The 98,114-nt window shown below is 69.1% G+C and carries 85 protein-coding genes and 2 pseudogenes (1 of these 87 only partly in view); 49 read left to right on the plus strand and 38 right to left on the minus strand.

Annotated elements, in window-relative coordinates:
- Nucleotides 1-464, minus strand: the start of a protein-coding gene (locus ACO2Q1_RS14460; RefSeq protein ID WP_423330186.1) for a phosphomannomutase/phosphoglucomutase. The gene continues 1,036 nt to the left of window position 1, outside the view; only the first 464 of its 1,500 coding nucleotides appear in the window; its start codon is at nucleotides 462-464; its stop codon lies beyond the left edge, outside the window.
- 220 nt (nucleotides 465-684) lie between these two features.
- Between ACO2Q1_RS14460 and ACO2Q1_RS14465 the strand changes: the two genes are divergently transcribed.
- The 4 genes from ACO2Q1_RS14465 to ACO2Q1_RS14480 all read left to right on the plus strand — a co-directional run bounded on the left by ACO2Q1_RS14465 (nucleotide 685) and on the right by ACO2Q1_RS14480 (nucleotide 4,630).
- Entirely contained in the window at nucleotides 685-1,398 is a 714-nt protein-coding gene (locus tag ACO2Q1_RS14465) for a 2,3-bisphosphoglycerate-dependent phosphoglycerate mutase (RefSeq protein ID WP_423330187.1), read from the plus strand.
- Nucleotides 1,399-1,433: 35 nt separating this feature from the next.
- Nucleotides 1,434-2,033 carry a bifunctional diaminohydroxyphosphoribosylaminopyrimidine deaminase/5-amino-6-(5-phosphoribosylamino)uracil reductase RibD gene (locus ACO2Q1_RS14470; protein ID WP_423330267.1) on the plus strand — a complete coding sequence of 200 codons (600 nt, stop codon included), beginning with the start codon at nucleotides 1,434-1,436 and terminating at the stop codon, nucleotides 2,031-2,033.
- Between the two features lie 63 nt (nucleotides 2,034-2,096).
- Entirely contained in the window at nucleotides 2,097-3,383 is a 1,287-nt protein-coding gene (locus ACO2Q1_RS14475; RefSeq protein WP_423330188.1) for a pentapeptide repeat-containing protein, read from the plus strand.
- The gene (locus tag ACO2Q1_RS14480) at nucleotides 3,380-4,630 is read left to right on the plus strand and encodes a pentapeptide repeat-containing protein (protein ID WP_423330189.1); all 1,251 of its coding nucleotides are present in this window, start codon (nucleotides 3,380-3,382) and stop codon (nucleotides 4,628-4,630) included. The genes ACO2Q1_RS14475 and ACO2Q1_RS14480 overlap by 4 nt, the downstream gene beginning before the upstream one ends.
- Nucleotides 4,631-4,703: 73 nt before the next feature.
- Here the strand turns inward: ACO2Q1_RS14480 and ACO2Q1_RS14485 are convergent, their stop codons facing one another.
- Nucleotides 4,704-5,171 (minus strand): Hsp20 family protein, encoded by a 468-nt coding sequence (locus ACO2Q1_RS14485; RefSeq protein WP_423330190.1) that lies wholly within the window; start codon nucleotides 5,169-5,171, stop codon nucleotides 4,704-4,706.
- Between the two features lie 272 nt (nucleotides 5,172-5,443).
- On the opposite strand from ACO2Q1_RS14485, the gene ACO2Q1_RS14490 reads away from it, so the two are divergent.
- The 4 genes from ACO2Q1_RS14490 (at nucleotide 5,444) to ACO2Q1_RS14505 (ending at nucleotide 8,862) form a co-directional block, all read left to right on the plus strand.
- Entirely contained in the window at nucleotides 5,444-6,250 is an 807-nt protein-coding gene (locus tag ACO2Q1_RS14490; protein WP_423330191.1) for a class I SAM-dependent methyltransferase, read from the plus strand.
- 209 nt (nucleotides 6,251-6,459) lie between these two features.
- A complete protein-coding gene (locus ACO2Q1_RS14495; protein WP_423330268.1) occupies nucleotides 6,460-7,347 on the plus strand; it encodes a class I SAM-dependent methyltransferase in 888 nt (295 codons plus the stop codon).
- Nucleotides 7,344-8,369 carry an alpha/beta fold hydrolase gene (locus ACO2Q1_RS14500; protein WP_423330192.1) on the plus strand — a complete coding sequence of 342 codons (1,026 nt, stop codon included), beginning with the start codon at nucleotides 7,344-7,346 and terminating at the stop codon, nucleotides 8,367-8,369. The genes ACO2Q1_RS14495 and ACO2Q1_RS14500 overlap by 4 nt, the downstream gene beginning before the upstream one ends.
- A gap of 82 nt (nucleotides 8,370-8,451) precedes the next feature.
- Nucleotides 8,452-8,862: a hypothetical protein gene (locus tag ACO2Q1_RS14505; protein ID WP_423330193.1), complete on the plus strand. Its 411-nt coding sequence runs from the start codon at nucleotides 8,452-8,454 to the stop codon at nucleotides 8,860-8,862.
- On the opposite strand, the gene hisN is transcribed toward ACO2Q1_RS14505, so the two are convergent.
- Together hisN and ACO2Q1_RS14515 are read right to left on the minus strand one after the other, a co-directional pair.
- On the minus strand, nucleotides 8,837-9,622 hold the full coding sequence (gene hisN, locus ACO2Q1_RS14510) for a histidinol-phosphatase (protein WP_423330194.1): 786 nt from the start codon (nucleotides 9,620-9,622) through the stop codon (nucleotides 8,837-8,839). The two genes, ACO2Q1_RS14505 and hisN, sit on opposite strands and share 26 nt — an antisense overlap.
- Before the next feature lie 70 nt (nucleotides 9,623-9,692).
- The gene (locus ACO2Q1_RS14515; protein WP_423330269.1) at nucleotides 9,693-10,082 is read right to left on the minus strand and encodes a helix-turn-helix domain-containing protein; all 390 of its coding nucleotides are present in this window, start codon (nucleotides 10,080-10,082) and stop codon (nucleotides 9,693-9,695) included.
- 197 nt (nucleotides 10,083-10,279) lie between these two features.
- Here ACO2Q1_RS14515 and ACO2Q1_RS14520 point away from each other — a divergent pair, with 197 nt between their 5' ends.
- Nucleotides 10,280-10,531: a GlsB/YeaQ/YmgE family stress response membrane protein gene (locus tag ACO2Q1_RS14520; protein ID WP_423330195.1), complete on the plus strand. Its 252-nt coding sequence runs from the start codon at nucleotides 10,280-10,282 to the stop codon at nucleotides 10,529-10,531.
- 70 nt (nucleotides 10,532-10,601) lie between these two features.
- Here the strand turns inward: ACO2Q1_RS14520 and ACO2Q1_RS14525 are convergent, their stop codons facing one another.
- Nucleotides 10,602-11,015, minus strand: coding sequence for a superoxide dismutase (locus ACO2Q1_RS14525; protein WP_423330196.1), 414 nt, complete (start codon nucleotides 11,013-11,015; stop codon nucleotides 10,602-10,604).
- A 199-nt stretch (nucleotides 11,016-11,214) separates the two neighbouring features.
- Here ACO2Q1_RS14525 and ACO2Q1_RS14530 point away from each other — a divergent pair, with 199 nt between their 5' ends.
- Together ACO2Q1_RS14530 and trhA are read left to right on the plus strand one after the other, a co-directional pair.
- Entirely contained in the window at nucleotides 11,215-12,885 is a 1,671-nt protein-coding gene (locus ACO2Q1_RS14530) for a phosphatidylglycerol lysyltransferase domain-containing protein (RefSeq protein WP_423330197.1), read from the plus strand.
- A 72-nt stretch (nucleotides 12,886-12,957) separates the two neighbouring features.
- Nucleotides 12,958-13,644, plus strand: coding sequence for a PAQR family membrane homeostasis protein TrhA (gene trhA, locus ACO2Q1_RS14535; RefSeq protein ID WP_423330198.1), 687 nt, complete (start codon nucleotides 12,958-12,960; stop codon nucleotides 13,642-13,644).
- A gap of 152 nt (nucleotides 13,645-13,796) precedes the next feature.
- Here trhA and ilvA read toward each other — a convergent pair whose 3' ends face one another.
- Complete coding sequence (gene ilvA / locus ACO2Q1_RS14540) at nucleotides 13,797-15,323, minus strand: threonine ammonia-lyase, biosynthetic (RefSeq protein ID WP_423330199.1); 1,527 nt, start codon at nucleotides 15,321-15,323, stop codon at nucleotides 13,797-13,799.
- A gap of 227 nt (nucleotides 15,324-15,550) precedes the next feature.
- Here ilvA and nadA point away from each other — a divergent pair, with 227 nt between their 5' ends.
- The 5 genes from nadA to ACO2Q1_RS14565 all read left to right on the plus strand — a co-directional run bounded on the left by nadA (nucleotide 15,551) and on the right by ACO2Q1_RS14565 (nucleotide 20,340).
- Complete coding sequence (gene nadA / locus ACO2Q1_RS14545) at nucleotides 15,551-16,630, plus strand: quinolinate synthase NadA (protein ID WP_423330200.1); 1,080 nt, start codon at nucleotides 15,551-15,553, stop codon at nucleotides 16,628-16,630.
- On the plus strand, nucleotides 16,630-17,616 hold the full coding sequence (locus tag ACO2Q1_RS14550; RefSeq protein ID WP_423330201.1) for a metalloprotease: 987 nt from the start codon (nucleotides 16,630-16,632) through the stop codon (nucleotides 17,614-17,616). The genes nadA and ACO2Q1_RS14550 overlap by 1 nt, the downstream gene beginning before the upstream one ends.
- Nucleotides 17,613-19,175, plus strand: a complete 1,563-nt coding sequence (locus tag ACO2Q1_RS14555) for an L-aspartate oxidase (protein WP_423330202.1) — start codon at nucleotides 17,613-17,615, stop codon at nucleotides 19,173-19,175. Before ACO2Q1_RS14550 ends, ACO2Q1_RS14555 begins: the two co-directional genes overlap by 4 nt.
- A gap of 8 nt (nucleotides 19,176-19,183) precedes the next feature.
- Nucleotides 19,184-20,050 (plus strand): carboxylating nicotinate-nucleotide diphosphorylase, encoded by an 867-nt coding sequence (gene nadC / locus ACO2Q1_RS14560; protein ID WP_423330203.1) that lies wholly within the window; start codon nucleotides 19,184-19,186, stop codon nucleotides 20,048-20,050.
- Nucleotides 20,051-20,118: 68 nt separating this feature from the next.
- Complete coding sequence (locus ACO2Q1_RS14565) at nucleotides 20,119-20,340, plus strand: hypothetical protein (RefSeq protein WP_423330204.1); 222 nt, start codon at nucleotides 20,119-20,121, stop codon at nucleotides 20,338-20,340.
- A gap of 29 nt (nucleotides 20,341-20,369) precedes the next feature.
- Here the strand turns inward: ACO2Q1_RS14565 and ACO2Q1_RS14570 are convergent, their stop codons facing one another.
- Entirely contained in the window at nucleotides 20,370-21,584 is a 1,215-nt protein-coding gene (locus ACO2Q1_RS14570) for a cell wall hydrolase (protein ID WP_423330205.1), read from the minus strand.
- A 452-nt stretch (nucleotides 21,585-22,036) separates the two neighbouring features.
- Here ACO2Q1_RS14570 and ACO2Q1_RS14575 point away from each other — a divergent pair, with 452 nt between their 5' ends.
- Together ACO2Q1_RS14575 and ACO2Q1_RS14580 are read left to right on the plus strand one after the other, a co-directional pair.
- Complete coding sequence (locus ACO2Q1_RS14575) at nucleotides 22,037-22,243, plus strand: hypothetical protein (RefSeq protein ID WP_423330206.1); 207 nt, start codon at nucleotides 22,037-22,039, stop codon at nucleotides 22,241-22,243.
- A gap of 214 nt (nucleotides 22,244-22,457) precedes the next feature.
- A complete protein-coding gene (locus ACO2Q1_RS14580; protein WP_423330207.1) occupies nucleotides 22,458-22,826 on the plus strand; it encodes a DUF6481 family protein in 369 nt (122 codons plus the stop codon).
- A gap of 46 nt (nucleotides 22,827-22,872) precedes the next feature.
- Here ACO2Q1_RS14580 and ACO2Q1_RS14585 read toward each other — a convergent pair whose 3' ends face one another.
- A complete protein-coding gene (locus ACO2Q1_RS14585; protein ID WP_423330208.1) occupies nucleotides 22,873-26,190 on the minus strand; it encodes a PAS domain S-box protein in 3,318 nt (1,105 codons plus the stop codon).
- A gap of 230 nt (nucleotides 26,191-26,420) precedes the next feature.
- On the opposite strand from ACO2Q1_RS14585, the gene ACO2Q1_RS14590 reads away from it, so the two are divergent.
- The 5 genes from ACO2Q1_RS14590 to ACO2Q1_RS14610 all read left to right on the plus strand — a co-directional run bounded on the left by ACO2Q1_RS14590 (nucleotide 26,421) and on the right by ACO2Q1_RS14610 (nucleotide 32,002).
- On the plus strand, nucleotides 26,421-26,900 hold the full coding sequence (locus ACO2Q1_RS14590) for a Dps family protein (protein WP_423330209.1): 480 nt from the start codon (nucleotides 26,421-26,423) through the stop codon (nucleotides 26,898-26,900).
- A 97-nt stretch (nucleotides 26,901-26,997) separates the two neighbouring features.
- Nucleotides 26,998-28,263, plus strand: a complete 1,266-nt coding sequence (locus ACO2Q1_RS14595) for a cell wall hydrolase (RefSeq protein WP_423330210.1) — start codon at nucleotides 26,998-27,000, stop codon at nucleotides 28,261-28,263.
- A 95-nt stretch (nucleotides 28,264-28,358) separates the two neighbouring features.
- Nucleotides 28,359-29,915, plus strand: a complete 1,557-nt coding sequence (locus ACO2Q1_RS14600; RefSeq protein ID WP_423330211.1) for a sensor histidine kinase — start codon at nucleotides 28,359-28,361, stop codon at nucleotides 29,913-29,915.
- Nucleotides 29,916-30,012: 97 nt separating this feature from the next.
- Complete coding sequence (locus ACO2Q1_RS14605) at nucleotides 30,013-30,417, plus strand: response regulator (protein ID WP_423330212.1); 405 nt, start codon at nucleotides 30,013-30,015, stop codon at nucleotides 30,415-30,417.
- 61 nt (nucleotides 30,418-30,478) lie between these two features.
- Nucleotides 30,479-32,002: a TIGR00341 family protein gene (locus tag ACO2Q1_RS14610; protein ID WP_423330213.1), complete on the plus strand. Its 1,524-nt coding sequence runs from the start codon at nucleotides 30,479-30,481 to the stop codon at nucleotides 32,000-32,002.
- A gap of 17 nt (nucleotides 32,003-32,019) precedes the next feature.
- On the opposite strand, the gene ACO2Q1_RS14615 is transcribed toward ACO2Q1_RS14610, so the two are convergent.
- From ACO2Q1_RS14615 to ACO2Q1_RS14640, 6 genes are all read right to left on the minus strand, one after another.
- A complete protein-coding gene (locus ACO2Q1_RS14615; protein ID WP_423330214.1) occupies nucleotides 32,020-33,021 on the minus strand; it encodes a mitochondrial fission ELM1 family protein in 1,002 nt (333 codons plus the stop codon).
- Nucleotides 33,012-33,485 carry a transcription elongation factor GreA gene (gene greA, locus ACO2Q1_RS14620; RefSeq protein ID WP_423330215.1) on the minus strand — a complete coding sequence of 158 codons (474 nt, stop codon included), beginning with the start codon at nucleotides 33,483-33,485 and terminating at the stop codon, nucleotides 33,012-33,014. Before greA ends, ACO2Q1_RS14615 begins: the two co-directional genes overlap by 10 nt.
- A 156-nt stretch (nucleotides 33,486-33,641) precedes the next feature.
- Entirely contained in the window at nucleotides 33,642-33,869 is a 228-nt protein-coding gene (locus tag ACO2Q1_RS14625; RefSeq protein WP_423330216.1) for a hypothetical protein, read from the minus strand.
- 47 nt (nucleotides 33,870-33,916) lie between these two features.
- Nucleotides 33,917-34,585 (minus strand): glutathione S-transferase family protein, encoded by a 669-nt coding sequence (locus ACO2Q1_RS14630; protein ID WP_423330217.1) that lies wholly within the window; start codon nucleotides 34,583-34,585, stop codon nucleotides 33,917-33,919.
- A 99-nt stretch (nucleotides 34,586-34,684) separates the two neighbouring features.
- Nucleotides 34,685-34,900 (minus strand): cysteine protease, encoded by a 216-nt coding sequence (locus ACO2Q1_RS14635; protein WP_423330218.1) that lies wholly within the window; start codon nucleotides 34,898-34,900, stop codon nucleotides 34,685-34,687.
- Between the two features lie 46 nt (nucleotides 34,901-34,946).
- Nucleotides 34,947-37,091, minus strand: a complete 2,145-nt coding sequence (locus ACO2Q1_RS14640; protein ID WP_423330219.1) for a family 43 glycosylhydrolase — start codon at nucleotides 37,089-37,091, stop codon at nucleotides 34,947-34,949.
- 92 nt (nucleotides 37,092-37,183) lie between these two features.
- Between ACO2Q1_RS14640 and ACO2Q1_RS14645 the strand changes: the two genes are divergently transcribed.
- Both ACO2Q1_RS14645 and ACO2Q1_RS14650 read left to right on the plus strand, forming a co-directional pair.
- Entirely contained in the window at nucleotides 37,184-38,533 is a 1,350-nt protein-coding gene (locus tag ACO2Q1_RS14645; protein WP_423330220.1) for a dicarboxylate/amino acid:cation symporter, read from the plus strand.
- A 205-nt stretch (nucleotides 38,534-38,738) separates the two neighbouring features.
- Nucleotides 38,739-39,251 (plus strand): DUF7668 domain-containing protein, encoded by a 513-nt coding sequence (locus ACO2Q1_RS14650; RefSeq protein ID WP_423330221.1) that lies wholly within the window; start codon nucleotides 38,739-38,741, stop codon nucleotides 39,249-39,251.
- 415 nt (nucleotides 39,252-39,666) lie between these two features.
- Here the strand turns inward: ACO2Q1_RS14650 and ACO2Q1_RS14655 are convergent, their stop codons facing one another.
- The gene (locus tag ACO2Q1_RS14655) at nucleotides 39,667-40,995 is read right to left on the minus strand and encodes an amidohydrolase (RefSeq protein WP_423330222.1); all 1,329 of its coding nucleotides are present in this window, start codon (nucleotides 40,993-40,995) and stop codon (nucleotides 39,667-39,669) included.
- 147 nt (nucleotides 40,996-41,142) lie between these two features.
- On the opposite strand from ACO2Q1_RS14655, the gene ACO2Q1_RS14660 reads away from it, so the two are divergent.
- Entirely contained in the window at nucleotides 41,143-42,933 is a 1,791-nt protein-coding gene (locus ACO2Q1_RS14660) for a DUF885 domain-containing protein (RefSeq protein WP_423330223.1), read from the plus strand.
- Nucleotides 42,934-42,936: 3 nt separating this feature from the next.
- Here ACO2Q1_RS14660 and ACO2Q1_RS14665 read toward each other — a convergent pair whose 3' ends face one another.
- The 5 genes from ACO2Q1_RS14665 to ACO2Q1_RS14685 form a co-directional block, all read right to left on the minus strand.
- A complete protein-coding gene (locus ACO2Q1_RS14665; RefSeq protein WP_423330224.1) occupies nucleotides 42,937-43,755 on the minus strand; it encodes a potassium channel family protein in 819 nt (272 codons plus the stop codon).
- A gap of 79 nt (nucleotides 43,756-43,834) precedes the next feature.
- Nucleotides 43,835-47,134 (minus strand): carbamoyl-phosphate synthase large subunit, encoded by a 3,300-nt coding sequence (gene carB / locus ACO2Q1_RS14670; protein ID WP_423330225.1) that lies wholly within the window; start codon nucleotides 47,132-47,134, stop codon nucleotides 43,835-43,837.
- Nucleotides 47,135-47,153: 19 nt separating this feature from the next.
- Entirely contained in the window at nucleotides 47,154-47,468 is a 315-nt protein-coding gene (locus tag ACO2Q1_RS14675; RefSeq protein WP_423330226.1) for a hypothetical protein, read from the minus strand.
- 173 nt (nucleotides 47,469-47,641) lie between these two features.
- Nucleotides 47,642-50,803, minus strand: a complete 3,162-nt coding sequence (locus tag ACO2Q1_RS14680) for a TonB-dependent receptor domain-containing protein (RefSeq protein WP_423330227.1) — start codon at nucleotides 50,801-50,803, stop codon at nucleotides 47,642-47,644.
- Nucleotides 50,804-50,971: 168 nt separating this feature from the next.
- On the minus strand, nucleotides 50,972-51,670 hold the full coding sequence (locus tag ACO2Q1_RS14685; RefSeq protein ID WP_423330228.1) for an HAD family hydrolase: 699 nt from the start codon (nucleotides 51,668-51,670) through the stop codon (nucleotides 50,972-50,974).
- Nucleotides 51,671-51,828: 158 nt separating this feature from the next.
- On the opposite strand from ACO2Q1_RS14685, the gene ACO2Q1_RS14690 reads away from it, so the two are divergent.
- From ACO2Q1_RS14690 to ACO2Q1_RS14725, 8 genes are all read left to right on the plus strand, one after another.
- The gene (locus ACO2Q1_RS14690; RefSeq protein ID WP_423330229.1) at nucleotides 51,829-52,401 is read left to right on the plus strand and encodes a biliverdin-producing heme oxygenase; all 573 of its coding nucleotides are present in this window, start codon (nucleotides 51,829-51,831) and stop codon (nucleotides 52,399-52,401) included.
- Nucleotides 52,398-52,526, plus strand: coding sequence for a hypothetical protein (locus tag ACO2Q1_RS14695; protein WP_423330230.1), 129 nt, complete (start codon nucleotides 52,398-52,400; stop codon nucleotides 52,524-52,526). The genes ACO2Q1_RS14690 and ACO2Q1_RS14695 overlap by 4 nt, the downstream gene beginning before the upstream one ends.
- 309 nt (nucleotides 52,527-52,835) lie before the next feature.
- Nucleotides 52,836-54,563 carry a histidine kinase dimerization/phosphoacceptor domain -containing protein gene (locus ACO2Q1_RS14700; protein WP_423330231.1) on the plus strand — a complete coding sequence of 576 codons (1,728 nt, stop codon included), beginning with the start codon at nucleotides 52,836-52,838 and terminating at the stop codon, nucleotides 54,561-54,563.
- 110 nt (nucleotides 54,564-54,673) lie between these two features.
- Nucleotides 54,674-55,366, plus strand: a complete 693-nt coding sequence (locus tag ACO2Q1_RS14705) for an SDR family NAD(P)-dependent oxidoreductase (protein WP_423330232.1) — start codon at nucleotides 54,674-54,676, stop codon at nucleotides 55,364-55,366.
- A gap of 9 nt (nucleotides 55,367-55,375) precedes the next feature.
- Nucleotides 55,376-56,710 (plus strand): amino acid permease, encoded by a 1,335-nt coding sequence (locus ACO2Q1_RS14710; protein WP_423330233.1) that lies wholly within the window; start codon nucleotides 55,376-55,378, stop codon nucleotides 56,708-56,710.
- Nucleotides 56,711-56,837: 127 nt separating this feature from the next.
- On the plus strand, nucleotides 56,838-57,998 hold the full coding sequence (carA, locus tag ACO2Q1_RS14715; RefSeq protein WP_423330234.1) for a glutamine-hydrolyzing carbamoyl-phosphate synthase small subunit: 1,161 nt from the start codon (nucleotides 56,838-56,840) through the stop codon (nucleotides 57,996-57,998).
- A 173-nt stretch (nucleotides 57,999-58,171) separates the two neighbouring features.
- On the plus strand, nucleotides 58,172-59,299 hold the full coding sequence (locus ACO2Q1_RS14720; protein ID WP_423330235.1) for an efflux RND transporter periplasmic adaptor subunit: 1,128 nt from the start codon (nucleotides 58,172-58,174) through the stop codon (nucleotides 59,297-59,299).
- Nucleotides 59,299-62,562, plus strand: coding sequence for an efflux RND transporter permease subunit (locus tag ACO2Q1_RS14725; protein ID WP_423330270.1), 3,264 nt, complete (start codon nucleotides 59,299-59,301; stop codon nucleotides 62,560-62,562). The genes ACO2Q1_RS14720 and ACO2Q1_RS14725 overlap by 1 nt, the downstream gene beginning before the upstream one ends.
- Before the next feature lies 1 nt (nucleotide 62,563).
- Here the strand turns inward: ACO2Q1_RS14725 and ACO2Q1_RS14730 are convergent, their stop codons facing one another.
- Complete coding sequence (locus tag ACO2Q1_RS14730; protein WP_423330236.1) at nucleotides 62,564-63,094, minus strand: methylated-DNA--[protein]-cysteine S-methyltransferase; 531 nt, start codon at nucleotides 63,092-63,094, stop codon at nucleotides 62,564-62,566.
- Nucleotides 63,095-63,237: 143 nt separating this feature from the next.
- On the opposite strand from ACO2Q1_RS14730, the gene ACO2Q1_RS14735 reads away from it, so the two are divergent.
- The 3 genes from ACO2Q1_RS14735 to ACO2Q1_RS14745 all read left to right on the plus strand — a co-directional run bounded on the left by ACO2Q1_RS14735 (nucleotide 63,238) and on the right by ACO2Q1_RS14745 (nucleotide 66,796).
- Nucleotides 63,238-64,077 carry a hypothetical protein gene (locus ACO2Q1_RS14735; protein ID WP_423330237.1) on the plus strand — a complete coding sequence of 280 codons (840 nt, stop codon included), beginning with the start codon at nucleotides 63,238-63,240 and terminating at the stop codon, nucleotides 64,075-64,077.
- Between the two features lie 20 nt (nucleotides 64,078-64,097).
- Nucleotides 64,098-65,864, plus strand: coding sequence for a hypothetical protein (locus tag ACO2Q1_RS14740; RefSeq protein ID WP_423330238.1), 1,767 nt, complete (start codon nucleotides 64,098-64,100; stop codon nucleotides 65,862-65,864).
- 101 nt (nucleotides 65,865-65,965) lie between these two features.
- Complete coding sequence (locus ACO2Q1_RS14745) at nucleotides 65,966-66,796, plus strand: CVNH domain-containing protein (protein WP_423330239.1); 831 nt, start codon at nucleotides 65,966-65,968, stop codon at nucleotides 66,794-66,796.
- 39 nt (nucleotides 66,797-66,835) lie between these two features.
- On the opposite strand, the gene ACO2Q1_RS14750 is transcribed toward ACO2Q1_RS14745, so the two are convergent.
- On the minus strand, nucleotides 66,836-67,552 hold the full coding sequence (locus ACO2Q1_RS14750; protein WP_423330240.1) for an extensin family protein: 717 nt from the start codon (nucleotides 67,550-67,552) through the stop codon (nucleotides 66,836-66,838).
- A 117-nt stretch (nucleotides 67,553-67,669) separates the two neighbouring features.
- Here ACO2Q1_RS14750 and uvrB point away from each other — a divergent pair, with 117 nt between their 5' ends.
- The 7 genes and pseudogenes from uvrB (at nucleotide 67,670) to ACO2Q1_RS14785 (ending at nucleotide 73,672) form a co-directional block, all read left to right on the plus strand.
- Nucleotides 67,670-69,949, plus strand: a complete 2,280-nt coding sequence (gene uvrB / locus ACO2Q1_RS14755; protein WP_423330241.1) for an excinuclease ABC subunit UvrB — start codon at nucleotides 67,670-67,672, stop codon at nucleotides 69,947-69,949.
- 103 nt (nucleotides 69,950-70,052) lie between these two features.
- A pseudogene (locus ACO2Q1_RS14760) lies at nucleotides 70,053-70,181 on the plus strand (hypothetical protein); the annotation flags it as partial.
- A gap of 120 nt (nucleotides 70,182-70,301) precedes the next feature.
- A complete protein-coding gene (locus ACO2Q1_RS14765; protein WP_423330242.1) occupies nucleotides 70,302-70,973 on the plus strand; it encodes a hypothetical protein in 672 nt (223 codons plus the stop codon).
- A 76-nt stretch (nucleotides 70,974-71,049) separates the two neighbouring features.
- Nucleotides 71,050-71,535, plus strand: coding sequence for a TIGR02391 family protein (locus tag ACO2Q1_RS14770; protein WP_423330271.1), 486 nt, complete (start codon nucleotides 71,050-71,052; stop codon nucleotides 71,533-71,535).
- 49 nt (nucleotides 71,536-71,584) lie between these two features.
- The gene (locus ACO2Q1_RS14775; RefSeq protein WP_423330243.1) at nucleotides 71,585-71,803 is read left to right on the plus strand and encodes a hypothetical protein; all 219 of its coding nucleotides are present in this window, start codon (nucleotides 71,585-71,587) and stop codon (nucleotides 71,801-71,803) included.
- A 27-nt stretch (nucleotides 71,804-71,830) separates the two neighbouring features.
- On the plus strand, nucleotides 71,831-72,619 hold the full coding sequence (locus ACO2Q1_RS14780) for a DpnI domain-containing protein (RefSeq protein ID WP_423330244.1): 789 nt from the start codon (nucleotides 71,831-71,833) through the stop codon (nucleotides 72,617-72,619).
- Nucleotides 72,620-73,033: 414 nt separating this feature from the next.
- Nucleotides 73,034-73,672 carry a hypothetical protein gene (locus ACO2Q1_RS14785; RefSeq protein ID WP_423330245.1) on the plus strand — a complete coding sequence of 213 codons (639 nt, stop codon included), beginning with the start codon at nucleotides 73,034-73,036 and terminating at the stop codon, nucleotides 73,670-73,672.
- Nucleotides 73,673-73,732: 60 nt separating this feature from the next.
- Here the strand turns inward: ACO2Q1_RS14785 and mce are convergent, their stop codons facing one another.
- From mce to ACO2Q1_RS14825, 8 genes are all read right to left on the minus strand, one after another.
- Nucleotides 73,733-74,152: a methylmalonyl-CoA epimerase gene (gene mce, locus ACO2Q1_RS14790; protein WP_423330246.1), complete on the minus strand. Its 420-nt coding sequence runs from the start codon at nucleotides 74,150-74,152 to the stop codon at nucleotides 73,733-73,735.
- A complete protein-coding gene (gene scpA / locus ACO2Q1_RS14795; RefSeq protein ID WP_423330272.1) occupies nucleotides 74,149-76,308 on the minus strand; it encodes a methylmalonyl-CoA mutase in 2,160 nt (719 codons plus the stop codon). Before scpA ends, mce begins: the two co-directional genes overlap by 4 nt.
- Nucleotides 76,309-76,319: 11 nt before the next feature.
- Entirely contained in the window at nucleotides 76,320-77,705 is a 1,386-nt protein-coding gene (locus ACO2Q1_RS14800; protein ID WP_423330247.1) for a methylmalonyl-CoA mutase family protein, read from the minus strand.
- Nucleotides 77,706-77,880: 175 nt separating this feature from the next.
- Nucleotides 77,881-79,863 (minus strand): biotin carboxylase N-terminal domain-containing protein, encoded by a 1,983-nt coding sequence (locus ACO2Q1_RS14805; RefSeq protein WP_423330248.1) that lies wholly within the window; start codon nucleotides 79,861-79,863, stop codon nucleotides 77,881-77,883.
- 2 nt (nucleotides 79,864-79,865) lie between these two features.
- Nucleotides 79,866-80,318, minus strand: coding sequence for a hypothetical protein (locus ACO2Q1_RS14810; RefSeq protein ID WP_423330249.1), 453 nt, complete (start codon nucleotides 80,316-80,318; stop codon nucleotides 79,866-79,868).
- Nucleotides 80,318-81,850, minus strand: coding sequence for an acyl-CoA carboxylase subunit beta (locus tag ACO2Q1_RS14815; protein WP_423330250.1), 1,533 nt, complete (start codon nucleotides 81,848-81,850; stop codon nucleotides 80,318-80,320). Before ACO2Q1_RS14815 ends, ACO2Q1_RS14810 begins: the two co-directional genes overlap by 1 nt.
- A 65-nt stretch (nucleotides 81,851-81,915) precedes the next feature.
- On the minus strand, nucleotides 81,916-82,560 hold the full coding sequence (locus ACO2Q1_RS14820) for a TetR/AcrR family transcriptional regulator (protein ID WP_423330251.1): 645 nt from the start codon (nucleotides 82,558-82,560) through the stop codon (nucleotides 81,916-81,918).
- A gap of 76 nt (nucleotides 82,561-82,636) precedes the next feature.
- Complete coding sequence (locus ACO2Q1_RS14825) at nucleotides 82,637-83,614, minus strand: quinone oxidoreductase family protein (protein ID WP_423330252.1); 978 nt, start codon at nucleotides 83,612-83,614, stop codon at nucleotides 82,637-82,639.
- A gap of 245 nt (nucleotides 83,615-83,859) precedes the next feature.
- Between ACO2Q1_RS14825 and ACO2Q1_RS14830 the strand changes: the two genes are divergently transcribed.
- Complete coding sequence (locus ACO2Q1_RS14830; protein WP_423330253.1) at nucleotides 83,860-84,129, plus strand: hypothetical protein; 270 nt, start codon at nucleotides 83,860-83,862, stop codon at nucleotides 84,127-84,129.
- 8 nt (nucleotides 84,130-84,137) lie between these two features.
- On the opposite strand, the gene ACO2Q1_RS14835 is transcribed toward ACO2Q1_RS14830, so the two are convergent.
- The 5 genes from ACO2Q1_RS14835 to ACO2Q1_RS14855 form a co-directional block, all read right to left on the minus strand.
- On the minus strand, nucleotides 84,138-84,683 hold the full coding sequence (locus ACO2Q1_RS14835) for a methylated-DNA--[protein]-cysteine S-methyltransferase (protein WP_423330254.1): 546 nt from the start codon (nucleotides 84,681-84,683) through the stop codon (nucleotides 84,138-84,140).
- Nucleotides 84,667-85,842: a bifunctional transcriptional activator/DNA repair enzyme AdaA gene (locus ACO2Q1_RS14840; RefSeq protein WP_423330255.1), complete on the minus strand. Its 1,176-nt coding sequence runs from the start codon at nucleotides 85,840-85,842 to the stop codon at nucleotides 84,667-84,669. Before ACO2Q1_RS14840 ends, ACO2Q1_RS14835 begins: the two co-directional genes overlap by 17 nt.
- Nucleotides 85,843-85,872: 30 nt before the next feature.
- On the minus strand, nucleotides 85,873-87,018 hold the full coding sequence (locus ACO2Q1_RS14845; protein WP_423330256.1) for an HAAS signaling domain-containing protein: 1,146 nt from the start codon (nucleotides 87,016-87,018) through the stop codon (nucleotides 85,873-85,875).
- 28 nt (nucleotides 87,019-87,046) lie between these two features.
- Nucleotides 87,047-87,376, minus strand: a complete 330-nt coding sequence (locus tag ACO2Q1_RS14850) for a PadR family transcriptional regulator (RefSeq protein ID WP_423330257.1) — start codon at nucleotides 87,374-87,376, stop codon at nucleotides 87,047-87,049.
- Between the two features lie 279 nt (nucleotides 87,377-87,655).
- Nucleotides 87,656-88,315: a helix-turn-helix transcriptional regulator gene (locus tag ACO2Q1_RS14855; protein WP_423330258.1), complete on the minus strand. Its 660-nt coding sequence runs from the start codon at nucleotides 88,313-88,315 to the stop codon at nucleotides 87,656-87,658.
- A gap of 209 nt (nucleotides 88,316-88,524) precedes the next feature.
- On the opposite strand from ACO2Q1_RS14855, the gene ACO2Q1_RS14860 reads away from it, so the two are divergent.
- Entirely contained in the window at nucleotides 88,525-91,194 is a 2,670-nt protein-coding gene (locus ACO2Q1_RS14860) for a M14 family metallopeptidase (protein WP_423330259.1), read from the plus strand.
- A gap of 9 nt (nucleotides 91,195-91,203) precedes the next feature.
- On the opposite strand, the gene ACO2Q1_RS14865 is transcribed toward ACO2Q1_RS14860, so the two are convergent.
- Both ACO2Q1_RS14865 and ACO2Q1_RS14870 read right to left on the minus strand, forming a co-directional pair.
- Nucleotides 91,204-91,587 carry a hypothetical protein gene (locus ACO2Q1_RS14865; RefSeq protein ID WP_423330260.1) on the minus strand — a complete coding sequence of 128 codons (384 nt, stop codon included), beginning with the start codon at nucleotides 91,585-91,587 and terminating at the stop codon, nucleotides 91,204-91,206.
- 124 nt (nucleotides 91,588-91,711) lie between these two features.
- Nucleotides 91,712-92,071, minus strand: coding sequence for a hypothetical protein (locus ACO2Q1_RS14870; protein ID WP_423330261.1), 360 nt, complete (start codon nucleotides 92,069-92,071; stop codon nucleotides 91,712-91,714).
- Nucleotides 92,072-92,173: 102 nt separating this feature from the next.
- Here ACO2Q1_RS14870 and dnaG point away from each other — a divergent pair, with 102 nt between their 5' ends.
- The 3 genes from dnaG (at nucleotide 92,174) to ACO2Q1_RS14885 (ending at nucleotide 97,386) form a co-directional block, all read left to right on the plus strand.
- Nucleotides 92,174-94,060 carry a DNA primase gene (dnaG, locus tag ACO2Q1_RS14875; RefSeq protein ID WP_423330262.1) on the plus strand — a complete coding sequence of 629 codons (1,887 nt, stop codon included), beginning with the start codon at nucleotides 92,174-92,176 and terminating at the stop codon, nucleotides 94,058-94,060.
- Between the two features lie 91 nt (nucleotides 94,061-94,151).
- Nucleotides 94,152-96,104 carry an RNA polymerase sigma factor RpoD gene (gene rpoD / locus ACO2Q1_RS14880; RefSeq protein WP_423330263.1) on the plus strand — a complete coding sequence of 651 codons (1,953 nt, stop codon included), beginning with the start codon at nucleotides 94,152-94,154 and terminating at the stop codon, nucleotides 96,102-96,104.
- Between the two features lie 451 nt (nucleotides 96,105-96,555).
- The gene (locus ACO2Q1_RS14885; protein ID WP_423330264.1) at nucleotides 96,556-97,386 is read left to right on the plus strand and encodes a hypothetical protein; all 831 of its coding nucleotides are present in this window, start codon (nucleotides 96,556-96,558) and stop codon (nucleotides 97,384-97,386) included.
- Between the two features lie 170 nt (nucleotides 97,387-97,556).
- Here the strand turns inward: ACO2Q1_RS14885 and ACO2Q1_RS14890 are convergent.
- Nucleotides 97,557-97,652 (minus strand): annotated as a pseudogene (locus ACO2Q1_RS14890) (hypothetical protein); the annotation flags it as partial.
- Nucleotides 97,653-98,114 lie beyond the last annotated feature (462 nt).

A 98,114-nucleotide genomic window follows, 5' to 3' on the forward strand; every position in this document is an offset into this window, starting at 1 on the left:
CCGCCCAGGACGATCTCCTTCAGGCGGCCGATCTCGTCGGGGCCGAAGGTCACAGGCGGGTTGGCCCCCATCTTGACCCCGGTCCAGCCGTTCTCGTTATGGCTGGCGGTGACCATGGCGACGCAGGGCGCCTCCAGCGCGAACTGGCCGAAATAGGCCATGGGCGACAGGGCCAGGCCGATGTCCAGCACCTCCATCCCGCCCTGCATCAGGCCGACGATCAGGGCCTGTTTGACGCTGAGCGAATAGGAGCGGAAGTCGTGGCCGACGACGATGCGCGGCTTGACGCCGATCTCGTGCACATAGGTGGCCAGACCCAGGCCGAGCGCCTGGATGCCCAGAAGGTTGATCTCCTTGTCCAGGATCCAGCGGGCGTCGTACTCGCGGAACCCGGTCGGCTTGACCAGGGGAGTGGTCTCGAACGCGGCCGTATTGGGCGCGAGGTCCTGGCGAGGCTTGATCATGGGGCGTCCTGGGAGGTCAGAGCGGTTGCGGCCACACCAGGGCCAGCGCGATCATGGCGACCGCGACGACGGCGGCGGCGATGAAGAAGGCGCGATCCGACATGGCCAGACGTCTTAGCCCGCCCGCGCACGCCAAACAACCGAGGCCCGCCCTCGGCGCCCGAGGTTGACCCGCCCGGCCCCCGGCCCTACGCCAGACGATCCATCCCCGGAGACCCCGATGCCGCGCCTGATCCTTCTTCGCCACGGCCAGAGCCAGTGGAACCTCGAAAACCGGTTCACCGGCTGGGTCGACGTCGATCTGACCGAAGAGGGCGAGGCCCAGGCGCGCCGGGGCGGCGAACTGATCGCCGAAGCCGGGTTCCGGCCCGCTGTGATGTTCACCTCGGTGCTGAAGCGGGCGCGCCGGACCGGCGCTCTGGCCCTGCAGTCGGCCGGGCTGAAGGAGGTTCCGACAGTCGAGGACTGGCGTCTGAACGAGCGCCACTACGGCGGACTGACCGGGCTGAACAAGGCCGAGACCGCCGCCAGGCACGGCGAGGACCAGGTTCTGGTCTGGCGACGCAGTTATGACGTGCCGCCGCCGCCCCTCGCGCCGGGCGGGGAATACGATTTCACGGCCGACCCTCGCTATGTCGGCAAGGACATTCCCGACACCGAAAGCCTGAAGACGACGCTCGACCGGGTTCAGCCCTATTGGGACGCCGAGATCGCGCCGCGGCTGAAGGCCGGCGAGGACGTGCTGATCGCCGCCCACGGCAACTCCCTGCGGGCGATCGTTAAGCTGCTGTTCGCCGTGCCGGACGACCGCATCGTCGGCGTCGAGATCCCGACCGGCAATCCGCTGGAGATCGACCTGGACGCCGATCTGAAGCCCACGGGCGCGCGCTATCTGGACGAGGGACGGGCCGAAAGCCTGCCGCCGCTGCCTTGACCCTGACCGCCGCTCAGGAGGCGGACGCCGTCCATATGCGCCGCGCGATCGACCTGGCCGTCGCCCGCATGGGCGAGACCTGGCCCAATCCGGCGGTCGGCTGCGTCATCGTCAAGGACGGCAAGGTGCTGTCCGAGGCGGTCACCGCGCCGGGCGGCCGTCCGCATGCGGAGGAACAGGCCGTGCCCGCCGCCGGTCCCGACGTCGAAGGCGCCACCGCCTATGTCACGCTGGAGCCCTGCGGCGCGCGATCGTCCGGCCGGGCGTCCTGCGCCCACTATCTGGCCTCGGCCGGGGTGGCGCGCGTGGTGGTGGCCTGTCTGGACCCTTCGCCCTTCGCCTCCGGGCGGGGCACGGAGCGGCTGCGTCAGTCCGGCCTGACGGTCGAGACGGGGCTGCTCGGCGCCGAGGCCCGTGTGCTGTGCGAGGGGTTCCTGCACCGGTTGGAGACCGGCCGCCCGATGGTGCGGATCAGCGCCGACGGCCAGGGCTTCGACGCCCGGTTCGTGGCCTCGCCGCGCGCAGATCTTGTCACGGAGCTGACCCGCCTGGGCGAGGCCGGCTACACCCGTCTGTGGACCCCGGCCGGCGAACTGGCCGAAACCCTGTCCGCCCAGGGGCTGCTGACGGAATAGGGCGGCGCATCCGACCCCGGTTCCGGCAAGCCTTCCTTAAGCGCGTTGCGGCATGATGGGGCCATGGGGGCGCTTCCAGCCGAAGACCGTTATCGCCGCATCGACCAGCGCGAGCTGGACGCGGTTTGCGCGCGTCACGACCGGCTGTGGCAGGCCCGGCCGGGCGGGGCCCGCGCCGTCTTCGCCTGGCTGGACCTGTCGGGGCTGAGCCTGCGGGGGCGCAATCTGGCGGACGCCGACTTCACCGCCGCGCGCATGATCGGCTGTGATCTGAGCGGAGCGAAGCTGGACAACGCTGTCCTGTTCGGGGCGGACATGCAGGACGCGGTCCTGGTCGAGGCCAGTCTTCGCCGCGCCGACCTGCGGGGCGCCTGCCTGAGGGGCGCCGACCTGACCGGCGCTGACATGTTCGAGGCCGATCTGCGCGAAGGCACACTGGCGACGGCCGACCAGGACGCCGGATTTCGGGTGGTGGAGCCCAGGGCCTCCCGCGCCGCCCAGGCCTCGGGCGCCATCCTGTCGGGCGCCAATCTGCAGCGGTCGCGCCTGTCGGGCGTGGTCGCGGTGGCTGCCGACTTCTCCGGCGCGGTGATGAAGGACTGCAAGCTGGTCCGGGCCAATCTGAAACAGGCGAATTTTCGCGACGCCGATCTGGCGGGCGCAGATCTGTCCGGCGCCGATCTGACCGGGGCCGACCTGCGCGACGCGGTTCTGGTCGGGGTCAAGGCTACGATGTGGCGCACGGACGGGGCCGACATGACCGGCGCCCTGACCGATGCGCGTCCGGCGGCCGCGCCGGTCGCCGAGCTTCCGGCCGCCGACATGCTGGGCGAACATGCACGCTGGTGCGAGACCGCCGGTCGCGAGGGGCGTCCTTCGGTCTTCGACGGCGTCGATCTGCGGCCGCTTCGGTCCATCGCCGGGTTGAACCTGACCGCCCTGTCGGCCCGGCGCGCCGTCTTCTACGGCCTCGACATGGAAGGCGTGCAGCTTCAGGGCGCGCATCTGGAGGGCGCCGACCTGCGGGCGACGCGGCTGCGCGGCGCGGACCTCCGGGGCGCCCGGCTGGCCGGGGCCCGTCTGGACGGGGCGGATCTGCGCGAGGCCCGGCTGGGCCCGTTGATGATCGCCCCCGACCGATTGCTGCCGTCCGATCTGAGCGGCGCCGTGCTGCGCGGGGCCGACCTGTCCGGCGCCGACTTGCGCCAGGCCGCCCTGACCGGCGGCGATCTCAGCCGGGCGCGGCTGCACGGGGCGGTGCTGCGCGACGCCGATCTGGCCAATGTCGCCCTGACGGGGGCGAAAGGACTGGAGGTCGCGTCGCGCGACGCAGAAGGGGTGAGGTCATGACCGCCGAACGCAGACGGCTGGGCCAGGGCGACCTCGATCTTTTCGTGGCCGCCCACCAACGGTTCATCGAGGGGCGCGCCGGGGGCCGTCGGCTCCAGCTGAAGTTCCTCGACCTCAACGGGCTGAACCTGAACGGACGCATTCTCGACGACGCCGACCTGACGGGCTCCTCGCTGGAGGGCGCCTCCCTGCGCGGCGCGCGGCTGGAGCGCGCGGTGCTGTTCGGCTGCGACATGCGGATGGCGGACCTGACCGGGGCCAATCTGCGTCGGGCCGATATCCGGGGCGTCTGCCTGCAGGGCGCCGACCTGACCCAGGCGGACCTGACCCAGGCCGATTTCCGCGAAGGGGTGATCGCCATTCCCCACGCCACGCGCGGTCTGTCGCAGATCAAGCACGAGACCCGTGTCGGCCTGGCCGACGGCGCCACCTTCGCCGGGGCGACCCTCGACGGCTCGCGGTTCGACGGGGTCAGCGCCCACAAGGCGGATTTCACCGACTGCACGATGCGCGGCGCCCGCCTGACGGGCGCCAATCTGAAGGACGCCGACCTGTCCGGCGCGATGCTGGAAGGCGCCCACATCGGCGGGGCGAACCTGTCGGGCGCGCGGCTGATCGGGGCCGATCTGACTGACTGCGCGGTCGAGGGCGCGCGGCTGGACCGGACCGACCTGTCGGGCGCCCTGCGTTCGCCGACGCCGGAGGCGATCAAGCGCGCCGACGACCTGTATCAGATGGCGCTCGACGCCAACGCCTGGGCCGAGAGCGGCGGCGTTCTGGGCGCGCCGGCGAATTTCGACGGCGAGGATCTGAGGCCCCTGGCCTCGCGCCTGAGCGGTCTGTCCCTGCCGGGCCTCAGCGCGCGCGGCGCCTGTATGGTCGGGGTCAAGCTGGGCGGCGCGGCGCTTCAGGGCGCCCAGCTGGAAGGCGCCGACCTGCGCGGCTCGGACCTGAGGGGCGCCGATCTGTCGGGGGCGCGCCTGTCCAACGCCCTGCTCAACCAGTCCGATCTGTCCGGGGCCCGGCTCGGCCCGCTGCCGTTGGGCGCCGGCCGCACCCTGGCCGCCAATCTGGCCGGCGCGCGCCTCAGATACGCCCGTCTGAACGGTGCAAGCCTGGCGGGCGCACGCCTGGACGGGGCGGACCTGTCCGGCGCCGCCCTGAACGAGGCCGATCTGACCGGGGCGGTGCTGACGGACGCCCGACTGCACCACGCGTCGGGCCTGCCGCCGTCGCTGGCGGCCTGAGCCCACGAAAAAGGGCGGCCCCGTCGGGACCGCCCTCGTCTCAGATCAAGCGTCTGATCTCAGGATCGACGGATCAGGCCGCTGTCTTCTTCTTTCCCTCGATCAGCGGCGCCGCGCCGCCGGCGATCTCGATCCGGCGGGGCTTCAGGGCCTCGGGAAGCTGACGCTCGAGGTTGATGGACAGCAGGCCGTTGTCCAGCCGGGCGTCGATCACGACCACATAGTCGGCCAGCTGGAAGCGGCGCTCGAAGTCGCGCTCGGCCAGGCCGCGATGCAGATAGGTGCGCTGGGCGCCGTCGTCGTTGGCGGTGCGGCGCCCGGTGACCGTCAGCAGGTTCTCCTTGACCTCGAGGTTCAGCTCCTCGGGCCGGAACCCGGCGACGGCGATCTCGATGCGATAGGCGTTCTCGCCCGTCGTCTCGATATTGTAGGGGGGCCAACCATTCTCCTGGCTGGTGCGCGCGGCGCTCTCCAGCAGGCCGGCCAGACGGTCGAAGCCGACGGCGGAACGGTACAGGGGGGTGAAGTCGATGGTACGCATGTCAATCTCCTGACGAGCAGCAAGGTCGAGCCGCCCCGCGGTTTCCCGGAACGGCCAAGGGATCGGTCGGGCGGCCCGGTGATCGGCGCCGCCTGTCCGGAGGACCCGCGAACGGCGTCCTCGGCGCATGATCTGGGATGGGATTTTCGCCGCGCAAGAGGTCCGGTCGTCGAATTCGGCTGGCCGGTCGCTGCGACGACTCGCGCCGGTCCCGGGGCTTCTTTACGGGGCGCACGAGGGCTAGGAGAGGAAAACACATCGGAGGTTCGCCCATGCGTCGTCTGTTCCCCGTCCTCGTCTGCGCCGCTCTGCTGGCGCCCGCCGCCGTCGCCGGGCAGGAGGCCGCCGCGCCGCTGGAGACCCCCGCCCAGCAGGCCGCCCGCAAGGCCGCCATGCCCCCGCCGGTGCTGGAGGAGGATCAGGCGCTCAAGACGGCGATCGCCTCCGACGCCCGCCCCGAGGCGGATCGCGCGCGCGACGTCCACCGTCGTCCCTATGAGACCCTGACCTTCTGGGGCCTGAACCCCGGCATGACGGTGGTGGAGATCCAGCCGGGTCAGGCCGGATGGTGGAGCAATATTCTCAAACCGTATCTGGCCCAGACCGGCGGGACCTGGATCGGCGTGGATCGCCCGGCCGACGGTCTGGGGGTTCCGGATGGGACCGCCGACATGGTCGTCGTGGCCCGGGCCTTCCACAACTGGGCGCGACAGGGGGCCACTCCCGGCCTGATGACGGCCTTCGCCAAGGCGCTGAAGCCCGGCGGCGTCCTGGCGGTGGAGCAGCATCGTGGCGCGGAGGGGCTGAACGCCGCCGACACGGCGTCCACCGGCTATGTCTCCGAAAGCTATGTCATCCACGCCGCCCAGGCGGCCGGGCTGGTGCTGGAGGCGCGCAGCGAACTGAACGCCAATCCGAAGGACGACCGCGACCACCCGTTCGGCGTCTGGACCCTTCCGCCGGTGCGCCAGTCGGCGGCGCGGGACGGATCGAACGCCCTGACGCCCGAGCAACGGGCCGCTTTCGACGCCATCGGCGAGAGCGACCGCATGACCCTGCGTTTCCGCAAGCCCGAGTAGGCCGCGCCATGGCGCGCGATCACGCGCCTTTGACCGGGGGCGGGACGTCACGGCGCTTTGACCCCCCGGCCGAACATGGCTAATCGGCAGGCTTTGGGGCTGGCGGCGTGCGATCACGCCGCCCGGAGACACGCATGGATGATCGCAAGGACGTCGGACCTGATGGGGAACCCGTGAGCGGGCCTGACGGCCGGACGTCGCGTCGCCGGATGCTGCAGGGCGTATGCGCCCTGGGCCTGGCCGCCGGCTCCCTGTTTGCGATCGGCGCCTGCGGGCGAAAGCCCAAGGCGGTGGAGCCGGACGAGCCCGACGCCCCCGCCGGTCCCGCTGAAGGGTCGCTGGAATGGGCGGTGGAGGGACCGTGGCGCAGCGGCCCGGACCGGGAGCGCGACGTCTGGCGTCATCCGATGGAGACCCTGCGGTTCTTCGATCTTCAGCCCAAGATGACCGTGGTCGACTTCTGGCCTGGCGCGGGATGGTACAGCGAGATCCTGGCCCCCTATCTGGCGCGGGGCGGCGGGACCTATTACGCCGCCGGCTTCCCCACCGGGCCGGGCGCCGATCCGGCCCAGGCCGCCCTGATGGCGGCCTATGAGCAGAGGTTCACCTCGGACAAGAAGCTGTACGGCGAGGTCAAGTTCAGCGCCTTCGGGGCCACCACAGGGCCGGTGGCGCCGGCGGGGTCGGCGGATCTGGCGCTGTTCATGCGCGGCGTCCACGCCTGGATGGCGGCGGGCATCGTCGAAAAGGCGTTCCGGGACGCCTTCGCGGCCCTGCGTCCGGGCGGGGTGCTGGGCGTCGAGCAGCATCGCCTCGCGCCCGAGGCCGATCAGGACCCGGCCGCCGCCAACGGCTATGTGCAGGAGGCCTTCGTCCGCCAGCTCGCGCAGGAGGCCGGCTTCGTCTTCGAGGCGTCGTCGGAAATCAACGCGAATGAAACGGATACCAAGGATCATCCGTTCGGCGTGGACACCCTGGCGCCTCAGCGCCTGACCGCGCCGCGAGGCCAGGCGCCTGACCCCGCGTTCGACCGCAGCAAATACGACGCGATCGGCGAAAGCGATCGCATGACCTTGAAGTTCAGGAAGCCCGAGTGAACCGCGCCGCCGCCTTCGCCGCCAACGCCCCGCTGATGGGCATCCCCGGCGCCGCCGCCCCTGTCGGGGGCGAGGGCGACTGGTTCCGGGGCGCCGGCGGCCTGCGTCTGCGCGCGGCGGTCTGGACGCCGACGGGTCGCACCCGTCCGCGCGGCACCGTGGTGCTGTCCCCGGGCCGGACCGAACCGATCGAGAAGTATTTCGAGGTGATCGGCAATTTCCTGGCGCGGGGGTTCTGCGTCCTCAGCCATGACTGGCGCGGCCAGGGCCTGTCGGCCCGCCTGCTGCCGGACCGTCTGAAGGGCCATGCCCGGGCCGTGGAGGAATTCCTCGACGACTACGCCCGCCTGCTCGACGCCTTCGAGGCGCGGTGTCCCAAGCCGTGGATCATGGTCGGCCATTCGATGGGCGGCGCCCTGAACCTGCTGACCCTGGAGGCGGGCGAGACCCGGTTCGCCGGGGCCGTCCTGTCGTCGCCGATGCTCAGGATCAAGACCGGCAAGCGGTCGATGTGGTCGGTCAAGCTGGCGGTGCGCTGGAACATTCGCCATGGCCGCGCCGGGGATTTCGTTCTCGACGACGCCGACGATCCGTTCGACCACACCTTCGAGAACGACGCCCTGACGACGGACGAAAGCCGATATGAACTGTGGCGGCAGCAACTCTACGCCTGCCCGCACCTGGCGGTCGGCGGCCCCACCTGGGGGTGGCTGAACTTCGCCCTGGACGCCGGCGAGCGGGCGTTGCGGGTCAAGGCGCTGAAGACGGTGAAGGCGCCGGTGGTGGTGGTCCAGGGCGGCGACGACGAACGCGTGTGGAAACAGACCAACCGCTGGGCCGCCCGCCGCCTGGGTCGCGGACGTTACGTCGAGGTCGCCGGGGCCAAGCACGAAGTCATCATGGAGACCGACGACAAGCGCGGCGTCTTCCTGGCCGAGTTCGACGCCCTGGCCGACTATGTCGCGCCGGAACAGGACCTGAGCCCCGTGGTTCAGGACGAACCGGCCGCTGCCGTTGGATGAAGCGTGCGTCCCGACCGGCGTGTTCGCCAGAAGTCAGGTCTTGTAGGTCACCTGGCTCGCCCGGGTCGGTCAGGGTTCGGGCATGACCAGAAGCATGACAGTGACTGTGGCGATCGGCGGGACGATTGTGGCGGCGTTGCTGATTTGGGATCGCGCCGCACCACTGGATTGGCCGGCCGCTCCGCCTGTCGCCTGTCCGACCTTCCAGCCTGACGCGGCGGCGCTCTCCCGACTGGCGTTCGAGGGACCGGGGCGGTCGCTACGCCACACGACCAACGGCACGCGCGTGCGCCAGGCGGAAGGACAGACCGGCCTGTCCTGTCGTGTGGTGGTGTCGCGCGCGGACTGCTCGGTGCGGGGACCGACACAGGTTCAGGCCCTCTCCGAGGGACGCGCGGTCTATTTCGATATTCCTGCCGGCCAGGACGCCCAGATCCGCGCCCATCGGGGCCGGTTCCTGTGTGGGCTCAGAGCGCCGCGCGACGCAGGGTGACCAGGGCCTGATCGCGAATGGCGGCGTCGCCGACGGCTAGGATCTGGCCCGTGTCGTCCGGCGTTTCGCCGCGCCAGTTCGACACTTCGCCGCCCGCCGCCTCGATCACCGGGACCAGGGCCGACCAGTCCCACGGCTTCAGCGAGGTCTCGGCCACCAGGTCGATCCTGCCCGCCGCCAGCATGGCGTAGGCATAGGCGTCGCAGCCCAGGCGGGCCAGCCGTGCGGCCGCCCGCACCTGGGTCCAGGCGCCCAGCTCCGATCCGGTGAAGATGTCGGGGTCGGTCGTGGCGATGACGGCGTGGTTCAGGCTCTCGCAGGCCCGCGTGCGGATCGGCGCGGTCCGGCCGCGCGCGATCAGGACGGCGCCCGAGGGCCCGCCCAGGAAGATTTCGTCGAGATAGGGCTGGGCGATGACGCCCACGCGCGGCCGACCGGCTTCGCGCAGGGCGATCAGGGTCGTCCACAGCGGCAGACCGGCGACGAAGGCGCGGGTGCCGTCGACCGGATCCAGCACCCAGACGTGCTCGGCCTCGGGCCGGTCCTCGCCATACTCCTCGCCCACGACGCCATGGTGAGGATAGCGTTCGGCGATGCGGCGGCGGATGGCGGCCTCCGCGTCGCGATCGGCGCGTGTGACGGGATCGAAGCCGCGCCCGCCGCCCTTGTCCTCGGTCTCGCAATCGACGCGGAACCAGGGCAGGGCGGCCTCGGCGGCCACGGCCGCCAGCTCCACGGCGAAGGATTCGAACTCGGTCATGGCCGCCCGATACACGTTTCGGGCGGCGGCGTCAGGAGACCGGACGCCGCGGCGCGTCCGGCCTGATGGATCAGGCCATCACCTCGGCGTCGCCATGCAGCGACTTGGCCAGGTCCAGCAGGCGGCGACGCGGACGCTCGCCCAGCTGATAGTAGGCCTGGATCAGGTCCATGGTCTCCTTGCGGGAGAACATCTCGCCGGCGCCCGAACCGGCTTCGCGGCGTTCCATGGACTCCGTCAGCCCGTCGTAGAAATAGCTGACCGGCGATTCCAGCGCCTCGGCCAGCTGCCACAGGCGGGCGGCGGAGATGCGGTTGGCGCCGCACTCATACTTCTGGATCTGCTGGAAGCGGATGCCGACCTGCATGGCCAGCTGCTGTTGCGTCAGGCCCAGCAGGCGACGGCGACGACGCAGCCGGCGGCCCAGATGGAGATCGATGTCGGTGGCCATGGCCCCAATTCCCTCTTTGGCGGGCTGTCCCGAAATGGAACGGCTCGCCCCGATCGTCGCAAGCGGCGTGCCGCATTCGCCTGAGGCGCGAAGCCCGCTCGAGCCGCGTCAGGGGCCGGGTCGGGATCAATAAACGTAAAGCGTCTCGCAACCATGACGTCCGGCGCGCATTCTACGGCCGAGCTTGTGTCTCAGGAGGAAGTTCTATGGGTCTCGGTATCATCGGTTGGCTGGTCATCGGCGTCGTCGCGGGCTGGCTGGCGGAAAAGGTCATGGGTCGTAATCACGGCCTGCTGACCAATCTCGTCGTCGGCGTGGTGGGCGCCCTGCTCGGCGGGTTCATCTCGAACAATCTGCTCGGCGTGCCGGTCGGCGGGTTCAATCTGGTCACCCTGCTGGTGGCCTTCGGCGGCGCCTGCCTGCTGCTGTTCCTGCTGGGTCTGGTGAAGCGCCGCTGATCCTTTCGGACAGCGCATGCAGAAAGGGGCGGGCCGTCTGGCCCGCCCCTTTTTCGTGTCGATTTCCGCGTCAGTTCGGAGGCGTCTCGGGCTGAGGCGCGGGCTGCTGGGCCGGGGGGTTCGGCTGGGCGGCCGGGTCCTCGGGCACGGCGGCGGCCGCCTGGAACTCGGCCGAGGTCATGCCGACCTTGACCCCGGCGCCGTCCGGCTGAAGACCGGCCAGGGGCACGCCGCGCACCACTCCGTCGGGGCCGCGCACGCTCAGTTGCTGGGCGCCGCTGACGGTGGTCACGCCCTCCAGCTTGCCGAGGACGGCGCCGTCGGAGCCCTTGACGTCAGAGCCCGGCTGAAGCGTCAGCGCGCCCGGCGCGGCCGGTTGGGAAGCCTGCGGCGCGTCCTGCGCCGGGGCGTCCTGAGCGAGAGCCGGTGCGGCGCCCAAGGCGAGGAAAGCGGCGGCGGTCAGCAGGGAGGTCTTGGCGAACATGCTTTAATCCGTTGTCGGGCGGCAGAGGCGCCGCCGATAGAGGAACACGCCCCGTTTCCGATTGTTTCGGCTGTCTCCAAATGACCTTCGCGCCGCCCCGATTGGCCGATTCATGCTATCGCGCGACCCTATGACGCCGTCTTCCGCGCCTGATTCCGTCACGCTTCGCCCCTCGCCCCGCCGTGGCGTGGGGCGGCGCGTGGCCGGGCTGGCGCTGGAGGCCACGCCCCAGATTTTCGCCGTGGCCGTGTTCGCGGTCGGCGCCCTGATGCTGGTCTCGGCCGTAACCCCGGCCTTCGGCGACCGCGTCCGGGCTCTGGCCGGATCGGTGTCGCCCCTGCTGATCGACCTATCTCACTTCGCCGCCAGCATCCTGGGCTTCCTGCTGCTGATCCTGTCCGCAGGACTTTGGCGACGCCGGCGCGGCGCCTATTGGGCGGCCCTGGCGGCCCTGGCGGCCGGGGCGGTCTTCTCCCTGCTCAAGGGCCTGGACTGGGAGGAGGCGGCGGCGCTGATGCTGGTCGCCGCGCTTCTGGCGCCGTGCAAGCCCGCCTTCAACCGCCGCTCGCGCCTGCTGGAGCCGTTGCGGCCCGGTTGGCTGGCCCTCTTGATCTGTTCGGTGGCGGCGACCCTGTGGCTGGGCTTCTTCGCCTGGCGGGACGTGGCCTACACCGATGAACTGTGGTGGAGCTTTCTGATCGACCGGGAGGCTTCGGCCTTCCTGCGCGCCGTCGCCGTGCTGTCGATCCTGTCGTTGTGCATGGCGGCGATGTCCCTGTTGTCGGCGCCGGGCGCGGGCCGTCACCGCCCGGCCACCCCCGCCGAGTGCGCCCGGGCGGTCCAGGTGATCGCAGAGGCCGACCACGCCCCGCCCGAGGCCTGGCTGGCGGCCCTGGGCGACAAGGCGCTGCTGTTCAGCCCCTCTGGGCGCAGCTTCCTGGCCTATCGCGTCCGCGGTCGTCGCTGGATCGCCATGGGCGAGCCGACCGGCCTGGCCACCGAGCGGCGCGACCTGTTGTGGGCCTTCGCCGAACTGGCCGATTCCTGGGGCGGTTCGCCGGTCTTCTATTCGATCGGCGACGGCCTGCTGGGCGATGTGGCCACCCTGGGTCTGGCGGTGCGCAAGGTCGGGGAGACGGCGGTGGTTCCCACCGAAAGCTTCATCCTGGACGGCAAGGGGCGTCAGAACCTGCGCACCGCCGTCAACCGGGCCGAACGCGAAGGGTTCAGCTTCGAGGTCCTGCCGCCCGGATCGGCTTCGGCGCTGGGGGCTGAGCTTCGCGCCATCTCCGACGCCTGGCTGGATCATCACAACGGCGACGAAAAGGCCTTCTCCATGGGCCGGTTCGACCCGGCCTATCTGGACCTGACGCCGCTGGCGGTGGTGCGTCAGACGACGCCGTCCGAGGTCGAGGGCGGGCCGCCGAGCGTCCGCCTGGTCGCCTTCGCCAATCTGTTGCCGGGCGCCGGCCGTCCGCGCGAGGCGGCGGTCGATCTGATGCGTTACCACCCGGATGCGCCGCACGGCACCATGGTCTATCTGTTCATCCGCTGCATCCAGTGGGCGCGGGACAACGGCTTCTCCGAGTTCGATCTGGGCCTGGCGCCGCTGGCGGGGCTGGAGGATCGGCGGCTGGCCCCGGTGTTCGCCCGCGTCGGCGCCCTGGTGTTCGAGGAGGGGGGCGCGCTGTACGGCTTCCAGGGGCTGAGGACCTACAAGGCCAAGTTCTTTCCGGAATGGCGCCCCCGCTACATCGCCGCCCCGACCTTCACGCCCCTGCCGCTCGCCTTGCTGGACGTGGCGCTGCTGACCTCGGGGGGCTGGCCGGGCCTGCTGGGCGTGCGAAAGCGCCTGCGGCGAGGCGCCTGACACGAAGCGGACATCGGGTTAGGCTAGGGCGAATTCACAGGCCGCGCTCCTCCCCGACGGGACCTTTCTCCGATGAACCTGCCCAAGATCGACCTGCCGAAGCTGGAGTTGCCGCGCCACTATCCGACGCCGGGCGCGCGGCTGGCCGATCTGATCGTGCATCTGACGGGTCTGGTCCTGGCCCTGTTCGGCGGCGGGGTGCTGCTGGGCCTTTCCGTGGCGCGGGGCGACGTCGGCCTGATCGCCGGGCTGATGGTCTACGCCGTCGGCCTGCTGGCCATGCTGGGCTTTTCCACCGCCTACAATTTCGCCTCGCCGAAATGGCAGCCGACGCTGAGGCGGCTGGATCATGCGGGCATCTTCCTGATGATCGCGGGCTCCTACACGCCGTTCACGACGCACAATCTGGACGGGGCCTGGTCCTGGGCCATGACCACGGCGGTGTGGACGATCGGCGGCCTGGGCGCCCTGGGCAAGCTGTTCCTGCCCGGACTCGGCCGCAGGTTCTGGATCGTTCTCTACCTGGCCCTGGGCTGGCTGGTGCTGATCGCCATCAAGCCGATGCTGGCCAGCGTGTCCTGGCCGGCGATGCTGCTGCTGGCCATCGGCGGGCTGGTCTATACGACCGGCGTCCTGTTCTACGTCCAGAAGCGGCTGAAGTATTTTCGCGCCATCTGGCATGGGCATGTGGTCGCCGCCGCCGGGGTCCACTGGGCCGCGATCCTGGTCGGGGTCGTGCTGACCGCTGGGGCGCACTGACAGAAATCCTGTCACCCGACGCAGAAGACCTCGCTGGCGGAACGCGGTCGGGGCGACCATACCGCCCCGGCGCTCTCAAGCGTTTTCCTCCCATCGACCTCACGCCGCGCGCGATCCCTGATCGGCGCGGCGCCTTTTCAGCCCCCCGCTGTTCAGCTTCCCGCCCGCGCGCCGTCCAGGAACAGGCGGATGGCCGGATTGTCGGTCTCGTCCACATAGGGATAGCCGAGGGCGCCCAGGGCCTCCGTCAGGGCCGGCTGCTCCTCGGGCCGCACGGAGATCCCCGCCAGCACCCGGCCCACGTCGTCGCCGTGGTTGCGGTAGTGAAACAGCGTCAGGGTCCAGGCCGGCTTCAGGCTGGCCAGGAACCGCAGGAATGCGCCGGGCCGTTCCGGAAAGGCGAAGCGCAGCACCCGCTCGTGCGCCAGGCCCTGCGCCCGCCCGCCGACCATGTGGCGCACGTGAAGCTTGGCCGCCTCGTTGTCGCTCATGTCCTCGACCGCATAGCCGGCGGCGATCAGCCGGGCGATCAGGGCGTCCTTCTCCGCCGGGCCGTTCTTCAGCGCCACGCCGACGAAGAAGCGGGCCGTGCCGACGTCGGACCAGCGATAGTTGAACTCGGTCACCGACCGGCCGTCCAGCAGGGTGAGGAATCGGCTGTAGTCGTCGCGGTCCTCCTTGAGGGTCACGGCCAGCAGGGCCTCGGCGCCCTCGCCGATTTCGGCCCGCTCGGCGACGTGGCGCAGCCGGTCGAAGTTCAGATTGGCGCCCGAGTTGACCGCGATCAGCGTGCCCGAGCCCGGATGATCGGCGGCCCACGACTTCAGTCCGGCCAGGGCCAGGGCGCCCGCCGGTTCGGCCACGGCCCGCACGTCGTCGAACACATCCTTGACCGCCGCGCAGATGGCGTCGGTGTCGACCAGGACGATCCCGTCCAGCAGGTCGCGGCACAGGGCGAAGGTCAGGTCCCCGGCGCGGCGCACCGCCACTCCGTCGGCGAACAGCCCGACCTCGTTCAGGGTGACCACCTCGCCCTTGTCGAGGGCGGTCTTCATGGTCGGGGCGTCGACGGGCTCCACGCCGATGATCTTCGCCTCGGGTCTCAGGAAGCGGATGATCGCCGCCATCCCCGCCGCCAGCCCGCCGCCGCCGATCGGCACGAAGACGGCCTCGATCGGATCGGGATGCTGGCGCAGGATCTCCAGCCCCACCGTCCCCTGGCCGGCGATGACGTCGGGGTCGTCGAACGGATGGATGAAGACGGCGCCGGTCTCGGCCTCCAGCCTGCGGGCATGGGCCGCGGCCTGGTCGAATTCGTCGCCGTGCAGGACGACGTTTCCGCCGCGCGCCTTCACCGCCGCCACCTTGATGCCCGGCGTCGTGGTCGGCATGACGATGGTCGCGGTCGTGCCCCTGCGCGCCGCCGCCAGGGCCACGCCCTGGGCGTGATTGCCCGCCGAGGCGCAGATGACCCCGCGCGCAAGCTCCGCCTCGGTCAGTTGGGCGATGCGGTTGTAGGCGCCGCGGATCTTGAAGCTGAACACCGGCTGCAGGTCTTCGCGCTTCAGCAGCACCGGCCGGTCCAGCCGGGCCGACAGCCGTTGCAGACCGTCCAGCGGCGTCTCTTCGGCCACGTCATAGACGCGGGCGGTCAGAATGCGGCGGACAGTGTCTTGCACGAACGGCTCTTGAAACGGCGGGGTAGGAGGAAGGACGTGTCGATTAGGGCGACTATCGCCCCGCGTCGAGCAAAAATCGACCTGATCGCCGCTTGCACGACCTCGGGCGCGGCGACGCAGCCTTCCGTATCCGCTTGCATTGGGTAGAGAGAAGCCTACATTCGTCCTGCCTTATGTTCAGATTGAGCATAAGTCGGCGGCGAGACGGTCGCATCAGGAGGCGTGAGATGGCTGACGGAATGTTCGGATTGTCGGAATCCACCGCCCGGGCCACCGCGCCGGTCTGGGCCAAGGTCAAGGACCATGTCACCCCGATCGAGTGGCCGGCCCAGGCGGAGCTGATCGTCGAGATCAACCGGCTGAAGACCGAACGCGACGCCGTCGTCCTGGCCCACAACTATATGACGCCGGAAATCTTCCACGGCGTGGGCGACTATGTCGGCGACAGCCTCGGCCTGGCCAAGGAGGCGGCGCGGTCGGACGCGAAGGTGATCGTCCAGGCGGGCGTCCACTTCATGGCCGAGACGTCCAAGATCCTGTCGCCGTCCAAGATCGTGCTGATTCCGGATTTGCGGGCCGGCTGCTCGCTGGCCTCGTCGATCACGGGGGCGGACGTGCGGCTGATCAAGCAGCGCTACCCGGGTCTGCCGGTCGTCACCTATGTGAACACCACGGCCGATGTGAAGGCCGAGACCGACATCTGCTGCACCAGCGCCAACGCCGTTCAGGTGGTGGAATGGGCGGCGAAGGAATGGGGCGTGGACCGCGTCATCCTGATCCCCGACGAATTCCTCGCCCGCAATGTGGCGGCCCAGACCACGGTCGGCATCGTCGCCTGGAAGGGCAGTTGCGAGGTGCATGAGCGGTTCACCGCTGAGGACGTGGCCGAGATGCGCGCCGCCTGGCCCGGCGCGGAGATCCTGGCCCACCCGGAATGCCCGGAAGAGGTGCTGTCGGCCGCCGACTTCGCCGGGTCGACCGCCGCCATGACCGACTATGTGATGGCGAAGAAGCCGAAGCAGGTGGTGCTGATCACCGAATGCTCGATGGCGTCCAACATCAAGGGCGACGTGCCGGAGGTGAACTTCATCGGTCCGTGCAACATGTGCCCGCACATGAAGCGGATCACGCTCGAGAACATCCGCGACGCCTTGCTGCACATGCAGTTCGAGGTGACGGTGGACGAGGACGTGGCCGAACGCGCGCGTCTGGCGGTCCAGCGGATGGTCGATCTGCCGCCGCCGCTGATCCCGTCGCGCTATGACCTGGTCAAGGCGCGCCACCATGTGGCGGTGGAGCTGATCTGATGACGGACGACACGACGCCCCGCGCTGGACCCAGCACGGGGCCTCGCGCCGGCGAACGGCCGCGGGGTCCCTGGGACCCCGACCCCAATGCGCCGCCCGCGCCGAAGGTGACCGAGCGTCGCCTCGGGCCGTTGCACATCCGGGTGGAGCGCGGCGTCAGGCCGGCGACCGCCCCGACGCCGGCCCAGGCGCCGGGCGGCACGGGCGCCGCGCAGGGGGGCGTTCTCGACAAGGGCCAGAGCCCGGCCTGGGCCCTGATCTCCACCCTGCTGCTGGGCGGCTTCCTGTGGTGGATGACCGGCAGTCTGATCATCGTCGCCTGCGCCCTGTTCGGCCTGCTGGTCCATGAATACGGCCATGTGCTGGCGATGAACCGGGTCGGCATGGGGCCGGCGCGCATCTACATCATTCCGTTCCTCGGCGGCCTCGCCAAGGGACAGCGGCCGCCCGTCAGCGAGTGGCACGGGGTGCTGGTCTCCCTGGCCGGTCCGGCGTTCGGCCTGCTGGCCATCCTGCCGGTCGTCGGCGTCTGGCAGGCGACCGGCCAGGAGGAATGGCTGATCGGCGCCTTCTTCATCGGCCTGATCAATCTGGTGAACATGGCCCCGGCCTCGCCCCTGGACGGTTCGCACGCCCTGGGGCCCGTGCTGGCGCGGGTCCATCCGTTGCTGGAGAAGGGGGCCCTTCTGGTCATCGGCGCCGCCGTGGTGGCCTGGGGTTTCGCCACCGGACGCTGGATCCTCGCCGCCTTCCTCTGCCTGTCCCTGTTTGCTCAGCTTCGCGCCGGGCCGATGCGCGAGGGCGAGACGCAGCTGTCGAACGGCCAGGCCGTGGCCAGCCTGGGGCTCTATGTCCTGACCCTGGCCCTGTGCGCCGGGGCGACCGTCGCGGCCCTGCTGCCGCTGGCGGACGGCTCGGTCGCCGGCGCGGCCTCCGCCGGGCTGCGCGTCCTGGGGTTTGACCGTCTGTTCGGCGGCGCGGGATGAGCCGGGACCGCATCATCCACGACGGCCCCCTGATCATCGGGGGCGGGCTGGCGGGTCTGTCGGCCGCCCTGTCCGCCGCCCCGGCGCCGGTGCTGGTCGTCAGCCCCGCGCCGCTGCTGACGGCCGCGTCCAGCGCCTGGGCGCAAGGGGGCGTCGCGGCGGCCCTGACGCTGGAGGACACGCCGGGCCTGCACCTGAAGGATACGGAGGCCGCCGGCGCCGGTCTGGTCCACCATGACGCCGCCCTGGCCCTGACCACGGACGGACGGGCCACGGTCGAATGGCTGGCGTCGCTGGGCGCGCCCTTCGACCGCAACGCCGACGGCGGCTTCGCCGTCAGCCGCGAGGCCGCCCACTCCCTGGCGCGGGTGGCGCGCGTGGGCGGGGACGGGGCGGGCAAGGCCATCCTGTCGGCCCTGATCGCCGCCGTCCGCACGTCGGACCATGTTCAGCTGTGGGAGGACGGACGGCTGCGCGGCCTGATCCAGGACGCCACGGGTCGGGTGATCGGCGGGCTGATCGAACGCGGCGACGGGCGGCTGGTCGAGGTCCTGGCCCCGGCCGTGGTCCTGGCCACCGGCGGCGCGGGCGGCCTCTACGCCATGACCACCACGCCCGTGGCCCTGCTGGGCGAAGGCATGGCCCTGGCCTGGCTGGCGGGGGCGGAGATCCGCGACCCCGAATTCGTCCAGTTCCATCCCACCGCCATCGACGTCGGCCAGGACCCGATGCCCCTGGCCACCGAGGCCCTGCGCGGTGAGGGGGCCCGGCTGATCGATCGCGAGGGCCGGTTCCTTCTGGGCCCGGCCGACGACGCCGATCTCGCGCCGCGCGACATCGTGGCCCGCGCCGTCTTCCGCGCCTGGGCCGAGGGGCGCGGCGCCTTCCTGGACGCCACCCGGGCCATCGGCGATCACTTCCCGACCGAGTTTCCGGCCGTCTTCGCCTCGTGCACGGCGGCGGGCCTCGATCCGCGCGTGACGCCGATCCCGGTCGCGCCGGCGGCCCACTACCACATGGGCGGGATCACGGCGGACACAGAGGGGCGCACCAGTCTGAAAGGCCTGTTCGCCGTCGGCGAGTGCGCCGCCACGGGGGTGCACGGCGCCAATCGTCTGGCCTCCAACTCCCTGCTGGAAGCCGCCGCCTTCGGTCGCAGGACGGGCCGCGCCGCCGCCGCGGAGCCGGTCAGGACCCGCAAGCCTGTCGCCGGCGTCGATCCGGCGCCGCACCTGCCGCCCGAGGCCCTGCTGGAGCTGCGTCGCGGCATGAGCGACGACTGCGGCGTGGTCCGCGACGCAGAGGGGCTGAAGGCGTTGCTGAAACGGATCGAGACGCTGGAGCGCGCCCATGGCCCGGCCCTGCCGCTGATCGCTGGGCACCTGATCGTCCGGTCCGCGCTGGACCGCCGGGAGAGCCGGGGCGGCCATTATCGTTCCGATCATCCGGATACGGACAGACGGGCCCGACATACCCGGCTGACCCGCGTCGATCCGATTTTCGTCGCCACGACGGTGGCGACCACGGCGGCTGTGACGGCCGTCATCGCCTCCATTTGAGATCGCCCATGACGCCGCTTCGCACCCTGCCGGACGTGATGATCGAACCGATCGTCCGCGCCGCCCTGCTGGAAGACATCGGCCGGGCCGGCGACGTGACGGCCGAGGCCTGCATTCCGGCGGACGCGAGGTTGAGGGCGCAGTTCCGGGCGCGCAAGCCGGGGGTGGCGGCGGGCGTCTCCTGTCTGCGGCTGGCGGTCCTGGCCATGGATCCGGCTGCGCGGGTGGACATCCTGCTGAACGACGGTTCGCTCCTGACGCCGGGGGCGGTGATCGCCGAGATCGAGGGGAACGCCCGCGCCCTGCTGACAGCCGAACGCACGGCGCTGAACCTCCTGGGGCGGTTGTCGGGCGTCGCGACCCTGACCCGCGCCTATGTCGAGGCGGTGGCGGGCACGGGCGTCCGCATCGCCGATACGAGGAAGACCACGCCGGGCCTGCGGGCGCTGGAGAAACACGCCGTGGCGTGCGGCGGCGGGTTGAACCATCGCTTCGGTCTGGATGACGCCATCCTGATCAAGGACAACCATGTCGCGGTCTGCGGCGGTGTCGACGCCGCCGTGCGCCGCGCCCGCGCCATGGCCGGCCATCTGATGAAGGTGGAGCTGGAGGTCGACGGCCTCGATCAGCTGGATCAGGCCCTGGCCCTGATCGACGAAGGCCTGGCGCCGGACGTGATCATGCTGGACAATTTCAGTCTCGAGGACCTGAGCGAAGGCGTGAGGCGCACGACCGGCCGGATCGTGTTGGAAGCATCGGGCGGGGTTGATCTGACGACGGTGCGCGCCATCGCCGAGACCGGCGTCAATGTGATCTCCGTCGGGGCCCTGACCCATTCCGCGCCGGTGCTGGATATCGGTCTGGACGCCGTCTGAAGCTTGGCCTTCGGAACGCTCCCTGCGGTGCGCGGGTTTTCTCCCTGAACCCCCGCAAGGAGACGACCATGACCAAGTCGCCGAAGATTCCCAAGGAACAGCGCAGCTTCGCCGATCGTGGCGACCGCTCGCTACAGGAGGCCGAAGGGGCGTCCGATCGTCGTGACGCCCGTACGGGCGCCCAGTCCGGACAGCCGGGAGACGCCGACGTCAACCTGTCCCAGCAGGGCCGGTTCGGCAATCTCAACCAGAATCTGACGCATCAGCAGGCCCGCGTTCAGGACCGCTGAAGCGGCGCCGGGCGAGGAGGGGCGTCGGCCTATCTCTCTTCAGTCGGCGCGACGGCTGCGGCGGGGGCCGGCGTTTCCGCCGTCGACCGTCGCGCCGACGCCGGTGCGGCGGCGGATGACGCCGCCTTGGCAGGCGCGGTCTCGCGCAGGGCGTGGTCGGCCGTCGCTTCCGCGCGGTCTCCGCTGCGAGCCTCCTGCGCCAGAACGGCCGTATAGGCCACGGCCTGCCCCGCCGGACGCGCGGCGTCCACCGGATTGAGGCTGGCCTGCATCAGTTGGGGTTGCTCCGCAGGCGCGGACGGACGGGCGTCATAGGCGAAGGCCGAGCGCGATCCGGCGCGACCACCGAAGCGATAGAACAGATGCTGCCCGACCTGGTTCACACGGACCAGGGCGTTGCGCCAGCTCGGCGACACGGCGGTGGTGTGGAAATGGGTGGCGTTGCCGACCGGGGCGAAGACGGAACCGGACAGGGCGGCCGAGGCGACCGTGCGCGCCCGGTTCCAGGCGGCGCGATTGACCGTCGCGCGCATGGTTCCGTTGCAGGTGAAGCTGAACTGGCAGCCGGTGCTGCGTCCCGATCCCTGATAGACGACGCCGCAGATGGTCTTGGGGAAGGCCGGATGGCGCACGCGGTTCAGGACCACCTGGGTCACGGCGCGCATGCCGTCGCCGCCCTCGCCGCGCGCCTCGTAATAGGCGGCCTGGGTCAGGCACTCCAGATCGCGCGACGCATCGAGGGCGTTGGCCAGTCGGAACGGCCGGGCGGCGTCGCCGGTCGCGGCGGCCAGATTGATGGCCCGTAGCCCTTGCTGGGCGGCGCTTGAACGCAGGGTCTCCAGCCGCGCGGTCAGCAACTCGGCCTGGCGGTCGCGCTGGGCCCCGCCGGCCACCGAATAGGGATCATGCCGACGCGCGATGGTCAGGGCGCTGGCGTCCAGACCGCCCGCCGCCGCCGCCAGGGCCTCTTCCGTGAATCCCGCCGAGGTCGCGCCATCCAGCCGCTGGGCCTGGGTCTTCAGGCTCTCCGCCCGCGCCGCCTGGCCGCCCAGATAGGCCGCGCCCACGACCAGCCCTGCCACCACGCCGAACAGCGCCGCCGCCGTGACCGGCCGAATCCGGGCGATCCGCTCGGACGCGCGGGCCGACACATGGTCCAGCGACGTCGACAGGGTTTGGGTGAACGGGCGCGGGGAGGGGGCGTCGGCGATCGGAACCGCAGAAGCCGGCGAGGCGTTCAGCAAAGGCGTAGTCCTGTTCAGCAGGGCGGGAATGCAGCCCCCGGAAGTCCACGCACGCCTGCGATCTCATTTCGCAGCCCAGACGCGGAAAACCCCGATGCTCGCCGAACGGCAGGCTCCGAGGGCGCGCCTTAAGCCACCCGTTTATGGCCTCAATGTGTTTGATTCGCAAGATTCTGGTGCAGCGCAGCATCTGAGCGCCGCGCCAGACTTCGAAAAGCCCGCGCACCGCCTCAGTCCGAATGTCCGTGTGAAGTCCGGGCGCCGAATACAGTATTGCTGATCACGGGAGCATCTGTGCGTGCGGCGCCGGATGTTGAATGGCGATATAGCGCCTGTCTTCATCTACTTGAGCGTCTTCGACCTGATCCTGAGGGCGTCGTGGCTCGGCAGGGCGGCGGAACCTCGGCGGCAAGCGCGGCGTTGGCCCAACATCACATGTCAGGAGACCCGCCATGACGCTCGCCAAACCCTCCCTCTCTCGCTCCCTCGCCCTCTTGGCCGCCTCGGGCGTCGCCCTCAGCCTCGCCGCCTGCGGCCACACCATCGAGCAGAAGGCCGCGACCGGCGCCGTCGCCGGCGCCGTGGTGGGCGGCCCTGTCGGCGCGGCCGTCGGCGGCGCTGCGGGCACGGCCGTCGGTCAGGCCCAGAAGAACGACTGAGCCGGCCGGTCCGGCTCGGACGGCTTGATTTCGGCGTCATCAACGGCGCCGAACCTTGCCATTCGGGGGCAAAGTCGGCTAAGGGGCGCCCCCGACGGCGTTCCGCTCTTCCCGCCTCGCCTCGCGTCAACCGCCCGGCCGGGCCTTCGACGCGCCGTCGCAGCCTCCCCGGCTACATCCGACTTTTCGCCATCAAGGACCGCCTAGCCTCCGCATGAGAGATCTGAAACAGACCGGCTTCACCGACCGTATTTCCAGCCAGCAGGCCGCCAAGAAGGCGCTGCTCGAGAAGTTCAAGCCCAAGCCGACGGTCCAGGATCCCGAGTTCGACCGGCTCGCCGAGAAGCGCGCCGCCGAGAAGGAGGAGGCTCGCCGCCAGCACGAACTGGCCAAGGCCGAACAGCGCCGCGAGAAGGCCGAGAAGGAGGCCGCCCGCATGGCCGCCGACCTCGCCGCCCAGGAGGCGATCGACGCCGAGAAGCGCGCCGCCCGCAAGGAGCGCAAGCAGCTGACCAAGGAAGAGCAGAAGGCCAAGCGCGACGCCCGCTACGCCGCCCGCAAGGCGCGTTCCGGCAAACGCTGACGGCTACACGCCGGGCGCGATCGCCCGGCGGCCTCTGTCACGCCCCTCAGTCGTCGGTCGAGGCCGGCGCCAGCTCCCGCTCCAGCGCCTCGCGCAACTGGCTCTCCGAATAGGGTTTGGGCAGCAGGCGCCAAGGCGCCTCCGCCAGAGCCGTCTCCACATCTTCACCGGCATAGCCGGACGTGAGCAAGATCGGCATCTCCGGCCGGATCACGGCGGCCTTGCGCGCCAGTTCGATGCCGGTCATTCCGCCGGGCATCACGATGTCCGTCAGCATCAGATCGAAGCCGCGCCGCTCGATCAGCCGCAGGGCCTCCGGGCCGGAGGTCGCGGCGCGCACCTTCAAGCCCAGGCCTGAGAGCAGGGCGGTCGCCGTCGTGGCGACGGCCGGATCATCCTCGACCAGCAAGATGTCGCGGCCGGACAGGTCGACCCTGGGAGCCGGCGCGATGTCGGGCGTGGCGCGTCGCTCCGCCTTCGGAAGCGGAGGAAGATACAGACGCACCTCGGCGCCGTGCCCCTGGCGGGAGCGGATATCGACGCCGCCGCCGCTCTGGCGGGCGAAGCCGTAGACCTGGCTCAGGCCCAGGCCCGTGCCCTTGCCGACGGCCTTGGTTGTGAAGAAGGGCTCGAACACACGCCGGCGGGTCTCGGCGTCCATGCCCTCGCCGTTGTCCTTGACGATGACGCAGACATAGTCGCCGGCCGGAAGATCAGGCGCCTCGCCGTCCCGCAGTCTGCAGTTTCGGGTGGCGACGGTTATTCTCGGCTCCGGCCGGCCGCGCGTGGCGTCCCGCGCATTGACCAGCAGGTTGAGAAGCGCGGCCTCGAACTGCGCCGGGTCAGCCTTCACCCACACCCCTCCACGACGCAGCCGAAGCTCGAAGTCCGTCGCGTCGCCGACGGCGCGGCGGAACAGCGGTTCCCCACGCGCGATCACCTGGTTCAGATCCAGATTCTCCGGCCGCAACGCCTGTCGCCTGGAGAAGGCCAGCAGCTGGTGGGTCAGACCTTCGCCCCGCCGCGCCGCCGCCAGGGCCGCGCCGCCCAGCTTCTTCAGCCGGGCCGTGTCCTCCGGGGTCTTCAGCATCATGTCCAGGGCGCCGATGACGACGGTCAGCAGATTGTTGAAGTCGTGCGCGACTCCGCCGGTCAGCCGGCCCACGGCCTCCATCCGCTGGGCGTGCATCAGGTCCGCCTCGGCCTTCTCCTTTTCGGCCAGGGCGGCGCCGACACGTTCTTCCAGCAGCTCGTTGATCCGTTTCAGGTCGGCCTCGGCGCGCCGGGCGTCGGAGATGTCGAACGCCACCCCAACGAAGCCGATCACCGCGCCGCGCGCGTTCAGGCGGGGGCGCGAGAACGACTTCAGCCAGCGATACTCGCCGTCGGCGCGGCGATAGCGGGCCTCCATCGAGAACGGCTGGCCGGTGGCTTCGCCGGCCAGCGACTCCTCGACGATGCGCGCCTGATCGTCCGGATGGAGGACGTCCTGCCACGGCAAATTCAGCGCCGCCTCGTAACTCTGGCCGTAGTAGGCGACATAGGCCTGGTTGACGAAACTGCGACGGCGGTCGGCGGCGGTGACCCAGATCAGCACCGGCGCGGTGTCGGCGATGGTGCGGAACCTGGCTTCGCTCTCCACCAGTTCGGCCTCGGCGCGGGTGCGCTCCACCTCGCTCCACACCCGTTCGGCGACGGCGGCGACCAGGCGCGCGTCGCTGGCGCTCCATACGCGGGGTTGATCGTTCGACAACGCCAGGAAGGCGCGGGGCTGGCCGCCGCGCATCAGGGGGGCGGTGATGAAGGCGCGCTCTCCGGCGTCTTCATGGACGTCGAGGCTGTCTGCGGTTCGAGGGTCGGAGACGACATCGTCCACGGCCACCGTCGCGCCGCGCGTCATGTCCGCATGAACCGGGGCGAAGCGGGCGATCGGCAATTCGCGCTCGCGGATCGACACGCCCTTCGTCCATTCCGCCTCGACCCTGAAGACGCCGCGCGCGTCGTCCACCTCGCCGAACGCCACGCGGGTGACGCCGAGTTTCGCGGCCAGGGCCGCGGTCGCCGCCTCCATGACAGCGCTGGCGTCCGTCATGTCGCGTATGCGGTCGGCCAGGGTCAGCAGGAAGGTCTGCCGCCGCTCCTGCAACGCCAGGGCGTCCAGGGCTGCGCGGGTGTCAGTGACGTCGAACGAGAGGCCGACATAGCCCTCGAACCGACCCTCGACGAAGCGGGGGCTGACAGTCACCCGCATCCATCGCCACTCGCCGTCCGATCTGAGGAACCGGCACTCGAACCCATAGGGCAGGTGAGCCGGCCGCGCTTCGGCCTGGGCCTCCGCCACGATCGGCAGGTCGTCGGGGTGTATGGCCGCCTTCCAGACATGGCCCATGATCTGGTCGGCCGGGGCGCCGTAGAAGGTCTCGAGCGCGGCGTTGACGAACTCCACCTCGCCGTCGGCGTTGGTCATCCAGACGGGCGAGGGGGCCGTGTCGGCCAGAACGCGGAACCGCATCTCGCTTTCACGCAGGGCGCCTTCGGCGGTCTTGGCGTCGGTGATGTCGACGATGACGGCGATATAGCCCTCGGTCGTGCCGTCCGTCAGCTTCATGGGGGCCAGGCTGGTCAGGGCCCAGACCGTGGCGCCGTCGGGCCGCAGGTAGCGCTTCTCGATCTGTCCGGCCCCCCCGGTCTCCGTCACCTTCTGCAGCAGGGTCAGGGTCGCCGCGATATCGTCCGGGTGGGTGACGTCGGCCGTCCGGATGCCCACGGCGGTGTCCGGCGCGAGGCCGAGGATTTCGGCGAACCGCGCATTGGCCCTGACGACCAGGCCGCTGGGATCGACGCGCGCGATGCCGGCGGACGCCTGTTCGATCATGCCGCGCAGTTCCGCCTGGGTCTCCAGCCGGGCGGCCTCGGCCAGTCTCGCGGCGTCCGATGTCCGGTCGAGCGCCGACGCCGATACGTCGAGCCGCCGCAGCGTGCTTCTGAGCGAAGCCGACAGGACCGATGCGAAGGCGCCCACCAGCACGAAGTTCGAGGTGGCCACCCGGCCGAGGCGCTCACCCCATCCCGTACCGAGGGTGTCCAATCCCACGACCGCCCAGCCGCCCAACAGGCAGGCCACGACGGCGGTCAGCCCGGCCACGACGCCACCCGCCAGGGCCGCGATCATCACCGCGGGCAACAAGATCATGAAGCCGGTGACGTCGCCGTAAAGGCCGTCCAGGGCCTTTCGAAGGGCGAGCATGACCACGGCGCAGCCGACGCCGAGCAATACGGCGCCCCACCATGGCAGGTCGGGCGTGCGCGCGATCCGCGCCACGCCCCGGTCCACCCGTCGCCTCAACCAAACCCTGGCGTTCATCCGTCCCCCGGAAGCCGCTCCCTTGATCCCGGGCGCGTGAGCCATTGCAACGCTTCGACGCGCGGTGCGTTCCTTCGGCCGCGACGAGAGAGATCGACGGGCGCAGGCCTTGGCGCGCCGCGCCGGGGCGCCTAAGTCTCCCTTGAAGCTTGGCCGTGGGCTCGGCGGTTCGACGCCGCCTCCGCGAGCCGGCCCATATCCTGCTGACCGCCTTCCCCAAGGAGCCGCCCATGACCGTCGCCATCCATACCGGACTGAACAAGGCCGAACGCACCGGCGTCGCCGCAGAACTGGCCAAGGTGCTGGCCGACAGCCACGCCGTCTATCAGAAGACACACGGCTATCACTGGAACGTGCGGGGGCCGGAATTCTTCACCCTGCATAATCTGCTGGAGCAGCAGTATCGCGATATCTGGGAAGCGCTGGACGAGATCGCCGAGCGCATCCGGGCCCTGGGCGAACTGGCGCCGCAGGGCGCGTCCGCCTTCGCCAACCTGACCTCGATCAAGGAGGGCGACCCCGAGCAGGACGCCATGGCCATGCTCAAGGAACTGATGAAGGACCATGAGACCCTGATCGCCACGACCCGCGCGGCGTTGAAGGCGTCCGAGGAAGACGGCGACGACGTCACTGTCGATCTGCTGACCCAGCGTCTGGCGGCGCACGAGAAGTTCGCCTGGATGCTGCGGTCGACCCTCGGCGGCCGCTGACCGACGGCCGACCGACGTTACGCCTGAAATCCGCCGGATTGACCGCCTATCGGCGACGGTCTTTCCGGCGCCTTCGGGCGCGCAGCGCACCGGCGTCATGGCCCTGGACTGGACCCGACTGAAGACGAGCGCGCCCTGGCGACGGGCGCGCATCGCCGTGCGCGTCACCGCGCGGGGCGCGTCGCGTCGGCTCGGCGGACGGCAGGCTCTGGCGGCGGTTCCGGCGCTTGTCGGCGCCCTGGGTCTGGCCATGGCCGCCAGTTCGGCCCCCCGTCCAGAGATCGAACTGACGGCCGAAGCCGTCGCCCGCGTGACGCGCGGCGATCTGGGCCCGGCCGGCGCCGCGGCCCTGCTGGCCAGCATGGACCCGGCCCAGCGAGCCATCGCCCTGCGCCATGACCCTCGGCTGCGGGAACTGGTGATGTCCGGCCGTCTGCCGCAATGGCAGTCGCTGCTGATCGCCGATCCGACCGACCTGGCCGTGGGCGTCGAGGCGCAGAAGCTCAACGCCGCCGCCGCCGTGGCCCCCGCCGCCCTGCGCCCGGCCCTGCCGTTCTGGATCCAGACGGCGACCACCGAGGATCGCGCCCGCGCCGTGCGCTGCCTGACCCAGGCCGTCTATTACGAGGCGGCGCTGGAGAGCGACGACGGCCAGGCCGCCGTGGCCCAGGTCGTGCTGAACCGGGTGCGCGATCCCAACTATCCATCCAGCGTCTGCGGCGTGGTGTTCGAAGGCGCCGAGCGCAACACCGGCTGCCAGTTCAGCTTCACCTGCGACGGCGCCCTGTCCCAGGCGCCGGTCAGCTGGGCCTGGGAGCGAGCCCGCAAGGTCGCGGAGCGCGCCCTGGACGGTCACGTGGCGCTCAGCGTCGGCACGGCCACCCACTATCATGCCGACTATGTCCGGCCCTGGTGGGCCCCGACCCTGGCGCGCATCACCCAGATCGGCACGCACATCTTCTATCGCTGGAAGGGCGCCTACGGCGAAACGGCCGCCTTCCGGCAACGCTACGCCGGGCGAGAGCCGGTCATCGACGAGGCGCGCTTCTCCAGGCCCCGCCTGATGGTCGCGGGGGATCCCCAGGCCGAGCCGGCGACCGCCGAGGCCGCCCCCGCGCTCCCGGCCGGGTTCAAGACCGTGGAGATCGACGGCCGGTCACGGGTGGTCGGCGTGGTCAATCTGGGCGGACGCCGCGCCGCCACGGCCGAGGACATCGCCGCCATCAACGCCCGGCTCAAGGCCTATGAGGAGGCGGCGCCGACGCCCCCCGTCCCCGCCATCCGGCCCGCGCCTGCCGGCGTGGTCCAGATGGACGTCGAAGAGGTCGGACGCCCGGTCCGCGCCCCCGTCCCCGGAGCCTGACGCCGACGCCGTCCGATCATCTTGCAACGGCCACGCTTGCCGTGCGTTGTGGGGAGATCGGACACTCGGCCATCCAGCCGCCACGGTGACTTTGCTTGACCACGCCAGACCTTCCGCCTTTCTGGACCGAGACCCAGCGTCTCGACGCCCTGCGGAGTTACGGCGTGCTGGAGACGGCGCCCGAGGCGGCGTTTGACGACATCGTCGACCTGGCGGCCCGCATCTGTGACGCGCCGACGGCGCTGATCAGCCTGGTCGACGAGGACCGCCAGTGGTTCAAGGCCCGCATCGGGCTGGACGTCGATCAGACGTCCCGCGATGTCTCGTTCTGCGATCATGCGATGCGCGAGCCGGTGGTGACGGTGGTTCCGGACGCCCTGCAGGATGCGCGATTCGCCGACAATCCCCTCGTCACCGGCGAGCCCGGCATCCGCTTCTACGCCGGCGCGCCGCTGATTTCGGCCGAGGGGCTTCCGCTGGGTTCGCTCTGCGTCATCGACGTCCAGCCGCGTCCCGACGGCCTGTCTGACCTTCAGCGTCGCACGCTCGAAGTTCTGGCCCGACAGGTGGTCACCCAGATGGAGTTGCGCCGCACTGTGCGCCAACGGGACCAGGGACGCGAGGACCTGGCCGAAAGCGACGCCCGCTTTCGCGTCATCGCCGACTCCATGCCCCAGATGGTCTGGTCGACGCGGCCGGACGGATTTCACGACTACTACAACGCCCGCTGGTACGAGTTCACCGGGGCGCCGCCAGGCTCCACCGACGGCGAGGAATGGAACGGCATGTTCCATCCGGAGGATCAGGACCGGGCCTGGCGCGTGTGGCGACATAGCCTCGAGACGGGCGACCTCTATGAGATCGAATACCGGCTGCGCCGTCATGACGGCGTCTATCGCTGGACCCTGGGGCGCGCGGTTGCGCTGCGCAACGCCGAGGGAGAGATCACCCGCTGGTTCGGCACCTGCACCGACATTGATGACCTGAAGCGCATCGAGCAGGGTCAGGCCTTGCTCAGCCAGGAGCTCAGCCACCGGATCAAGAACATCTTCGCGGTGGTGTCCGCCCTGATCGCCCTGTCCGCGCGGGAATATCCCGAGGCGCGCGCCTTCGCGCGGTCCGTCCGTGATCGCATCGCCGCCCTGGCCCGGGCTCACGAATTCGTCCGGCCCCACAGCGAGGTGTCGCGGCCCATCATCGGAGAGACGACGCTGCACGGCTTCCTGGCCGCCCTGTTCCGGCCCTATGCGCGTCCCGACGGGACGGCGCGGGTCGAGATCTCCGGCGCGGACGCCCTGTTCGACGACCAGGCGGCGACCTCCGTAGCCCTGCTGTTTCACGAACTCGCGACCAATGCCGCCAAATACGGCGCCCTGTCGGCGCCCGAAGGCCATGTCCGCCTGACCACCGAGCGGCGTGACGACCGGTTCGTCCTGACCTGGACGGAGGCGGGCGGGCCGCCGATCACGGCGCCGCCGACCCGCCAGGGATTCGGCTCGTCTCTGGCGGAGCTTTCCGTCGAGGGACAGTTGGGCGGTCGTTTGGAACGAGTCTGGGACGTCGGGGGTTTGGTGGTCACGGCCGACCTTCCCGAGACGGCCCTGTCGCGCCGCCGCGCGGCTCAGGATCGCTCTCGGGGAGGCGGGTCGTGACATCTTCAGGGGCCGGCGTGCGGGTGGGCGCGCGTCGGGTCTTGCGGCTGTCGACCACGAACAAGAGCCTTTTGCCTGACCTCTCACGCCTGAACCGATGAACGCCCGCATCCTGATTGTCGAAGATGAAGCCATCGTCGCGATGGAGCTCCGCTTCGTGCTGGAGGACCTCGCCCACGAGGTCGTGGACACGGTCGCCGACGCCGCGACCGCCATGGAGTGTGCGCGCGAAACCGACATCGACCTGGCCCTGGTGGACATCCACCTGTCCGACGGCCCGTCCGGCGTGCAACTGGGACGGAAACTTGCGGAGGAAGGGCTGACGGTTCTGTACATGACCGCCAACCCTGGGATGGTGATGGGCGGGGTGGCCGGGCCGCTCGGCGTCCTGTCCAAGCCGGTCGATGAAATCGCCGTCAAGAAGGCCGTCGACTACGCCCTGCGCCGACGTCGCGGCGAGCCGGTCGAATACGCCCCGCCGGAACTGACGGTCTTCGCCTGACCGGACCGTGCTGGTCGAGCGTGGGCGGGACCTGAACCTTGGGTTGAGATAAACTCGATCCATGCCATCCGAATCATCCGCGTCCGCCGCTCGAGAAACTCGCAGCATTGCGCGTCGCGCCCTGGCGGCGGCCCGTCGGGGCGTCGATCACTCTGACATCGCCGACGCCGTCTATGAGAATGGCGGGCTGACCGGGCGATACCTCACGATGACGGTCATCTCGGCCGCCATTGCGGCTCTGGGGCTGATGCTCAACTCGCCCGCCGTCGTCATCGGCGCCATGCTTGTGTCGCCGATGATGGGGCCGATCGTGGCTTTGGGATTGTCTCTCGCCCTGCTCGACTGGGAGGAGTTGAAGCGTGCGGTGCTGGCCCTGGCGGTCGGCGTAGGTCTGGCGCTCGCGGTCGCCGTGCTCCTGACCCTGCTGTCGCCCTTGAAAGAGCCGACCAGCGAAATCCTGGCGCGCACGCGCCCGAACTTCTTCGACCTGCTCATCGCCGTCTTTTCCGGCATCGCCGGCGCCTATGCGGTGATCCGCCAGAGGGGAGAGACCATCATCGGCGTCGCCATCGCGACGGCCCTGATGCCGCCCGTCGCCACAGTCGGTTTTGGGCTGGGGACCGGCGATCTCCGGATCGCCGGCGGCGCCGTCTTTCTGTTCATGACCAACCTCGTGGCGATCGCCCTTGCGGCGACGCTGACAGCGGGATTCTACGGATTTCGACCGAGATTGCTGGAACGTCCCGCTCCATGGCGAGGGCTTGCGGTGGTCCTGGTGTTCGTCCTGATGTCCGCACCCCTGGCCCTGTCCCTGCGCGCCATCAGCCTCGAAAGCCGCGCCACGGCGGAGACCCGCCTTGCGGTCGAGGAGATTTTCGCCGGCGCAGATTCCCGCGTGACGCTCCTGGATGCGCGCGCGGATCAGGGCAAGGTGACCGTCTCGGCCCTGGTCAGCACGCGACGTCTGGTCGCCGACGCCGAGTTGCGCCTGCGTGAACGGCTCTCGGGATCGCTGCATGTGCCGGTGGACGCCACCCTGGATCAGATCGTGGTCGCGGATCCTCGAGCGGCGGCCCGCGCCGTCCAGTCCAGCCAGACCGCCACGCCCGATCCGACGACGGCGCTCAGGGGGCGGATCGCGGAGGCGGTGCCCTTCGCCACCGATGCGGTCATGGTCGACGCGGACGGCGGCAAGGCGCTGGTCCTGCTGCGGCCGGACGCAGGTCTGGACATGAACGGGGCCTACGGACTGGAGAAGGCGCTCCGGTCGCGGTTCCAGGGTGTCGAAGTTTGGGTGACGCCCCCGGTCGAGGCGCTCCAGCCCGTGGATCTGAGCGACGTCGCGGCCCGCGCCGAGACGGCCTGGGCCCTGGCGCGCTGGCGGGCACGGCCGAGTCTCAGGTTCTGTCGCCCGGCTCCCGCGCCGACGGTGCAAGAGGCGGCTGGCGACGAGGCGACGCCGGCCTTGGACGCCAGAGAGACCTTCCTCGCCGAACTTGCCGCCGTCGGCGTCCTTCCCCTCGACGAGGCCGGCCCGACCTGCCGCGGCGGCGATCGCAATCTGGTGCGGATCGCCATCGACTGATCTCGTCGATTGACGCCCTATCGCGCGGCCATGGCCTGCAGCACCGCGTGGGCGGCGCGCTCGGTTTCATTGAGCGGCGAATAGGTCCAGCCGTTCAGCGCGCCGTCGAACGGGCGGGTCGCGCCGAGCGCCTGCAACTCGTCGTGCAGACGCTGAAACTTCCCGGCCGATCCGCGCGGGACCATGGGCAGGATGTGCACCGGCTTGCCGGTCGACGCCGCCTCCGTGGCCATGTTGGCGCTGTCTTCGGTCACCAGCACATGATCGGCGGCGTGCAGGAAGCCGAACAGGGGATTTGCGCCCTCGCCGTCCCAGATCCAGCCGGAAAGCTGCGCCAGCCGCGCCGTCATCGCCTGGCGGGCCGCCTCCGGCGTGCGACGCGAGAAGGTCAGCATCAGGCTGCCCCCGTGCGCGCGCACCGCCGCGGCGATCCGCGCGGCCATGTCAGCGGCGTGATCCGGGGTCAGGTCAAACGCCGAGGATCGTCCGCCGATCAGGACCGCGACGCGCGGGCGGGGCAGGGGTTCCAGGCGGCCGGAGAACGGCGCAGCCCCCTCCGCCAGGGCCTCGGGCGTGATGCGGTGGGTGGCGCCGACGATCTCGAAGACATTGTCGCCGTCCAGGCCATCATGGGCCGGGGCCACCACCAGGTCGAACCTGTCGGGCGACAGGCGCGGGTCCTGGGTCTGGATAACGAAGGTGCGGCCGCCCGAGCGGCGTTTCGCGGCGAGCGAGAACGGCAGGCTGGCGCGGCCGGTGGCTATCCACAGGTCCGGCCAGGGTTCGCCAGGGGCTGGGAAGGGGTCATCCGAGGCCGGATCGCGCATCCACGGCGCCTGAAGCGCGGTCGGCAGACGCGAAAAAGCGCGCCGCCAGGCGACGCGCTTGATCGTGATCTCGGCGGAGGTCAGGCGGGCGACGGCCTCGGCCAGTCCCAGCGCCTGATTTTCGATGCCGGCCCGGCCGTCGGAGACGACCTGGACCCGCAACGGCGGACGACGATCGTCGCCTACTTCCACTCGACCTTGAGGATCTCATAGGCCTTCACCCCGCCGGGGGTGTTGACCTCGACGCTGTCGCCGACGGACTTGGAGATCAGGGCGCGCGCGATCGGGGAGGCGACGCTGATCTTGCCTCCCTTCACATCGGCCTCATGCTCGCCGACGATCTGATAGACGCCCTCTTCCTCGGTGTCCTCGTCCACCACGGTCACCGTGGCGCCGAACTTGACCTGCTCACCGGACAGTTTGGAGACGTCGATCACCTGGGCGCGGCTCAGCTTGTCCTCGATCTCGGCGATCTGGCCTTCGATCCAGCCCTGGCGCTCCTTGGCGGCGTGATATTCGGCGTTCTCGGACAGATCGCCGTGCTCACGGGCCTCGGAGATGGCGGCGATGACGCTGGGACGCTCAACCGACTTCAACTGCTTCAACTGATCGTCGAGGGCGCGGTAGCCCTCGCCCGTCATGGGCACTTTTTCCATAGGTATCAGACGTTTCTAGTTTCGCCCGGAGAATCCGGCGTGAAAATCATTCGATTCGGGGAAGACGGAAGGCGGGTCGCCGGGCGTTCGCGACCGGGCGAAGAGACTAGGGCGCCGCACCGGAAAACTCAAGGTCGGCCGCCGAGCCGCCGATTTTCAGGCCGAATGCAGCCGGTCCTCGGACCGCCGACGCGCCACCCGTCGCATCATCAGACGCCGCGCCCCGACATAGAACAGCAGGCCCAGCGCCGCCGAGCCCAGCAGGGCGAAGGCCGCCGACACCAGAAAGACGCCGGCCGAGATGAAGGCGACCACAAAGGCCACGGCGGACATCAACGCCAGGGTCACGGGGGTCAGGCCGAGGGGCAGGAAACGGATACGCATGATCCGTTAACGCAGTCACGCCCCTGTCGGTTGCCGCATCGACAGGCTCAGGCATAGGCGTAGGGGCCGCCGCGCTCCAGGGCGCGCTGATAGGCGGGGCGGGCGTGGATATGATCCAGGAACGCCTTCACATGACCGGCCTCCGGGCCATAGGGGGCGCGCACGGCGGCGGTCTCGACCGGAAAACTCATCATGATGTCGGCCGCAGTGAACCGGTCCCCGGCGAACCAGGGCCGCCGCGTCAACTCGGCCTCCCACCAGGCGACGTGGGCGCGGACCTGGGGATCGATGAAACTGGCGTCAGCCTTGGCGACGACCGCCTTGAGGATCGGCCGTACCAGGGCCGGGGCGCGTCTCGGCAGGGTCGAGAACACAAGCTTCAAAAGCAGGGGCGTCATGGCCGAGCCCTCGGCGTAGTGCAGCCAGTAGGTCCACGCCCGAGCCTCGGCCGTCCCGGCCTCCGGCTTCAATCCCGCGTCCGGCTTCAGCGCCGTCAGATATTCGACGATCGCCCCGGTCTCGGCGACCACGATCCCGGTCTCCGCATCCTCGATGACAGGCGACTTGCCGAGGGGATGCACGGCCCGCAGTTCCGGCGGGGCGAGCATGTTGGGCATCCGCTCATAGCGTCGCACCTCATAGTCCAGACCCAGTTCCTCCATCAGCCACAGCACGCGCTGCGAGCGGGAGTTGTTGAGATGATGGACGATGATCATGGCGGACCTCCCCCGGACGGACGCTACGTCCGTCTCCGCTCGCATTGAGGCGCGTTTACGCCGGATCATGCAAGTCGGATCAGGCGGCCCGGCTCAGGATCAGGTCCGGCGGCCGCTCCAGCGGCGGCGCGGATGCGGCGTCGCCTTCGGCTGGGTCGCTCCAGCCTGCGGCGTCCCCCGGCTGCGATGCTGTTGATACAGTTCCCAGGCCAGGGTCGCGAGCGCCAGCTTGCCGGCGTGGCGGCCGGCGAACCTGCGACCAGATCGGGACAACAGGACGCCGCCGAGGACGGTGGCGAGGCGTGACAGGGCCATGGGATTTCTCTCCTTCAGGAAAGAAATGGCCCCGGACCGTTCCGGTTCAACGGTCGTCGTCGTCCTGCGGCGTCGTGTCCGGTTCGGGCGCGGGAGGCGCGGTCGCCGCCGGATCGGCGGCCGGAGCGAGTGTGGCTGCGGGCGGCGTCGTGGCGGCCGGCGTCGCCGCACGTCCGTCGGCCCCCGGCGTCCCGGTCGCCGGCAGCTCTCGCCCGGTCACCGGCGGGGCGCCGCTGATGTAAACCGGCGGGATCGGCGTCACGCGAACGCCGCTGGCGGGGGGCGCGGTCGGACTGGTCGGTTGCGGCAGGCCGGCCTCGCCCGCCAGGGCGGGATCGGTCACGCCCGCCGGGGCCGCCGCCACGGGGCTGAGAGGCGAGACGCCGGTCTCGGCGAAGGCCTCCACGGCGAAATGATAGCCGACGCCCAGGTTCAACGCCCGGATTTCGACCTGGCCGCCCCGCGCCTTCAGTTCATCGGCCCAGACCTGATAGGTCAGGTTCAGCCGGTCCGGGGTCACGCCCCAGCGGATGTTGTAGCCCAGGATGCGCGACCCCTCGGGATCGGGCGAGGCGTCGAAGCGGACCATGGCGTTGCGCTGGTCCTGGCCGCGCACCACGGTCACGGTCTGCGGCGCGACCGGCGCCGCGCCCTCGGCCGTGCCGAACACACGGAAGTCGGCGATGGCCAGATGGGCACCGGGCGCTTCGCCGTGGACATAGCGGACATAACGGGCCTTCACCGCCCGGTCGCCCTCGACATAGGCGTTGGGGCTGTCGCGTTCGGACGTCATGCGGCTGGCGAACTGGGTCCAGGCCTCGCCGTCCAGCGACCACAGGATGCGGAACCGCGTCCGTCGCCCGGGCGCGTCGCCGTAAACGCCGGCCTGATAGTCGGCGTAGTTGACCTGGACGGCGTTGATCGTCTTCGTCGCCCCGAGATCCAGCGTCAGGGTCTGGCCCGCCTCCTTGCCGGCCGCCACCCAGAAGGTGCGCGGATCCTCGTCCGTCGCCCGCTCGGCAGCGAAGTCGCCCAGGGTCGAGGAGGCCGTCGCCGGCGCGCGATAGGACAGGGGCATCCAGCCGGTGAACAGGCTGTCGGGATCGGTCACCGGCCCGTCGGGCATCCGCTGCGGGAAGTCGCCGAACCGGCTGGACACCCACATCTGGCCGTCATTGTGGAATCCGGCCGGGAACATGGCCACGCGACGCTCGAAGGTCCAGTTGACGCCCACCCAGGCCGTGCCGGTGTTCCACCAGTTGCCGAACCGGTCCTGGAAGGTCGAGCCGTGCCCGGCCCCGTGCACAAAGCCGCCGGGCTTGTAGGCGACGGGGTTGTAGGCCGCGTATTCGAACGGCCCCAGGGGCGAGGACCCGACATAGGTCCCGGTGGCGTAGCCGTTGTACTCCGTGCCGGGCGCCCCGTACTGCAGATAGTAGCGCCCGCCCTGACGGGTCATCCAGGCGCCCTCGATATAGGGCTTGATCGGCGTTCCGTCCGGCAGGCCGCCGGAATGGTCGTGGCCGAACCGCTCCCAGCCGTGCCGATCCGGGTCCAGGCTGATCAGCGGCCGCACCGCGCCCTGGAAGCTGACGGGCGGGGTCGGGTCCAGCGCCGCGCCGTACAACGGATGGACGTTGGATGATCCCCAATACAGGTACCATTTCCCGTCGTCGTCGATGAACAGGTCCGGATCCCACGGACCGGGCGGCAGGCGGCCCTCCGGCACGTTGCGTTCATCCCGCAGCCCGACGGCGCCGGGCACGGGCGGCATGATGCGGGTGTGCAGCGACCACTGGCCCGTCTCGGGGCTCTTGCTGGACATCATCGGGCGCGGTTCGAACGACGAAGGCAGGACGTACATCGTCTCCCCGTCCGAGACGACGGCCGGGGCCACGTTTCCGTCCATCGGCCAGCGGTTCGGGGTGACGAAGCTCCAGTTCGTCAGGTCGCGCGACGTCCAGTAGCCGTCGGCCAGGGTGGCGAACAGATAGTAGCGGTCGCGGTGCAGCACGACGACCGGATCGGCGCCGGTGCGATAGCTGACCCCCTGGTGGGTCTGTTCGAAATTGTAGCGATAGTCGATGTCGATCGGATTGGCCCAGGTCCGCCGGGCGGTCGACTGCGCCTGCGCGGCCGTGGCGGCGAACAGCGAAAGGACGAGGATCGAGGCAAGGGACCGTGCGCGCATTCAGGCACGCTATCACGTGCTTTCAGAAACGGCAGCGCGGATCGCGCGAAAGGGGTTCGCCGGTCGCCCGAGAGTGGTGCTACAGCTTCGCCATGACCGCCATCGCCCGACCCCGTTCGCCCGCCGTTCGCGCCCTGACGTCGCTCAGCGCCCTGGTCCTGTTCGCCCTGATCGCCGGCCTGGTCGTCGGCGGCCTGGCGGGCGGAGCCGTCGGAGAGGCGGGGGCCGGCGCCCCGCCGGACGGCCTGCTGTTTTCCATTCTGTCGGTTCTGGAATCCCTCGGCCAGACCTGGCTGAACGCGCTGCGGATCACGGTGATGCCGCTGATCTTCGCCCTGCTGATCGTGGGGGTGGCCGCGATCGCCGATGCGGCCGCGACCGGTCGGCTGGCGGCGAGGGCCCTGATGGTGTTCGGCGTCCTGATCGTCGGCGCGACCGTCTATGCGATCGTCGCCGGTCTGGGCCTGCTGAACCTTTGGCCGATCGACCCCGAGGCCGGACGGGCGCTGGCGGGCTCGGTGTCGGGCGAGGTCGCGGCCGAGGTCGGCCAGGCCGCCCGCACCGACGGCTTCACCGCCTTTCTCCGCAGTCTCCTGCCCAGCAATGTCGTCAAGGCCGCCGCCGAGGACGGGGTTCTGGCCGTCGTCGTCTTCGCCCTGGCCTTCGGCTTCGCCACCACGCGCCTGACCGCCGAGGCCCGCCGACCGCTGGTGGAGGTGTTCCGGGCCGTCAGCGAGGCCATGATCGTCCTGGTGCGCTGGATCCTGATGGCCGCGCCCTTCGGCGTCTTCGCCCTGGCGCTCGGCGTCGGCCTGCACGGCGGCTTCAAGGCGGCGGGGGCGCTCGGCCACTACGTCGCCATCGTCTGCCTCAGCCAGATCGGCCTGATCCTGGTGACCCTGCTGATCGCCGTGGTCTGGGGCCGCATCGGCCTCGGTCGCTTCCTGTCGGCGACGGGCCCGGCCCTGGCGGTCGCCGTCTCGACCCAGTCCTCGATCGCCAGCCTGCCGGTGATGATCGAGCGGGCGCGCGACAACCTCGGCGTTCCGGCCGAGCGCGCGGGTCTGGTCCTGCCTCTGGCCGTCGCCGTCTTCCGCATGACCAGCCCGGTCGCCAACCTGGCCGTCTGTCTCTATGTCGCCCAGCTGCATGGCGTGGAGCTCGGCCTGCCGGTCCTGATCGCCGGCGGCCTGACGGCCATCGCCGTCTCCATCGCCTCGGTCGGCCTGCCCGGTCAGGTCAGCTTCTTCGCCTCGGTCGGCCCGATCTGCCTGGCCATGGGCGTGCCGGTCGGCGTCCTGCCCCTGCTGCTGGCCGTCGAGGTCATCCCCGACATCTTTCGCACCCTCGGCAACGTCACCGCCGACATGACCGCCGTGCGCATCGTCGATGTGGCCGAGGGCGACACGCCTCAGCGCGACGCCGACCCCGGTCCAGCCTAGCCCGTCGCGACCTCCCTCTCCCGGTTGGGAGAGGGTTTGAGCGCACGGCGGCGCAGCCGTCGTCCTGGCGCTCAAGGGTGAGGGGACAGTCCCTGCCGTCGGCGTGAGCCGTGGCGTGGGCGATGCGACGGCTTCGCCGAGTTCCAGAGCGTCCTCTCATCCGGCCCTGCGGGCCAGCTTCTCCCAACCGGGAGAAGGAAAACGCATGCGCGTATCCGTCCGCCTCCACCTCTGGCCAACGCTGGCGATGCCCGCGCTCAGACCGAAGGCCCAATGTCCGGTGTCAGCGGTGGTGGTGGTGACTGAAATCGACCCATTGCGGACATCGATTTCCCCCGCCATCGTCGGTCTCATGCTTGCACGAGATGACAATGAACACCCGATACCGGAAGAGCTTCGGCCCCGATTTCGAGAGCTGGTGGCTGCATTCGTAGTCGGAGACTATCACCTTTCGACACACAGGCCCGACGGGGTCGCGCCCGTAGACGCGCGCTTGGCCGATTTCATCGCTGAACAGATAAACTCCTACGGGGCCAAGCTCGCGCCGCTAAACGACGAGGTTTGGCAACGGTCAATCTACGCTTGGGACGGGCGGCACTGGCAGTTCCTGATTGATCTGACCATCACCGGAGAGCCCGTCAGCGATCTGGTCCTCCACGCTCGACTTCCAGATTATGAGGAAGCTCAAATCGAAGTCTGGTCCGTGCACGTGCCCTGAGTCCGCTACAGACCCTTGGCGGACCTAGACTTTCTCCCAAAAGGACCACACGCCATTGGAGATTTCCGTGGCTGCGAAGCGCACTGGCACCGGCCACCCCGCGCCGCCGATCTCGTAGATCTGGAAGTTCTGCTGTGAGGGTGGCGGAGCGTCTTCAGGGAGCCAGACCTCACCTGCTTGCCGGCGCCATTCGTGCTGCCAGACCGGCAGGCCGCCGACCTGACCGTGATCCTGCTCGGGTCCAACATGTGTTCGCCGCCATGCCATCAGCGGAGCCTGGCTTAAAGTATGACCGCTTTCCACCCCGAACAGACTATCGGCATGTCCGTTTTCGGCCCAGAGTCCGGAGCTTGCCAACGGCGAAGCATCCCCCACCTCCGGGCGAAGCAAATGCGGGTGGGGTTCGAGCGGCCGCCTACCCCGCCACCTTCGGCATCAACCCCTCCGCCGCGATCACGCTGGCCTCGACGCCCAGGGTGACGGCGGGTTCGGGCGTGATCTTGAACAGGGGCGAATGGTGGCCTGCCGCGCCTTCAAGCTCGGCCTCGGGCGTGCCGCCGACGCTGAAATAGATCCCCTTCACCCCGCTCTCGGGCGTGACGAAATAGGCGAAGTCCTCGGCGCCCATGCCGGTGCGCGGCGAGTCCGACAGCACCCCCTCGCCGAAGGCCGAGGCGAACAGGTCGCGCACCCGCTGGGCCGTTTCGCGATCATTGATGGTGGGCGGGGTGGTTTCAGTCTTCGACCAGGTCACCACGGGCAGGCGGTCGTCGGGCACGCCCAGGGCCAGGGCGGTGTTCCGCGCCACCCGGTCGATGCCGTCCAGCAGCAGGGTCCGCACCTCCGGGCTGTCGGCGCGGACGGTCAGTTGCAGGTTCACCTGTTCGGAGATGATGTTGTGCTTGATCCCGCCGTGGATGGCGCCGACCGTCACCACGGCGCCCTCCAGCGGATTGACCTCGCGGCTGCGCAGGGATTGCAGCGAGACCACGATCTGCGACGCCACCAGCACCGGATCGACGCCCAGATGCGGATAGGCGCCGTGGGTGCCGACCCCCTTCACCGCGATGTCGACGCTGTCGGAACTGGAGGACGTGATGCCCAGCGGGGCCTCGATCCGGCCGGACGCCAGGTCGGCCGAGACGTGGAAGGCCAGGGCGTAGTCCGGTTTTGGAAAGCGGGTGTAGAGGCCGTCCTCGATCATCATCCGGGCGCCGAAGATACGCTCCTCGGCCGGCTGTGCGATCAGCACCAGGGTGCCGGACCAGTTGGCCTTGCGCGCCATCATCTGACGCGCCGTCCCGACCAGGGCGGTGATGTGCACATCGTGGCCGCAGGCGTGCATGACCGGTTTCTCGACCCCGTCGGCGTCTACCTGGCGGGCGGTGGAGGCATTCGCCAGGCCCGAGCGTTCCTCCAGCGGCAGGCCGTCCATGTCGGCGCGGATCATGACCGTGGGACCGGGGCCGTTCCTCAGCACCGCCACCACCCCCGTGCCGCCGACGCCGGTCGTCACCTCATAGCCGAGGGCCGTCAGCTCCCGCGCCATCCGCGCCGAGGTCTGGACCTCGCGGCCGGACAGTTCCGGATTGCGGTGGAACCAGTCGAACAGGGCGCCGAGATTGGCCTGGTAGTCGGCCTGGACCGCCGACTTCAGTGACGCATCCTGGGCCGCGTCCTGGGCCGACGCCGCCCCGCCCCACAGCGCCGCCGCCGTGACCGTCGCCAGAATGATCCGTTTCATCGTCGTCCCCCGCGTATACGAAATTCGACCTTAGACCGCCCGGCGGGCGCGGCAAGGGCGGATCGAGCCTGTCGCGCGCTTGTGCAGGCCGCCGGCCTGGGGCCTATTGCCCCTGTCCTTGGACTGCGTCTGTAAGGGAGTTTCGACATGATCGATCGCCGCCGCCTGCTGGGCGCCTCCGCCGCCGCCGCGACCCTGGCGGCCTTGCCGCGCCTGGCCTGGGCCAATGACGCCGGCGCGGCGCTCGACGCCCTGCTGACCCGCCAGTTCGAGGCCGCGCTGGACAAGGACCCGGAGGGCGTCACCAGCCTGGGCCTCGATGTCGGCGCCCGCGCCCGCCAGCGGGCCCTGCTCAACGACCGGTCTTCCGCAGGCTTCGCCGCCGACCGCGACGAGGCCGGCGCCCGTCTGGCCGAACTGAAGGCCGTCGATCCGGCCGCCCTGTCCCCCGACGCCCGGCTCAACTACGACGTCGCCCTGTTCCAGCGCCAGATCGCCGACGGCTATCGCCGGTTTCACTGGCACACGCCGGACGGCTGGAAACAGACCCCCTACGGCGTCAGCCAGATCGGCGGCGCCTATATCGACATCCCCGACTTCCTCGACAGCACCCAGCCGATCGAAACGGCGCCCGATGTCGACGCCTGGATGTCGCGTCTGGCGGCCTTTTCCACCGCCCTCGATCAGGACACGGAGCGCACCCGCGCCAATGCGGCCATGGGCGTCATCGCCCCCGACTTCGTCCTGGCCAAGACCCGTGACCAGCTGAAGGCCCTGCGCGACCAGCCGGCGGCGCAGCAGCCGATGATCCGGTCCCTGATCCGCCGCGCGGGCGAAAAGGGTCTGGCGGTCGATCCGGAAAAGGCCATGGCCCTGTTCGACGGGCCGGTGAAGTCGGCGCTGGACCGTCAGGTGATGGAGATCGAACGGCTGTTGCCGCTGTCGTCGCATCAGGCGGGCGTTCTGCGCGTGCCGGACGGCGCCGACTACTACGCCCACAATCTGCGCAACTTCACGACCACGGAATACAGTCCCGCCGAGATCCGCCGCATCGGTCTGGAGCAGGTGGCCGACCTGCAGTCGCGGCTCGACACCCTGCTCAAGGCCCAGGGCTATTCTCAGGGCACGACGGCCGAACGGCTGGCGGGCCTGCGCGCCGAACCGCGCTTCCGGTTCGCCAATGACGACGCGGGCCGGGCTGAGCTGCTGGCCTTCGTCAACGCCGAAATGGCCGCCATCCGCGCCCGCATGCCCGAGGTCTTCCCCCGCATCCCGAAGGGCGATTTCGAGGTGCGCCGCGTGCCGCCGTCGATCGAGGCGGGGGCGCCGGGCGGCTACGCCCAGGGCGGCAGTCTGGATGGGACGCGCCCGGGCATCTACTACATCAACCTGCGCGACACGGCCGAATGGCCGCGCTGGACGCTGAAGACCCTGACCTATCACGAGAGCGCGCCGGGCCACCTGTTCCAGGGCCAGCTGGCGCGCGAGGCGGGCGAACTGCCCCTCTATCGCCGCGTCGGCGGCTTCTCCGCCTATGGCGAGGGCTGGGGCCTGTATTCCGAGCGTCTGGCCGACGAGATGGGCGTTTACGAAAACGATCCCTTCGGCGAGATCGGCTATCTGGAAAGCTTCCTGTTCCGCGCCTGCCGCCTGGTCGTCGACACCGGCCTGCACCATCAGGACTGGAGCCGCGAACAGGCCATCCAGTACTTCACCGAAAACGTCGGCGACCCCAACGAGGCCGAGGTCGAACGCTATTGCTCGTCGCCCGGCCAGGCCTGCTCCTACAAGATCGGCGAGACCTTCATGACCGACCTGCGCGAACAGATGAAGGCCCGCCCGAACTTCGACCTGAAAGCCTTCCACGTCGCCATGATCGACGGCGGCAACCTGCCCCTGACGGTGCTGGAACGGCGGGTGAAGGCGATGATGGGGTAGGGGTCAGAGGGGCGAGGGGGGATCGCACGGCGTTTCGCCGGCATGCGTCTTGGCTCGCAAGGCCTCTCTGTGACGTTGCGCCGCGTCGCTGAAGGCCGAGGCGAGAATGCCGGTCGGCGCCGCGATCAGGCCGATGCCCGCGATCGCCGTCAAGGCCGCCACCATGCGGCCCAGACCGGTGACCGGGAAGACGTCGCCGTAGCCGATCGTGGTCATGGTGATCACCGACCACCACAGCGCCCGCGGAATGCTGCCGAACTTGTCCGGCTGAATCCCGCCCTCGATGAAATACAGCAGACAGGCGGACACCAGCATGATCAGGCCCGCGGCGCCGAGGGTCAGCAACAGTTCGGTGCGACGGGAGGCGACGGCGTCGGCCATCAGTCCCCAGGCCCGGCTGAACCGCCCCAGCTTCGCCAGTCGCAGGATGCGCAGCAGCCGGAACAGGCGGAACAGATAGGCCGGCGTGGCCCCGGCGAAGATCAGCGCCGGGGCGAGAGCCAGAAGGTCGATGATCGCGGCCGGGGAGACCATCCACGACAACCGCCCCCACACCGGATGGGCATAGCGCGGGTTCTCCGGCGCGATCCAAAGCCGCGTGACATACTCCACGCCGAAGATCAGCAGGAAGACGCCGTCCAGCGTCCTGAACAGCGGCTGCATAGGCCCGGAGATCGACGCTTCCGTGTCCAGCACCGCCACCACGACCGAAGCGACGATGGCCGCTATCAGGACAAGGTTCAGTCGCGACAGCCGCAGGGCGTCCTGAACATCAAGGGCGCGATGCAGCCGGACGCGAAGATTCGGCCGTTCTGCATCCATCGGCGGCGAGGCCCTTCCACATCGTCGAAGCGACGCTCGCCGATACTCACGTCCAGGTCAATCGAGGCCCGACGACCGCCTACGCATACTCCTGGATCGCCTTGACGCCCATGTCCCCGGCCTGGACGGCGGCGATGGCGCGGGCGGCGGCTTCGGCGCCGGCGGCGGTGGTGTAGTAGGGGATCTTCATCATCAGGGCGGTGCGGCGCAGGGAGAAGCTGTCCTGCAGCGACTGCTTGCCCTCGGTCGTGTTGATGACCAGCTGGACCTCGCCGTTCTTCATCGCGTCGACGATGTTCGGGCGGCCCTCCAGCACCTTCTTGACCAGCCCGACCTTCAAACCTTCCTCGGCCAGGAAGGCGTGGGTGCCGCCGGTGGCGATGACCTCGAAGCCCTCGGCGAGCAGCTGCTGCACGGCCGACTTGATGAAGGGCTTGTCGGAATCCTTCACCGAGACGAAGGCCGTGCCGCCGGTCGGCAGGGTGGTGCCGCCGCCGATCTGGCTCTTGGCGAAGGCGCGGGCGAAGGCGGGGCCCATGTCAGCCTCGCCCTCACGCCTGAAGTCCAGGCCCATGACCTCGCCGGTCGAGCGCATTTCCGGGCCCAGGATGGTGTCGACCCCGGCGAAACGGGCGAACGGGAAGACCGCCTCCTTCACCGCGATATGATCATAGGGCTTGTCGGTCAGGCCGAACGACTTCAGCGGAACCCCGGCCATCACCTTGGCGGCGATGGCGGCGATGGGCTGGCCGATGGTCTTGGCCACGAAGGGGGCGGTGCGCGAGGCGCGCGGATTGACCTCCAGCACGAAGATGCGCGGGCTGTCCGAGTGCGGCTCCTCGATGGCGAACTGGACGTTCATCAGGCCGCGCACCTTCAGGGCGCGCGCCATGGCCTCGGTCTGGCGCTTCAGTTCGGCGACCGTCTCGGGCTTCAGCGACCACGGCGGCATCGAACAGGCGCTGTCGCCCGAGTGGACCCCGGCCTCCTCGATATGCTCCAGCACGCCGGCGACGAACACCGTCTCGTCGTCGCACAGGGCGTCCACGTCCACCTCGGTCGCCCGGTTCAGATAGTGGTCGATCAGGACCGGATCGTCGCCCGACACCCGCATGGCCTCGCCGACATAACGGTCCAGCCCCTCGCGGTCGTGGACGATCATCATGCCGCGTCCGCCCAGCACATAGGAGGGACGCAGGACGACGGGATAGCCGACCTCGTCCGCCTTCTGCGCGGCCTCCTCGGCGCTGCGGGCCAGGGCGTTCGGCGGCTGTTTCAGGCCGATGTCGTTCAGCATTTGCTGGAACCGTTCGCGGTCCTCGGCCAGGTCGATGGAATCGACCGTCGTGCCCAGCACCGGCACGCCGTCAGCCTGCAGCGCATGGGCCAGCTTCAGCGGGGTCTGGCCGCCGAACTGGACGACGCAGCCGATCAGCTCGCCCTTCGACCGTTCGACCTCGATCAGCTCCAGCACGTCCTCGGCCGTCAGAGGCTCGAAATACAGGCGGTCGGAGGTGTCGTAATCGGTCGAAACCGTCTCGGGGTTGCAGTTGACCATGATGCTTTCGACGCCGATGTCCGCAAACGCGAACGCCGCGTGGCAGCAGCAGTAATCGAACTCGATCCCTTGCCCGATCCGGTTCGGGCCGCCGCCCAGGATGATGGCCTTCTTCTTGTCCGACGGCTCCGCCTCGCAAGCCGGGACCTGGCCCAGGGCGCCGGTCTCATAGGTCGAATACATATAGGCGGTGGCGCTGGCGAACTCGGCCGCGCAGGTGTCGATCCGCTTGAAGACCGGACGGACGGACAGGTCGCGACGGGCGGTGCGAACCTCGCCCTCGGTCTTGCCGGTCAACTGCGCCAGACGCGCGTCGGCGAAACCCTTGGCCTTCAACTGGCGGAAGGCGGTCGCCTCGGTCGGCAGGCCCTTGACCCGGATATGGCCTTCCTCGCGCACGATGTCGGCGATCTGGCGCAGGAACCAGGGCTCATAGGCGCAGGCGGCCTCGACCTCCTCGACCGTCAGGCCGTGGCGGAAGGCCTGGGCGATGACGCGGATGCGGTCGGGCGTCGGGATGCCCAGAGCCCGCACAACGGCGGCGCGCAGGGCGGCGTCGTCCTCGGCCCCGATCACGCCCTCGATCTCGATCTCGTCGAAGCCGCTGAGGCCAGTCTCCAGACCGCGCAGGGCCTTCTGCATCGATTCCTGGAAGGTCCGGCCGATGGCCATGACCTCGCCGACCGACTTCATCGAGGTGCCCAAGAGGGGCTCCGAGCCCGGATATTTCTCGAAGGCGAAGCGCGGGATCTTGGTGACCACATAATCGATGCTCGGCTCGAAGCTGGCCGGCGTGACCTGGGTGATGTCGTTCTGCAGTTCGTCCAGGGTGTAGCCGACGGCCAGACGGGCGGCGACCTTGGCGATGGGGAAGCCGGTGGCCTTGGACGCCAGGGCCGAGGACCGCGACACGCGCGGGTTCATCTCGATGACGACCATGCGGCCGTCCTTCGGATTGATCGCCCACTGCACGTTCGATCCGCCGGTCTCAACCCCGATCTCGCGCAGCACGTTGATCGAGCCGGTCCGCATGCGCTGATACTCTTTGTCGGTCAGCGTCAGGGCGGGGGCGACGGTGATCGAATCGCCCGTGTGCACTCCCATCGGATCGACGTTCTCGATCGAGCAGATGATGATGCAGTTGTCCGCCTTGTCGCGGACGACCTCCATCTCATACTCCTTCCAGCCCAGGACGCTTTCCTCGATCAGCACCTCGGTGGTGGGCGACAGGTCGAGACCGCGCAGGACGATCTCCTCGAACTCCTCGCGGTTGTAGGCGATGCCGCCGCCGGTGCCGGCCAGGGTGAAGCTGGGGCGGATCACGGCGGGCAGGCCGACGAACTCCAGCCCGTCCAGCGCCTCTTCCATCGAATGCGCCGCCTTGGAGCGGGGGCTTTCCAGACCCAGCTTGTCCATGGCGTCGCGGAATTTCTGGCGATCCTCGGCCTTGTCGATGACCTCGGCCTTGGCCCCGATCATCTCGACGCCGTATTTGGCCAGCGCGCCCGACGCGTCCAGCGCCAGGGCCGTGTTCAGCGCCGTCTGACCCCCCATGGTCGGCAGCAGGGCGTCGGGCCGTTCCTTGGCGATGATCCGCTCGACGAACTCCGGGGTGATCGGCTCGATATAGGTGGCGTCGGCCACCTCCGGGTCGGTCATGATGGTGGCCGGGTTGGAGTTGACCAGGATCACCCGGTACCCCTCGGCCTTCAGCGCCTTGCAAGCCTGCACGCCCGAATAATCGAACTCGCACGCCTGGCCGATGACGATGGGGCCGGCGCCGATGATCAGGATCGACTGGATGTCTGTGCGTTTGGGCATCGGGAGGCCTCTTGTTCTTCTAGTTCGTCACGACCGCGCATTCCCAGCCGTCATAGTCCAGCTGGAAGGCCGCGGCCCAGGATTGCATCATGGCGGAGACCGGGGCGAAGGACGTCTCGTCCACCGCCGTCGTCGTCTCCAGAACGGTCATGTCGTCCGAGCCGCTGGTCACGAAGCCGGCGCGCCGCGCCACCTCGTTCAGATCGTCGTGGTCGCCGTCCCCATGGAAGTAGAACAGGGTGTGGCGCGGCGTGATCCCGCTGTCGCCATGCTCGGCCAGGGCCGCGCGCACCATGGCGTCGCGTTCGTCGTGGCTGATGACGTCTTCATGCACGGGCGCGGCGATCCTCTATGCGCGCGAAGGCCCGGCGCGGAGATTCGCGGCCGTTCCGTCGGGTTGTCGGTTAAGCGGCCCGTCTAGAGAAGGGGGGGCGGCCGGGCAAGGGCCAAAAACGGCGAAACGCCCCGAGGCCGGCCTCGGGGCGTTCGTCAGCGGGGCGCGCCGCCTCAGTAGCTGCTGGTCAGGCGGAAATACATGAACCGTCCGATCGCCGGCGCCGGGTTGTTGATCAGGGAGAAGAAGGGCTGTTCGTCGGTCAGGTTGTTCACCCCCACGATCAGCGTCGAGACGTCGTCCATCTTCCAGCGCAAGGACGCGTTGTGCACCCACGACGATCCGACCGAGTTGGGCGTGTACTGCTCGGCGTCCTCGATCTCGACCAGATACTGACTGTCCGAATAGGTCGAGAACAGGGAAACCGTGAAGTCCTCGACACGCCACGACAGCGTGGTGTTGAACGACCATTCCGGGAAGTTCAGCTCGCCCTTCTCGGGATCCGGCAGGTCCGGGTCCGAGGGGAAGGGGTAGTTGTTGCGGTCCTCCAGCCAGGTGCCCGCCACATTCAGTCCCAGGGACCCCCAGCGTGGCGGCAGATCCAGGGTGTAGCCGACGTTGAAATCGACGCCCGAGGCCTCCAGTCCGGCGAAGTTGGTCTGGGTCTGCAGCAGATATTCAAAACCGAGATAGGTCGGCGAGGAGGCGGTCCGATTGCGGCGGAACAGGGCGCAGAACGGATTGTCGAGGCTCGGGGCGTCATAGCAGTTGTCGACGATGTCCTGGGCCGCGACCGAGGCGATGGCGTCGTCAATCTGGATGTTCCAGTAGTCCAGGGTGGCGGTCAGACCGGGAACGAACCGCGGGCGCAGCACCACGCCATAGGTTTCGGATCGCGAGGTCTCCTCTCCCAGGTCGGGGTTGCCGCCCGCCTGGCCGAGGAAACGCGCCGTCAACGGATCGGAGAAGGTGTAGGCCGCGCCGGGGGCGATCCCCAGATCGGTGCGGCAGTTGGCTTCCCGCGTCGAGGAGCCCAGGCTGATGTTGGCCATGTCGCAGGGGTCGACCGGTCGGAAGGTGGCGGACGACAGCGGCGAATACAGCTCGGAGATGTTGGGCGCCCGGATCGTCTCGGCGACGCCGGCGCGGAAACGGATGTCGCGGATCGGAGCCCAGACGGCGTCCACCTTCCAGGTGGTGGCGCTGCCGACCGTGGAATATTCGGCGGCCCGGATCGCGCCGGTCACCGTGAGGGTCTCCGCGAACGGCAGATCGGCCAGCAACGGCAGGCCGATTTCGGCGAACACCTCCTTGACGTCGTAGCCGCCGAGCGTGGGCTGATCATCGGCGAACTGGAAGCCGTACCCCGCCTGTTCGTAGGCGTCGGGAACATATTTGCTGCTTTCGTCCCGATACTCGGCGCCGACCACGAATCCGATCGGGCCGCCCGGCAGGCTGAACCAGGCCTCCGAGGTGCCGGTGGCCACCGCGCTGACCACGAACTGCTCGAGCGTCGAATTGGTCGAGGCGTAGTAGTTCTGGAAAGCCAGTTGCTCGGCCGAGTTCTGGTTCAGGCCGAACAGGTTCAGCGGACGGCATTCGCCCGGCTGGAAGGTGTTGATCGCCACGGTCCCCGGATAGTTCGCGGTGTCCGTCAGGTAGGAGTAGAAGGGCAGGGCCGACGGATCGAGATTGATGCGGCAGGTGATGTTGCCGTTCGCCACGCCGGTGCGGAACTCGCCCTCGTCCACGGCGTCGATCGCGGCGAAGAAGCGGTCCTCCAGACGCATCGGATACTCCGACGCCTGTTCGGTGCGGCCGTAGTTCAGGGACACGTCATAGGACCAGCCCGTGAACAGGTCGCCGTCAGCGCCGACGACCGCGCGGTAGGTGCGCCGTTCATAGCGATCGATCGGATCCCAGATGTCGATGTGGTCGCGGACCAGGGTGACCATGGCCGAGCCGGCGATCGAGGGGTCGGCGGCGATTTCCGCGTCGATGATGCCGCGTATCTCGGCGGGGATGTAGGGGTTGTCCAGGAAGATGGGAATGGTGTCGTCAAAGGTCTGGTAGGGCGTCCAGACCTTGCTTTCGCTGTGCACCGCCTTCAGCTCGACATAGGGGCGGAAACGGTCGGATACCTCGAAATGTCCGACCAGGTTGAGGTTCAGGCTGAACTCTTCCGGATAGAGGGTCTGGGTGTTGAAGGTGAGTTCGGCGCCGTCGCCGCCGAAGTTGTTCTGGGTGCCGGCGAAAATCCCGTCCCGGAACGGGCGGATCTGACCCGTGACCGGATCCTTGATCCAGCAGCCGACGACCCACCCCGGGGTGCCCCGACCGGGGCCGCTCTGGGTGCAGTCATTGGCGCCGTTGCCGTCGAGGTCGGCGGACGTCAGGAAGGCATAGGCGCCGTCGGGGAACCAGCCGTACGGTGCGAAGCCGATCGTGCCGGGCGTCGAGGAGATGTTCCAGGTCGGGTATTCGGCGTAGGCGCGCGGCGGCGCGGATCGGGCCCGATCGACCAGGGCCTGCGGCGTGCCTGCATAGCGGGGCGACGACCCGACCAGGATCGACCGTCCGACCCAGGCCGCCGGCACCCCGTCCGACGCCTGGAAATAGAGGGCCGGATTGGCCCAGTCGTTGGCCAGGCGGTTGTCGCGAGAGAAGTCGCGGTCGCCATAGAAGACGGCGGCGCGCTTGGAGGCCTGTATCGACACCGCCAGATTGCCGCGTCCGCCGGCGAAGTCGCGGCCGTGAGTCACGGCGCCGTACATCTGCTGACCGTCCCAGTCGCCCGAAATTCCGCCCTGGAGCTCGACTTCGGTGCCGACGAAGTCGTCCTTCAGGATGAAGTTGACCACCCCGGTGACCGCGTCCGACCCATAGACGGCGGAAGCGCCGCCGGTCAGGACCTCGACGCGCTCGACCAGGGCCGAGGGAATGCTGGACACGTCCACGGCGGCCGAGCCCGGCACCCCCGCCACGTGGCGGCGACCGTTGACCAGAGTCAGGGTCCGGTTCGATCCCATGCCGCGCAGATCAAGGGTGGCGGCGCCGCCGTTGGCTTCGGCCGTGCTGGTGGAGCTTCGCAGGGCGGGAATGCGATCGATGATGTCTGTGACCTCGGTCGCGCCCTGAAGGTCCAGCACCTCCGCCGTCACGACCTGGACCGGCTGCGCGGCGAGGACGGACGAGGTTCCGGCCAGGCGGGTGCCGGTGACGACCACCTCCTCGACCGTGGTCGGCTCCGCCTCCTGGGCGGCGGCGGAGCCCGCAATGATCAGACTGCTGGTCGCCAGCAGGGCGAGTTTGAAACGCGGACGCGAGATCGACATGGCAATACCCCCAAAGCGTTCCGGGGAGGCGGAACACGGAAGGGTTTTTGCAAATCGGCCTTGGGGTCAAACCGGATTCGTTGCGTCGCAGCAACAAAAACTTCGCAATGCAGCAATTATCCGATCACAAATCTGCGAACAGGGTTTCCGGATATCGCGGTTTCCGGATCAGGATCGCAGCGCCGCGATCCAGGCCGGCAACTCGGCGATCCGGCTCAGCGACACATAGCGCGGATGTCCTTCCGGCGCGTCGGCCAGTTCGTGGGCCCAGGTGACGTGGTAGGGGATGTGGACGCCGAAGGCGCCCGCCTCGAGGGCGGGCAGGACGTCGGACTTCATCGAGTTGCCGGCCATCACCGCCTCGGCCGCGCCGGTGCCGTGGCGGGCGAAGACGCGCTCATAGGTTCCGCGATCCTTTTCCGAGACGATCTCGACCGCGCTGAACCGTTCCCCCAGGCCCGAGGCCGCCAGCTTGCGCTCCTGGTCCAGCAGATCGCCCTTGGTGATCAGGACCAGCCGATAGGTCTCGGACAGTTCGGCGATCACCTCGTCCACGCCCGGCAGGGTCTCGACCGGGTGAGCCAGCATCTCGCGCCCGGCGGCCAGGATCTCGCGCACCACCTCGGGGGGGGCGCCGCCGTCGCACAGCTCCATGGCCGTCTCGATCATCGACAGGGTGAACCCCTTCACCCCATAGCCGTAGAGCCGCAGGTTGCGCTGTTCGACCTCGGCCAGCCGCCGCTCGATCGTCTCCAGGTCGCCGTGATCGTCCAGCAGGTCGACGAACCGCGCATGGGTCAGGCGGAAGATGGTTTCGTTGTGCCAGAGGGTGTCGTCGGCATCGAGGCCGACGGTGGTGATAGGCATGGCGCGTCCTCTCGAAGGCGGTCGTCTCCTTGGCCGCCTCCGGGCCGTCCCACAAGCCCCCGGCTCAAACGGATCGAACCTTTGTCGTTCTCCGGCGTTAGCTTCCAGCTTGGCCGTCGTGTCGTCGCGTGTTTGGGGCTTTCCATGGATCATCGGGCATGACGGCGTCGCCGATCCTCCAGGCCCTGCGCTCGTCCACCGGCGACGCCCACGCCGCCCTGGACCGCCACATCGATTTCGACGCCCGTGTGCGCGACCCTCGCCGTCGGCGGCGTCTTGTCGGCGCCTTTCGACGCCTTCACGCCTCGACCGACCGCCTGTTCGCCCGCGCCCTTCCCACCCGGCTGCGGCCGGCCTCCCGACTGACGGTCCTGGACCAGGACCTGTCGGACCTGGCGTTCGACGGTGACCGACCGGTGGACGATCTGGGGGCCACGTCGGCCCAGGCCCTGGGCTGGGCCTACGTCATCGTGGGGTCGAGCCTCGGCGGCCATGTGCTCAGACGCGGTCTCGTGTCCGACGGCGTCGACCTGACGGGCCTGGGTTTCCTCGACGCGGACAGCGGTGTCGTCGGCGCCCGTTGGCGCGCCCTGGTGGCGATGCTCGACGCCGAGGCGGCCGCCGGCCGCGCCCCGACGACCGAGGTCACGGCCGGCGCCGTGGCCGCCTTCGCCTATGCTCACGCCGTCCTGATCGAGCCCGGTTCTGACGCGACGGCGGCCGCCGCATGAGGTCCGGGCCCGCCGATCTCGCCGACGTCGCGTCGTCGCCCGCCCTCAGCGACTGCGACCGCGAGCCCATCCATGTGCCCGAGGCCATCCAGCCCCACGGCCTGCTGTTCCTGGTGGACGGATAGGGCGACGTCGCCCGCGCCGCCGGCGAGGTCCTGCGGCTGACCGGCGTCGACGAGGGCAGGCCGGGCACGCCGATCGGCGCCCTGATCGGCGAGGCGCTCGCCGATCGCATCCGCCAGGTCGCTTCGACCTCGGCCGCCTATCTGGGGCGCTGGACCGCCCCGAACGGCGCCGACTTCGACGTCAGCGCCTGGTGCGACGACGGCTTTCGGGTCGTAGAGATCGAGCCGGGGTCTTCCGGCGGCCTGTCGGCGGCCGATCGCCTGGCGGAGCTGGACGAGGCGGCCACCGCCTTCGACCGCGCCCGCACCGTGCGCGATCTCTGTGACGAGGCGGCGCTCGCCTTCCGCCGCCTGACCGGTTTCGACCGCGTCATGATCTATCGCTTCCTGGAGGACGACTCCGGCGCCGTCCTCGCCGAAGCCCGGGACGAGGCCATGCCCTCGTTCCTGAACCAGCACTTCCCTGCCGGCGACATCCCGCGTCAGGCGCGCGACCTCTACGTCCGCAATGTCGTGCGGGTGATCCCGGACGTGAACTATGCGCCGCAAGCCCTGACGCCGGCCCCGGAGGGTGCGCCGCTCGACCTGTCCGAAAGCGCCCTGCGCAGCGTGTCGCCGATCCACCTCCGCTATATGCGCAACATGGGCGTCGGCGCCTCGGCCTCGGTCTCCATCGTCGTCGAGGGGCGGCTGTGGGGGCTGGTCGCCTGTCACCACGCCTCGCCGCGGCTGATGGGGCGGGAAGTGCGCGGAGCCGCCGCCTCCCTGTCCCGCGCTTTCGCCCGCCAGATCAAGTCGCGCGCCGACGCCGAATTGCTCCGCGCCCGCAACCAGGCCCGCCAGCTGGAGGAGGGCGTGATGGCCCGCCTGCCGCTGGACATGCCGGTCGCCCTGAGCCTGACCCGCGTGATGTCTCAGCTGATGCAGATGATGGACGCCGACGCGGTGGCCGTCGTCGCGGACGGGCGCGCGGTCTGCCACGGGGCCTGTCCCGATCAGCCCGCGCTGATCGCCATCGCGGACTGGGTGGCGGCCCGTCCCGACCCCCGGCCCGTGACCACGCGGTCGCTGTCCGCGCTGATGCCCGGCGCCGAGGCCTGGTCCGCGACCGCCAGCGGCCTGGCCGGATTCGTCATCCCCGACAGCGGCGGCGCGGTGGTGCTCTGGCTGCGCGCCGAGCGGATCGAGACGGTGCGCTGGGCCGGCGACCCTCACGAGGGCGTGCGCCACGGCCCGCTGGAGGCGCTCACCCCGCGCGCCTCGTTCGACGCCTGGTCCGAGACGGTGCGCGGCCAGTCCGCCCTGTGGTCGGCCGCCCAGGTCGAGTCGCTGGCGCGCTTTCGCGACGCCCTGTCCGACTTCGCCTCGATCCGATCCCTGCGTCGCCGCAACACCAATCTGCTGGCGGAACTGGCCGAGCGGGACAACCGCCTCGCCCAGCATGATTTCCTGCTGCGGGAGGTCAACCACCGGGTCCAGAACAGCCTGCAGCTGATCTCCAGCTTCCTCGCGCTTCAGGCGCGCGAACATGGCGACGGCCCCGGCGCCCAGGTCCTGGGCGAGGCCCGTCGCCGGATCAAGGCCGTCTCCCTGGTCCACAGCCGCCTCTATCTGGCCGACCAGGCCGACAGCGTCGACCTGGCCCGCTACCTCACCGAGCTGGTCGAGGACATCGGCGGGTCGTCGGGCGAGGACTGGCGGCGACAATTCTCGCTGGATCTCACACCGTTGCGGATCGAGCCCGAGCGCGCCGTCACCGTCGGCCTCATCTTCACCGAACTGGTCATCAACGCGCAGAAATACGCCTATGCGGGGGCGCCGGGCCCGATCGAGGTGCGGCTGGACCTGATCGACACCCGGTTCCGGCTGCAGGTGGCCGATCAGGGGCGCGGAGGTCACAACGCGGGCAAGGGCTTCGGCTCGCGGATGATCGAGAGCATGGCCCGGCAGCTCGGCGGCGAGGCCGTCTATCGCAGCACCGACACCGGCCTGATCGTCGATCTGACCGCGCCCGCCCGCCTCGACAGCCGCAGCTGATCCGTTCGGATTGGGGCCGACGGGCGCTTTCGTCGAGATAGCCGCCGGCTCCCCCTTCTGATCCGATCGGCGCGGGCGACGTAAGGGGGGAAGGTCCGATGGAGACGCCCGTGATCTCTTCCAGCTCCGCCGTCGTCATCGGCGCCTCGGGCGGGATCGGCGCCGCCGTCGCTGCGGCGCTGCGGGCTTCGGGGCGGTTCGCGGTCGTCCACGCCCTGTCGCGCTCCGGGACCGGCCTCGATCTCGAGGATGAAGACGCGGTCGCCGCCGCCGCCGCCGGGGTCGCGGACGGCCCCGCGCCGACGCTCGTGTTCGTGGCCACGGGCGTCCTGCATCATGGCAAGGCGCCGGAACGGAGTTTCCGGGCGATGACGGCTGATCACCTGCTGCGGGACTACAGGGTCAACACCGTCGGTCCGGCGCTGGCGGCGAAACATTTCCTGCCCCTGCTGCCGCGCGATCGGCCTGCGGCCTTCGCCGCCCTGTCGGCCCGGGTCGGGTCGATCTCCGACAACCGGCTGGGCGGCTGGCACAGCTACCGGGCGTCCAAGGCGGGTCTGAACATGATCCTGAAGAACCTCGCCATCGAGCTTTCGCGAACCCATCCTCTGGCCGTGGTGGCGGGCCTGCACCCAGGAACCGTCGCCACCGACCTCAGCGCGCCGTTCCAGAAGGGGGTGAAGCCGGAACGGCTGTTCACGCCGGCCTATTCCGCAGAACGCCTGCTGGCCGTCCTCGATCGCCTGACCCCGACGGACAGCGGCGGCGTCTTCGCCTGGGACGGGACGCGAATCCCCGGATAGTCTCGGCGCATGAGCCAGACCGAAGTCATTCCCGTCTCCACCGCCCCGGGTCGCAAACTGGGCTGGGGACTGGCCGCGCTGGTGGTGGCGGGCAACATGATCGGGTCGGGCGTCTATCTGGCCCCCGTCAGCCTGGCGACCGTCGGCTCGTCCAGCCTGATCGGCTGGCTGGTCTGCGGCATCGGGGCGATGGTGCTGGCCGCCGTCTTCGCCGCCCTGGGACGGCTTCAACCGGACGCCGACGGCCTGTCCGATTTCACCGGGCGTGGTCTGGGACGGTTTCTGGGATACCAGACGGCCATCGCCTACTGGGCGGTCTGTCTGACGGGTAATGTGGCCGTGGCCCTGGCCGGCACCGGCTATCTGGCCTTCTTCATTCCCGCCCTGAAGACGCCCGTGTGGGCGGCCGTGTCGAACCTGGTGCTGATCGCGGTGACGACGACGGCCTATGCCTGGGGCGCGCGCTGGGCGGCGCGGCTGGGCGCGGCGACGCTGGTCATCGGCCTCCTGCCGATCGTGCTGGCGGTCGCCGCCGGGGTCGTGGCCTTCAACGCCGACACCTTCGCCGCCTCATGGAGCCCCTCGGGGGAGCCGCTCGTTCGGTCGGTCCCGGCCTCTCTGGTCGTGATCTTCTGGTCTTTCCTGGGGCTGGAGAGCGCCGCCGCCCTGTCCCGGCTGACCCGCGATCCGGCGCGCGACGTCGGTCGGGCGGGCGTCGGCGGCGTGGCCCTGGCGCTGGTGGTCTATGTCGCCGCCTGTGTGGCGGTGTTCGCCGTCATCCCGGCGGACCAGCTGGCCCGCTCGACCAGCCCGTTCGCCGATCTGGCGGCGCGCGTCTTCGGCGCCTCCATCGCCGGGCTGGTGGCCGCCTGCGCCGTGCTGAAGGCGACCGGCACCATCGCCGGCTGGACCATGCTGGGCGGCGAAACCGCCCGCAGCGCCGCCGAACAGGGCTATCTTCCCCGCCTGTTCGGTTCGCCCGCGACGCCCGGCCGCCTGCCGTTGACCAATCCGCTGATCAACGGCGCCGTCATGGCCGTGCTGATCGTCGCCTCGATCCAGCCCACCCTGGCGCAACAGTTCAACCTGCTGATCGGGGCCTGCACCGTCCTGACCATCTGCCTCTACGGCCTGTGCTCCATCGCCCTGTGGCGCGCCTCGTCCGCGCCTGCGGCGCGCATTCTGGCCGCCGTGGGCCTGGTTTTCGCGGTCGGGGCGGTGGTGGCGGCGGCGCCGGGATCGGTCATTCCGGCCATCGTCGTCTTCACACTGGCGTCGCTGGCCTGGCCCCTGGTGCGACGGGCGCCGGCGAAGGGGACGGCCGAAGCGTCTTCGGCGCGTTGACCCGGGGGCCTCGCCTCTGTATCGACGCCGCCGTTTGCCCGCCCGAATCCGCCAGCATCACGAAGTTGACCGAAATCTGAGTTCGGATGCGTTCGCAATCGAACCGATTTCGCTCTAGAGGACCGCCATGACCACAGAGCTTCTTCCCGGCTGCACCGGCGTTCTGGTCCTCGCCGACGGAACCGTCTTTCAGGGCGTGGGCGTCGGCGCCGCCGGCTCGGCGCTGGGCGAGGTGGTCTTCAACACCGCCATGACCGGCTATCAGGAAATCCTGACCGACCCCTCCTACATGAGCCAGATCCTGGCCTTCACCTTTCCGCACGTGGGCAACGTCGGGGTGAACGTCGAGGACATCGAACAGATGGGCGGCGGCTCCGATACGTCCGCACGCGGCGCGATCTTCCGCGACGTGCCGACAGACCCCGCCAACTGGCGCAGCCAGAACAGCTTCGACGGCTGGATGAAGTCGCGCGGCGTGGTCGGCCTGGCGGGCGTCGACACCCGCGCCCTGACCCAGATCATCCGCGACAAGGGCGCGCCTCACGCGGTCATCGCCCACGACCCCGAGGGCCGCTTCGACCTGGAGGCCCTGACGGCCCAGGCGCGCGACTGGACCGGTCTGGTCGGCCTCGATCTGGCCAAGCCCGCCTCGACGCTCCAGGCGTTCGACTGGGACGAGGGTCTGTGGGAATGGCCGGAAGGCCACCCGCGCGTGGACGCCGCCGACAAGTCGGTGGTGGTCATCGACTATGGGGTGAAGCGCAACATCCTGCGCGCCCTGGCCTCGACCGGCGCCCGGATCACCGTCGTCCCCGCCACGACCACGGCGGAAGAGGTGCTGGCCCGCAATCCGGACGGCGTGGTCCTGTCCAACGGGCCGGGCGATCCGGCCGCGACCGGAGAATACGCGGTGCCCGAGATCAGGAAGCTGGTCGACAGCGGCAAGCCCCTGATGGGCATTTGCCTCGGCCACCAGATGCTGGCTCTCGCCCTGGGCGCGAAGACCGTGAAGATGGATCAGGGTCACCACGGCGCCAATCACCCGGTCAAGGATCTGACGACCGGCAAGGTCGAGATCGTCTCGATGAACCACGGCTTCACCGTCGATCGTGACAGCCTGCCCGAGGCGGTGACCGAGACCCACGTCAGCCTGTTCGACGGCACGAACTGCGGCATCGCCGTCGCGGGCAAGCCGATCTTCAGCGTCCAGCACCACCCCGAGGCCTCGCCCGGACCGGCGGACAGCCTGTATCTGTTCGAACGGTTCGCGGGCATGATGCGGAGCTGATCCGCCTGTCTTTATCCGCCTGCGGCGTTCGGTCGTAGCATCGCAACATCGGGTGTTGCGTTTTCTTGCGGCCTGCCGCGACGGAAGCTAGGACACCGCGCGTTCAAGCCTTGTTTGCCGGCCACGTCGCGTGGTTCCCGGCCGTCTTCTTTTGTCGCCGGAGCCTGCCGATCGTGGTCAAACGCCATTTCTTCCTGATCGCGGCCGGCGTGCTGTTCGCCCTGATGGTGCTGGCGGTGATCTTTCGCCTGGCTTTCGCCGGCGACGGCGCCGACAGCAAGGGCGGGCCGGGCGCGCGGGGCGGACGGGGTCAGGCGGTCTCGGTGGCGACGGTCTCGCCGCGCGACTTCTCGGACCAGATCCGCGTCATCGGCGTGGCGCGCGGCGCCCGGTCTGTGAACATCACCTCCTCGACCAGCGAACTGATCACCCGGGTGATGTTCAGCGACGGCCAGCGGGTCGCCGCCGGCGCGCCCCTGGTCCAGCTTCAATCGCGTGAAGAGGACGCCGGCATCATCCAGGCCCAGGCCGAGGTGAACCAGGCGCAGCGCGAATACGACCGCTACAAGACCCTGGCCGACCGCGGCGTGGCCCCGCGCGTCACCGCCGAACAGGCCGAGACGGCGCTGGAGACGGCCCAGGCCGCCCTCGCCGCCGCCCGCGCCCGTCTGGGCGACCGCGTCATCCGCGCGCCCTTCGCCGGCACCATCGGCCTGACGACGGTGACGCCCGGCACCCTGGTCAGCCCCGGCGGCGTGATCGCCACCCTGGACGACACCAGCGTCATCCGCGTCGATTTCCCCCTGCCCGAACGCTACCTCGGCGTCCTGCGTCCCGGCCTTCCGCTGACGGCCACGGCCGACGCCTATGAGGGCGAGGTCTTCTCGGGCCGCATCGCCCTGATCGACAGCCGCATCAACGAGGCGACCCGCGCCGTCACCGCGCGGGCGGAGTTTCCCAATCCGGGCGGGCGCATCCTGCCCGGCATGATGCTGCGCGTCGCCGTCGCCCAGGGCCAGCGCCAGTCCCTGGCCGCGCCCGAGGCGGCCGTCCAGTACGAGGGCCAGACCGCCTTCGTCTATCGCATCGCGCGCGGCGAGCGCGGCGAGACGGCCCAGCGCGTCGAGGTCAAGACCGGCATGGTCGAGGGCGGCTTCGTCGAAATCCTCTCGGGCGTAGCCGCGGGCGATCGCATCGTCGGCTCCGGCCTGAACCGCATCCAGCCCAACTCGCCGGTGTCCACCGGCGGCGGCCGTCCGGGCGCCGGCGCCGCGCCCGCCGCCAAGGGCGCCGCCCAATGATGCTGTCCGATGTCTCGGTCCGTCGCCCGGTCTTCGCGGCGGTCGCGGCCATCGTCCTGTGCGTGATCGGCCTGGCGGCCTTTTTCTTCCTGCCGGTGCGCGAGCTGCCTGACGTCGATCCCCCGGTGGTGTCGGTCAACACCAGCTACGCCGGCGCCTCGGCCGAGGTCATCGAAAGCCGGATCACCGAGCCGATCGAACAGCAGATCGCGGGCATCCAGGGCGTCGAGCGCATCAACTCGACCAGCCGCGACGGCCGATCCAACGTCAACATCGAGTTCTCGCTGGACCGCAACATCGACGACGCGGCCAATGACGTTCGCGACCGGGTCAGCCGCGTGGTCGGCCGTCTGCCGGACCAGGCCGACCCGCCGGAGGTCGCCAAGGCCGATTCCGACAGTTCGCCCATCATCATCCTGTTCCTGCGCTCCACCGACATGACGCGGCTGGAGCTGACCGACTACGCCGACCGCTATCTGGTCGATCGACTGGCGACCGTGCCGGGCGTGGCCACGGTCAACATCTTCGGCGAGCAACGCTACGCCATGCGCATCTGGCTGGACCCCGCCGCCCTGGCCGCGCGCGGGCTGACGGTCACCGACGTCGAGACGTCCCTGACCAGCCAGAACGTCGAACTGCCCGCCGGCACCCTGGAGTCCGGCCAGAAGGACTACACCGTCCGCGTCGCCCGCACCTATTCGCGACCCGAGGACTTCCGCCAGCTGCCTATCGGCGTGCGCGGCGCGACCTCGACCTCTGTGGCGACCCAGACGACCGGCGGCGCCACCGCCGCGGCCCTGCCCAGCGGCGCCTCGGGCGCGATCCAGGGCCGGACCGGCTATGTCACCCGCCTGGGCGACGTCGCTCGTGTCGAGGAGGCCCCGGCCGAGGACCGCCGCCTGTTCCGAGGCAACGGCCTGGACCAGATCGGTCTGGCCGTCACCCGTCAGGCCCAGTCCAACGATCTGGCCATCTCCGACGGCGTCAAGAAGCTGATGGAGGAGGTCCGCCCCACCCTGCCGCCGGGCGTGACCCTCGAGGTCGGCACCGACAACTCCGTCTTCACCTCGCACGCCATTGACGAGGTCTGGATCACCATCGGCATTTCGATGGCCCTGGTGGCCCTGGTCAACTTCATCTTCCTCGGCTCGCTGCGCGCCGCCCTGATCCCGTCCGTCGTCGCGCCGATCTGCCTTCTGGCGACCTTCATCGTCCTCGCGCCGCTGGGCTTCTCGCTGAACCTGCTGACCCTGCTCGCCCTGGTGCTGGCCATCGGCCTGGTGGTGGACGACGCCATCGTGGTGGTCGAGAACATCCAGCGCCGTCTCGACCACGGCGAGCCGCCCCTGGTCGCGGCCGAGCGCGGGGCCCGCCAGGTCTTCTTCGCCGTGGTGGCGACGACGATCGTCCTGTTGTCTGTGTTCGCGCCGCTGCTGTTCCTGCCGGGCTATGTCGGACGCCTGTTCGTCGAACTGGCCGCCGCCATCGCCGCCGCCGTGGCCTTCTCGGCCTTCCTGGCGCTCAGCCTGTCGCCGATGATGGCCTCCAAGATCCTGCGCCCGGCCAAGACCGGCGGCTGGCTCAACCGGCGCGTGGACGGGGCCATGGACCGGCTTCGGGAATCCTACGGGGCCACTCTGTCGGCCTTCCTCGGCAAGCGCGTCGCCCTGTTCGCGGTGATCGGCCTGTTCGTCGTCGTGGTCGGCGGGGCGGCGGCCATGTTCGTCTCTCTGCCCAACGAACTGGTGCCGCAGGAGGATCGCGGCCGCGTCACCGTGCGCGTGGCCGGCCCCGAGGGCGCGGGCTTCGACTACACCCGCGAGATCATGCTCGGCATCGAGCCTTTGCTGCAGGAGTACCGCGACAACGGCGAGGCCTCCAACTTCCTGGTCTCCGCTCCCGGCTTCGGCGGCGGCAGCTTCAACTCCGGCAACGCCGTGCTCAATCTGGCCGATTGGTCCGAGCGTGACCGGTCATCCGATGAAATCGCCCAGGAGTTGAACGGCAAGCTGCGCACCCAGACCGGCGCCCAGGTCAACGCCTCCGTGCCCGGCGCCTTCCAGCGCGGCGGCGGTGGCGGCGGCGGCAACTCGGTGGAAATGATCGTCACCGGCGCCGAATACGCCGACATCTACAACTGGCTCCAGCCGGTCCTGGCCGCCTCGCTCGAAAATCCGGGCTTTTCCCGGCCCCGTCTGAACTATGAGCCCAACTCGCCGCGACTGCTGGTCGATGTGGATCCGGAAAAGGCCGCCGGCCTCGGCGTGTCCGCCCAGTCGATCGGGCGCACGCTCGAGACCATGTTCGGCTCCCGCCGCGCCACCACCTACATCAGGGGCGGTCAGGAGTATGACGTCATCCTCCAGACCAACCGCGACGAACGCCGCAATGTGGCGGATCTCGAGGCGCTCTACGTCACCACCGGCTCGGGCCAGCTGGTGCCTCTGTCGGCCGTGGTCCGCACCCAGACCTCCGGCGACACGCCCGATCGCCGTCGCCTGGATCGCCAGCGATCGATCAGCCTCCAGGCCGACCTCAATCCCGGCTACACCATCAACGACGCCGTCACCTTCCTGACCGACGTCGCCGCCGACCAGCCGCAGGGCGTCGTCTCCCTGCGCTGGGGCGGCGCGGCCCGGGATCAGGCCGAGGCCGGCGGCGCGGTCATCGCCGCCTTCGGCCTGGCGTTGCTGCTGGTGTTCCTCGTGCTCGCGGCCCAGTTCGAGAGCTGGATCACCCCGGCGGTGATCATGCTGACGGTGCCGCTCGCGGCCGCCGGCGGCCTGTTCGGCCTGACCATGGCCGGCTCCAGCCTGAACCTCTACTCCCAGATCGGGCTCATCATCCTGATCGGGGTGGCGGCCAAGAACGGCATTCTGATCGTGGAATTCGCCAACCAACTGCGGGATCAGGGCCGGTCGATCATCGAGGCGATCATCGAATCCTCGACCCTGCGCCTGCGCCCGATCATCATGACCTCGATCGCCACCGCCTTCGGCGCCCTGCCGCTGGTGCTGTGGCAGGGGGCGGGCGCCGGCAGTCGCCAGACCATCGGCGTGGTCATCTTCGCGGGCGCCATCTTCGCCACCCTGCTGACCCTGTTCGTGGTGCCGGTGATCTACGCCCTGCTGGCGCGCTTCACCAAGTCGCCGGAATACACCGCACGCCTGATCGAGGAGTGGGAGGCCCGGGAGGTCAGGGCCGACGCCGACGACAAGGGGCCGGGCCACGGCCCGGCGCCCATGCCGGCGCCGGCGGAGTAGGTCACAACAGCAACGCCCCCTCATGGCGCAGCAGCCAGGTCTTGCGCTCCAGCCCGCCGCCGAAGCCGGTCATGGACCCGTCCGCGCCCACCACCCGGTGACAGGGCAGGACCAGGGGCAGGGGATTGCGGTTCAGGGCCACCCCGGCGGCCTGCGGCTCCCCTGCCCGCCGCGCGGTCTCTGCGTAGCTGATAGTCGTTCCCGCCGGAACGCCGGCCAGCAGCCGCCAGACCCGGGCCTGAAATCCATCGGCCGACCGCGCCCCGTCCAGCGACCAGGGCAGACGCGCGAGCGCCGACAGATCGCCGGCGAAATAGGACTGGATCGCCGCGACCGCGTCCTCCGGCGCTTCACCTCGCTCCAGTCGGGCATTGGGATATTCGCGTCTCATCGTCCGCGTCAGCCCGCTGAACGCGCCGTCGCTGTCGAAGCACAGGCCACGCAGGCGCTTCTGCGGATCGAACGCCAGGTCGAGCGCGCCGATCGGACTGTCGAGGCGACAGACCGGAAGATTGTCGGGCGGAGCCGTCATGCCTGCATCATGCCGAGGATCGGCGACGTGGTCTCGCGGCTTTCGGACCTTTTCCCGCCTTTCGGAATCTGACGCTTGCCGGACGGTGGGTTGCGGCCCCGCTCCCGGCCTCGGCAGGGTGGCCGGGATCGGGAGGGATCGACATGTCGCCACATCACGTCACAGCCGTGTTCGCCGCCGCCGCCGCCGCCGCCGCCGCCGCCGCCCTTGTCGCCGCTTCCGGCGCCGAGGCGCAATCTTCTCCGGCCACGATCGTCCCCGGCGGACCGCCGACGTCGGGCGAGTTGCGCGACAGCGACGCCGTTCTGGAGGACGGCAGCTTCTATCGCTGTCATCCTCTCGATGTCCGGCGTGGCCAAGTGGTCCAGATCGTCATGGCCTCGACCGACTTCGACGCCTTCCTGATGGTCGGCAAGGGCGCCTCCTGCCGCTCGATGGCAGGGTTCAAGACCGACGACGACAGCGGCGGCGGCGAGCAGGGTCTGGACGCCCAGGTGACGGTCGCCGCCGATGACGATGGTCCCTGGTGGGTGCGCGCCAGCGGCGTCAACCGCACCCAGGTCGGAGCCTATGTCCTGCACACGACCCTTGTTCCGGCGGTCCTTGGCGACCAGGTTCGTCGCATGAACGGCGGCCGGGACATCATCCGCATGGGTGAGATCGTCGCCGACAAGCTCACGGAACACAGCCCTCAGACGGCCGACGGCGTCCACTTCCGTTGCCATGATTTCGTGGCCGAAGGCGCGATGGTGACGGAGATCCTGCTGAACTCCGGCGACTTCGACAGCTATCTGACGGTGAAGGCCGGCGGCTGTCCCGGCGGCCGGCTGATCGCCGAGAATGACGATTTCGACGATACCCTGGACTCGCGCATCCGCCGGCGTCTGGCCCCCGGGCCTTACGCCGTCGTGGTCAGCACCGTCGATGGTCACGCCACAGGCGACTATCTGCTCACCCTGTCGATCGGCGGCATCGAAGACTAGCTGGGCGGGAGGAGACAGACATGCTCATCGGCAGCTTCGCAATCGCCGTCCTCTTCGGGATGGCTCAGGTCACCGATACGCCTCTTGTTCAGGGTCGCCCTGTCGAGGGAACGATGTCGGTGGCGGGCTTTGAGGCCGACGACTGTTTTGTCCTCGACAAAGCTGAGCTCGGCCCGCTGTCGGTGGCGGTTCGGTCCGACGGATTTCCCGTCGCGCTAAGTATCTTGCGGCGGGATCAGTGCGCTGACGACTCTCGTTGGGGAACGCCGGGACCTCAATGGCGTAGTCCAGAGGGGTCGCATGCCAACGAGGCGCGTATCGAAATCGCCCGGGCCGATCCGGGACGATATGTCGTTCAGGTGCGGCGCAGACTCTATGCGACAGGCGCAGGTCCCTATGTCGTGGCGGCTGCAAACATGCCCGCCGCGCCGACGCCCAGCCTGTCTCGTGCAAACTCTATCGCCCTGGCGGCCTCCTCGCCGCCGGGGAATGCGCCCGGTCAGGCGTCGACGGGCTCCGCCTCGGCCCAGCCAGGCGTCACTCGGGCGTCCGTCATGCCGCCCGCGCCGCCGGGCCCCCGCGTCGCTCGGCGCCAGTTGTCCATGGGCGAACCCGTCACCGGCGCCCTCGCCGCCGGCGGGGCGACGGCGGCCGACTGCTATTATGTCACCACGACCAACCGCTACATGCCGAGGTTCGAGACTATCGTCCGCGCCGAGGGCTTCGACGCGGTCGTGGGCGTGGGGGAGGGGCGCGACTGCTCGGCCCCGGTCATCTGGAGCGACGACAACGGCGGCGCCGCGACGGGCGGGCCGAACGACGCACGGCTGGAGGTCACGCCGGACCGGCCGGGCGACTATTTCATCCGCGTCGATCGCCGGGGCGACGGGGTCGGAAACTATCGTGTCATGGCCATCGTCGACGGGATCTTCACCGTCGGCGCCGGGCTGAACTCTCCTATGGCGCAGAGACACGCCACCACCATGGCCGCCGCCCGCGAGCGCGCCCGCACCGAGGTCGCGAGCCTGACCTATGCCCCGCCGCCGCGTCCGGCCGGCTGGCCCTCGCTGTCGGACGGCGACATCTATGAAGTGATCGATCGCAGGCTGCAGGCTGACCCTGCCGGCCTGACAGCCGACGAGCGGGCCTGGTTCGGCTATCACAACGAACTCAGCATCAAGCAGCATTTGGCCGGGGTGACGACCTGGTTGTCGCAAAACCCCTCCACCGAAGAACAGCGTGCGCGCGTCGCCTCAGCTCCACGGCAAACCTCGCCCGCGACCCTCCCTGCCGCCCAACCGGGCTCCAGCCAGGCGCAGTCGTACGCGGAACTGGGCCAGATGCCCGCGATCGCCCCGCCGGAGGTCGTCGAGGCGATCCGGTTGTGGAATGCGAATGTCGCCATCGTCGGCCGGCGCGGGCTGACGTTCGACGGCCTGCTCGATCCCGGGGTCTACCAGTCGGTGACCCGCGCCGGTTATTTCGACGCCTGTTCGCGCCTTGGCCGGGCGGCCGAAGTGCTGGGCGGCGCCTACCGGTTCCACTGGAAGTCGAACTGCATGACGGACGAGGCGGTGGTCGCCCTCATGCGACGGCACAGCCTCGCCGATCGCGCCGCCCAGCAGCAGGCCGCCCAGGATCGTCGCTGGACCGAGGCCGCCCAGTCCAACGCCATGCGCCAGGCCTTCCTCAATCCCGAAGTCACGGTCTGGTCCACGGATTCCTCGGGCCGTCGTACCAGCCAGACCATGCGGTATCAGGAATACCAGCGACGCTATGTGCACTGACCGCCCGCCCCCCGATCAGCGCCTGTCCCATTGCCGATAGCCGCGTTCGGCGTAGGGTGAGCCCGCGCCGTGATCGACGGCGCTGGACAGGGAGCCCGCCGATGTCTCGCCTTCGCCTCTCCACCGGTCTCGCCGCCGCCGTCGCCGCCCTCGTGGCGGGGGGGCTGGCCGCCTCGGCCCTGGCCCAGAACCGGTCCAGTCCGCCCCGACCCGGCGGAAACCTGCCCGCCGGCAGCTATCAGCAGAGCTGCCGCGGCGCCAATCTGAACGGCAATATCCTCAGCGCCCAGTGCCCGAACAGCCGCGGTGCCCCTGTCTTCTCCTCGATCGACACCAACGGCTGTCGCGGGCGGGACATCCGCAACGACAACGGCTATCTGCGCTGCGATTCCGGCGCCGGACCCCAGCCGCCGCGCCCGCCCCAGGTCCCGACCGGCAGCTATCAGCGGTCGTGCCGCAACGCCTCGGTGCGCGGCGACGTGCTCCAGGCCCAGTGCGCCGACGAGCGCGGTCGCTATGTCTCCGCCAGCCTGAACATCCGCCCTTGCGGCAACCGGGACATCTACAATGATCGCGGCCGGCTGGGGTGCAATCCGGGCGGTCCGGGCCACGGCGGCCCGGGTTGGCCCGGCGGTCCGGGAGGCCCCGGCGGTCCCGGCGGCGGCGTCCAGCCCCCGATCGGCGGCAACTTCGAGGCCATCCTCTACACCAGCGCCAACTATCGCGGTCAGTCGCTGCGCGTGCGCGGCCCTGCCGCCAACCTGGCCTGGTATCCGGGCTTCAACGACAATGTCCGCTCGATCCGCATCGTGCGCGGCCGGGCTCAGGTCTGTGTCGACGCCAACTTCCGCGGCGCCTGCCAGACCCTCAGCCGCTCGGTCGCCGATCTGAACCGCATCGGCATGGGCAACCGCATCTCCTCGGTGCGCTGACGTCGGACGGGGAGGGCGCGCGCGTCCTCCCCGATCCTACTATCGACAGAATGCCTGACCCGGCTCCAGATGCAGGTGGTCCCGGTGCTCGGCGTTGTACTCCGGCGACAGCACCGTGCCGAACACCCGGCAGCCCTCGTCGCGGATCCGTTTCAGGAAGGCGCCCTCCGGCCCGGCGTCGTTCCAGTCGGCCAGGACCGTGATCCGCCGCCCGTCGCGCAGTCGCACCCCCGCGAAGTCGAACGCCGCCGCCCGTGAATGGGCGCTGGGTCGCGCGCCTGCCCGATTGTTCACCGGCCGACAGGCGTAGGTCCCCATGTGGTCGATCTGGACGACGTCCGATCCCAGCATCTGCCGCGCCGCCGGCTCCACAACCTGTCGCCGCCAGACGCTGAGCGCCAGCGCCAGTTCGCAGGTCGCCGTGGGCCCCGCCGGCGCCAGCCGCGCCACCGTCCCCATGTCCGGCCCGATCACGCCGGCGTTCTGCAGAAAGCAGGTCTGCGTGTTCACCCTGTCCGCCGAGGGCACGTAGTTGATCCGCGCCGACTGAAGTTCCGCCACACACCGCGCAGGATCCGCCGCCGTCCGCGTGATCCGGTCGCGGGTCCCGCCGTCCACCGGCCGGTCGACCAGCCCGCCGCCGACCGGCGTCTGCTGCGGCGTCCAGGGTCTCGGGCCGGGCGCGGGCGCGTCGGGGATCAGCCGCCCGCAGCCGGACAGCAGCACCACCCCGATCACCACCCAGATTCGCTTCATCCGCCGACCCTATCCGCTTTTCGCCGCCGCCACCCTGGCGCCGGCGTTTGTCAGCATCCTGTCCCCGGCCCGGCGCGTTGACTGGCGACAGCGCCCCTCTCGCACTAAGTTCCGTTCATGAACCGTTCCTCGACTCCCAAGGGCGCCGCGCCGCGTTCGGCCAAGCCGGTCCACACCCCGAACGCGGGTGTCAGGGAGGCCGCGGCCGCCTTCATCCACGATACCGGCAAGATGCCGATGTTCGCCCCCGTGCCTTCGTCATCCTCCGGCTTGACCGGAGGACCGCGCCTGACCCCCGCCGAGGCCCCCGGCAAGCCGGACGACTGGGTGCCCCACCGCCCCAGCCATGACGGCAAGAAGAAGGGCGGCCGCTTCCGCCTCGAAACGAAATACACCCCCGCCGGCGACCAGCCCGCCGCCATCGCCGAACTGGCGGCCCAGGCCGAGGCCGGCGATCGCGACCAGGTCCTGCTCGGCGTCACCGGCTCCGGCAAGACCTTCACCATGGCCAAGGTCATCGAACAGACCCAGCGCCCGGCCCTGATCCTCGCCCACAACAAGACCCTCGCCGCCCAGCTCTATTCCGAGTTCAAGGCCTTCTTCCCCGACAACGCCGTCGAGTATTTCGTCAGCTACTACGACTACTACCAGCCCGAGGCCTATGTCCCCCGCACCGACACCTACATCGAGAAGGACTCCTCCATAAACGAGCAGATCGACCGCATGCGTCACTCGGCGACGCGGGCGATCCTGGAGCGGGACGACGTCATCGTCGTGGCCTCGGTCTCCTGCATCTACGGCATCGGGTCGGTGGAGACCTATACCGCCATGACCTTCACCCTGAAGGTCGGGGACCAGATCGACGAGGCCAAGCTGCGCGCCGACCTCATCGCGCTGCAGTACAAGCGCAACGACGCGGCCTTCGAGCGCGGCATGTTCCGCAAGCGCGGCGACACGATCGAGATCTTCCCCGTCCACATGGAGGACCGGGCCTGGCGCATCAGCCTGTTCGGGGACGAGATCGAGGCCATCGCCGAGTTCGACCCGCTGACCGGCAAGAAGACCAACGACCTGCAGGAGGTCACCGTCTACGCCGCCAGCCACTACGTCACCCCGCGCCCGTCGCTGAACCAGGCCATGACCGGGATCAAGGCCGAGCTGAAGGAGACGCTCGACTGGATGGTCGAGAACGGCAAGCTGCTGGAGGCGCAACGCCTCGAACAGCGCGTCCGCTTCGATCTGGAGATGATGGAGGCCACCGGCTCCTGCGCCGGGATCGAGAACTATTCCCGCTGGCTGACCGGCCGCGCGCCGGGCGAGCCGCCCCCGACCTTCTTCGAATACATCCCCGACAACGCCCTGCTGTTCGTGGACGAGAGCCACGTCACCATCGGCCAGATCAACGGCATGTTCCGGGGCGACTATGCGCGCAAGTCGACCCTGGCCGAATACGGCTTCCGCCTGCCGTCCTGCATCGACAACCGCCCGCTGAAGTTCGACGAATGGGACGCCATGCGGCCCCAGACGGTCCACGTCTCGGCCACCCCCGGCAAGTGGGAGCTGGACCGGACGGGCGGCGTCTTCGTCGAACAGGTCATCCGCCCCACCGGCCTGATCGACCCCCCGGTCGAGATCCGCCCGGTCTCGGGCCAGACCCGCAACCAGGTCGACGACGTCATCGACGAGGTCAAGGCCACCACCCGCGCCGGCTACCGCTCCCTGGTCACCGCCCTGACCAAGAAGATGGCCGAGGACCTGACGGAATACATGCACGAACAGGGCGTCCGCGTCCGCTACATGCACTCCGACGTCGACACGCTTGAGCGGATCGAGATCCTGCGCGACCTGCGGCTGGGGACCTTCGACTGTTTGATCGGCATCAACCTGCTGCGCGAGGGGCTCGACATCCCCGAATGCGGCCTGGTCGCCATCCTCGACGCGGACAAGGAGGGCTTCCTCCGCTCCGAGACCTCCCTGATCCAGACCATCGGCCGCGCCGCCCGCAACGTCGACGGCCGCGTCATCCTCTACGCCGACCGCATGACCGGCTCGATGGAGCGCGCCATCGCCGAGACCGACCGCCGGCGCGAGAAACAGGTCGAATACAACCTCGCCCACGGCATCACGCCCGAGAGCGTCAAGCGCGAGATCAAGGACATCCTCGACAGCCCCTATGAGTCCCGCGCGATGGACAAGCTGACCGCGCCGGGCGTCAAGGAGGAGGCCAAACCCTTCACCGGCTCCAACTTCCAGGCCGCCCTCAAGGACATGGAGGCGAAGATGCGCGAGGCCGCCTCCAACCTCGAGTTCGAAACCGCCGCCCGCCTTCGAGATGAAATCAAGAGGATGAAACTCTTGGACCTCGACTTCGCCAAGGACATGGTCGGCGGCGACTGACCCTCTCCTCCCTGTCGCGCTGCGACGGGGAGGGGGACCACGAAGTGGTGGAGGGGCTCTTCAATCCGGCGCGCCTTTAGCCCTCCGGCTTGACCGGAGGGTGATGGACCTGGAATTCGCCAACGAGGTCCTGACCGGGGAGGGGGAGACCGTCGACAAGTCCGCCCCGAAGAAGTGGCGCGCCGAGGCGGCGGCCGAGAAGGCGGAGGCGTTCAGGAAGGGGCGGGGGTAGGGGTGGACTCCACTCGCACCACGGGAGTCCTCCACGAGTCCCTCATTGCCGGTATAATGAGCGCTTTGCCATTGCGTGGAATCAGTGCGTGTGCAATGGAGTGAGGAACAGGAGGTGAACATGGCCGAGAAGCAGAGCTTTCCTCAAATTCCTTCGACCGTGTGGTGGGGCGTGCGCGCGCTCCTTCAGCGCTCGCCAAACTCGCCGATATCGGAGCGGACCCTTGGCGTGCAGCTCAATGTCCAGGAGGCCGCAGCCAAGCAGTACGTGGTGGAACTGCGCCGAGCTGGCATTCTTGATGAAGACGGAAAGGCCACGGAGCTCGGCCAGAGGTGGAGGCACGATGACACCTACGCCGATGCTGTCTCAGACATCCTCTCCCAGACTTATCCGGAGAGCCTCATCCAGATCGCGCCGCCAGGTGAGGCCGATCGCCAAAAGGTCATTTCGTGGTTCACACGAGAGGGGCTTGGAAGGGGCACTGCCGGCAATAAGGCCGCAACTTATCTGCTGATCAGCAGCGCGGAGCCAAATGCCTCGACGCCCAAGTCAGCTGGGGCTGGCACAGGCGCGCAGAGGAAGCCATCTTCCAAGGCGAGCACAGGGGATGTCCCGAAAAAAACTGTCTCGGAAAACGCACGGAGGGAAGCAAAAGTGCGGGCACCGTCACCTGATCAGATGCCGCTGAATGTCAACGTCCAGATTCATATCGGTGCGGACGCATCGTCAGATCAGATTGAGTCGATTTTCTCTGCGATGAGGCGGTATCTTTATGATGGTACCGCTACTTAAGCGGCTGCAGGCCCTACAAGAACATCTGCTCGAGGCTGGATTGGCTCGGTCAGTACTGGCTTTGCCAGCGCCGCGAATGCTGTCCTTGCCATCGCCCTCTTCTGAGGAAGCGGGATATTCGGGCCTTTATTCTCGAACTGTAACCGAGACAGAAATCGTTGAAGTGTCCAGAGATTTGTTTGCCTCAGGGCATCATTCTCTTGCGGTCCAAGAGGCGTTCAAGGCCGTTGAGAAGCTCGTCCAGTCACGTGCGTCCGCGCACTCTCAAAGCGGCACGGCTCTTATGGAAACTGTTTTTAGCGCGAATAGACCAAGACTTTACTGGTCAGAGAGACGTAGTCAGTCGCAGAAGGACGAGCAACGCGGCTATATGCACTTATATGCTGGCTCAATGTTAGGCATTCGGAACCCGGTTACCCACGAGTTCGGGTGGGTCGATGAAGGAGAGACAGCGCTAGAGTTGATCCTGTTCGCCCAGCACCTTCTTCGAAAGGCCAAGGTCGCGAGCGTTGCGACCGCCGGTGTGTCAATCGAGAAAGACCAATCGGCAGAGCGCGATTGACGCTAACCCATTGTCGTGGATCCATGAATTTTCTCAGGGAGCTACTACCATGCCTGTGTTCACTGTCCTTTCCCGCGTCGATGCCTACGTCGATTACACCTGCGAGGTCGAAGCCGACTCTGCTGAGGAAGCCGTTGATCTCGTCTATGAAGGCCACGTCAAAGTCGCTTGGAAGAACCAAGGCGTAACGGAGTTCGACGCGGTCCGCGTGTCAGCCATCGACGAGGACTGGAACGACATCGATGACTACACGCGCGGTAAGGGCTGAATAACCAACGTATGGCCACTCTGGCGTATGGTCGAAGACGACATCCCCTGGAGCAATCTAGGATTTGATGAAGAGGGCGCCGTCTATAGGGGCGCGACCCAGAATGCCCGGGTGCTGAGCGAGGGCTGGATCGCCGAAAACGGCTTCTGCCCGAGCTGTGGCGCGGCACCCCTGACGGCCTTTACAGCCAACTCTCCGGTGGCGGACTTTCATTGCGGCATGTGCACCGAGGAATACGAACTCAAGGCCACCAAGGGGCGGATCGACCGCAAGCTGGTCAACGGCGCCTACGGCGCGATGAAGGCGCGGCTGGCGGCGGCGAACAATCCCAGCCTGATGGTCATGGGGTATGACAAGGCGCGCACCCGCGTCACCGACCTGATCGTCGTCCCCGCCCACTTCTTCACCGAGGCGATCATCGAGCCGCGCAAGCCCCTGTCGATGACCGCGCGTCGCGCGGGCTGGCAAGGCTGCAACATTCTGATCGGCCAGGTGCCTCTGGCCGGGCGCATCTCCCTGATCCGCACCGGCCTGCATGTGCCCAAGGCGACGGTGCTGGACCAGTGGCGATCCACCCTGTTCCTGCGGGAGACGAAGCAGACCGCGCGCGGCTGGTTGCTTGCCGTCATGAACGCGGTCGAGGCCATCGGGCGGCCCGAGTTCACCCTCGACGACGTTTATGCCCACGAGGCGAGCCTGTCGGCCCTCTATCCCGACAACAATAACGTCCGCCCCAAGATCAGGCAGCAGCTTCAGGTGCTGCGGGATCGCGGCTGGCTGGCGTTCAACGGGCGCGGGGCGTATCGGCGGGTTTGATCTTCCGCTTTCGTCATTCCGGGCGGCGGGAGCGGAGCGACCAGAGACCCGGAACAGGGCGCCCTCCGATCGAGTCGGAGGGTGACGAGCGCGAGAGCGCGAAGCTGTCGCGCACATCGCTCGCTGACCCATCGCCTTCGCTTCGCTGCGGCGCCGCCCTGTTCCGGGTCTCCCCCCGGCTTTCGCCGGGGTCCGTCCGGAATGACGAAAGAGAGAGCGGGAAGAACCCCTCCGTCTCTTCGCTACGCTACGAGCCACCTCCCCACGCCTGCGGCGCAGGGAGGAGACAGCGTGCCGCCACCCCACGCCCAAACGCCGCCTTCCGACACTCCGCGCCCGAAATTCCCCAATCCGATCAACACCCGCCTCGCCGTTTCGCCCGATCATCCGGCCGCCCCTCGGCGCGGCCCTATAATGGCGGCCCCTGAAACCGGAGGCGTGGGCATGGCGGAAGAGGCGGCGAACACCGAAGTCGTGAGCACCGGGCGGCGCACGGCGCCGGTCGAGGTGTGGGCGGCGGTGCAGGCCGACTATCTGGCCGGGATGTCGGGGCCGGACTGTTGCCGGCGGCACGGGGTGACCCTGTCGGCCCTGCGCGACCGGGCGGCGCGGCAAGGCTGGCGGCGGGCGGACCAGCCCTGGACCCCGCCCGCGGCGCTCGATCCCCGCCGCCTGGATCCCTGGGACGAGGGGCGGCTGCTGGAGGAGCGGATCGGCGGCGACCTCGACCGGCTCGACTGGGCCGATCTGGGCCATGTCGCCGACGCCCGCATGATGCGGGCCGTGCTGCGCGGCGACGCCGCCGAGGCCCTGCGCTGGCACCGCGTCGCCGAAATCCTCGACGCCCGCGAGGCCGAGCTGCACCGCTGGGTCGAGGCCGAAGACGCCCTGCGCCTCGAACACGGCCCCCACCCCGCCGAACCCGACTCTCCCGACTCTCCCGACTCGGTTTTGGAAGCGGGGGATGATTGCGGATCAAATCCTCCCCCGCCGGGGGAGGGGAACCCCGAAGGGGTGGAGGGGGCCGAACACGCCCACGGTGCGCGCGCCTAGCCCCCTCCGTCTCCCCGCTGCGCGCCGAGCCGCCGCCCCCGATGGGGGAGGAATGATTGGTCAGTGATCCTTCGGCCGTTCCATCAGCTCGATCAGGACCCCGCCCATTTCCTTCGGATGCAGAAACACCACCGGCGTCCCGTGCGCCCCGATGCGGGGTTCGCCGGTGCCCAGAATGGTGACGCCCCTGGCGCGCATGTCGGCGACGGCGGCGTGGATGTCCTCGACCTCGAAACAGACGTGGTGCTGGCCGCCCCTGGGGTTCTTGGCGAGGAAGCCGACGATGGGGGATGTGTCGTCAAAGGGCTCGATCAGTTCGATCTGGGCCGTGGGGGTGTCGACGAAACAGACCTTCACCCCCTGGGCGGGCAGGTCGAAGGGCTCGCCGATCCGCGTGGCGCCGAGGACGTCGCGGTAGAGTTTAATGCTGTCGGCGATGGAGGGGGTGGCGACGCCGACGTGGTTCAGGTTTCCGATCATGCCGGTTCTTTCGCGGGGGCGGGCTGGGCGTAGCCGAGGCGCTGGTTCAGTTTCTCGATCAGGTCCACGGCCGTGTCGGCGATGGCCGAGCCGGGGGGATAGACGGCGGCGGCGCCCATCTCGATCAGGGGCTGGACGTCGCCGGGGGGGATCACGCCGCCGACCACGATCATGATGTCGGGACGGCCCAGACGCTCCAGCTCGGCCTTGAGCTCGGGCACCAGGGTCAGGTGGCCGGCGGCCAGCGACGAGGCGCCGACGGCGTGGACGTTCGAGGCCACCGCGTCGCGGGCGGCCTCGGCCGGGGTCTGGAACAGGCTGCCGGCGGTGACGTCGAAGCCGAGGTCGCCATAGCCGGTGGCGACGACCTTCTGGCCCCGGTCGTGGCCGTCCTGGCCCAGTTTGGCGATCAGGATGCGCGGCGGGCCGCCGTCGTTCTCGACGAAGGTGGCCACCATGTCGCGGGCTCGGGCGAAGCGGGGGTCACCTCCGGCCTCTTTCGCATAGACGCCCGAGACGGTCTGGACCGAGGCGACGTGGCGGCCGAAGGCGGCCTCCAGGGCGTCGGAGATTTCGCCCACCGTGGCATGGGCGCGGGCGGCGCGGACGGCGAGTTCCAGCAGGTTCTCGGTGCCGCGCGCCCCCTCGGTCAGGGCGTCGAGGGCGGCGGTGACGGCGGCTTCGTCCCTACGGCTGCGCAGGCGTTTCAGCTTGTCGATCTGGGCGGCCAGGACGGCGGCGTTGTCGACCTTCAGCATCGGGATGTCGTCGGGCGTGTCGTTGAGGTAGGCGTTGACGCCCACGACGGTCTGCTGGCCCGTGTCGATGCGGGCCTGGGTTCGGGCGGCGGAGGCCTCGATGCGGAGCTTGGGAATGCCGGCCTCGATGGCTTTCGCCATGCCGCCCAGGGCCTCGACCTCGGCCATGTGGGCGCGGGCCTTTTCGGCCAGCTCGTGGGTCAGGCGCTCGACATAGTAGGAGCCGCCCCAGGGGTCGATGACCCGGGTCAGGCCGGTCTCCTGCTGCAGCAGGATCTGGGTGTTGCGCGCGATGCGGGCCGAGAAGTCGGTCGGCAGGGCCAGGGCCTCGTCCAGGGCGTTGGTGTGCAGGGACTGGGTCTGGCCGCCCGCCGCCGCCATGGCCTCGACCATGGTGCGGGGCACGTTGTTGAATACATCCTGGGCCGCCAGGGACCAGCCAGAGGTCTGGCAGTGGGTGCGTAAGGACAGGGACTTGGGATCGGTCCCGCCCTCGCGCCGCACGGCCTCGGCCCACAGCAGGCGGCCGGCCCGCATCTTGGCCACCTCCATGAAGTAGTTCATGCCGATGGCCCAGAAGAAGCTGAGGCGCGGCGCGAAGGCGTCGATCGACATGCCCGCCGCCTTGCCCGCGCGCAGATATTCGACGCCGTCCGACAGGGTATAGGCCAGCTCGATGTCCGCCGAGGCCCCCGCCTCCTGCATGTGGTAGCCGGAGATGGAGATGGAGTTGAACTTCGGCGTCTCCTTCGCCGTCCACGCGAAGATGTCCGCGATGATCCGCATCGAGGGGGCGGGGGGGTAGATGTAGGTGTTGCGGACCATGAACTCCTTGAGGATGTCGTTCTGGATGGTCCCGGTCAGTTTCGCGTGGGGGACGCCCTGTTCCTCGGCCGCCACGACATAGAGGGCCAGGATCGGCAGGACGGCGCCGTTCATGGTCATCGACACCGACATCTGGTCCAGCGGGATGCCGTCGAACAGTGTCCGCATGTCGAGGATGGAATCGATGGCCACCCCCGCCATGCCGACGTCGCCCTTCACGCGCGGGTGGTCGGAATCGTAGCCGCGGTGGGTGGCGAGGTCGAAGGCGATGGAGAGGCCCTTCTGACCGGCGGCGAGGTTGCGGCGATAGAAGGCGTTGGATTCCTCGGCGGTGGAGAAGCCGGCGTACTGGCGGATGGTCCAGGGATTGCCCGCATACATGGTCGGATAGGGGCCGCGCACGAAGGGGGCGAAGCCGGGCAGGCCGTGGATGTGTTCGAGGCCCTCGATGTCGGCGGCGCCATAGGCCGGGGCGACGGTGATCTCCTCGGGCGTGGTCCAGGGCGCGCGGATTGGACCGTCGCCGGTGGGGGTCAGGTCGAGGGTGACCTTGGTGAAGTCGGGGCGGCTCATGCCGGATGCGCTCACTGGGCGGCCTCCTCGAAGGATGCGGCGGCGCGGACGGGGGAGAGGGGGGCGATTTTGCAGCGCGTGGCGGTCGGCGCGGTCGCGTCGGGCGCGGCCTCCACGGGCGCGGGTCGAACGTCGGGATCGACGTATTTCGTCACGCCGATGATCTGGTGGCGGCCGTCGGCGAAGGCGACGAGCCAGGCGGTGCGGGCGGCGGCGACGCGCGACTGGACGGCGCCGCCTTCGAGGGAGGCGATCAGGCCGCCTTCGCGGGCGATGCGTTGCGCCTCGTCCCAGCCGGCCCTGGCCAGATCGTGGGTGCGGCTGTCGAGGAACCAGGAGCCGGCGGCGGGATCGTCGACCCGGCCGAGGTTGGCCTCCTCCATGAGGACGATCTGGGTGTTGCGGGCCTGACGGCGGGCGAAGGTGTCGGGGCGGCCCGAGGCGCGGGTGAAGCCGTCCAGCACCACGACATCGGCCCCGCCCACGGCGCCGGCGAACCCGGCGGCGGTCAGGCGCAGCAGGTTGGGCCAGGGGTCGCGCGCGGCCAGCATGCGGCGCGACGAACGGGCCTCGATGACGGCGGGGGTTTCGTGGCCGTAGGCGCCGGAAATGGTCTTCCAGATCAGGCGCAGGGCGCGGACCTTGGCCAGGGCGTCGAAATAGGTCTGGTCCACCGACACGCCGAGGACGACGCCGGACAGGGCGCGCTCGACGGAGAGGCCCGCGTCGACGGCGGCGTCGATGCAGGCGATGGCCGAGGCGGCGGCGAAGCCCAGCTCCTGGGCGGCCGATCCGCCCGCCTCATGGACCACACGGCCGGAGGCGAGGAAGAGGCCGGCGTCGGGATAGGTGGCGGCGTGACGGGCGGCGCAGGCGGCGGCCTCGGCCAGATGGTCCGTCAACGGACGATCAGCGCCGCCGACTTCGGCCAAGGCGGAGATCGGGTCGAGGTGGAAGGCCAGTTTGGCGCGCGGCGATCCCTTGGCGACGGCGGCCAGGGCGTCGGCGGCGGCCGGGCCCTCGAGGCCCGCGTCGAAGGCCACGGCGGCCAGTTCCAGCGCCACGCCGTCGAGGGCGCGGGCCAGGGCGGCGGTGTCGGTCGCGACGCCGCCGGAGATCAGGACGGAGGCGGCGCCGCCCTCCAGATCGGTCAGGACGGCGGCGTTGACGGCCTCGGCCTCCTCGCCCTCGACCAGCGTGCGCAGGTCCCAGGCGCGGCCGTCGGCGTCCGACGGGCGGGGGGCGAAGATGGGGTCGACGCCGGTCGCATCGCCATAGAGGGGGCGGACGGTCAGGTGGTCCGCATCCAGATAGATCAGGGATTCGAGCGGCCGGTCCTTCAGCGCCTTCCGGGCGCTGTCCCGCCAGTCGAGGGGGGAGGGGAGGGGGAAGGTCATGCGTTCGTCATTCCGGGCGCAGCGCAGCGGAGACCCGGAACAAGGCGGCACCGCAGCGAAGCGAAGGCGATGGTGGACAAAGGTGCGTGCGCGACAGGTTCGCGCTCGCGCGCGCCGCCTTGTTCCGGGTCTGCGGGCCAGGAGGCCCTCCGCCCGGAATGACGAAAGGGAAGCATCACTCGAACTCCACCAGCACGTCGTCGGCGGCCACCGGGTCGCCGGCCTTGGCGCCGATGGATTTGACCACGGCGTCGCGTTCGGCCTTGAGGATGTTCTGCATCTTCATGGCCTCGATGATGGCGACGGTCTCGCCTTCCTTGACCTCCTGACCGGGCGTCACGGCGATGGCGACGACGAGGCCGGGCATGGGAGAGAGGATCAGTTTGGAGGTGTCGGCGGCCTGTTTCTCGGGCAGGCGGGCGAACAGTTCAGCCATGCGGGGCGTGAAGACGCGGACGCGGGCGCGGGTGGCCCGTGAGCGGATGTCGAAGCCGTCGGCGACGCGGCGGACCTCGGCGGTGAAGGGCACGTCGTCCAGCACGGCGCGGAACTGGGCGAGGCCCGGACGCCAGTCGATATCCGACAGGCGCAGGGTGCGGTCCTCGCCCGCCAGTTCGAGCGTCAGGGCCTCGTCGTCGTCATAGGACAGGCTGACCCCGACGGGCTCGCGGTCGATCAGGACGATCCAGTCAGTGCGGTCGGACGGATCGCTGGCCTGTTCGGAGACGATCTCGTGCATGGCCACCGAGGCGGCGACCAGGACGTCGCGTTGCAGCGGCCCGGCGGGGACGCCGTGGAAGCCGTCGGGGAACTCGTCCTTGATGTAGCTGGTGGAGAGGGCGCCTGAGCGGAACCGCTCCTGATCCATGACGGCGGCCAGGAAGGGGACGTTGTGGCCGAGGCCCGACAGGTGGGTGTCCTCCAGCGCGCGGGCCATGCCGTCCACGGCCGCGATCCGCGTCTCGCCCCAGGTGCAGAGCTTGGCGATCATGGGGTCGTAGAACATGGAGATCTCGTCGCCCTCGCGGACGCCGGTGTCGTTGCGGACGGTGTAGTCTCCCTGATCGCCTTCCTCGGGTTGTTCGTAGCGAACGAGGCGGCCGATGGAGGGCAGGAAGCCGCGATAGGGGTCTTCCGCATAGATGCGGCTCTCGATGGCCCAGCCGTTGATCTTCAGGTCGTCCTGCTTGAACGCCATCGTCTCGCCCGCCGCCGAGCGGATCATCTGTTCGACCAGATCGACGCCGGTGATCAACTCGGTCACCGGATGCTCGACCTGCAGCCGGGTGTTCATTTCCAGGAAGTAGAAGCTGCGGTCCTGACCGGCGACGAACTCGACCGTGCCGGCCGAGTCGTAACTTACAGCCCTTGCGAGGGCCACGGCCTGGTCGCCCATCTTCTTGCGCGTGGCCTCGTCCAGCAGGGGGGAGGGGGCCTCCTCGATGACCTTCTGGTTGCGGCGCTGGATCGAGCATTCGCGGTCGAACAGCGAAACGATGTTGCCGTGCTTGTCGCCCAGCACCTGGATCTCGATGTGGCGCGGATTGACGACGAATTTCTCGAGGAAGACCCGGTCGTCGCCGAAGGCGGTCAGGGCCTCGGCCTTCACCGCCGCGAAGCCTTCGGCCATGTCGGCGTCGGATTCCGCGACCCGGATGCCCTTGCCGCCGCCGCCGGCCGACGCCTTGATCATCACCGGATAGCCGATGCCGCGCGCGATCTCGACGGCCTGTTCCGGGGTGTCGATCAGGCCCATGTGGCCGGGCACGGTGGAGACGCCCGCCTCGGCGGCGAACTTCTTGGAGGTGATCTTGTCGCCCATGGCCTCGATGGCGTGGGGGTTGGGGCCGATGAAGGCGATGCCCTCGGCCTCCAGCCTGCGCGCGAAGACCGGGTTTTCCGACAGAAAGCCGAAGCCGGGGTGGACGGCCTCGGCGCCGGTTTGCCGGACGGCCTCCACGATCTTGTCCTGAAGCAGGTAGGACTGGGCGGCGGGCGACGGACCGATGTGGACGGTCTCGTCGGCCATCTCGTACGCCAGCGACCCGGTGTCGGCGTCGGAATGGACCAGCACCGTCCTGATGCCCATCCGGCGACAGGTCTTGATGATCCGAACGGCGATCTCGCCCCGGTTGGCGATGAGGATTTTGGAGAACATGGTCATTTCCCTGTCGCCTTGGCGACCGCATTAACGAGGCGCTCGGCGCGCAGGACCTCGTCCTGAACCGCGAGCACGATCTCTTCGGCATCGAATTTTGACACGGAGTGTGGAGCGAAGGCGGTGTCACGGATGAAGCCGATGCGTTCGTCTTCAGTCATCGTCCACCAAGGCAAGCTGCCCTCTTTGGCGTCCTGAAGGATGCAGGCGGCGACTTCGTCTCTGAAATCGACACCCCATTTCCCATCTTCGGCGTTCTGAGTCGGCCAATCTGCCGATAGGTCTTTCGCCAGACGGGTCATCCATCCGTTCAGAACGGCATGCCGTTCCAGCGGACGGGCGAATTTGGCGCGAAGTAGCAGGCCAAGCAGCAGGGTTCTACCGGACTTGCCGGAGAACGCCACATAACCGTCGGGCGAAAGTGAAATGCCGTTGGGTAGATCCGGCGCTTTCATCACAGCGGAATGTTGTCGTGCTTCTTCCAGGGATTGTCCTGGACCTTGTTCTTCAGCGTGCGCAGGGCCTTGATCAGGCGGCGTCGGGTGCCGTGGGGCATGATGACGTCGTCGATGAAGCCGAGTTTGGCGGCGACAAAGGGGTTGGCGAAGCGGTCCTTGTATTCGGCCTCGCGCGCCGCCAGGGCCTCCGGGTCGCCAGCCTCCTTGCGGAAGATGATCTCGACGGCCCCCTTGGCGCCCATGACGGCGATCTCGGCGGTGGGCCAGGCGTAGTTGACGTCGCCGCGCAGGTGTTTGGACGACATCACGTCATAGGCGCCGCCATAGGCCTTGCGCGTGATCAGGGTCAGTTTCGGCACGGTCGCCTCGGCATAGGCGAACAGCAGTTTGGCCCCGTGGGCGATGAGGGCACCGTACTCCTGCTTCGTCCCCGGCATGAAGCCCGGCACGTCGACCAGGGTCACGATGGGAATGCCGAAGGCGTCGCAGAAGCGGACGAAGCGGGCGGACTTTCGTGAGCTGTCGATGTCCAGCACGCCGGCCAGGACCTGGGGCTGGTTGGCGACGATCCCGACGGGCTGGCCGTCCAGCCGGCCGAAGCCGCAGATGATGTTCTTTGCGAAGTCGGCGCCGATCTCGAAGAAGTCGGCCTCGTCCACCGTCTTCAGGATCAGCTCCTTCATGTCATAGGGCTGGTTCGGATTGGCGGGGATCAGGGTGTCGAGGCTGGCCTCGTCCCGCTCCGGGTCGTCGTAGGAGTCGCGGACCGGCGGCTTCTCGCGGTTCGACAGCGGCAGGAAGCCGATCAGGCGGCGGACCTCCGACAGGGCCTCGATGTCGTTCTCGAAGGCGCCGTCGGCGACGCCCGACTTGCCGGCATGGACGCGGGCGCCGCCCAGGTCCTCGTGGCTGACGACCTCATTGGTCACCGTCTTCACCACGTCCGGGCCGGTGACGTACATGTAGGAGGTGTCCTTCACCATGAAGATGAAGTCGGTGATGGCGGGGGAATAGACGTCGCCGCCCGCGCAGGGGCCCATGATGACGCTGATCTGGGGGATGACGCCCGAGGCCAGGGTGTTCTGGAGGAAGATGTCGGCGTAGCCGCCGAGCGCCTCGACCCCCTCCTGGATGCGCGCGCCGCCGGCGTCGAACAGGCCGATGATCGGGGCGCCGTTGGTCAGGGCCATCTTCTGCAGCTTGACGATCTTGGCCGCGTGGGCGCCCGACAGGGAGCCGCCGAAGACGGTGAAGTCTTTCGAGAAGACATAGACCAGACGGCCGCCGATGGTGCCGCGTCCGGTGACCACGCCGTCGCCGGGGATGCGCTGTTTCTCCATGCCGAACTCGTGGGAGCGGTGCTCCACGAACATGTCGGTCTCTTCGAACGAGCCCTCGTCCAGCAGGACCTCGATCCGTTCGCGGGCGGTCAGCTTGCCCTTGGCGTGCTGGGCCGCGATGCGGGCCTCGCCGCCGCCGAGCCGGGCCGCGGCGCGACGCTGTTCCAGTTGTTCGAGAATCTGCTGCATGAAAATCCTACCGGCGAGTAGAAAATGGAATGGCGGAATGCGGGTGCGGGGTCAACTGGCGCGTGTCAGCGGGGCCTGAGCCCCTCGGCGAAACTGTCCCACAATCGCTCGGCGATTTCCTCGGGACTGAGCTTGCCGGACGGAGAATACCACTGGGCGATGGAGTTCATGGCGCCGGAGATGGCGAAGGTGGACATGCGGATGTCGGCGCTGCGCAAGGAGCCGTCGCGGACCCCCTCGCGCAGCAGGTCGCGAATGCGGGCATCCACCTTGCGCTTGACCGCTCGCAGCCGGTCGCGGACCTGTGGCGTCAGCTCGACATCCGGCACCCGATGCAGGCAGCGGCCGTGCACGGTGGTGGTGATTTCCACATATTTCTGAACGACTTGATGCAGGCGCTCGCGGCCTGTGACGCCGCTGACGGCGGTGTCCTCGACGGCGTCGGAATAGGCGTCCAGGGCGCGGCTGAAGCTGGCGCCCAGCAGTTCCTGCTTGCCGCCCACATGATAGTAGAGGGTCGGTTTGGAGACGCCCAGGCGCTCGGCGATGTCGTCGACCGAGGTGGCGCCGTAGCCGCGCTCCACGAAGCAGGCGGCGGCGGCGTCGAGAATGGCTTCACGCCGGGCCTCGGCGCCACGCGCGCGGGGGGCGGGCGCGGCGGACGGTGCGGACGGTTCAATCGAGGAACCACGGTCGGCGAAACTCTCCATCCGGGTAGAAAACCGCAGATCGGCGGCAAAGGCGAGTCCTGCCGAGCCGGGGCCGCTGTCGTCCGACCTTCCCGCGTCAGACGGTGAGGATCGTCGAGCCGACCGTCCGGCGCTGTTCCAGCGCGCGGTGCGCGTCGGCGGCCTGGCGGAGAGGGAAACGCTGGCCGATGGCGACCTTCACGTCGCCGGACACGAGGCGGTCGAAAAGCAGGCCGGCCAGGGTCATGCGTTCTTCCGGCGTCACGGCGTAGTCGAACAAGGTCGGCCGGGTGACGAACAGGGAGCCGGCCCTGGACAGCTCCAGGGGGCTGAACGGCGGGACCGGCCCGCTGGCGTTTCCATAGGAGACGAGCAGGCCACGCCGGGCGACCGAGGCGAGGGAGGCGGTCCAGGAGGCCGCGCCGACGCCGTCCAACGCTACTTCGACGCCCCGACCGTCGGTCACCTCGCGCACGGCGGCGGCCAGATGGTCGAAGGGGACGGACAGGGCGAGATGGGCGCCGTCGGCGCCGGCGCGCTCGGCCTTTTCGGGCGATCCGGCGTGGGCGATCACGCGGACGCCCATAGCCGCGAGCCATTGCACCAGGATGGAGCCGACGCCGCCCGCCGCGGCATGGACCAGCACGCTCCAGCCGGGCTGAATCCGGGCGCACTGTTCAATCAGAAAGGCGGCGGTCATGCCCTTCAGCAGGCTGGCGGCCGCGACGTCTTCGGAAACGCCGTCGGGCAGGGGAATGAGGAATTCGGCCGGGATGTCGCGCACGGTGGCGCAGGCGCCCAGGGGCCCGGTGGCGTAGCCGACACGATCGCCGACCCTGACCGTCGCAACGCCGTCGCCGACCGCCTCGACGACGCCTGCGGCTTCCGTGCCCATGCCGGAGGGCAGATCGACGGGATAGAGGCCGCTGCGGCGATAGACGTCAATGAAGTTCAGGCCGACGGCCCGATGTCGCACCCGCACCTGTCCAGCCGGAACCAGGCCGGGATCGAACGTCTCAAGTTCGATGACTTCGGGGCCGCCTGTGCGGCGAACGATCAGACGGGTTTCGGACATGGCGAGCTCCGGATCAGCAAGATCGGAGGTCGTCCTGCACGACGCCCGCGTCAAGGCGCCTCGATCGCGACGTTAACCACTATGGCGGAGCCGTCACAATAACCGCCTGAATTTGCGCATCTTTGATGGTGAGTATGGAACTGTCCACAGGACTTGTGGATTGATTTCACCGTCGCCCCGGAAGCGGGCGTATCATCCCGGGCCTGGCGCGGTCTGCGTCATAGGCCCGGCCGAGGATTTCCCCGATGTTCATCGCCGTCATCCGACCGGCGGTGGAGCCCCAAGGACCCGACGTCGTCGCCGTTCCCGGCTCGCCCGCCATAGCTTATGAAACACCGCGCGCCCTGCATGCGCGGTTGCTGGCCAATGCGGCGTTGCGGCGACGGCGCGGGCTGGAACGCCGGATGGCCGAGCGGAATGAGGACGCCGCCTACTGGTTCAGCGCCGCGCCGATGGCGGTGCGCAAGGCCTGTGAGCTGCGGCTCGCGGGTCCGGCGTTCGCGCCCCTGCCGTAGTTCCCCGATCAGGCTGCGAGCCCGGCGGCGTGGCGGCGTGCCTCGTGCGCCAGCAGCCAGGCTTTGCGCTCCATCCCGCCCGCATATCCGGTCAGGGCGCCGTTCGCGCCGATGACGCGATGGCAGGGCACGATCAGCGCCACCGGATTGGCCCCGTTCGCCAGCCCGACGGCGCGCATGGCGGAAGGGCGGCCGATGGCTTGGGCGAGACGGCCATAGGTCCAGGTCTGGCCTGCGGGAATGGTTCGGAGGGCCTGCCAGACCGAGCGCTGGAAGTCAGTGCCGGCGGTCTCGACCCGGAGGGCGTCCAGCGCGTTCGCATCGCCGTTGAAATAGGCGTCAAGAGACGCGGCGACACCGACAGGCGCTGCGCCCGCTGTCAGGGCGAAGCGGGGGTAACGTCGCCCCAAGAGCCGCAGCATCCGCGGCTCATAGTCGTGAAAATCCAGAGCCCGGACGGCGCCGTCCGCATCGGCCGCCAGCAGGATCTCGCCGATCGGGGAGGTCAGTCGCGACAGGGTGAGGTCGAACTGGGCTTCAAGCGGCCTGGTCATGGGGGATCTCCGGAATGTCGGCCAGGCGCACGCGGGCGGCCTGGAGATGAAGCAGGGCATAAGCGCGCCAGGGCCGCCAGGCTTCGGCGCGGTGAAGAAGGGTGTTCGGCAGGTCGCCTGCTATGGCGTCGCTCGCCGCAAGGTCAGCGGGGTGATCGAGGTCAATCCACTCGCCTGGCAGGCGCAACCCAGGCCTCCTAGCCACCAACGGCTTCAGCAAGGGGTCGCGCGACAGATCAGTGGCGATGGCGGCAGGATCGGCCGACAGGTCGAACACGCAGCGAACACGCGCCAATATGCGGGGCAGGGCGCGCAGGTCGTCGATGACCACTCGAACGTCCAGCGCATCGTCTTCGCGGAAGGCGACCGAGACCCGGCCCTCGGCGGCGTCGACTGCGCGCTCAAGCACGCGCGTCCAGCAGCCCTCCGCGACGTGGTCGCCACGCGCGGCCAGGGCTTGCATCATGGCGTGCCAGTCGTAGGGCGGTCGCCAAGGAAGACGCAGGCGCACGCCCGGTCCGGCGTCCCGTCGCGTGCTGTGACGACGCAGGTCTGACGGTGGGCGGTGATAGAGGGCCTGGAAGGTCTCGTTGAACCGGCGGACACTGCCGAAACCGGACGCCAGGGCGACCTCGGCCATGCCCAGATCGGTGTCGTGGATCAGGCTCTTGGCCAGCAGAACCCGACGGGTCTGGGCCACGCTGATCGGCGCCGCGCCGAGGTGGCGGCGGAAAAGCCGGCGCAACTGTCGTTCGCCCACGCCCAACCGGTTGGCCAGGGCGTCGACATCTCCGCCGGATCTGGACCCGGAGTCCAGGGCTCCGGCGTCGATCAGGGCCAAGGCGCGGCTGACCGTGTTGGAAGTTCCGCGCCAGGCGCCCATGTCCGGCGCCGTCTCAGGTCGGCACCGCAGGCAAGCCCGGAAGCCGGCGATCTCGGCCGCCGCCGCCGACGGATAGAAGACCATGTTCCGACGCAGCGGGGTGCGGGCCGGACAGACAGGACGACAGTAGATCCCCGTCGTCTTCACGGCGCCGAAGAAGCGGCCGTCGAACCGGGCGTCGCGGGTCAGGACCGCCCGGTAGCAGGCGTCCTGGTCCAGGTCGGGGATGTCGGGTTCGATCTCCATGCCGGCAACATGGGCGCGGGAGGCGCCCATGTCTCGCGGTTTTCGGACATCTGAGTGGGGTCAGGCGGACTGAGCTCGCGATCTGAGCGCCGCCTTGCCGCCGACGAGGCGGGTGAAGGCGGCGATCGTCTCCCAGGCGGCGGCGATGAAGGCGACGGCGACGATGATCATCAGCAGGTTGGCCAGGGTTCCCTCGCCATGGAACAGGGTCTGGGCGCGACGGGTGAAGTCGTCGAAGTCCGCCACGCTGATGCGATCGGCGAAGGGCGAAACGGTCCAGAGCCAGACGCAGGACCCCATGCGGACAAGACCAAGCGCCATATCGCCGGCCCCTGCCAGACGAACGGCCTCGGGTCGCCAGGCGCGGAACAGGCCGAACAGGATCCGGGCGACGGCGTAGGCGGTGACCGGCCAATAGATCAAGCTGAAGGTCGCGGCGGTCAGGGCCCCGTAGTCCACGCCGTCGACGACGCCGTCGACGATCTCGATATTGGTGGGCACGGCGGGCAGCAGGCCCGTCCACCACATCAGAAAGACGGTCCAGCAGACGGCGCTGGCGACGGCCCCAGCCATCGGAGACATCCGGCCGTCGGACAGATTCCACCCCACGGCGCGGCTCCAGCCTGCCGAGGCGTCGGCCGGCGCCTTGTCCAGCCCGTCCAGACCGCCCTTGTGCAGGTCGCGGGTCAGGCGCTCGGTGTCCAGGCTGATCTCGAACAGGCCCAGATCCTTGACCTTCCAGTCTCGCAGGAAGGCCGGCTTCTCCTTCTGCCGTTCGATGATGAAGGCGGCGATCGTGGCGAAGCCGACCAGGGTGACGGCGCTGGAGAAGACATCGGCGAAGGCCTGGCCTATGGCCTGTCCCGCCAGGATGTCGCCGGTCAGGACCCGTGCGGCCAGGCCGATAAGGGTCAGAACCACCAGGGCGGCGAGGCCGACCTTCAGGCCGAACTTCCACCAGGGATAGAGCTCGGGTCCGACGACATGTTGCGGGCCTGAGCCGTAGCGGGCCGCCACAGCCAAGGGGTGGCCGATCTCGCGCAGCACGGCCTCCTGCTCATCGTCGGTCAGAGGTCGGCCGAGGTCGTTTTCCCGGGCCTCCATGCGGTCGGCGATGGCGTCGGCGAGTTCGGCGATGATGTCGTCGCGCTGGCTGCGAGGCAGCTGGGCGGCGACGGCTTTCAGATAGCGTTCGGTCAGGGTCATGACGGATCCCTCCTCCAGGTCCGTGAGATCAGAGAATCTTGTCGAGCGAGGCGTTGATGGCTCGCCATTCATCGGTCAGGGCGGTCAGCACCCGGTCGCCGGTCGGTGACAGGCGGTAGAAGCGCTTCTTGCGCTTTTCCTCCTCGCGCCATTCGCTGGTCAGCAGCCCCTGGCTCTCCAGCCGGCGGAGCAGGGGATAGAGGGTGGATTCCTCTATCTCGAGCCCGTCCTCGGCCAGGGCCTGACGCAGGGTGTAGCCGTAGCGTTCGTCCCTGAGCCGGGCGAGAACCGCCAGGACCAGGGAGCCGCGCCGGAGCTCCAGTCGCATGGATTCAAAGAGTTCGACGTCGTCGGCCATCTGAGCCTGTTCTTCACATAGTGTGTGACATACAGTGTATGACGCATACTGTATGACGCTGTCAACGCCTCGGCTCGGTTCGTAATGTTAGGAGGACGATCGGAATCGAAGACGCCCCGCCTGCAAGCAGAGCGGGGCGTCCCGTCGGAGAATCTGGCGAGCGAGGTCCGACACTCCCGCTCGACATCCGGCCAGATTGTGGGGGGCCGACCGGACAACCCCTATTAGGCGAATACCGCGAAGCTTCTCAACCTAAGGAAAACCTTAGGCAGGAAAGGGTCATAGAGGTTCGATCTGACGGTACAGCAGGCCGCGAGCCACCGCCTCAGGCAGGCTGCGGGCGCCCAGCTTGCGGCGCGCGTTGCGCAGGTGGAGCTCGACCGTGGCTTCGGACAGGCCTAGCTGGTGCGCCGCAGCGGCCATCCGCTCGCCGCGTGCGATGATCTGCAGACAATCTCTCTCGCGGCCTGTCAGCGGCGTGATCGCGTCCCGTCGCCGCATCAGTTCGCCCGACGTCTGGGCGTGGAAGCGGTGCGCCAGCGCCACCAGACGCTGTCCCTCCACGTCGAGCAGATCGCAAACCTGAGGATAGGACAGGGGGGAGGCGGCGATCAGACCTGCGATCGGGCATCCCGCAAGTGGGGGGAGAGGAAAGAGGACGCCGCTCCTCAATCCCATTGTCCGCATCTCCGCCAGGATTTCCGACTCCACCTCCATCGCCTCGATGTCGAACGGCATGGGTTCCAGACGGCCGGCGCGAAGGGCGCGCAGCAGCGGGTCGAAGGCGAGGCAGCCATGGTTGAAATGCCGCTCGATAAGGTCGCGGCTCATGGTCGACATCGCCAGGTCGGCGCACAGGCTCGGCTTTTGGGAGGCGTCCACCTCGGCCAGACCATAAGTCAGCTGAACAAGGCCGTGGCAGGAGAAGTTCTCGACCATGCGGGACCAGCGGGTTGCAGGATCGTCGGCGGTGGCAGAGCCAGGAACGCCGTCTGAATGCAAACCGATACGCGAAGCCAATGCCACGTTCATAACCTTACATTGTCCTGAGTGCGGACGTTGATCAAGCGGCGTGCGCGCCGCCGGTCGGGCGTTTTCTTTTTCGCCTGAGCCGCTAAACCCGTCCCGTGATGCTCGGGGAGGGCAGGATGCGGAAGTTCAAGGGCGCGGTCAGCGCCGGGTTGTGCCTGGCCCTCGCCGTATCGGCAGGCTCAGCCGGAGCGCAGACGACGTCGTCGTCGGCTGTTCCGTCGTCCACCGTTTCGCCCCTGGTGGCCGGAGCGTCCTATGATCCTGGCGTCCCCACCGTGGCGTCGGTCCTGGGCCATGACAGCGGCGCGAAGATCACCTCTGCAGCCGACCTGATCCGGTATTTCGACGCTCTGAGAGCCTATGCGCCGGACCGTGTCGCCATCGGCCCGTCGGCGACGACGCATGAGGGCCGACCGGTGATCTGGGCGGCGATCGGTTCGCCGCGCAATATCGCCCGCCTGGACCAGATCCGGGCGACGTCGCGCGCCCTGGCCGATCCGCGCCGAACGACCCGCGCCCAGGCCGACGCCCTGATCGCCGATCAGCCGGTCATCGTCTGGATCGCCAATTCGGTGCATGGCGACGAGATCAGCGCAGCCGACGCCTCTCTGGCCACGGCCTATCATCTTCTGGCGTCTCGGGATCCGGCGGTTCAAGAGTGGCTGGCCAATACTGTCGTGCTTGTCGTTCCTTCACAGAACCCCGACGGACGAGAACGGTTCCTGCAAAGCTTCAATGCAGGGTTCGGCACCCAGCCCAACCCGGACCCGCTGTCGGCCGAGCGGGACCAGCCCTGGCCGGGGGGGCGGTACAACCACGACCTGTTCGATCTGAACCGCGACTGGTTCATCCAGACCCAGCCCGAGACGCGAGGGCATGCCGCCCTGATCCGCGAGTGGCGGCCGCAGGTGGTCGTCGACGCCCACGAGATGGGCACGGATGAGAGCTTCTTCTTCCCGCCAGAGGCCCAACCTCTGAACCCCTGGATCGCGCCCTCGACGCTGGAGAGCCGCGAGATTTTCGGCCGCAACACGGCGCGTTGGTTCGATCGGGCCGGGCAGGACTACTTCAACCGCCAGGTCTTCGACGCCTTCTATCCCGGATACGGCGACGGCTGGCCCGGTTATCTAGGCGCCGTGTCGATGACCTATGAGCAGGGATCGGCGCGGGGGCTGGCGGCGCGGCGGGCGTCGGGCGAAATCCTGACCTATCGCGATACCGTACGGAACCACACCCTGGCGGCGCTGGCGACGATCGAGACGGCCTCGGCGAACCGTGGCCGGCTGCTGAACGCCTTCTACGCCTATCACGCCGACGGGGTGGCGGGACGCGGCGCCTATGTGCTGAGCGCGCCGGCGTGGGATTCCGGCGCAGCGGACCGGCTGGCGCGATTGCTGGTGTCGTCGGGCGTCGAGGTCGGCCGAGCCGAGGCCGGGTTCACCGCTTGCGGCAAGACCTATCCCGCCGGATCCCATATCGTGAACCTGGCTCAGCCGCAGCGGCGAATGGCCGAGGTGCTTCTGGCCCAGGACGTTGCGGTGCCGGCCGATTTCTTGGCCGAACAGGAGCGCCGCCGCGCGCGCGGCCTGCCGGACGAAATCTATGACGTCACGGCCTGGTCCCTGCCGCTGCTGGCCAATGTGCCGTCCGACAAGTGCACCGCCGCCCCCACAGTGGCCGTCGCCGCCGTGGCGGCGGATGAGGCCCCGCGCGGATCTGTGATCCAGGCGGATGCGGCCTGGGGCTATCTGGTCGCGCCGGGTGGATCGGGTACGGCGCTGATGACCCACGCCCTGCGCGCGGGGATTTCGCTGCGGTCGATGGACAAGCCCTTCACCCACGCCGAACGTCGCTGGCCGTCGGGGACGCTGATCATTCCCCGCGCGGGCAACGGCGCGGACCTGACGGCCCGGATTCAGGCGCTCGCCGCCGAGACGGGCGCCCAGGTGGTGGGCGCCGCAGAAAGCTGGGTGTCGGACGGACCGAGCTTCGGCTCGGGCGAGGCCGTGGCGCTCAAGGCGCCGAAGGTGGCGCTGGCCTGGGACGCGCCGACCAATCCGACGGCGGTGGGCGCGACGCGGTATGTGCTGGAGCGGCAGCTGGGCTATCCGGTGACGGTGGTGCGGACCTCGAACCTGGGGCGCGCCGACCTGTCCCGGTTCGACGTGATCGTCCTGCCGTCGACCTATGGTGACTACAAGGGAACGCTGGGCGCCGGCGGCGTCGCGCATCTGAAAGCATGGGTCGAGGAGGGCGGCGTCCTGATCGGCCTGGGATCGGCGACGCGGATGCTGACCGATCCGTCCAACGGCTTCCTGGCCTCGCGGCGGCAACAGGCGGTCGGCGGAGCCGAGGGCGGTGACGGCAAGCTGATCGAGAGTCTGGCCGATTATGACCGGTTCATTCACGCCGGAGATCGGTCTCCGGATTCTGTCGCGGGCGTGTTGGGGCGGGTCGAGGTCGATCCTGAGCACTGGCTGTCGGCCGGCGTCGCGCCGACCCTGAATGTGCAGGTTCAAGGAGCGGACATCTATTCGCCCCTTACTCGGGACGAAGGAACGAACGTCGCCCGCTTCCCGGCCGAGGATCAACTGCTGGCCTCAGGCCAGTTGTGGGCCGAGAATCGCAAGCAACTGGCGTTCAAGCCGGCGATCATGGCGTCGTCTGAGGGGGCGGGCTGGATCATCGCCTTCGTGCAGGATCCGACCTTCCGAGGCTATATGACCGGGATGGAGACCATCTTCGCCAACGCCGTTTTCCGCGGACCGGCGCACGCGCGGCGCTGAGCCGCGAGGTCAGGAGGCCGGTGCGCCGCCTTTTGCCGGCATCATCGACCGGCAATAGGCGCGATGAGCGGCGAAGACCTCGGGTTTCTTTTCGCGCATCTCGGCGAAGAAGGCTTCGGCCCGCTCGGCGTCGATACGATCGACCTGTTCAGGCGTGCGCCCCGCCAGAGGGCCGGAGTGAGCCATGACCATGCCCCAGGCCAGGATTTCGTCAGTGGTTTCGGACCATTGACGCGCGCCCTCGGCCGTCGGTGTATCCGCGTCGGGCCGCGCCGCGTCGGCGACCCCCGCAGAGACGGCGCAGGCCAGGGCCTGATGGTAGAGGGTATAGGGTTCGGGCATGGCGTCCTGCCCGGCAGCCGCAGCCCATAGCGATATGGCGAGAGAAATCATTGCGTCTTCCTCGGTTCGAGGCAGTTCATCGGAAAGCGCAGGCTCAGGCTACTGACGAGGGCTGACTCCATGGGTTCAGGGGGGCGGCGGCGCCGGCTCTGCAGGGGCGATCCGGGGACGCGGGTCAGTGAACCGCTCCGGCAGGCGCCATCGCGCGGCAGAATTCCCGATGGGCGATGAAGGCGGCCGGGCGTGAGCGCCGCATCTGGCGCATGAACAACTGTGCCTTGTCGATGTCCTCGTGATCGATCTGGGCCGGGCTGCGACCGGCCCGTTCACCAAACTGGCGCAGCACCATGCCCCAGGCCAGCAGGCTGGAATCCATCGCCGGCCGCGACGCGGCCTCGGACGGCCGCACGTCGAGGGTCTCCCGCTCCAGCATCAGCGAGGCGGTGCAGGCCACGGCCTGATGATAGAGGGTCTGGGGTTCGATCGGCGGTTCGGACGAGGTCAGGAAAAGGGCGGCGAGGGCGATCGGGACCATGAGAGCTTCCTTTCCTTTCTCCTGCCCGAACCTCTATCTTGGCGCTGCTGACGAGGTCTGACGGGCCGCCGCATCATTCGCCATGCCGCCAAGGGAGTTTCCGTGCGTTTCGACGAACGCTTCATCGAAGAGCTGAAGGCGCGCCTTCGGCCGTCCGATGTGATCGGACGGACGGTGAAGTTGAAGCGTCAGGGGCGGGAATTCGCCGGCCTGTCTCCCTTTTCGAAGGAGAAGTCACCGTCGTTTTTCGTCAACGACGACAAGGGCTTCTTTCACGACTTCAGCTCCGGAAAGCACGGCGACATCATCTCGTTCCTGCAGGAGACGGAGCGGCTTAGCTTCGTCGAGGCGGTGACGCGGCTGGCGGCAGAGGCGGGGATGACGCTTCCGGCCGAGGACCCGCAGGCGGCCGAGCGGGAGCAGAAACGGCAGGGCCTGGCCGACTGGATGGATCTGGCCCAGAAATGGTTCGCCGCCAATCTGCGCCGCTCGGTCGGCAAGGCGGCGCGCGAATACCTGGAGCGGCGCGGCCTGCCCGAGGCGCAGTGGGAGCGGTTCGGCCTCGGCTATGCGCCCAACGACCGCGAGGGACTGAAACAGGCCCTGGTGCAGCGCGGGGCCAAGCCGGGCGACCTGGTCGAGGCGGGGATGCTGATCAGTCCCGAGGGCGGCGGCCAGCCCTATGACCGGTTCCGCGACCGACTGATGTTCCCGATCCTGGATGCGCGCGGACGGATCGTCAGCTTCGGCGGCCGGGCCATGAACCCCGACGACCGGGCCAAATACCTGAATGGGCCGGAAAGCCCGCTGTTTCACAAGGGGGCGACGCTCTACGGCCTGCCTGAGGCGCGGCGGATCCTGGGCGCGGAGCAGAAGGGCGGCCAGTCGATCGTGGTGGTCGAAGGCTATATGGACGTCATCGCCTGTCAGAGGGCTGGCATTCCAGCCGTGGCGCCGATGGGCACGGCCCTGACCGAGGAGCAGATGGCCCTGCTGTGGCGCGTCTCTTCGGAGCCCGTCCTGTGTTTCGACGGAGACGGGGCGGGGCAGAGGGCGGCGTATCGGGCCATTGAGCGGGCCCTGCCGTTGTTGAAGCCGGGCAAGTCCTTCCGCTTCGCCCTGTTGGAAGGCGGGCAGGACCCCGACGACATCCTGCGCGACCGGGGGGCGCCTGCGCTGAGGAACGCCCTGGCGGAAACCCGCCCCTTCGCCGAGGTCTTGTTCCGACGCGAGGCCGAGGCCGAGCCGCTGGACACGCCCGAGCGTCGCGCCGGGCTGAAAGGACGACTGCGGCAGGCGGCGGCGGCGGTCGGCGACAAGGATCTGGCCGAACAGTATCGACGTGATCTGTTCGACCGGTTCGACGCCCTGTTTCCCGCCCGTTCGCAGCCCACCCGGTCTCACCAGGCTTCCGGCGGCGGACGCTGGCGACCCGGCCCGCCGCCCAAGCTGGGCCAGACAACGGAAGGCGCCCAGGCGATGCAGGCGCTGACACGGGCGATCGAGCCGGTCGCCGCCGCCCTGGCTCATGGGGCCGTCGATGATCCTGAACGGATGGACGATCATCTCGAGGAAATCGCCGCGCATGGTTTCGGCGACGCCGCACTGGACGGCCTGGCGCAGGAACTGGTGCGCCTGAGGTTCTCCGGCCAGTCCCTTGACAGCGCCGCCCTGCGTCGCCATCTGGCGGCTTCCGGTCACGATGGCTTGATGCGTGAGGTCGAGAAGGCGGCGGCGAAGTCCGGCGCGCCTTTCCTGGCCGCGAATGCGCCCCTCGCCGAGTCGCGTGTCAGGTGGTCCCAGGCGTTTGACGCCCAGATGCGCATCGCGGGTCTGGAGCAGGCGCTGGACGCAGCCAAGTCGGCCGCCGATCAGGCGTTCGACGCCTCCGCCTTCGCTCGATTGAAGGCGGAGCGCGACGCTTTGCGACGGGCCGTCCGAACCGGGACGATTTGGGATGTTTCGACGGAAGTTTCGGGCGGTTCGTGACGAATTCGCGGCCGATGCGTTCTGTTTTGGAACGAATGTTGCAATTTTGCCGAGCGGGCGGACGGGCCCGGGCGGACGGAGACCAGACTGAATGAGCGCGCAGACCGAGACCCAGGAACCCGAAGTCCAATCCGACGGCCCCCTGCTCGACCTGACCGACGCCGGCGTCAAACGGTTCATCAAACAGGCCAAGACGCGCGGCTATGTCACGATGGAGGAACTGAACAAGGTTCTGCCGTCGGAAGAGGTGACCCCGGATCAGATCGAAGACACCCTGGCGATGCTGTCTGAGATGGGTGTCAACGTCGTCGAAGCCGAGGAAGACGCTCAGGAAAGTCAGGGCGGCGAGGTCGCCGAGCGCGCAGAAACGGCGGTTTCTGAGGAGAACGCCAAGCCGGCTTATGATCGCACCGATGACCCCGTGAGGATGTATCTCAGGGAGATGGGGAGCGTCGAATTGCTGTCTCGCGAGGGCGAGATCGCGATTGCGAAGCGGATCGAGGCCGGGCGGGATGCGATGATCTCGGGGCTGTGCGAGAGCGCGCTGACGTTCGAGGCCATCATGGTGTGGCGCGACGAGCTGGCGAACAACCGCATCCTGCTGCGCGAGGTCATCGACCTGGACGCCACCTACGGCGTGATCAACCCGTCGTCCCTGCCGCACAACCAGCCCCAGCCGCCGATCCCCGGCCAGCCCGCCCCTCCGGCGGAAGCCAAGGAAAACGAAGGGGAAAATCCCGAGTCCGAGGATGAGGACGAGGACTTCGATGACGGCGGCGGCATGTCGATCTCGGCGCTGGAAGCCGAGCTGCGTGACGGGGTCATGGAGACGCTGGACGCCATCGCCGCCGACTTCGACGCCTTCCGCAAGCTGCAGGAGAAGCTGGTCGAGCACCGGCTGAAGGGCGAAGACCTGCCGGCCAAGGACCGCAAGGCCTATGAGGCGCTATCGACCGGCATTTCCGACCGGCTGAAGACGGTCAAGCTGAACAACAACCGCATCGAGGCCCTGGTCGAACAGCTGTACGCGATCAACAAGCGGCTGATCGGGCTGGAAGGCCGGCTGCTGCGCCTGGCCGACAGTTACGGCATCTCGCGCCCCGAGTTCCTGAAAGCCTATTTCGGTCAGGAGCTTAACCCGGGCTGGGCGGCGCAGGTCAAGGACATGGGCGTGCGCTGGACCAAGTTCAGCGACAACGAGGCCGCCCAGATCGGCAAGATCCGCACCGACATCGCCGCCGTGGCCACCGAGGCCGGCCTGCCGATCGACGACTATCGCCGCATCGTCCAGACGGTGCAGAAGGGCGAGCGCGAGGCCCGTCAGGCCAAGAAGGAAATGGTCGAGGCCAACCTGCGCCTGGTCATCTCCATCGCCAAGAAATACACCAATCGCGGCCTGCAATTCCTTGATCTTATTCAGGAAGGCAACATCGGCCTGATGAAGGCGGTCGACAAGTTCGAGTACCGTCGCGGCTACAAGTTCTCGACCTACGCCACCTGGTGGATCCGTCAGGCCATCACCCGCTCGATCGCCGACCAGGCGCGGACCATCCGCATTCCGGTGCATATGATCGAGACGATCAACAAGATCGTCCGCACCAGCCGCCAGATGCTGCATGAAATCGGCCGCGAGCCGACGCCGGAGGAGCTGGCCGAGAAGCTGGCCATGCCGCTGGAAAAAGTGCGCAAGGTGTTGAAAATCGCCAAGGAACCGATCTCGCTCGAAACCCCGATCGGGGACGAGGAGGACTCGCACCTGGGCGACTTCATCGAAGACAAGAACGCCATCCTGCCGATCGACGCGGCCATCCAGAGCAATCTTCGTGAAACAACGACGCGGGTTCTGGCGTCGCTGACGCCGCGCGAGGAGCGGGTTCTGCGCATGCGCTTCGGCATCGGCATGAACACCGACCACACCCTGGAAGAGGTCGGGCAACAGTTCAGCGTGACCCGCGAACGCATTCGCCAGATCGAGGCCAAGGCCCTGAGAAAGCTGAAACATCCGAGCCGGAGCCGGAAGCTGCGCAGCTTCCTGGACAGCTAGAACCCCTCCACCGCGAAGACGCGGTCCCCCTCCCCCTCGCCAAGCGGCGACGGGGAGGAGACGGCAAGGGCCGCTCCGGAAACGGGGCGGCCCTTTTTCTTCGCCCCTCTCCCCTTGTGGGAGAGGACTTGAGGCTCGCAGAGCGCAGCGATGCGCCAGCCGAAAGGGTGAGGGGGACAGCGTGCCCGCCGACCCGCCGCCGCGCCCCTCACCCGACCGCGCCAGGACGACGGCTGCGCCGCCGTGCGCGGTCTCCCTCTCCCAACCGGGAGAGGGGTTTTTTGGCGTTTGTCCCGCCTGGATTTGTACCCGGGGAGTCCCGGGTTGCACCGGGACCGGGGCGGTGCAGGCGGGGACGAAGGGAGGCGAGGCGGGACAGATTCTGGGTCGAACGGTCCCCGGCGTCGCCCCTGCGACCGATCCTGGCGCAGGCGTAGGTTAGGGTGGCGGAATGGAAGAGGTCCGCACGCGTCGCAATTTTCCGGCCGAGACCTGGGCGGTGGTCCGGGACGCCTATCTGGGCGGAGAGACCGCCGAGTCGATCTCGCGCCGGCTGAAGATGTCGATCAACACGATCCGCAAACGCGCCACCCGGTGCGGCTGGACGCACAAGGCGCACGCGGCGGCCCTGGCGCGGATGGACGCCGAGACCGGCGCGCGCGCGGCCGACACCTCCGAGCCGGCGGCGGCGCTGGACCGGACCACGCGATACGCCGCCCTGTTGCTGACCGAGGGCCGGGCCGCCGAGGCGCAGGGGCTGATCCGGGCGGCGGAGGGTCTCAGGCGGCTGACGCAGCCGACGGCCGGGCCGGGGCGGCGGGCGCTGACGCCGCAGGAGATGGAGGCGGAGGCCCAGGCCCGTCAGGCCGAGGCGGCGGCGACCCATGCGCGGGTGGCCGAGCGGCTGAACCGGCTGGTCGAACATCTGGCGCATGAGCTGCTGGCCCAGCGGCCCCAGGGCGTGCCCGCCCTGTACGCCCCCTTCGTCTATGCGTTCCGGGCCCGGCATTTCGGACCGCAGGTCGAGGCCGCCGACCACGCCCACGCCGCGGCCATGGGCTGGCCGCTGGACCACTGGGACGCCGAAGGCCGGCTGAAGGCCGGGATCGCCCACGGCCCCTCCGGCCACGCTCCGGCCAGCACGACGGCGCCGTCAGAAGCGGCGGGGCTGGAACATTGCTGCGCCTGGACCGAACGGATGGAGGCCGAGGCGCGGGAGGGGCGGCAGCCGGATTACGGCATGGCGAGGGAGGCGGGGTCGGTTCCCTCGCCGATGTCGTGAATATCCTTCTCCCCCGGGGGAGAAGGTGGCTCGCGGAGCGAGACGGATGAGGGGGGCGGGCTGATCTCATCACGGACTTCGGACGCCGAGCCGGATGACAGAGCCCCCTCATCCGAGCGGCTCCGCCGCCCACCTTCTCCCCCGAGGGGAGAAGGGGCGTGAGCGCACGATTATCGTCCGGCGGCCGCGCGTTCCTGATTGAGGGCGAAGAGGTGCTCGAGCACCTCGTCATCTGTGAGGTCGGCGGGCCAGCCGTTAGAGGCGGCGGGGCCGGAGCATTGCTGCGCCTGGACCGAACGGATGGAGGCCGAGGCGCGGGAGGGGCGGCAGCCGGATTACGGCATGGCGTGGGAGGAGGGGTCGGTTCCCTCGCCGATGTCGTGAATATCCTTCTCCCCCGAGGGGAGAAGGTGGCTCGCGGAGCGAGACGGATGAGGGGGCGGGCTGATCTTATCACGGACTTCGGACGTCGAGCCGGATGACAGAGCCCCCTCATCCGAGCGGCTCCGCCGCCCACCTTCTCCCCCGCGGGGAGAAGGGGCGTGAGCGCGAGAACATAGGGGCCGAGGGGGTGCTGACGCCGGAACTTCAGAGTTCAGACCTGACGTGACCCCCTGAAACTCCTCCAGGAATAGCTAGAGTCCGCCCCTCGAAAGGACGGACAGAATGAAGCGGTCACGGTTCACGGAAGAGCAGATCATCGGGATCCTGCGGGAGCAGGAGGCCGG

Origin of the sequence: Brevundimonas sp. VNH65 (assembly GCF_049445955.1) — a bacterium.
In the GTDB taxonomy this organism is placed as follows: Bacteria; Pseudomonadota; Alphaproteobacteria; order Caulobacterales; family Caulobacteraceae; genus Brevundimonas.

Excerpts from the sequence above, each read along its gene's own strand:
- ACO2Q1_RS14685 (WP_423330228.1), bottom strand. The coding sequence starts at position 51,670 with ATGCCTATCACCACCGTCGGCCTCGATGCCGACGACACCCTCTGGCAC.
- ACO2Q1_RS14660 (WP_423330223.1), top strand. The coding sequence starts at position 41,143 with ATGATCGATCGCCGCCGCCTGCTGGGCGCCTCCGCCGCCGCCGCGACC.
- ACO2Q1_RS14590 (WP_423330209.1), top strand. The coding sequence starts at position 26,421 with ATGACCGTCGCCATCCATACCGGACTGAACAAGGCCGAACGCACCGGC.
- ACO2Q1_RS14635 (WP_423330218.1), bottom strand. The coding sequence starts at position 34,900 with ATGGCCCTGTCACGCCTCGCCACCGTCCTCGGCGGCGTCCTGTTGTCC.
- ACO2Q1_RS14780 (WP_423330244.1), top strand. The coding sequence starts at position 71,831 with ATGGTCGAAGACGACATCCCCTGGAGCAATCTAGGATTTGATGAAGAG.
- ACO2Q1_RS14745 (WP_423330239.1), top strand. The coding sequence starts at position 65,966 with ATGTCTCGCCTTCGCCTCTCCACCGGTCTCGCCGCCGCCGTCGCCGCC.
- ACO2Q1_RS14475 (WP_423330188.1), top strand. The coding sequence starts at position 2,097 with ATGGGGGCGCTTCCAGCCGAAGACCGTTATCGCCGCATCGACCAGCGC.
- ACO2Q1_RS14850 (WP_423330257.1), bottom strand. The coding sequence starts at position 87,376 with ATGGCCGACGACGTCGAACTCTTTGAATCCATGCGACTGGAGCTCCGG.
- ACO2Q1_RS14830 (WP_423330253.1), top strand. The coding sequence starts at position 83,860 with ATGTTCATCGCCGTCATCCGACCGGCGGTGGAGCCCCAAGGACCCGAC.
- ACO2Q1_RS14835 (WP_423330254.1), bottom strand. The coding sequence starts at position 84,683 with ATGACCAGGCCGCTTGAAGCCCAGTTCGACCTCACCCTGTCGCGACTG.
- ACO2Q1_RS14770 (WP_423330271.1), top strand. The coding sequence starts at position 71,050 with ATGCTGTCCTTGCCATCGCCCTCTTCTGAGGAAGCGGGATATTCGGGC.
- nadA (WP_423330200.1), top strand. The coding sequence starts at position 15,551 with ATGGCTGACGGAATGTTCGGATTGTCGGAATCCACCGCCCGGGCCACC.
- ACO2Q1_RS14640 (WP_423330219.1), bottom strand. The coding sequence starts at position 37,091 with ATGCGCGCACGGTCCCTTGCCTCGATCCTCGTCCTTTCGCTGTTCGCC.
- ACO2Q1_RS14800 (WP_423330247.1), bottom strand. The coding sequence starts at position 77,705 with ATGACCTTCCCCCTCCCCTCCCCCCTCGACTGGCGGGACAGCGCCCGG.
- ACO2Q1_RS14750 (WP_423330240.1), bottom strand. The coding sequence starts at position 67,552 with ATGAAGCGAATCTGGGTGGTGATCGGGGTGGTGCTGCTGTCCGGCTGC.
- ACO2Q1_RS14610 (WP_423330213.1), top strand. The coding sequence starts at position 30,479 with ATGCCATCCGAATCATCCGCGTCCGCCGCTCGAGAAACTCGCAGCATT.
- ACO2Q1_RS14775 (WP_423330243.1), top strand. The coding sequence starts at position 71,585 with ATGCCTGTGTTCACTGTCCTTTCCCGCGTCGATGCCTACGTCGATTAC.
- ACO2Q1_RS14550 (WP_423330201.1), top strand. The coding sequence starts at position 16,630 with ATGACGGACGACACGACGCCCCGCGCTGGACCCAGCACGGGGCCTCGC.
- ACO2Q1_RS14840 (WP_423330255.1), bottom strand. The coding sequence starts at position 85,842 with ATGGGCGCCTCCCGCGCCCATGTTGCCGGCATGGAGATCGAACCCGAC.
- ACO2Q1_RS14870 (WP_423330261.1), bottom strand. The coding sequence starts at position 92,071 with ATGGTCCCGATCGCCCTCGCCGCCCTTTTCCTGACCTCGTCCGAACCG.
- ACO2Q1_RS14485 (WP_423330190.1), bottom strand. The coding sequence starts at position 5,171 with ATGCGTACCATCGACTTCACCCCCCTGTACCGTTCCGCCGTCGGCTTC.
- ACO2Q1_RS14735 (WP_423330237.1), top strand. The coding sequence starts at position 63,238 with ATGTCGCCACATCACGTCACAGCCGTGTTCGCCGCCGCCGCCGCCGCC.
- ACO2Q1_RS14595 (WP_423330210.1), top strand. The coding sequence starts at position 26,998 with ATGGCCCTGGACTGGACCCGACTGAAGACGAGCGCGCCCTGGCGACGG.
- ACO2Q1_RS14740 (WP_423330238.1), top strand. The coding sequence starts at position 64,098 with ATGCTCATCGGCAGCTTCGCAATCGCCGTCCTCTTCGGGATGGCTCAG.
- ACO2Q1_RS14695 (WP_423330230.1), top strand. The coding sequence starts at position 52,398 with ATGAGGTCCGGGCCCGCCGATCTCGCCGACGTCGCGTCGTCGCCCGCC.
- ACO2Q1_RS14490 (WP_423330191.1), top strand. The coding sequence starts at position 5,444 with ATGCGTCGTCTGTTCCCCGTCCTCGTCTGCGCCGCTCTGCTGGCGCCC.
- ACO2Q1_RS14865 (WP_423330260.1), bottom strand. The coding sequence starts at position 91,587 with ATGATTTCTCTCGCCATATCGCTATGGGCTGCGGCTGCCGGGCAGGAC.
- rpoD (WP_423330263.1), top strand. The coding sequence starts at position 94,152 with ATGAGCGCGCAGACCGAGACCCAGGAACCCGAAGTCCAATCCGACGGC.
- ACO2Q1_RS14495 (WP_423330268.1), top strand. The coding sequence starts at position 6,460 with ATGCTGCAGGGCGTATGCGCCCTGGGCCTGGCCGCCGGCTCCCTGTTT.
- ACO2Q1_RS14785 (WP_423330245.1), top strand. The coding sequence starts at position 73,034 with ATGGCGGCCCCTGAAACCGGAGGCGTGGGCATGGCGGAAGAGGCGGCG.
- ACO2Q1_RS14470 (WP_423330267.1), top strand. The coding sequence starts at position 1,434 with ATGCGCCGCGCGATCGACCTGGCCGTCGCCCGCATGGGCGAGACCTGG.
- ACO2Q1_RS14555 (WP_423330202.1), top strand. The coding sequence starts at position 17,613 with ATGAGCCGGGACCGCATCATCCACGACGGCCCCCTGATCATCGGGGGC.
- ACO2Q1_RS14650 (WP_423330221.1), top strand. The coding sequence starts at position 38,739 with ATGCGCGTATCCGTCCGCCTCCACCTCTGGCCAACGCTGGCGATGCCC.
- ACO2Q1_RS14845 (WP_423330256.1), bottom strand. The coding sequence starts at position 87,018 with ATGACCCTGACCGAACGCTATCTGAAAGCCGTCGCCGCCCAGCTGCCT.
- ACO2Q1_RS14820 (WP_423330251.1), bottom strand. The coding sequence starts at position 82,560 with ATGGAGAGTTTCGCCGACCGTGGTTCCTCGATTGAACCGTCCGCACCG.
- ACO2Q1_RS14625 (WP_423330216.1), bottom strand. The coding sequence starts at position 33,869 with ATGCGTATCCGTTTCCTGCCCCTCGGCCTGACCCCCGTGACCCTGGCG.
- ACO2Q1_RS14805 (WP_423330248.1), bottom strand. The coding sequence starts at position 79,863 with ATGTTCTCCAAAATCCTCATCGCCAACCGGGGCGAGATCGCCGTTCGG.
- ACO2Q1_RS14655 (WP_423330222.1), bottom strand. The coding sequence starts at position 40,995 with ATGAAACGGATCATTCTGGCGACGGTCACGGCGGCGGCGCTGTGGGGC.
- carB (WP_423330225.1), bottom strand. The coding sequence starts at position 47,134 with ATGCCCAAACGCACAGACATCCAGTCGATCCTGATCATCGGCGCCGGC.
- nadC (WP_423330203.1), top strand. The coding sequence starts at position 19,184 with ATGACGCCGCTTCGCACCCTGCCGGACGTGATGATCGAACCGATCGTC.
- ACO2Q1_RS14690 (WP_423330229.1), top strand. The coding sequence starts at position 51,829 with ATGACGGCGTCGCCGATCCTCCAGGCCCTGCGCTCGTCCACCGGCGAC.
- ACO2Q1_RS14585 (WP_423330208.1), bottom strand. The coding sequence starts at position 26,190 with ATGAACGCCAGGGTTTGGTTGAGGCGACGGGTGGACCGGGGCGTGGCG.
- ACO2Q1_RS14480 (WP_423330189.1), top strand. The coding sequence starts at position 3,380 with ATGACCGCCGAACGCAGACGGCTGGGCCAGGGCGACCTCGATCTTTTC.
- greA (WP_423330215.1), bottom strand. The coding sequence starts at position 33,485 with ATGGAAAAAGTGCCCATGACGGGCGAGGGCTACCGCGCCCTCGACGAT.
- ACO2Q1_RS14520 (WP_423330195.1), top strand. The coding sequence starts at position 10,280 with ATGGGTCTCGGTATCATCGGTTGGCTGGTCATCGGCGTCGTCGCGGGC.
- scpA (WP_423330272.1), bottom strand. The coding sequence starts at position 76,308 with ATGAGCCGCCCCGACTTCACCAAGGTCACCCTCGACCTGACCCCCACC.
- ACO2Q1_RS14645 (WP_423330220.1), top strand. The coding sequence starts at position 37,184 with ATGACCGCCATCGCCCGACCCCGTTCGCCCGCCGTTCGCGCCCTGACG.
- ACO2Q1_RS14825 (WP_423330252.1), bottom strand. The coding sequence starts at position 83,614 with ATGTCCGAAACCCGTCTGATCGTTCGCCGCACAGGCGGCCCCGAAGTC.
- mce (WP_423330246.1), bottom strand. The coding sequence starts at position 74,152 with ATGATCGGAAACCTGAACCACGTCGGCGTCGCCACCCCCTCCATCGCC.
- ACO2Q1_RS14575 (WP_423330206.1), top strand. The coding sequence starts at position 22,037 with ATGACGCTCGCCAAACCCTCCCTCTCTCGCTCCCTCGCCCTCTTGGCC.
- ACO2Q1_RS14565 (WP_423330204.1), top strand. The coding sequence starts at position 20,119 with ATGACCAAGTCGCCGAAGATTCCCAAGGAACAGCGCAGCTTCGCCGAT.
- ACO2Q1_RS14860 (WP_423330259.1), top strand. The coding sequence starts at position 88,525 with ATGCGGAAGTTCAAGGGCGCGGTCAGCGCCGGGTTGTGCCTGGCCCTC.
- ACO2Q1_RS14725 (WP_423330270.1), top strand. The coding sequence starts at position 59,299 with ATGCTGTCCGATGTCTCGGTCCGTCGCCCGGTCTTCGCGGCGGTCGCG.
- uvrB (WP_423330241.1), top strand. The coding sequence starts at position 67,670 with ATGAACCGTTCCTCGACTCCCAAGGGCGCCGCGCCGCGTTCGGCCAAG.
- ACO2Q1_RS14855 (WP_423330258.1), bottom strand. The coding sequence starts at position 88,315 with ATGGTCGAGAACTTCTCCTGCCACGGCCTTGTTCAGCTGACTTATGGT.
- ACO2Q1_RS14730 (WP_423330236.1), bottom strand. The coding sequence starts at position 63,094 with ATGACGGCTCCGCCCGACAATCTTCCGGTCTGTCGCCTCGACAGTCCG.
- ACO2Q1_RS14630 (WP_423330217.1), bottom strand. The coding sequence starts at position 34,585 with ATGATCATCGTCCATCATCTCAACAACTCCCGCTCGCAGCGCGTGCTG.
- trhA (WP_423330198.1), top strand. The coding sequence starts at position 12,958 with ATGAACCTGCCCAAGATCGACCTGCCGAAGCTGGAGTTGCCGCGCCAC.
- ACO2Q1_RS14580 (WP_423330207.1), top strand. The coding sequence starts at position 22,458 with ATGAGAGATCTGAAACAGACCGGCTTCACCGACCGTATTTCCAGCCAG.
- ACO2Q1_RS14765 (WP_423330242.1), top strand. The coding sequence starts at position 70,302 with ATGGCCGAGAAGCAGAGCTTTCCTCAAATTCCTTCGACCGTGTGGTGG.
- ACO2Q1_RS14885 (WP_423330264.1), top strand. The coding sequence starts at position 96,556 with ATGGAAGAGGTCCGCACGCGTCGCAATTTTCCGGCCGAGACCTGGGCG.
- carA (WP_423330234.1), top strand. The coding sequence starts at position 56,838 with ATGACCACAGAGCTTCTTCCCGGCTGCACCGGCGTTCTGGTCCTCGCC.
- ACO2Q1_RS14525 (WP_423330196.1), bottom strand. The coding sequence starts at position 11,015 with ATGTTCGCCAAGACCTCCCTGCTGACCGCCGCCGCTTTCCTCGCCTTG.
- hisN (WP_423330194.1), bottom strand. The coding sequence starts at position 9,622 with ATGACCGAGTTCGAATCCTTCGCCGTGGAGCTGGCGGCCGTGGCCGCC.
- ACO2Q1_RS14505 (WP_423330193.1), top strand. The coding sequence starts at position 8,452 with ATGACCAGAAGCATGACAGTGACTGTGGCGATCGGCGGGACGATTGTG.
- ACO2Q1_RS14465 (WP_423330187.1), top strand. The coding sequence starts at position 685 with ATGCCGCGCCTGATCCTTCTTCGCCACGGCCAGAGCCAGTGGAACCTC.
- ACO2Q1_RS14815 (WP_423330250.1), bottom strand. The coding sequence starts at position 81,850 with ATGCAGCAGATTCTCGAACAACTGGAACAGCGTCGCGCCGCGGCCCGG.
- ACO2Q1_RS14710 (WP_423330233.1), top strand. The coding sequence starts at position 55,376 with ATGAGCCAGACCGAAGTCATTCCCGTCTCCACCGCCCCGGGTCGCAAA.
- ACO2Q1_RS14810 (WP_423330249.1), bottom strand. The coding sequence starts at position 80,318 with ATGAAAGCGCCGGATCTACCCAACGGCATTTCACTTTCGCCCGACGGT.
- ACO2Q1_RS14605 (WP_423330212.1), top strand. The coding sequence starts at position 30,013 with ATGAACGCCCGCATCCTGATTGTCGAAGATGAAGCCATCGTCGCGATG.
- ACO2Q1_RS14665 (WP_423330224.1), bottom strand. The coding sequence starts at position 43,755 with ATGGATGCAGAACGGCCGAATCTTCGCGTCCGGCTGCATCGCGCCCTT.
- ACO2Q1_RS14680 (WP_423330227.1), bottom strand. The coding sequence starts at position 50,803 with ATGTCGATCTCGCGTCCGCGTTTCAAACTCGCCCTGCTGGCGACCAGC.